The 113,101-nt window shown below is 61.5% G+C and carries 106 protein-coding genes and 2 tRNA genes (1 of these 108 cut by a window edge); 51 read left to right on the top strand and 57 right to left on the bottom strand.

What is annotated here, in order from left to right:
- Positions 1 to 281: 281 nt before the first annotated feature.
- Positions 282 to 626 carry a hypothetical protein gene (locus VHO05_RS10705; RefSeq protein WP_329646569.1) on the top strand — a complete coding sequence of 115 codons (345 nt, stop codon included), beginning with the start codon at positions 282 to 284 and terminating at the stop codon, positions 624 to 626.
- Positions 627 to 708: 82 nt separating this feature from the next.
- On the opposite strand, the gene VHO05_RS10700 is transcribed toward VHO05_RS10705, so the two are convergent.
- Together VHO05_RS10700 and VHO05_RS10695 are read right to left on the bottom strand one after the other, a co-directional pair.
- Positions 709 to 3,063, bottom strand: coding sequence for a TonB-dependent receptor family protein (locus VHO05_RS10700; protein WP_329646568.1), 2,355 nt, complete (start codon positions 3,061 to 3,063; stop codon positions 709 to 711).
- Positions 3,064 to 3,491: 428 nt separating this feature from the next.
- Positions 3,492 to 5,933, bottom strand: coding sequence for a TonB-dependent receptor (locus tag VHO05_RS10695; RefSeq protein ID WP_329646567.1), 2,442 nt, complete (start codon positions 5,931 to 5,933; stop codon positions 3,492 to 3,494).
- A 745-nt stretch (positions 5,934 to 6,678) separates the two neighbouring features.
- Between VHO05_RS10695 and VHO05_RS10690 the strand changes: the two genes are divergently transcribed.
- The 6 genes from VHO05_RS10690 (at position 6,679) to VHO05_RS10665 (ending at position 10,662) form a co-directional block, all read left to right on the top strand.
- Positions 6,679 to 7,116: a hypothetical protein gene (locus tag VHO05_RS10690; protein ID WP_329646566.1), complete on the top strand. Its 438-nt coding sequence runs from the start codon at positions 6,679 to 6,681 to the stop codon at positions 7,114 to 7,116.
- A 16-nt stretch (positions 7,117 to 7,132) separates the two neighbouring features.
- Positions 7,133 to 7,840 (top strand): MotA/TolQ/ExbB proton channel family protein, encoded by a 708-nt coding sequence (locus VHO05_RS10685; protein ID WP_329646565.1) that lies wholly within the window; start codon positions 7,133 to 7,135, stop codon positions 7,838 to 7,840.
- Positions 7,840 to 8,289: a biopolymer transporter ExbD gene (locus VHO05_RS10680; protein ID WP_329646564.1), complete on the top strand. Its 450-nt coding sequence runs from the start codon at positions 7,840 to 7,842 to the stop codon at positions 8,287 to 8,289. The genes VHO05_RS10685 and VHO05_RS10680 overlap by 1 nt, the downstream gene beginning before the upstream one ends.
- Positions 8,290 to 8,312: 23 nt before the next feature.
- Positions 8,313 to 8,996 (top strand): energy transducer TonB, encoded by a 684-nt coding sequence (locus VHO05_RS10675; RefSeq protein ID WP_329646563.1) that lies wholly within the window; start codon positions 8,313 to 8,315, stop codon positions 8,994 to 8,996.
- A 170-nt stretch (positions 8,997 to 9,166) separates the two neighbouring features.
- On the top strand, positions 9,167 to 9,769 hold the full coding sequence (locus VHO05_RS10670; RefSeq protein ID WP_329646562.1) for an outer membrane protein: 603 nt from the start codon (positions 9,167 to 9,169) through the stop codon (positions 9,767 to 9,769).
- Positions 9,770 to 10,077: 308 nt separating this feature from the next.
- Positions 10,078 to 10,662: an outer membrane protein gene (locus VHO05_RS10665; RefSeq protein ID WP_329646561.1), complete on the top strand. Its 585-nt coding sequence runs from the start codon at positions 10,078 to 10,080 to the stop codon at positions 10,660 to 10,662.
- A 26-nt stretch (positions 10,663 to 10,688) separates the two neighbouring features.
- On the opposite strand, the gene VHO05_RS10660 is transcribed toward VHO05_RS10665, so the two are convergent.
- Together VHO05_RS10660 and VHO05_RS10655 are read right to left on the bottom strand one after the other, a co-directional pair.
- The gene (locus VHO05_RS10660; protein WP_329646560.1) at positions 10,689 to 10,928 is read right to left on the bottom strand and encodes a hypothetical protein; all 240 of its coding nucleotides are present in this window, start codon (positions 10,926 to 10,928) and stop codon (positions 10,689 to 10,691) included.
- A 424-nt stretch (positions 10,929 to 11,352) separates the two neighbouring features.
- Complete coding sequence (locus VHO05_RS10655) at positions 11,353 to 12,201, bottom strand: fumarylacetoacetate hydrolase family protein (protein ID WP_329646559.1); 849 nt, start codon at positions 12,199 to 12,201, stop codon at positions 11,353 to 11,355.
- A gap of 154 nt (positions 12,202 to 12,355) precedes the next feature.
- Here VHO05_RS10655 and VHO05_RS10650 point away from each other — a divergent pair, with 154 nt between their 5' ends.
- The 4 genes from VHO05_RS10650 to VHO05_RS10635 all read left to right on the top strand — a co-directional run bounded on the left by VHO05_RS10650 (position 12,356) and on the right by VHO05_RS10635 (position 17,490).
- Positions 12,356 to 13,234: an alpha/beta hydrolase gene (locus tag VHO05_RS10650; RefSeq protein ID WP_329646558.1), complete on the top strand. Its 879-nt coding sequence runs from the start codon at positions 12,356 to 12,358 to the stop codon at positions 13,232 to 13,234.
- A 90-nt stretch (positions 13,235 to 13,324) separates the two neighbouring features.
- Positions 13,325 to 14,794, top strand: coding sequence for a DUF4332 domain-containing protein (locus VHO05_RS10645; protein WP_329646557.1), 1,470 nt, complete (start codon positions 13,325 to 13,327; stop codon positions 14,792 to 14,794).
- Between the two features lies 1 nt (position 14,795).
- Positions 14,796 to 15,587, top strand: coding sequence for a cobalamin-binding protein (locus tag VHO05_RS10640; RefSeq protein WP_329646556.1), 792 nt, complete (start codon positions 14,796 to 14,798; stop codon positions 15,585 to 15,587).
- Between the two features lie 160 nt (positions 15,588 to 15,747).
- The gene (locus VHO05_RS10635) at positions 15,748 to 17,490 is read left to right on the top strand and encodes a methyl-accepting chemotaxis protein (protein ID WP_329646555.1); all 1,743 of its coding nucleotides are present in this window, start codon (positions 15,748 to 15,750) and stop codon (positions 17,488 to 17,490) included.
- Positions 17,491 to 17,579: 89 nt separating this feature from the next.
- Here VHO05_RS10635 and VHO05_RS10630 read toward each other — a convergent pair whose 3' ends face one another.
- From VHO05_RS10630 to VHO05_RS10620, 3 genes are all read right to left on the bottom strand, one after another.
- Positions 17,580 to 17,918, bottom strand: a complete 339-nt coding sequence (locus VHO05_RS10630; protein WP_329646554.1) for a hypothetical protein — start codon at positions 17,916 to 17,918, stop codon at positions 17,580 to 17,582.
- Positions 17,919 to 18,128: 210 nt separating this feature from the next.
- A tRNA-Ser gene (locus VHO05_RS10625) sits at positions 18,129 to 18,218 on the bottom strand.
- 231 nt (positions 18,219 to 18,449) lie between these two features.
- Positions 18,450 to 18,923, bottom strand: coding sequence for a hypothetical protein (locus VHO05_RS10620; protein WP_329646553.1), 474 nt, complete (start codon positions 18,921 to 18,923; stop codon positions 18,450 to 18,452).
- Positions 18,924 to 19,103: 180 nt separating this feature from the next.
- On the opposite strand from VHO05_RS10620, the gene VHO05_RS10615 reads away from it, so the two are divergent.
- The gene (locus VHO05_RS10615; RefSeq protein WP_329646552.1) at positions 19,104 to 19,427 is read left to right on the top strand and encodes a Kazal-type serine protease inhibitor domain-containing protein; all 324 of its coding nucleotides are present in this window, start codon (positions 19,104 to 19,106) and stop codon (positions 19,425 to 19,427) included.
- A 161-nt stretch (positions 19,428 to 19,588) separates the two neighbouring features.
- A complete protein-coding gene (locus VHO05_RS10610; RefSeq protein ID WP_329646551.1) occupies positions 19,589 to 20,215 on the top strand; it encodes a 2OG-Fe(II) oxygenase in 627 nt (208 codons plus the stop codon).
- A gap of 6 nt (positions 20,216 to 20,221) precedes the next feature.
- Here the strand turns inward: VHO05_RS10610 and VHO05_RS10605 are convergent, their stop codons facing one another.
- Positions 20,222 to 20,902: a DUF4166 domain-containing protein gene (locus tag VHO05_RS10605; protein ID WP_329646550.1), complete on the bottom strand. Its 681-nt coding sequence runs from the start codon at positions 20,900 to 20,902 to the stop codon at positions 20,222 to 20,224.
- Between the two features lie 27 nt (positions 20,903 to 20,929).
- Positions 20,930 to 21,517: a GbsR/MarR family transcriptional regulator gene (locus tag VHO05_RS10600; protein ID WP_329646549.1), complete on the bottom strand. Its 588-nt coding sequence runs from the start codon at positions 21,515 to 21,517 to the stop codon at positions 20,930 to 20,932.
- 240 nt (positions 21,518 to 21,757) lie between these two features.
- Between VHO05_RS10600 and VHO05_RS10595 the strand changes: the two genes are divergently transcribed.
- Genes VHO05_RS10595 through VHO05_RS10580 form a run of 4 tightly spaced genes read left to right on the top strand, consistent with a single transcriptional unit; the run spans position 21,758 to position 25,818 of the window.
- Positions 21,758 to 23,197, top strand: a complete 1,440-nt coding sequence (locus tag VHO05_RS10595) for a circularly permuted type 2 ATP-grasp protein (protein WP_414653743.1) — start codon at positions 21,758 to 21,760, stop codon at positions 23,195 to 23,197.
- Between the two features lie 53 nt (positions 23,198 to 23,250).
- On the top strand, positions 23,251 to 24,198 hold the full coding sequence (locus VHO05_RS10590; protein ID WP_329646548.1) for an alpha-E domain-containing protein: 948 nt from the start codon (positions 23,251 to 23,253) through the stop codon (positions 24,196 to 24,198).
- A gap of 7 nt (positions 24,199 to 24,205) precedes the next feature.
- Positions 24,206 to 25,030 carry a transglutaminase family protein gene (locus VHO05_RS10585; protein ID WP_329646547.1) on the top strand — a complete coding sequence of 275 codons (825 nt, stop codon included), beginning with the start codon at positions 24,206 to 24,208 and terminating at the stop codon, positions 25,028 to 25,030.
- A 56-nt stretch (positions 25,031 to 25,086) separates the two neighbouring features.
- Positions 25,087 to 25,818, top strand: coding sequence for a proteasome-type protease (locus tag VHO05_RS10580; RefSeq protein ID WP_329646546.1), 732 nt, complete (start codon positions 25,087 to 25,089; stop codon positions 25,816 to 25,818).
- Here VHO05_RS10580 and VHO05_RS10575 read toward each other — a convergent pair.
- Positions 25,768 to 26,799, bottom strand: a complete 1,032-nt coding sequence (locus VHO05_RS10575; protein WP_329646545.1) for a hypothetical protein — start codon at positions 26,797 to 26,799, stop codon at positions 25,768 to 25,770. The genes VHO05_RS10580 and VHO05_RS10575 overlap by 51 nt on opposite strands.
- 181 nt (positions 26,800 to 26,980) lie before the next feature.
- Here VHO05_RS10575 and VHO05_RS10570 point away from each other — a divergent pair, with 181 nt between their 5' ends.
- The 3 genes from VHO05_RS10570 (at position 26,981) to VHO05_RS10560 (ending at position 31,273) form a co-directional block, all read left to right on the top strand.
- On the top strand, positions 26,981 to 28,021 hold the full coding sequence (locus VHO05_RS10570) for a class 1 fructose-bisphosphatase (RefSeq protein ID WP_329646544.1): 1,041 nt from the start codon (positions 26,981 to 26,983) through the stop codon (positions 28,019 to 28,021).
- Positions 28,022 to 28,082: 61 nt separating this feature from the next.
- Positions 28,083 to 28,961, top strand: coding sequence for a phosphoribulokinase (locus tag VHO05_RS10565; protein ID WP_329646543.1), 879 nt, complete (start codon positions 28,083 to 28,085; stop codon positions 28,959 to 28,961).
- 218 nt (positions 28,962 to 29,179) lie between these two features.
- Positions 29,180 to 31,273, top strand: a complete 2,094-nt coding sequence (locus VHO05_RS10560; RefSeq protein WP_329646542.1) for a DEAD/DEAH box helicase — start codon at positions 29,180 to 29,182, stop codon at positions 31,271 to 31,273.
- A gap of 9 nt (positions 31,274 to 31,282) precedes the next feature.
- Here the strand turns inward: VHO05_RS10560 and VHO05_RS10555 are convergent, their stop codons facing one another.
- Together VHO05_RS10555 and VHO05_RS10550 are read right to left on the bottom strand one after the other, a co-directional pair.
- Positions 31,283 to 31,672 (bottom strand): nuclear transport factor 2 family protein, encoded by a 390-nt coding sequence (locus VHO05_RS10555; protein ID WP_329646541.1) that lies wholly within the window; start codon positions 31,670 to 31,672, stop codon positions 31,283 to 31,285.
- Between the two features lie 255 nt (positions 31,673 to 31,927).
- Positions 31,928 to 32,350 (bottom strand): CBS domain-containing protein, encoded by a 423-nt coding sequence (locus VHO05_RS10550; RefSeq protein WP_329646540.1) that lies wholly within the window; start codon positions 32,348 to 32,350, stop codon positions 31,928 to 31,930.
- 241 nt (positions 32,351 to 32,591) lie between these two features.
- Between VHO05_RS10550 and rpe the strand changes: the two genes are divergently transcribed.
- Complete coding sequence (gene rpe, locus VHO05_RS10545) at positions 32,592 to 33,284, top strand: ribulose-phosphate 3-epimerase (RefSeq protein WP_329646539.1); 693 nt, start codon at positions 32,592 to 32,594, stop codon at positions 33,282 to 33,284.
- A 36-nt stretch (positions 33,285 to 33,320) separates the two neighbouring features.
- Complete coding sequence (locus VHO05_RS10540) at positions 33,321 to 34,565, top strand: cyclopropane-fatty-acyl-phospholipid synthase family protein (protein WP_329646538.1); 1,245 nt, start codon at positions 33,321 to 33,323, stop codon at positions 34,563 to 34,565.
- A gap of 13 nt (positions 34,566 to 34,578) precedes the next feature.
- On the opposite strand, the gene VHO05_RS10535 is transcribed toward VHO05_RS10540, so the two are convergent.
- Positions 34,579 to 35,115 carry a DUF2147 domain-containing protein gene (locus tag VHO05_RS10535; RefSeq protein ID WP_329646537.1) on the bottom strand — a complete coding sequence of 179 codons (537 nt, stop codon included), beginning with the start codon at positions 35,113 to 35,115 and terminating at the stop codon, positions 34,579 to 34,581.
- Positions 35,116 to 35,256: 141 nt separating this feature from the next.
- On the opposite strand from VHO05_RS10535, the gene hrpB reads away from it, so the two are divergent.
- Positions 35,257 to 37,770, top strand: a complete 2,514-nt coding sequence (gene hrpB, locus VHO05_RS10530) for an ATP-dependent helicase HrpB (protein ID WP_329646536.1) — start codon at positions 35,257 to 35,259, stop codon at positions 37,768 to 37,770.
- A 4-nt stretch (positions 37,771 to 37,774) separates the two neighbouring features.
- On the opposite strand, the gene VHO05_RS10525 is transcribed toward hrpB, so the two are convergent.
- The gene (locus VHO05_RS10525) at positions 37,775 to 38,839 is read right to left on the bottom strand and encodes a hypothetical protein (RefSeq protein WP_329646535.1); all 1,065 of its coding nucleotides are present in this window, start codon (positions 38,837 to 38,839) and stop codon (positions 37,775 to 37,777) included.
- A gap of 324 nt (positions 38,840 to 39,163) precedes the next feature.
- Here VHO05_RS10525 and VHO05_RS10520 point away from each other — a divergent pair, with 324 nt between their 5' ends.
- The gene (locus tag VHO05_RS10520; RefSeq protein WP_329646534.1) at positions 39,164 to 39,340 is read left to right on the top strand and encodes a hypothetical protein; all 177 of its coding nucleotides are present in this window, start codon (positions 39,164 to 39,166) and stop codon (positions 39,338 to 39,340) included.
- A gap of 151 nt (positions 39,341 to 39,491) precedes the next feature.
- Positions 39,492 to 39,680: a hypothetical protein gene (locus VHO05_RS10515; protein ID WP_329646533.1), complete on the top strand. Its 189-nt coding sequence runs from the start codon at positions 39,492 to 39,494 to the stop codon at positions 39,678 to 39,680.
- A 118-nt stretch (positions 39,681 to 39,798) separates the two neighbouring features.
- Here VHO05_RS10515 and pabB read toward each other — a convergent pair whose 3' ends face one another.
- Entirely contained in the window at positions 39,799 to 41,649 is a 1,851-nt protein-coding gene (gene pabB, locus VHO05_RS10510) for an aminodeoxychorismate synthase component I (RefSeq protein ID WP_329646532.1), read from the bottom strand.
- Positions 41,650 to 41,989: 340 nt separating this feature from the next.
- On the opposite strand from pabB, the gene VHO05_RS10505 reads away from it, so the two are divergent.
- Positions 41,990 to 42,066 (top strand) — tRNA-Met (locus VHO05_RS10505).
- A 127-nt stretch (positions 42,067 to 42,193) separates the two neighbouring features.
- On the opposite strand, the gene VHO05_RS10500 is transcribed toward VHO05_RS10505, so the two are convergent.
- The 3 genes from VHO05_RS10500 to VHO05_RS10490 all read right to left on the bottom strand — a co-directional run bounded on the left by VHO05_RS10500 (position 42,194) and on the right by VHO05_RS10490 (position 47,005).
- Entirely contained in the window at positions 42,194 to 43,123 is a 930-nt protein-coding gene (locus tag VHO05_RS10500) for a tetratricopeptide repeat protein (protein ID WP_329646531.1), read from the bottom strand.
- Positions 43,124 to 43,534: 411 nt separating this feature from the next.
- Positions 43,535 to 45,226 carry a hypothetical protein gene (locus VHO05_RS10495; RefSeq protein ID WP_329646530.1) on the bottom strand — a complete coding sequence of 564 codons (1,692 nt, stop codon included), beginning with the start codon at positions 45,224 to 45,226 and terminating at the stop codon, positions 43,535 to 43,537.
- A gap of 78 nt (positions 45,227 to 45,304) precedes the next feature.
- Positions 45,305 to 47,005: a multiheme c-type cytochrome gene (locus VHO05_RS10490; RefSeq protein ID WP_329646529.1), complete on the bottom strand. Its 1,701-nt coding sequence runs from the start codon at positions 47,003 to 47,005 to the stop codon at positions 45,305 to 45,307.
- Between the two features lie 800 nt (positions 47,006 to 47,805).
- On the opposite strand from VHO05_RS10490, the gene VHO05_RS10485 reads away from it, so the two are divergent.
- The 4 genes from VHO05_RS10485 (at position 47,806) to VHO05_RS10470 (ending at position 53,739) form a co-directional block, all read left to right on the top strand.
- Complete coding sequence (locus VHO05_RS10485; RefSeq protein ID WP_329646528.1) at positions 47,806 to 48,906, top strand: 2Fe-2S iron-sulfur cluster-binding protein; 1,101 nt, start codon at positions 47,806 to 47,808, stop codon at positions 48,904 to 48,906.
- A 41-nt stretch (positions 48,907 to 48,947) separates the two neighbouring features.
- Entirely contained in the window at positions 48,948 to 49,970 is a 1,023-nt protein-coding gene (locus VHO05_RS10480) for a cytochrome c family protein (protein WP_329646527.1), read from the top strand.
- A 62-nt stretch (positions 49,971 to 50,032) separates the two neighbouring features.
- A complete protein-coding gene (locus tag VHO05_RS10475) occupies positions 50,033 to 50,911 on the top strand; it encodes a hypothetical protein (RefSeq protein WP_329646526.1) in 879 nt (292 codons plus the stop codon).
- Positions 50,911 to 53,739, top strand: coding sequence for a hypothetical protein (locus VHO05_RS10470; protein ID WP_329646525.1), 2,829 nt, complete (start codon positions 50,911 to 50,913; stop codon positions 53,737 to 53,739). Before VHO05_RS10475 ends, VHO05_RS10470 begins: the two co-directional genes overlap by 1 nt.
- A gap of 60 nt (positions 53,740 to 53,799) precedes the next feature.
- Here the strand turns inward: VHO05_RS10470 and VHO05_RS10465 are convergent, their stop codons facing one another.
- The 3 genes from VHO05_RS10465 to VHO05_RS10455 form a co-directional block, all read right to left on the bottom strand.
- Positions 53,800 to 54,564 carry a GntR family transcriptional regulator gene (locus tag VHO05_RS10465; RefSeq protein ID WP_329646524.1) on the bottom strand — a complete coding sequence of 255 codons (765 nt, stop codon included), beginning with the start codon at positions 54,562 to 54,564 and terminating at the stop codon, positions 53,800 to 53,802.
- 212 nt (positions 54,565 to 54,776) lie between these two features.
- Positions 54,777 to 56,969, bottom strand: a complete 2,193-nt coding sequence (locus tag VHO05_RS10460) for a DUF1217 domain-containing protein (protein WP_329646523.1) — start codon at positions 56,967 to 56,969, stop codon at positions 54,777 to 54,779.
- 290 nt (positions 56,970 to 57,259) lie between these two features.
- Entirely contained in the window at positions 57,260 to 57,748 is a 489-nt protein-coding gene (locus VHO05_RS10455) for a MarR family transcriptional regulator (protein WP_329646522.1), read from the bottom strand.
- A gap of 204 nt (positions 57,749 to 57,952) precedes the next feature.
- Here VHO05_RS10455 and VHO05_RS10450 point away from each other — a divergent pair, with 204 nt between their 5' ends.
- The 4 genes from VHO05_RS10450 to VHO05_RS10435 all read left to right on the top strand — a co-directional run bounded on the left by VHO05_RS10450 (position 57,953) and on the right by VHO05_RS10435 (position 62,304).
- Entirely contained in the window at positions 57,953 to 58,981 is a 1,029-nt protein-coding gene (locus tag VHO05_RS10450; protein ID WP_329646521.1) for a helix-turn-helix domain-containing protein, read from the top strand.
- A gap of 99 nt (positions 58,982 to 59,080) precedes the next feature.
- Positions 59,081 to 59,686: a recombination mediator RecR gene (gene recR / locus VHO05_RS10445; protein WP_329646520.1), complete on the top strand. Its 606-nt coding sequence runs from the start codon at positions 59,081 to 59,083 to the stop codon at positions 59,684 to 59,686.
- Positions 59,687 to 59,733: 47 nt separating this feature from the next.
- The gene (locus VHO05_RS10440; protein ID WP_329646519.1) at positions 59,734 to 61,098 is read left to right on the top strand and encodes an MATE family efflux transporter; all 1,365 of its coding nucleotides are present in this window, start codon (positions 59,734 to 59,736) and stop codon (positions 61,096 to 61,098) included.
- Positions 61,099 to 61,200: 102 nt separating this feature from the next.
- Positions 61,201 to 62,304 (top strand): glycosyltransferase family 4 protein, encoded by a 1,104-nt coding sequence (locus VHO05_RS10435; protein ID WP_329646518.1) that lies wholly within the window; start codon positions 61,201 to 61,203, stop codon positions 62,302 to 62,304.
- Between the two features lie 11 nt (positions 62,305 to 62,315).
- Here the strand turns inward: VHO05_RS10435 and VHO05_RS10430 are convergent, their stop codons facing one another.
- Positions 62,316 to 62,783, bottom strand: a complete 468-nt coding sequence (locus VHO05_RS10430) for an ATP-dependent zinc protease (RefSeq protein WP_329646517.1) — start codon at positions 62,781 to 62,783, stop codon at positions 62,316 to 62,318.
- A gap of 175 nt (positions 62,784 to 62,958) precedes the next feature.
- On the opposite strand from VHO05_RS10430, the gene def reads away from it, so the two are divergent.
- The 4 genes from def (at position 62,959) to truA (ending at position 65,648) form a co-directional block, all read left to right on the top strand.
- Positions 62,959 to 63,474, top strand: a complete 516-nt coding sequence (gene def, locus VHO05_RS10425) for a peptide deformylase (RefSeq protein WP_329646516.1) — start codon at positions 62,959 to 62,961, stop codon at positions 63,472 to 63,474.
- An 18-nt stretch (positions 63,475 to 63,492) separates the two neighbouring features.
- On the top strand, positions 63,493 to 64,428 hold the full coding sequence (gene fmt / locus VHO05_RS10420; RefSeq protein WP_329646515.1) for a methionyl-tRNA formyltransferase: 936 nt from the start codon (positions 63,493 to 63,495) through the stop codon (positions 64,426 to 64,428).
- A gap of 89 nt (positions 64,429 to 64,517) precedes the next feature.
- Positions 64,518 to 64,817: a hypothetical protein gene (locus VHO05_RS10415; protein ID WP_329646514.1), complete on the top strand. Its 300-nt coding sequence runs from the start codon at positions 64,518 to 64,520 to the stop codon at positions 64,815 to 64,817.
- Between the two features lie 78 nt (positions 64,818 to 64,895).
- Positions 64,896 to 65,648 (top strand): tRNA pseudouridine(38-40) synthase TruA, encoded by a 753-nt coding sequence (truA, locus tag VHO05_RS10410; protein WP_329646513.1) that lies wholly within the window; start codon positions 64,896 to 64,898, stop codon positions 65,646 to 65,648.
- Here the strand turns inward: truA and VHO05_RS10405 are convergent.
- The 3 genes from VHO05_RS10405 to folE all read right to left on the bottom strand — a co-directional run bounded on the left by VHO05_RS10405 (position 65,645) and on the right by folE (position 67,717).
- Positions 65,645 to 66,061: a universal stress protein gene (locus tag VHO05_RS10405; RefSeq protein WP_329646512.1), complete on the bottom strand. Its 417-nt coding sequence runs from the start codon at positions 66,059 to 66,061 to the stop codon at positions 65,645 to 65,647. The genes truA and VHO05_RS10405 overlap by 4 nt on opposite strands.
- Before the next feature lie 136 nt (positions 66,062 to 66,197).
- Positions 66,198 to 67,022, bottom strand: coding sequence for an SDR family oxidoreductase (locus VHO05_RS10400; RefSeq protein WP_329646511.1), 825 nt, complete (start codon positions 67,020 to 67,022; stop codon positions 66,198 to 66,200).
- 71 nt (positions 67,023 to 67,093) lie between these two features.
- Positions 67,094 to 67,717 carry a GTP cyclohydrolase I FolE gene (gene folE, locus VHO05_RS10395; RefSeq protein ID WP_329646510.1) on the bottom strand — a complete coding sequence of 208 codons (624 nt, stop codon included), beginning with the start codon at positions 67,715 to 67,717 and terminating at the stop codon, positions 67,094 to 67,096.
- 409 nt (positions 67,718 to 68,126) lie between these two features.
- Between folE and VHO05_RS10390 the strand changes: the two genes are divergently transcribed.
- Positions 68,127 to 68,540 carry a tellurite resistance TerB family protein gene (locus VHO05_RS10390; protein ID WP_329646509.1) on the top strand — a complete coding sequence of 138 codons (414 nt, stop codon included), beginning with the start codon at positions 68,127 to 68,129 and terminating at the stop codon, positions 68,538 to 68,540.
- Here VHO05_RS10390 and VHO05_RS10385 read toward each other — a convergent pair.
- Positions 68,528 to 69,178, bottom strand: a complete 651-nt coding sequence (locus VHO05_RS10385; RefSeq protein WP_329646508.1) for an alpha/beta family hydrolase — start codon at positions 69,176 to 69,178, stop codon at positions 68,528 to 68,530. The genes VHO05_RS10390 and VHO05_RS10385 overlap by 13 nt on opposite strands.
- A gap of 132 nt (positions 69,179 to 69,310) precedes the next feature.
- On the opposite strand from VHO05_RS10385, the gene mepA reads away from it, so the two are divergent.
- Positions 69,311 to 70,636, top strand: coding sequence for a penicillin-insensitive murein endopeptidase (gene mepA / locus VHO05_RS10380; RefSeq protein WP_329646507.1), 1,326 nt, complete (start codon positions 69,311 to 69,313; stop codon positions 70,634 to 70,636).
- Between the two features lie 75 nt (positions 70,637 to 70,711).
- Here mepA and VHO05_RS10375 read toward each other — a convergent pair whose 3' ends face one another.
- From VHO05_RS10375 to VHO05_RS10360, 4 genes are read right to left on the bottom strand one after another with little or no spacing between them, the layout of a single operon-like run.
- The gene (locus VHO05_RS10375; protein WP_329646506.1) at positions 70,712 to 71,551 is read right to left on the bottom strand and encodes a metallophosphoesterase; all 840 of its coding nucleotides are present in this window, start codon (positions 71,549 to 71,551) and stop codon (positions 70,712 to 70,714) included.
- A 43-nt stretch (positions 71,552 to 71,594) separates the two neighbouring features.
- On the bottom strand, positions 71,595 to 72,968 hold the full coding sequence (glcF, locus tag VHO05_RS10370) for a glycolate oxidase subunit GlcF (RefSeq protein ID WP_329646505.1): 1,374 nt from the start codon (positions 72,966 to 72,968) through the stop codon (positions 71,595 to 71,597).
- Positions 72,969 to 73,010: 42 nt separating this feature from the next.
- Complete coding sequence (locus VHO05_RS10365) at positions 73,011 to 74,231, bottom strand: FAD-binding protein (RefSeq protein WP_329646504.1); 1,221 nt, start codon at positions 74,229 to 74,231, stop codon at positions 73,011 to 73,013.
- A 10-nt stretch (positions 74,232 to 74,241) separates the two neighbouring features.
- Positions 74,242 to 75,738, bottom strand: coding sequence for an FAD-linked oxidase C-terminal domain-containing protein (locus VHO05_RS10360; RefSeq protein ID WP_329646503.1), 1,497 nt, complete (start codon positions 75,736 to 75,738; stop codon positions 74,242 to 74,244).
- Between the two features lie 386 nt (positions 75,739 to 76,124).
- Between VHO05_RS10360 and VHO05_RS10355 the strand changes: the two genes are divergently transcribed.
- The 3 genes from VHO05_RS10355 to VHO05_RS10345 are packed head-to-tail and all read left to right on the top strand — an operon-like array spanning position 76,125 to position 78,992.
- A complete protein-coding gene (locus VHO05_RS10355; protein ID WP_329646502.1) occupies positions 76,125 to 76,895 on the top strand; it encodes a (Fe-S)-binding protein in 771 nt (256 codons plus the stop codon).
- On the top strand, positions 76,892 to 78,322 hold the full coding sequence (locus VHO05_RS10350; protein WP_329646501.1) for a LutB/LldF family L-lactate oxidation iron-sulfur protein: 1,431 nt from the start codon (positions 76,892 to 76,894) through the stop codon (positions 78,320 to 78,322). The genes VHO05_RS10355 and VHO05_RS10350 overlap by 4 nt, the downstream gene beginning before the upstream one ends.
- Positions 78,312 to 78,992, top strand: coding sequence for a LutC/YkgG family protein (locus tag VHO05_RS10345; RefSeq protein ID WP_329646500.1), 681 nt, complete (start codon positions 78,312 to 78,314; stop codon positions 78,990 to 78,992). Before VHO05_RS10350 ends, VHO05_RS10345 begins: the two co-directional genes overlap by 11 nt.
- 40 nt (positions 78,993 to 79,032) lie before the next feature.
- Here the strand turns inward: VHO05_RS10345 and VHO05_RS10340 are convergent, their stop codons facing one another.
- The 8 genes from VHO05_RS10340 to VHO05_RS10305 all read right to left on the bottom strand — a co-directional run bounded on the left by VHO05_RS10340 (position 79,033) and on the right by VHO05_RS10305 (position 85,761).
- Positions 79,033 to 79,257 (bottom strand): hypothetical protein, encoded by a 225-nt coding sequence (locus VHO05_RS10340; RefSeq protein WP_329646499.1) that lies wholly within the window; start codon positions 79,255 to 79,257, stop codon positions 79,033 to 79,035.
- Between the two features lie 209 nt (positions 79,258 to 79,466).
- The gene (locus tag VHO05_RS10335) at positions 79,467 to 80,552 is read right to left on the bottom strand and encodes a D-alanyl-D-alanine carboxypeptidase family protein (protein WP_329646498.1); all 1,086 of its coding nucleotides are present in this window, start codon (positions 80,550 to 80,552) and stop codon (positions 79,467 to 79,469) included.
- Positions 80,553 to 80,674: 122 nt separating this feature from the next.
- On the bottom strand, positions 80,675 to 81,280 hold the full coding sequence (gene leuD / locus VHO05_RS10330) for a 3-isopropylmalate dehydratase small subunit (RefSeq protein WP_329646497.1): 606 nt from the start codon (positions 81,278 to 81,280) through the stop codon (positions 80,675 to 80,677).
- A gap of 43 nt (positions 81,281 to 81,323) precedes the next feature.
- Positions 81,324 to 81,755, bottom strand: a complete 432-nt coding sequence (locus VHO05_RS10325; RefSeq protein ID WP_329646496.1) for a hypothetical protein — start codon at positions 81,753 to 81,755, stop codon at positions 81,324 to 81,326.
- A 50-nt stretch (positions 81,756 to 81,805) separates the two neighbouring features.
- Positions 81,806 to 82,282 carry a hypothetical protein gene (locus tag VHO05_RS10320; protein WP_329646495.1) on the bottom strand — a complete coding sequence of 159 codons (477 nt, stop codon included), beginning with the start codon at positions 82,280 to 82,282 and terminating at the stop codon, positions 81,806 to 81,808.
- A gap of 232 nt (positions 82,283 to 82,514) precedes the next feature.
- Entirely contained in the window at positions 82,515 to 82,934 is a 420-nt protein-coding gene (locus VHO05_RS10315; RefSeq protein WP_329646494.1) for a metallopeptidase family protein, read from the bottom strand.
- Between the two features lie 93 nt (positions 82,935 to 83,027).
- Positions 83,028 to 84,434, bottom strand: coding sequence for a 3-isopropylmalate dehydratase large subunit (gene leuC / locus VHO05_RS10310; RefSeq protein WP_329646493.1), 1,407 nt, complete (start codon positions 84,432 to 84,434; stop codon positions 83,028 to 83,030).
- Positions 84,435 to 84,858: 424 nt separating this feature from the next.
- A complete protein-coding gene (locus tag VHO05_RS10305) occupies positions 84,859 to 85,761 on the bottom strand; it encodes a LysR family transcriptional regulator (RefSeq protein ID WP_329646492.1) in 903 nt (300 codons plus the stop codon).
- A 296-nt stretch (positions 85,762 to 86,057) separates the two neighbouring features.
- On the opposite strand from VHO05_RS10305, the gene VHO05_RS10300 reads away from it, so the two are divergent.
- Complete coding sequence (locus tag VHO05_RS10300; protein ID WP_329646491.1) at positions 86,058 to 86,921, top strand: hypothetical protein; 864 nt, start codon at positions 86,058 to 86,060, stop codon at positions 86,919 to 86,921.
- Positions 86,922 to 86,969: 48 nt separating this feature from the next.
- On the opposite strand, the gene trxB is transcribed toward VHO05_RS10300, so the two are convergent.
- The 5 genes from trxB to rplS form a co-directional block, all read right to left on the bottom strand.
- Positions 86,970 to 87,938: a thioredoxin-disulfide reductase gene (gene trxB, locus VHO05_RS10295; RefSeq protein ID WP_329646490.1), complete on the bottom strand. Its 969-nt coding sequence runs from the start codon at positions 87,936 to 87,938 to the stop codon at positions 86,970 to 86,972.
- Positions 87,939 to 88,038: 100 nt separating this feature from the next.
- A complete protein-coding gene (locus VHO05_RS10290; protein WP_329646489.1) occupies positions 88,039 to 88,926 on the bottom strand; it encodes an alpha/beta hydrolase in 888 nt (295 codons plus the stop codon).
- Positions 88,927 to 88,954: 28 nt separating this feature from the next.
- Positions 88,955 to 89,719 carry a RadC family protein gene (gene radC, locus VHO05_RS10285; protein ID WP_329646488.1) on the bottom strand — a complete coding sequence of 255 codons (765 nt, stop codon included), beginning with the start codon at positions 89,717 to 89,719 and terminating at the stop codon, positions 88,955 to 88,957.
- Between the two features lie 13 nt (positions 89,720 to 89,732).
- Complete coding sequence (gene map, locus VHO05_RS10280; protein WP_329646487.1) at positions 89,733 to 90,557, bottom strand: type I methionyl aminopeptidase; 825 nt, start codon at positions 90,555 to 90,557, stop codon at positions 89,733 to 89,735.
- 190 nt (positions 90,558 to 90,747) lie between these two features.
- Positions 90,748 to 91,407, bottom strand: coding sequence for a 50S ribosomal protein L19 (gene rplS / locus VHO05_RS10275; protein ID WP_329646486.1), 660 nt, complete (start codon positions 91,405 to 91,407; stop codon positions 90,748 to 90,750).
- A 299-nt stretch (positions 91,408 to 91,706) separates the two neighbouring features.
- Between rplS and VHO05_RS10270 the strand changes: the two genes are divergently transcribed.
- Positions 91,707 to 92,237 carry an isoprenylcysteine carboxylmethyltransferase family protein gene (locus VHO05_RS10270; RefSeq protein WP_329646485.1) on the top strand — a complete coding sequence of 177 codons (531 nt, stop codon included), beginning with the start codon at positions 91,707 to 91,709 and terminating at the stop codon, positions 92,235 to 92,237.
- A gap of 3 nt (positions 92,238 to 92,240) precedes the next feature.
- Positions 92,241 to 93,380, top strand: a complete 1,140-nt coding sequence (locus VHO05_RS10265; protein WP_329646484.1) for an NAD(P)/FAD-dependent oxidoreductase — start codon at positions 92,241 to 92,243, stop codon at positions 93,378 to 93,380.
- Here VHO05_RS10265 and VHO05_RS10260 read toward each other — a convergent pair.
- The 3 genes from VHO05_RS10260 to VHO05_RS10250 all read right to left on the bottom strand — a co-directional run bounded on the left by VHO05_RS10260 (position 93,351) and on the right by VHO05_RS10250 (position 97,564).
- Positions 93,351 to 94,484, bottom strand: coding sequence for a type III polyketide synthase (locus VHO05_RS10260; protein ID WP_329646483.1), 1,134 nt, complete (start codon positions 94,482 to 94,484; stop codon positions 93,351 to 93,353). The genes VHO05_RS10265 and VHO05_RS10260 overlap by 30 nt on opposite strands.
- A 185-nt stretch (positions 94,485 to 94,669) precedes the next feature.
- The gene (locus VHO05_RS10255) at positions 94,670 to 96,268 is read right to left on the bottom strand and encodes a DHA2 family efflux MFS transporter permease subunit (RefSeq protein WP_329646482.1); all 1,599 of its coding nucleotides are present in this window, start codon (positions 96,266 to 96,268) and stop codon (positions 94,670 to 94,672) included.
- 21 nt (positions 96,269 to 96,289) lie between these two features.
- The gene (locus tag VHO05_RS10250; RefSeq protein WP_329646481.1) at positions 96,290 to 97,564 is read right to left on the bottom strand and encodes an HlyD family secretion protein; all 1,275 of its coding nucleotides are present in this window, start codon (positions 97,562 to 97,564) and stop codon (positions 96,290 to 96,292) included.
- Between the two features lie 121 nt (positions 97,565 to 97,685).
- Here VHO05_RS10250 and VHO05_RS10245 point away from each other — a divergent pair, with 121 nt between their 5' ends.
- A complete protein-coding gene (locus tag VHO05_RS10245; RefSeq protein ID WP_329646480.1) occupies positions 97,686 to 98,366 on the top strand; it encodes a TetR/AcrR family transcriptional regulator in 681 nt (226 codons plus the stop codon).
- Here the strand turns inward: VHO05_RS10245 and VHO05_RS10240 are convergent, their stop codons facing one another.
- From VHO05_RS10240 to hrcA, 11 genes are all read right to left on the bottom strand, one after another.
- Positions 98,367 to 100,220, bottom strand: a complete 1,854-nt coding sequence (locus VHO05_RS10240) for a monovalent cation:proton antiporter-2 (CPA2) family protein (RefSeq protein WP_329646479.1) — start codon at positions 100,218 to 100,220, stop codon at positions 98,367 to 98,369.
- 147 nt (positions 100,221 to 100,367) lie between these two features.
- Positions 100,368 to 101,711: a globin-coupled sensor protein gene (locus tag VHO05_RS10235; RefSeq protein ID WP_329646478.1), complete on the bottom strand. Its 1,344-nt coding sequence runs from the start codon at positions 101,709 to 101,711 to the stop codon at positions 100,368 to 100,370.
- Positions 101,712 to 101,863: 152 nt separating this feature from the next.
- Positions 101,864 to 102,589 (bottom strand): tRNA (guanosine(37)-N1)-methyltransferase TrmD, encoded by a 726-nt coding sequence (trmD, locus tag VHO05_RS10230; protein ID WP_329646477.1) that lies wholly within the window; start codon positions 102,587 to 102,589, stop codon positions 101,864 to 101,866.
- A 438-nt stretch (positions 102,590 to 103,027) separates the two neighbouring features.
- Positions 103,028 to 103,180: a hypothetical protein gene (locus VHO05_RS10225; RefSeq protein ID WP_329646476.1), complete on the bottom strand. Its 153-nt coding sequence runs from the start codon at positions 103,178 to 103,180 to the stop codon at positions 103,028 to 103,030.
- A gap of 90 nt (positions 103,181 to 103,270) precedes the next feature.
- Positions 103,271 to 103,558 carry a DUF1330 domain-containing protein gene (locus tag VHO05_RS10220; RefSeq protein WP_329646475.1) on the bottom strand — a complete coding sequence of 96 codons (288 nt, stop codon included), beginning with the start codon at positions 103,556 to 103,558 and terminating at the stop codon, positions 103,271 to 103,273.
- Between the two features lie 35 nt (positions 103,559 to 103,593).
- Complete coding sequence (pyrF, locus tag VHO05_RS10215; RefSeq protein ID WP_329646474.1) at positions 103,594 to 104,322, bottom strand: orotidine-5'-phosphate decarboxylase; 729 nt, start codon at positions 104,320 to 104,322, stop codon at positions 103,594 to 103,596.
- 3 nt (positions 104,323 to 104,325) lie between these two features.
- Entirely contained in the window at positions 104,326 to 104,916 is a 591-nt protein-coding gene (locus tag VHO05_RS10210) for an NAD(P)H-dependent oxidoreductase (protein ID WP_329646473.1), read from the bottom strand.
- Between the two features lie 39 nt (positions 104,917 to 104,955).
- On the bottom strand, positions 104,956 to 106,104 hold the full coding sequence (gene dnaJ / locus VHO05_RS10205; RefSeq protein WP_329646472.1) for a molecular chaperone DnaJ: 1,149 nt from the start codon (positions 106,102 to 106,104) through the stop codon (positions 104,956 to 104,958).
- Between the two features lie 181 nt (positions 106,105 to 106,285).
- Positions 106,286 to 108,208: a molecular chaperone DnaK gene (gene dnaK / locus VHO05_RS10200; protein ID WP_329646471.1), complete on the bottom strand. Its 1,923-nt coding sequence runs from the start codon at positions 108,206 to 108,208 to the stop codon at positions 106,286 to 106,288.
- Positions 108,209 to 108,614: 406 nt separating this feature from the next.
- The gene (gene grpE, locus VHO05_RS10195) at positions 108,615 to 109,259 is read right to left on the bottom strand and encodes a nucleotide exchange factor GrpE (RefSeq protein ID WP_329646470.1); all 645 of its coding nucleotides are present in this window, start codon (positions 109,257 to 109,259) and stop codon (positions 108,615 to 108,617) included.
- A 106-nt stretch (positions 109,260 to 109,365) separates the two neighbouring features.
- Positions 109,366 to 110,424 carry a heat-inducible transcriptional repressor HrcA gene (gene hrcA / locus VHO05_RS10190; protein ID WP_329646469.1) on the bottom strand — a complete coding sequence of 353 codons (1,059 nt, stop codon included), beginning with the start codon at positions 110,422 to 110,424 and terminating at the stop codon, positions 109,366 to 109,368.
- 278 nt (positions 110,425 to 110,702) lie between these two features.
- On the opposite strand from hrcA, the gene rph reads away from it, so the two are divergent.
- From rph to rdgB, 4 genes are all read left to right on the top strand, one after another.
- Entirely contained in the window at positions 110,703 to 111,416 is a 714-nt protein-coding gene (gene rph / locus VHO05_RS10185; protein ID WP_329646468.1) for a ribonuclease PH, read from the top strand.
- Positions 111,417 to 111,607: 191 nt separating this feature from the next.
- Entirely contained in the window at positions 111,608 to 112,033 is a 426-nt protein-coding gene (locus VHO05_RS10180; RefSeq protein ID WP_329647505.1) for a DUF1772 domain-containing protein, read from the top strand.
- Positions 112,030 to 112,443 carry a VOC family protein gene (locus VHO05_RS10175; protein ID WP_329646467.1) on the top strand — a complete coding sequence of 138 codons (414 nt, stop codon included), beginning with the start codon at positions 112,030 to 112,032 and terminating at the stop codon, positions 112,441 to 112,443. Before VHO05_RS10180 ends, VHO05_RS10175 begins: the two co-directional genes overlap by 4 nt.
- Positions 112,440 to 113,101 carry the 5' portion of an RdgB/HAM1 family non-canonical purine NTP pyrophosphatase gene (gene rdgB, locus VHO05_RS10170; RefSeq protein WP_329646466.1) on the top strand. 217 nt of this gene lie beyond the right edge of the window, so only the first 662 of its 879 coding nucleotides appear in the window; it begins with the start codon at positions 112,440 to 112,442; the stop codon falls past the right edge of the window. Before VHO05_RS10175 ends, rdgB begins: the two co-directional genes overlap by 4 nt.

Raw genomic sequence — 113,101 nt, 5'->3', positions numbered from 1 at the left:
GACTTTGGTTGGTATGAGACTGGCCGCGATCCATGCCGCATGGAACGGGCTCTGACAAGCCTTTCCGGGGCGAATTTCGGCCTTTCGGCGGTCTGCCGCGGTGCGAAATACAATGTGGTCGGACATTCGCGCCGACCATCCCACGCCGGCGGCCGCTAACCCTTTGTTCACCATGCTGGAGGCACTGTAGGCGCATCTGAGATCAATGGCCGCAGCGGGGATTTTCGACCGTTGCGGCCGCACGTTCATTGACGGCCGCGCGCCGAGATTGCGATGCCATCATGAGGGCCCTTGTCCTCGCCCTGGCGCTGCTTGCCGCCCTGAAGATCTGGACTCAGGACACCTTCTACCGGTCCGCGACCGAAGAAGCGCTGATCAATGCCTATCGCGCCCGCGCCGCCAGCACCTGTGCCGGCCTTGCGTCCGGCCCCGGCCCAACGCCGGACTGGACCACCGGGCCGCGCTTCGTCGTCGGCAACCCCGCCCTCAAGGTTCATATCTGGCAGGTCGACCATGAGCAGTGGAATGCGCGGTTCCGTCAGCCGTTTCTGATTTTCTCGGGCGGAAGCGGGCTCTCGTGCACGTACGACATCCTAGCCGGCACCGCTGAGATCGTCCGCTCCTAGGGCAACAAAATGAAGAACGCGGCACACCTCTCGGTGCGCCGCGCCCAACCGTTTCGCGAGATCGGGAGAAGCGATCGCGAAATCAGAACTTGACCTCGAAGCCAGCCCAAAGAGTACGCCCAACACCCGGCTTCACACCGTCCGAGCGATCCGTGATGTAGAGTTCGTCGGTGAGGTTCTGACCGGACGCCCACAGAGTGAGATTTTCGGTGAGCTTGTAGTTCGTGCGCGCCGAGAGTAGCCACACGTCAGGTACAAGCCCCTCGTCCGCGTAGGACGAGTTATCGACATCCGTGTGGTAGTCACCGCGATAGTTCCAGGTGACGCTGGCATCCCAAAGCTGCTTGTAGGCGACACCGAGCGTCAGATTCGCGAAGTGCCTCATGGACTCGGGAACGCGATTTCCGGCTACGCTGTCCTCGTCCTCGTTGACGCCCTTGTTGATCTCCGAGTCGACATAGGTGTAGACGGCCTCGCCGAAGAAGTTCCACGGACCACCGGTGAAGGGCTGGCTGTCGAGACGGCCATAGATCTCGAAGCCCTGCAGTGTCACCTCGTCGAGTGCCGAGAACACGCGATCGCCGCCGGCGCTCTGGAACGACTCACCGAATTGATAGTTGTCGATCCGGCTGTGGAAGTAGGCAAGGTCCAAGGTCACGCCACGAACGGCCGTCGAGCGAACTCCAATCTCGAAGTTGTCTCCGATCTCTTCAGGCGGAGGAACGAATGCGCCAACATCCTCGGCCGCTTCCTGCACATCGCGGATGATGTGAGGGGTGATGCCGCGATGGTATCCGCCGTAGACGGTCGAGCGCGGCAGGGCCTTCCAGGCAAAACCGATGCCCGGCAGCACGTGATCATAGTCGGCGCCACCGTTGAACTCCGGCTCGTCGAGATCGCGAAACTCGATCTCGTAGCTCTCGAAGCGCAATCCCGGCGTTACAGTGAGGCTCGGCGTCACGCTGACCGCAGTCTGAACAAAGGCAGCAAAGGCGTCCGCCTCGAGCTTTTGCGGTAGGCCGTCCTTCGGACCCCTGTTGCCGAAGGTCAGGATCTGGCCGGGGTCACCCTCACGGTTCTGGTTCGTGAAGAAGTGCTCCTCATAGCGAATGCCAGCCTGCAATGTGTGTGTCATCCCGCCGAAAAGCGGCAGATTGGCGAACTCGACACGCGAGTCCGCGCCGTAATTGCGGTACCGGCGGTCGCGGCCTTCCATAACAACGTCGGCGAGGCTGTCACCATCCGCAGCGTAGAACCTGGCACGCTCGTGGTCGTTTCCGTAGAGGCGCGTCGTCAGCGTTGTGTTGTCGTCGATGTAAAGGTTATGCGCGAGTTGCAGGCGATAGTAGTCAGCGTTGTAGCTCGCTCTGTCACGGCAGCATGTAGCATCCTCGTCCAAGGCACCAGCCGCGGCTGCGGCTGTCTTGTTGTGCCCAAAACGGAAGAGATCATCTTGATCCTCGATATTGTCCTCGTCGTAGACGTCGCGCTGGCGGAAGAACCCACCCGAGATGGTTAGATCCTGCTTGCTGCCACGAAGACCGATGGCACCGTAGAAGTCGTTGTAACCGAGTTCCTCGACATCCCACGCGCCGCCCGCATCCGCACCTGAGTACGACACGACGACGCCGGCGTTGCCGAAGTTCTGGCGCGTGTGCACATGGCGGAAGTTGTTGACGTCCAAGTTCGACCCTTCGGTGTGTCCGATGCCGGCCTTGATCAGGGTCTCGTTCTCGCCGAACGGCGACAGGTTGCGGAAGTTGACGACGCCGTGATTGTTGAGCGGGCCGTAGTTTACAACCGGCCCACGGAAGACCTCGATGCTCTCCACGCGCTCGATCGGCGGCGTGTAATGGGTCGATGAGTCGAGATAGGTCGAGAAATTGATCGGAACGCCGTCCTCCATGACGAGGACCTTGCGCGAGCGCCGATGCGCCGAGCCGCGAACGCTGATGCCGCCATGGCGGGCGAAACCGTCGTCATTGACCGTCACGACGCCGGGAACACGGGCCAGCGCCTCGTTGCCAGTCTGCGGCCGAAACTCTTCGATGTCTGCGGTCGTCACCCGGCTGCCGGAGCCCGCAAGGTCCTGCAGGTCCTCGGGCAGCATCTGTCGCGCGTTGATGGGCGAAAGCGAACCGCTCGCCGCCCGCGAGACAGCGCCTCCGCTTGCGGTGGCCCCATAGGGTGCGTTCTCGAGCTCCTCGGCCACCGCGGCCGGCTCGGACTGAACCGGAGGAGGTTGCGGCGCAGGCGAGGAGACCGTTGCCGCAGGCGTCTTCTTGGCAACGGGCGACTTCTTTTGGATGACCTGCACTTCGGGCAGCCCTTGCTGCGCCGGCGCCGCGGCCTGCTGGGCGAAGGCCGGCGTCGAGGCGAAGCACGCAACGCTCGCCATCCAGAAAGCCCGACCCGCTCTGCGTTTTTGAATCTGCATTCCCATCCCACTCCCTGAAACAACCCCCGACCATCCAGACGCCTCCCAGCGCCGGTGGCCTCTTTTTGGTCAAATTCAGGAATGTCGAAGCGGAGAGGCGGGAACAACGGGCAATCTTTCCCGATTTTTACCGGGATCGAAGTATTAAACAGGTACTGTTGCGTATTCGCACCGAAAATCCACATTTTACGCTGTAATTTCAGCAGTTTACGGGGGTCATTCACGTCAGTATATTTACGGAAATACTAGGCAATGCATCTGATGTAATCGTACTTACGTAAGTAGATTAGCTCGCCACACGCGCAGCAGCGGCAGCCATCGCAAGACGAAAAGGCGCTGGCGAACGACGACGATTCCCGCCCCTTGAAGCACAAAAAGCGGCCGGCTGTTTCCAGCCGACCGCTTCAAGAGTGGGAGAGAATAACAGTCTAGAATTTGTACTTCACGCCGCCGTAAGCCGCGAAAGGCATCGAAGGCGACATGGTGCGGGCATCCGAGAATTCAGCGGTGCCGAGTTCCTGGTTGACCTCGTTGACGTCATCCAGCTCGAAGTATGTGCCGTAGAGGCCGTACTTCTGATTGAACAGGTTCTTCACGAGACCATAGATCTGAATGTTCTCGGTGATGTCGTAAGACGTGTGCAGATCGACGCGCGTGTAGCCCGGAAGGAACGCATTGAGCCCTTCTTCGTCCGACACCTCGTTCGGGAAGTACGGAGAGTTGCTGGCCGCTACCAGATCGGCACCGACTTTCCACTTGGACGTCACCCAGTATTCGGCACCCGCCTTGAAGCGGTGACGCGGGATGCCCGGCAAGCGGTCGCCTGCGGTGAGGAAGGCGCACTCGCCGCTAGGATCATCGCACGTGTCGAGCGTGGCATCGACGAAGGCATAGTTCGCGTAGAAGTTCCACTTGCTCGTCTCGTACGTCGCGGACAACTCGACGCCCTGGCGGAGCGTGTCACCGGCATTCACGAAATAGATGCGGCCGGTATCGTTCGTGACGGGCAGGATGTCGTCCTGAGCAAGCGTCCGGTACAGGCCTGCTCCCCACGTGTAGCGGCCGCCGTAGTAGATGCCCTGGCCACGCAGACCGACTTCAGCCGTGCGTCCGATCACCTGGTCCAGTGGCGGATCGTCCGTGAGGAAGCTTTCGATGAGGCAGGGGTTCTCGGGCTCGGCGCAGCCAAGCTCGGCCGGGGTGGGCGCACGGTTCGATTCCGAGTAACCACCGTAGACCGACAACCCAGGCAACAGCTTGTAGTTGGCGCCTGCCATGGGATTGAAGCGTTCGTACTTGTTGGTGGTGTTGAGCTCTTCGAAATCACCCGTGTTGTCATGCAGCTTGATGGTGGCGTGATTGTATCGGCCGCCGACGGTCACCGTCAGGCGATCCGTAACATCCAGCGCGTTGGAGAAGTAAAGACCCCAGTAGGTGTTTTCGGAGTCGAGATCACGAGGCGCGAGATCCTCCGGACCGCCAATGATGACGCCCGAGCCATCGACAACGTACTTGGGCCCAATGGTGCCAAGCTCGCTCGATGTGCTGTAGTTGGACTTGCCATGGTCATAGGACACACCGGCGATCAAGAGATTCGGACGCCCGAACAGCGGAGTCTTTTCCTGACCTTCGATGACGCCGCCCCAGCTGTTGCTGTTGGTGTTCAGGCGCTCGATTGAGCCCAGCGGATCGTCGACGGCTCCTGCGGAAATGAAATTGCCGTTGGCATCGGTGACCCGCTCTTCGCCGCCGTCTTCTTCAAGACAGAGAAAACCGAGATTGCCCGCGTCCTCGCATTCCCCAACCTCCGTGATGTTTCCGTCCACCACACGGTTCTTGTAGTGGCGGTAGTAGCCAACGCCGGAGAGGGTCAGAGTATTGGTCGCCTTCACTGTACCGGAGATCGTCGGCATGAAGACTTCGTAATTGGTGGTCTGAGGCGAGGTAAAGGTGTTGCTCCAGTCCTGCTCCAGCAGCTGAATGGGAGCAGCCGCCGTGGCACCGAATTCGTTCTTGGCAGCCGTTAGGCTGACATGGAACTCAGCCATGCTACCTCTGAGGCCCAAGTCGCCATAGAAGCGCTTGACTTCGCTCTCGGAGAAGTCGCGGAAGCCACCGTCAGCAATGCCCTCGCCTGCAACGTAGATGCTAGCGTTGCCGCTCGATGCGCCGGCCTGGGCGCCAATGTAACCACGTCCGAACGAGCCGCCCATGATGTCGATTTCACCACCCTGATAGGTGAAACCATCTTTCATCTGGATGCTGATCGCGCCGCCAAGCGCGTTCAGACCGAACGACGGGTTGTTGCTGACGACCGACATGGAGGAAACAGCGATGCTTGGGATCACGTCCCACTGCACGGTGTCGCCGAAGGCCTCGTTGATGCGCACGCCGTTCTGATAGACGGCGACGCCCTGTGAGCGCCCGCTGACCGGTGACGCGTCGAAGCCGCGGAAGGAGACCTCGGAACGCATCGGATTGCCGGCTGCATCGGAGAGAATGATGCCCGGCACCTGCTGTTGAAGGGCCTGCTGGACTTGCGCAGTGCCTTCGCGGTCGATGTCGGCATCTGTGACGTTGGTCACGGCGTTCGGAACTGTGATGGGCGCTGCAAGAACCGGCGCACCCCCGCCAGTACCGGCTTGGCCACCGCCACCGGCGCCTTCAGTCGCGACCGTCGTCGGCGCGGTGCTGAGGGGCGAGACGGCTGGTGCCTTTTTCTTGGCGCGAGCGGCCTTTTGGACCGGCGTCTCCTGGACGACGTCAACCGCGGGAAGCTCGGCAGCAGGTTGGTTCGCCTCCTGTGCGCCCGCCATGTGCGATCCAAGCGCAAGAGTTCCGACGACCAGCGCTGTTTTTCTAAGTCTCATTCCCCCAAAGCTCCCTACGTAGAATTTCCCCACTCGAGCGCGCCCATCCCAATTGTTCGAACCCGGATTATTGGCAAGCGCCCGACCCCGTTAGGAGGACTATGGGCCACCGGAGGGAAGGGTCAACATTGTAACAGCACAATTGCCAGAGTTACGGACGGTTTTTCTCGTCATGTGGCACCCCCGCATCGGGAATATTTCCCGATTTCTTCGGGATATTTTCCCACATACAGAATTCTACCTGTATTCGGGAAAATATCCCGATAAATCAAGGAAATCACACGCCCCGTGTTTCTAACTAGGGAGGCACCGGCGAAACCGGAGGATGACACGAGGGTACGCGGACAATCCCGACCTATTGGGATGAGATTCTCTCAGATTCACAAGGCAATTGGCGCAACCCTGCCCATGAAAAAGGCGCTCGGGGCGTCCAGGCCCCGATTGATTCCCGTCACGATTTCGCGATAGTGGCTCCGAACTTTCCTGCCAAACCCATATAAGTCTGGCCACCGGAACATCGCTTCAGGACGACGACCAGCTACAGCGGAGTAGGCAACACAGAGAGCTGGAATTGTCTTGGCCGCATGAGCAGTTCCACGTTCTCCTGCCGCTCTTAGGAACTCTTGCGGACGGACGCATCTTGTCAGGTTATAGTGAAGCCAAAAGAGCCAGCGGAAGCCCTTATACCGCCGCAAGTGCGGTAAAGCTTCCAGCCGGCCAGTAATGCGAAGTCTAGGAGGACTACTTGAAACGTTTTGTCTGTGCCAACGGCAAGGCCCTTGGCTTCGTTGCACTCGCGTGCTTACCGTTTGCCGCCACACCGGCAGTAGCAGGTCCTGCCGTTTCTCTCGAGCTGAACAAGCTTGAAACCCAAGGCAACGGCTGCCGGGCCTACCTCGTCGTCCAGAACGACGAAGCCACCGCATACAAGACTTTCAAGCTCGATCTCGTGCTGTTCCAGCAGGACGGCATCATTGGCCGCCGCTTCGCGATGGATCTCGCGCCGCTGAAGCCGCAAAAGCGCACCGTCAAGCTCTTCGATCTCGACAACACGCCGTGTGACAAGATCGGAAGCTTTCTGATCAACGACGTCGTGGAATGCACGGCAGACGCAGGGCCGGTCGAGAATTGCCTCGCAGGCGTGACGGTCAAATCGCTCACCAACGTGCAGCTGACGAAGTAAGTAGAGGGTATCCGTCGTGGAGCAGATCACCGTCGCCGCCGGTCACGATTTTTCCATCTACGGCATGGTCATGCAGGCCGACCCGATCGTGAAAACGGTCATGGCGCTGCTCGTGCTGGCCTCCGTCGCGTGCTGGGCAATCAGCATCGAAAAGGCAATCCGCCTTGCAAGGCTTGGCCGCGACCTGAAGCGCCTCGAGCGCACGGTCAGCGATGAGGCCACCGCGGAGGCCCCGCGCGGCCTCGTGCGCACACTGCTCACCGCCGCCCACCACGAAGCCGACGACGGCGGCCGCAGCGAGCCGCGCGGCGAGTTACGCGCCCGCTTGGAGCGCGCCATGCGCCTATCCCTCAAGTCGGAGCTGCAGCGCCTCGAAGTCGGTTTGCCGTTCCTGGCAACGGTCGGCTCGGCGGCACCCTTCATCGGCCTCTTCGGCACGGTGTGGGGCATCATGAACAGCTTCACGTCGATCGCGCAGCAGAAGGACACCTCGCTGGCGGTCGTAGCGCCGGGTATCGCAGAAGCGCTCTTCGCCACCGCTCTCGGCCTGGCTGCGGCTATCCCCGCCGTCATGGCCTACAACATGATCTCGGTTTCGCTCGGACGCGGCGCCAGCCGCGGCAACACCACGATCACCGAGTTGGCGAAGCGTCTGTCGCGCCCACAAGCTGAAACGTTTGCCCGTACCGGCACCGAGCCCCTGCGGGCAGGAAAGTCCCACTGATGGGTATGGCAGTCGGAAATGGGTCGTCCGCGGGCGACGAAGATGATGGCGGCTATCGTCCGATGGCCGAGATCAACATCACGCCCATGGTGGATGTGATGCTGGTGCTTCTCATCATCTTCATGGTCGCGGCACCGCTGATGGTCGCTGGTGTCCCGCTCGAACTTCCGAATACATCGGCCGCCCGGGTCAGCCAGTCCAAGAAGGCGATGGTCGTTTCGCTCGATGGCACCGGCGCGCTCTTCATCCGGGAAGAGCCGGTGTCGCAAGGAAATCTCGTGCCGCGCCTGCGCGAGCTGCGCTCGGCCGAAGGCGACACCGTCGTCTATGTCCGCGCCGACAAGAAGAGCAACTACGGCGACGTCATGGATGTCCTGGGTCTCGTCGGAGAAAGCGGTTACGGACGCGTGTCGCTGCTCTCTCAACCGAAGCCCAAGGGCGCCCAGTAAAGGAACGCGGAGCGCTTCGCGCGATGATGAGCCTACGTGCCGTCACATGGCTGGTCTCCTTCGCTCTCCACGGCGCCGTGGCAGGGTTCTTCCTCATCACGCCCGGCGGCGCCTCGCTTGAAGAGGGAATTGGCGACGACACCTTCGTTATCGAGCAAGGGGTCGAAAGTCAGTATGTGGAGGCCGTCGAAGCGCCGCCTCCCGTCCCCCTGGCCGCCAAGCCCATCGAGGAAATAAAGCCGATAGAAGAGGACGTTCAGCACGTCGTCGGCTCGGAGCTCGGCCCCGAGCAAGAGAAAGTTACGCGCGAAGAGAAGCCGGAGAAGGTCGAAGAAATCAAACCGGAGCAGTTCGCCGCCGTCCAGCCCACTGAACTCGCCGTGGACGAGCAGAAGGAGACCGGCGAAAAGAAGACCGGTGGCGACATCACCGCGATGTCGGCCTATCGGGGCAAACTGTTCGCCCACATTTCGAAGAAGAAGGTCAATCCGCGATCGAAGATCGCCGGAACCGTCGTCGTGCGCTTCACCGTCGGCCGGCAGGGTGAGCTGATCTCCAGCGAGGTTGCAACAAGCTCGGGTTCGAAGATACTGGACGACGCTGCCGTCGCTTCTATCGAACGCGCCGCACCCTTTCCGGCCATGCCGAACGAATCCGCCGACGGCACCATGGTCGTCTCGGTGCCGTTCAAGTTCTCGGTTCGCTGAGGAATTCGGACCGCAATACGTCCACGCCGGGACGAATAGGCCAAGCACAAGTTATCCACAGCATCCATCCAATAAGACGCATTCTGTTAATTCGATCACGTTGTTCGTAGTCGCGCGTCTCGGTGCGGGTTAGCAATGCCAGCATCGTATTTTCAGCGGGGGCGCGTACTGTGCAGCATAAACTCTGGATTTCGGCATTGGCCGCGATGGCAACGATCGCGAGCACTTCGGCGAGCGCTCAGACCGCGAGCCGGTTTGACGGCTTCTACGTCGGCGCACATGCGGGATACGGCAAGATCGAAGACACCGACGACATCGATTTCGACGGCGGGCTCGTGGGTCTTCACGCCGGCTATAACTACGTGCATGGCTCCCTACTCCTAGGCGCCGAAGCCGACATCGACTGGTCGGGCATCGAATTCTCTGCCCGGAATTCGGGAGGCAGCTGGACCAAGGGCCAGATGAATTATTATGCGAGCGTGCGCGGCCGTATCGGCTGGACGAACGGCAATACGCTGATTTACGCCACCGCCGGCTACAGCTGGAACGAATACGAAGCCAAGTTTGAGATACCAGGCCTCATGTACGGCAAGATATCCGCCTCGATCGACGGCCCCGTTGTCGGCGGCGGCGTCGAGTACATGCTTTCACAGCAACTGAGCGCTCGCGTCGAGGGCCTGCACTACTGGCAAGAGCAGGGCATCGCAGACGATGACTCGATAGAAGCGGACACCAACGTCATCCGCGCCGGCCTCTCCTACCACCTTCGCTAGATGAACTACGGGACGCTCGACCGAATAGGGAGCGTTCCGAACCGCATCAGCAAGCACATCGAGAGGGTGGAGACGCCCGAGGGCCGTCTCCGTCCCCTTCAAGATCGCAGGGCGCTCGGCTTCACGAGAATACCTAGATATCGACGGCAATCAGCCAGCCGCAAGTTATCCCCGACAAACATCCTATAAGACGCATTCTGTTAATTCGATCACGTTGCAGGTGGTCGGACATCTCAGTGCGGGTTAGCTGTCACGGCATTGCATTCAAAGCGGGGGGAACCGTGCAGAACAGACTTTTGATGTCGGCCATGGCCACGATCGCAATCATCGCCTCTGCTTCGGCGGCGAGCGCGCAAGCCGCACGCGGATTTGATGGCTTTTACGTCGGCGCGCACGGCAGCTACGGCAAGGTCGACAACACCGGAAGCGCCGACGTTGAAGGCGCCCTCGGCGGTATTCACGCGGGCTACAACTACGTGAACGGTTCGCTGCTCGTCGGCGGAGAAGCCGACTACGACTGGTCCGATGTTTCGTATTCCCTCAACGACCCGCTCGGCGGCCTCGGCGGCAAACTGAGCATCGACCTAAACTACGTTGCGACTGTTCGCGGACGCCTCGGTTGGGTGTATCAGTCAGCCCTCTTTTACGCGACCGCCGGGTACGCTTGGAGCGAGGTCGAAGTGGCGCTCAGCATCCCAGGGCTCGGCCGTGACAGCGCGTCTGTCGATCTTGAGGGCCCCGTCGCAGGCGGCGGCGTCGAGTATAAATTTTCGAACGCCATCAGCGGCCGCCTCGAGGGCTTGCACTACTGGGGCGGAAACGACGACATCGGCGAGGGCGAAGACCTGGAGACCAATGTCATTCGCGCCGGTCTCACCTATCACCTTCCCTGACAGGCTAGGCTGCTGGGCTGCGTCGCTTAGAACGGCACCGCAGCCTTGGCGCCGAAGGAGAGCATGCTGGAGTTCTCCGAATAGCGGCCGTCGTAGGTGAGCTTGAGGTCGACGCCGTCGGCGGTGAGGATGTCGACGCCAGCCGAGATGTCGACATACTTGTCGTCGAATTCGGACGTGGAGGTCAGGAACTCGCCGGGCACCGCGACGAAACTTGCCGTCACGTCGAACTGGGCATTGTCGAGGAACGTGCCGCCCGCGCGCACGTAGGGGCGATAGGTGATGCCCTTCGCGGTGATTTCAGTGACGGGCCGCTCGACGACAGCAGTGCGACTGCGGAGGCAGCGACGAGCCCCGCGTGCACCATGAAAGTGTTGCGGCGATTGCCGGAAGCCGGCATGCGATTAGGCGCACGTGTTGGCTCGCCCCGAACGGGGCGCTGCAGCAGCGACGAAATCATGATGTGTGAGGTTTCTCAGGTTGAGCTACGCGACTGCGGCGGGAGACGCGTACGAATCAACATGTGCTCGCGAACGTAACAAACCTTACAAATACCTTTAAGCGCATCCTCTATCCGCAATCATCTAGAGAACCGTCTAGTCACAAAAATACATCGGCGCCGCTGCAGGAGCAGCAGGCGCCGACTAAAAAACGCCGTCAACGGACGGCATCTGATTGCTGCGCCGCCGGTTACCCGGCGAACGGCACCACAGTCTGACGTTGGGTGCCGAGCCCTTCGATCGTGAGCTCCATCACGTCGCCCCCCTTGAGATACTGCGGCGGCTTCATCACCGAGCCGACGCCCGGCGGCGTGCCCGTCGTCACCACGTCGCCCGGCTCCAGCACACAGAACTGCGTGATGTAGGCCACGAGGTACGGGATCGAGAAAATCATCGTCGCCGTTGAGCCCTGCTGCTTCACCTCGCCGTTGACCTTGAGCGACATGGCAAGGTTGGAGGGATCCGGAACTTCATCCGTCGTGACGAGCCATGGGCCGAGCGGGCCGAACGTCTCCGCCGCCTTGCCCTTGAACCACTGACCGTTGCGCTTCATCTGGAAGCGCCGCTCCGACACGTCGTTGCAGATCGCATAGCCCGCCACGTAGTCCATGGCGTCCTTCTCCTCGACATAGCGCGCGCGCTTGCCGATGACGAAGGCGAGCTCCAGCTCCCAGTCCATGCGGTCCGAGTTCTTGGGATAGATCACATCGTCGAACGGACCCGAGACCGTGTTGCCGAGCTTGTTGAAGATGATCGGCTCGGACGGGATCTCGAGGCCAGCTTCCTTCGCGTGGTCCGCGTAGTTGAGACCGATGGCGATGAAGCTCCACGGCCGCGCAACCGGCTGGCCGATGCGCACGCCCTCGGGCGCGAGCGGCAGCGATGCCGGATCGAGCGCCTTGAGCCGCGCCAGGCTCTCGGGGGCAAGCGTCTCGCCCGTGATATCCGGAATGTGTTGCGAGAGATCGCGGATCTTCCCGTCCTTGTCCACGAGACCGGGCTTCTCAGCACCCTTGGATCCGAACCGTACGAGCTTCATGAAACTTCCCCGAATTCACACATGTGGCCAAGACCGTGATCGCTTCGGATCCGACCAATCCGAAGCGTGAATCATCGGTCGAACAAAAACTTAGAGCGCGATTCCAATACCCGGAGAGGCAATCGCGCTCTAAAGTCGGCGGCCGGAGGCGCCGATGCTCGCAGGCTTTACATCACACACCATCCCGGTCGGCAACGGCATTGACATCGCAGCCTGGACCGCCGGCTCCGGCCCGCCTCTGCTGCTGCTCCACGGCTTCCCGCAAACCAGCGCTTGCTGGCGGAACGTGGCCCCCGCACTCGCGGAACGGTTTACCGTGGTGGCCGCCGACCTGCGCGGCTACGGACGGTCGAGCAAGCCCAAGGGCGGCGGCGATCATGCCGCCTATTCCAAGCGTGCTATGGCCGCTGACCAAGTGGCCGTGATGCGCGCCCTCGGCCACGAACGCTTCCGCCTCGTCGGACACGACAGGGGCGGGCGCGTCGCCCACCGACTTGCACTCGATCATCCGGCGGCCGTGGAACGCCTGGCCGTGCTCGACATCTGCCCGACCGCCGCAATGTATGCCGCAACGAACCAAGCCTTCGCGACGGCCTACTATCACTGGTTCTTCCTGATCCAGCCCGCCGACTTTCCCGAGCGCATGATCGCCAACGACACCCACCACTACGTGCGCACGACACTTGCCTCCTGGTGCAAAACGGAGGGCACCTTCGACGAGCCGATCTTGCGCCACTACGTGGAAGCCTTGTTCGACCCCATGGCCATTCATGGCGCCTGCGAAGACTACCGCGCCGCCGCGACCATCGACCTCTTGCACGACGCGGAAAGCGACGCCGCAGGCATGAAGCTCACTATGCCGATGCTCGTCCTTTGGGGCAGCCTTGGCACGGTCGGAAAAATGTTCGACGTGCTCGCCACGTGGCGCGAGAAATCGAACGCGCCCGTCAACGGCCACGCCATCGACTGCGGCCACTTCCTGCCCGAGGAAGCTCCCGGCGCCACGCTCAAGGGACTGCTCGATTTTCTCTGATCATACACAGAGTTCGACCTCACCCGCCTTCTCGCCCGGCCCGACTCGGCCCAAGTTGCAGCGACGCATGAAATCTGGGTGGGGACCCCCATGTCGCTGCTGTTCCGCATCGTCTATGCGGCCCATGCCAAGGGCACGCATCACAAGCTCGCGCTCGACGCGCTGAACCATCTCGCCGATCCCAAGGCGGAGACCTGGCAGCGGCTGTTCCTAAAGCACGCCGACAGCTATATGCGCGCCTCGAAAGCGCCCGACGACCAGTTCAAGGATTTCAAGAACCACGTCCTCCACGTGCGCGACGGCTACTGGGGCGGCGCGCTGGACAAGTCCGTCGAATGGTATGACGCGCTCTGTACAGCGTTGCGCAACGAGGAGTGGGAGAAAGTCGTCTGGAATGCCGGCGTGCTCTCTCACTACGTCACCGATCCGATCCAGCCGTTCCACACCGCGCAATCGGAAGCCGAAAACAGCATCCATCGTGCCGCCGAATGGTCGATCTCGAGGTCCTACGACGATCTGAAACGTCTGGGCCTCGAACGTCACGGCGATATGGAGGTGACGGCGGGTAACAGCGAGCACTGGCTGCGCGAGCTCGTCTGCGACGGCGCCGAGAAAGCCAACGCGCACTACGAAGCACTGATTGCGCACTACAATCTGCGTGCAGGCGTCAGCGATCCGCCGTCGGGCCTCGACGACTTCAGCCGCAAAATTCTGGCCGAGTTGCTGATCTACGCCACGAACACCTTCGCAGCCGTGCTTGACCGGGCCTTCCAAGAGACGGCCGCAATGCCCCCCACGGTCGATCTCGCGCTGGACACCATCCTTGCGGCCGTCAAAATCCCCGCCAAGATGCTGGCGAAGCGGCTCGCCGACGCCGAAGATCGCCGCATCGTCCAAGCGATGTTCGACGAGTTGACGCAAACGGGGCGCGTCGACGCCACGCTACCAGAAGACGACCGCATCGTTCGCGATCTCTACGCCAAGGAAATCGAAGTGCCGAGACTGGCACAGCGCGCCGAGCAGAGAGCAGCGGTCATTGCGCCCCATGCAGTCCGAGCGGCAGCGCCTACTCCGACAGCTCCGGTCAAAATGCTGCGTGATACCGCGCCTGCTCCGTCGAGCGCCAAACCGTTGAAGCATTATCTCGCGCTGACGGACGACATCGAGCGAGCACCAACGATTGGTCCCCGGTCCGCCAAGCGCCTCGAGCCTCTCGGCATTAAGACCGTCGCCGACTTCCTGTCGGCATCGCGATATCTGACGGCCGGAGCCTTCAATTCCAAGAATGTGACGGCCGACACCATCACGCTTTGGCAGGATCAGTGCAGGCTCATGCTGGAGATCCCTGGCTTGCGTGGCACGCACGCCGAACTCCTGGCCCAATCGGGTTTCCGCACCGCGCAGGCGATTGCGAGCGCCGACGAAACAAAACTCTGTGCCGATGTTCTGGCGTTCGCCGCAACGCCGCCGGGCCAGCGCATCCTGCGCGAAGGCGCACCGCCCGACATCGAGAAGATCAAGGGCTGGCTCGCAGCGGCGGTCACCGCACGCGCGGCCTGACATGCGGCGCTATCCGGCGGAACGCATCGTGTGTCTCACCGAAGAGACGGTGGAGACCCTATATCTCCTGAACGAACAGCACCGCATCGTCGGTGTTTCGGGCTACGCTGTGCGCCCGCCGCAAGTGCGGAAGGAAAAACCCCGCATTTCGTCGTTCACATCGGCCAACATTGACCGCATCGCCGCCTTGAAGCCGGATCTCGTTCTGGCCTTTTCCGACATTCAGGGGCCCATCGTTCCGGACCTCGCGCGCGCCGGATTGCCCGTTTATCTTTTCAATCAGCGCGATCTCGCCGGCATCTTCGTCATGATCCGTACACTCGGCGCACTCATCGGCTGTCCGGAAAAAGCGGATGACCTCGCGCGAACCTTGCAAGACCGTCTCGACACCGTGGCGAAGGAAAGCAGACAGCGCCCCATGCGCCCTCGCGTTTATTTCGAAGAATGGGACGACTCAATGATCTCCGGCATCGGCTGGGTCTCCGAACTGATCGAGATCGCAGGCGGGAACGACATATTTGCCGACAAGCGCCATTGCGCCCAAGCCAAGGATCGCATCGTCACGTCTGAAGACGTCATCGCACGGTCGCCGGACATCATCCTCGCATCCTGGTGCGGAAAGAAGGTGCGGATCGACGGCTTCAAGGAGCGAGAAGGTTGGGCTGCCATTCCGGCCGTTTCGACCGGCAGGATTTTCGAGATCAAGTCTGCGCTCATTCTTCAACCGGGACCTGCCGCATTGACAGACGGCCTCGACGCCATTTCTGCGGCACTCAATCGCCCGGAGAAATGAGAGTCTCTGCAACGATGAATCCGCGTTAACAAAAAAGATCCGTATTTGTACCTAAGACCCCATACAATTGAACACAATTAATTTACTCCGGCAGCGCAATTTCGATGAATGAAAATTGCGTTGAAAGACCGACGGTTGCGGAGGCCTGCTAACGCGATTTATGCGCGAATTTTTTGGGCGGGTGGGGCCTCCGGACATGAATATCCTTTCGAACTTCAAAGTGCTTACGAAAATACTGGCGGTAATCGGGGTCATGGCGCTCGTCGCGATAACCATCACCTTTTTCGGAACCAGGTCACTAAGCAACCTCAATGACGCGACAAACATAATGGAGACGAAAGCTGGCGGTGCTCTTTTAGCCGCACGGATATCGCGTGTTGTCGTCTCCTTGAATCGCGCAGAATACGTCCTGGCATCGAATCCGACACCCGAGACCCGCGCCAAAATCCGCAGCGAGGTCGACGAGGAGCTCAAAGCGTTCGCCGAACGCCTGACGTCCCTGAAAAAGTCCGTCAGCCAGGAAGACGAAAAGCACGTTGTCGAAATCGAAACTGCTTTCGCCTCCTACAGCAAGGAACTCGAAGATACCTTTCGGGTGGCAGATCAGATCCGCGATTTCACCGCCACGGAAGACATGAAGAAACTACAGGACTCCGTCGCGTCGAGTAGCGTCGCCACCAACAACCTGCGAACCGCTGTTCACGCGTTGCAAACCGCCCTGGACAAAGAGGTTAGCGTCGTTTCGGCTGCCGCAACCGAAGAATATGAACACGCATCGCGGCTGATGTTCATCGTCGCAACTGTCGGCATCCTATTCGGTCTCGCCATGGGATTCATCATCAGCCAGTTCGGCATCGTGAAGCCTCTGCGCGCGATGGTCGACGTCCTACAAAAACTCGCTGGCGGCGACTATCACGTCGAGATCGTCGGCCAGGATCGTAAGGATGAAGTCGGCGACGTTGCGAAGACCGCCGTCGTCTTCAAGGACAACGCGCTCGAGAAGATCCGCCTAGAGGAAGAGCAGAAACTCGCCGAAAAGCGCGCCTCCGATCAGCGCAAGACCGACATGCATCGTCTCGCGGACGACTTCCAGCGCGCCGTTGGCGGCATCGTGGAAATGGTGTCGAACGCCTCGAGCCAGCTCGAAGGCGCAGCGACCTCCCTCACGCAGACGGCCGAGCTGACGCAAGAGCGTTCAGGCGTCGTCGCCGCGGCTTCCGAGGAGACGTCCGCCAATGTCCAGGGCGTCGCAGCCGCTTCTGAGCAGCTCGCTTCTACCGTCACCGAGATCGGGCGTCAGGTCCAGGAGAGCAGCAACATCGCCACCCAGGCCGTGCACCAAGCGGCCAAGACAAACGATCAGGTCAACCAGCTGTCCGAGACCGCCAACCGCATCGGCGATGTCGTCGGCCTGATCACCACGATCGCCGCGCAGACAAACCTGCTGGCGCTCAACGCGACGATCGAGGCAGCCCGCGCTGGCGACGCCGGTAAGGGCTTCGCAGTCGTCGCCCAAGAGGTCAAGGCGCTCGCAGCCCAGACAGCAAAGGCCACGAACGAGATCGCGGCTCAGATCTCGGGCATGCAGACGGCGACGCAAGAAGCCGTTGGCGCAATCCACGACATCACGACAACGATCAACAAGATGTCGGAGATCTCGGGCGCCATCGCCGCGGCCGTCGAAGAGCAGGCCGCTACGACGCAAGAGATTAGCCGCAACGTGACGGAAGCCGCGAAGGGCACGAGCGAAGTCGCGATGTCCATCACCGACGTCAGCAAGGGCGCGAGCGACACTGGCACGGCTTCCTCGCAGGTCCTCTCGTCAGCCAAACAGCTGTCCTCGGAGAGCCGCTCGCTGCGCGATCAGGTCGATACCTTCCTGCGGACCGTCCGCGCCGCATAGACCATCAATTCTCAAGATGCGGGAGTGCTTGCCGGCGCTCCCGCATTTCCTATTTTTTAGCGATCGTTGCGTGGGCCTTCAGCATGGGATCATTCGCAGGGATAGATACCCGCAACGATATCCCGCATGGCGTCGTCGACGTTCCGGCCCGCACTCCCGAACCGCGCCGCCGACACGGCCAGCCGAACATGCTCGAGCACCGAAACGGGATAGCCCGCGCTCAGAATGAGAGGGCCGCCCCAAAAATTCGGCATACAGAAACTCCGTCCCTGCTCCGCGGCCTTAAGCCGGTCGAGATGGCTTTCAACACGGGCGAAGCAGGTGGCCAGCTTCTCCTGCTGACAGCTGAGCGCGAACTCGTAGACCGTTTCCGCCGAAGAGGCCCGGCCCCCTAAAAGGACGATCATCGCCACAAATGCCCAGCGCATGGTGAAACCCTGCCACGGTCACGTGGGGCCTCTCTGCAGGCGCCAGTCACCCACATGCGCAAATTCATCGTCACGTACTCAGGTTCCACCGCGCGAGCCGCGCGCGGCCACCATGGTTGGCCAGAAGACGCCGGACGGCGGACGTCCAGCTCTGCACGCAAACCCGCGCGTCGGCCGGGCGCCAGCAACCATCAAGTCATTGATAAAGAATGGCGGAGAGGGAGGGATTCGAACCCCCGGTACGGTTGCCCGTACTCCGCATTTCGAGTGCGGCGCGATCGACCACTCTGCCACCTCTCCGGCCGTTCGGATCCGCACCTCGAAGACCGTGGTCAAATCATCGGGATTTAGCGAACCGAGCGCAGCTGAATACCCGGTGATGGCCCCGGGCGCAAGAGCGCATGAGCAGTTCGGTGCCACAGCAAACCGACGCATCGTGACGCCCTTTGGTGGGGGCTCGGACGATCTTACGGCTACTGCTGCGCTGCCGACCGGCCCCCCCCCTGGACCGCGCCAACAATTCCTGCCCTCTCAAGGCCGGAGGTGAGAGGGGCGTACGATGCGGGTCTTGATGTCAGCCTCATCGAACAAAGGCACCGGCGCGGGGGAGGCTGAGATGGCGCCGGGAATGGGTGTCTCTGTCCCGAGCCAAGCGTTCAGGAACGCCAGAATACCTTTGAACAAAGCGACCTTCTTGGCAATCGCCGCGAAAGCGGCACCTCGATCGATCTCGTCCCAATCCACATGAAGCTGCACGACCGTCTCATAGAGCTCCTTGAACTTCGTGCCACGACCCTTTGCTTCCATGCCTTCGGCCAGCACAAGAAATTGCCCCAGCTCCATGACAAGCGCCTCCGAGGGGCGCTCTCCGTCGGGATCCGAAAAATGCGCTTCAAGGTAAGCCAGCGTTCGCGCGATCACGCGAGCGCGCGAAGCCATGGTTTTCTCGTCGGAGTCGCGATCGAAACCGAGTAGCGACGCCCACTCCTTCGGCGATCCGATCATCAGTAGTGCCCTCTGTTCATGCCCGGCAGTTCCACGCAGGCGAATCTAGTGATCGCAAATCAATACAGATCGAAATCAAGGCGCTGCGGCGGCAAATGGATGCGCCTCCAACATCCGCGAACCAAAACGGCCGTCGTCGCGTTTGGGAATGGCTCACACTTAAGGGAGGCTCATGTGCCGATGCGCGCGCCAAAGAAACACCTGTTCGCAGGAGCACTCTTGCTCGGCGCGCTAGGGACCATCCACCCTGTGGCTGCGCAATCCGGTGCGGGTCAGGCTTGCGGCGGCGCGTCTGGGCCTTCGTGTTCCATCGGCTTCTTCTGTGAGGCGCAGCCGAGCAAATGCCAGGACGACAATCCCGAGGGCATCTGCATCGTTCGCACCGAAGCCTGCACGAAGATTTACAAACCGGTGTGCGGCTGTGACGGAAAGACTTACGCAAACGATTGCGAGCGCATCTCAGCAGCAGCCCGCAAGGATCATGATGGCGCATGCGAAAGCTGACGGCCTCAAGGCTTCAGATTTTCCTAGCCGCCGACATTCCAAACTTCAGAACCACCGTGTTGCTGATCCAACGACATGTGGAGAATGTAAACAATCTGCCTTGTCGCGAACACGAGGCAGCGGCTTAGTTTCTCGGCTGATCAGTCTCAATGGAGCCGAGCATGCTTGGTGTTCTCGATGTTGACGCTGTGCGCAATGCAGAACTGCACAACGATCCCTACACATTCTTTTTGGGATCGAACTTCTTGAAGAAGTCGCTAGTCGATCCGCTACGAAACAGTTTTCCCTCCATCACAAAGCCCGGCTTCCTGACCGTCGACGAAGTCGAACTCAGGGGTCCATTCAAGGCGCTTATCGACGAGCTCGAAGGGCCCGAGCTCACTGCGGAACTCTCGAAGAAATTCGGGATCGACTTGAGCCCTTACCCGCGCCTCACAACCATCCGCAAGGTATCTCAGTTGAAGGATGGCGGGATTCACACGGATGGTAAGAGCAAGGTGATGACACTCTTGCTTTACATGAACGATGACTGGGACCCAGAGGGCAAAGGCCGCCTTCGCGTGCTCTACAATGGCTCCAGCTTCGAACCATTCGCCGTCGAAGTCCCGCCGACCATGGGGACTGTCTTTGCGTTTCTGAGAGCCGATCACTCGTGGCACGGCCACTTGCCGTTTGCCGGCGAGCGGCGCGTCGTGCAGGTGGCTTGGGTCAGAGATGCGCAAGAACTCGAGCGCAAGAAGAAGCGCAATCGCACGGCCCAGTTCTTCAAATCGATCTTCGGCCGATAGCGGCAGTCAGACGTCGCGAAATCGCGCAGTCTGCTGCACGAGCACGCCAAACACCCGGTGGCGCAGTTCGAGCGAAAAGACGAATGCGCCATCGCCTTCATCGCGGTGGACGACCGTCATGGTGCCTGGCTCTAGGATGCGCGGGAGACAAAGCCGCATGCTTCCCAATGAAAAAAAGTAGCGCACCGAGCTGAATACGAGCGCCCCGGCCTCTTCACGAACACGAAGCGACATCCCGAAACCGCGTCCCACATGCTCCTCGAGACCGGTAGGCCCTGCGAAGCATTTCGCAGAATGAACAACCTGAGGGAAGCGTCCCGATCGGGCGTATGTCCGCGTCCAGCTCTGCCCACCGAGCCCGCCATTTTCCATCACGGCGACAGTCGCGCCACCAGTCATGCCATCTTCAAGTGGCAAGGGCGCGCCGATGGCCCGCGCGAGGAAGGCGAGCAGCCAGCCGATCCGCGAAAGGCGCGTTTCCAGAACTTCTCCCGGATAAACAAGGACGGTACGAGGACCGAGCCGCTTGGAGAAGCGCCGCTGCACGGCCGGGGGGAGTCGAGACCATCCTTCCTCACCGACCAATGCACGGAAACGGAGATCCACCACGGGGCCGTCAACGTGACGGAGCGGCGTCTGCTCGCGGGATGACACTGAAATTGGCGTGTCGGCTGGCGATGCAGTCATCGAAATCCCTCGCGTACGAAGCGCTCCCTAGTCGTCTGCATCGGAGCGTTTGGCGCGCCGCCCTGCGCTGAATCCAGCGAGACGCGCAACCGCTCCACCCATCTTGATAAGCTTCGACAGCACCGGCGTCGGCAAATGCAAAACTTCGTCGAAGCTACGCGCGACCCCTTCCGTAAAATCGAGCATCGTCTTGAAGCGCTGTCGGACCTGGTTCGAGACCTGAGCGTCGCCCTCCGCCGCAGCGAGGCACTGGCGCAGCGCTGCGATGGCCGGATCGATCTCACGGGCCTTTCGATTGGCCGCGATGCGCCGGACCATCTCGAACACGTCCGCTTCGGCCTCGTAGAAATCGCGGCGATCGCCCAGCGCTGACACCCGCCGGATCAGCGACCAGCTCATAAGTTCCCGCAACGAAGTCGACACGTTCGAGCGCGCCAGCTTCAGCCGCTCCGCGATCTCCTCGGCCGACAGAGCGCGATCCGAGATGTAGAGCAGGGCATGAATCTGGGAGACGGAGCGATTGACACCCCACACGGCTCCCATTTCTCCCCAGGCGACGACGAACCGCTCGACGGCAGGAGGCAAGGTATCCGTTTTTACTGTTATTTCTGTCATGACAGAAATAACAGTACGAAATGTAGGCGATGTCAAGGCGACGCCAAGCGCGAGATCGTCCGTGCGGCGGTTTTTTGCGACAATGGGCGCACTGCCCAGTTCTTGATCGGGGTGCTCGCGCCACTGCACGGGCTTCAGGCATCTGACCGTCGAACAAGCATCCGCTTGCAAAAGATATATTGGAAGGACTGAGCTTTTCGCGTGCGATAAAATTGGCCCGGCTCTTGCCATGAGCTAGTCATGGAGCAGATCAAGGTCTCTGACTTGAAGCCAGCCTTTGACGAAATGAATGGCTTCGGACAAGGCGTCCGCGAGCCGTACGGCGCTATCGCCGCGTGGCTCGACTCCGTGCGTGTCGAGGAACTCCGCAAGAAGAGCGCCGAAGCCGAGCTTCTTTTTCGGCGTACCGGCATCACCTTCGCCGTCTACGGCGACGCGGAGGCGGCCGAGCGGCTGATCCCCTTCGACATGATCCCGCGCATCATCTCCGCCGCCGAGTGGCGGCGCCTCTCGGCGGGCATCGAGCAGCGCGTCAAGGCGTTGAACGCCTTCATGTACGACATCTATCACCGGCAGGAGATCATCAAGGCCGGGCGGATACCTGCAGAGCTCGTCATCCAGAACAGCGCCTTTGTGCCGGAGATGATCGGCGTCAACCCTGAGCTTGGCATTTATTCGCACATCATCGGCATCGACCTCGTGCGCACCGCCGAGAACGAGTTCTATGTGCTTGAGGACAACACGCGCACACCATCGGGTGTCTCCTACATGCTGGAGAACCGCGAGACGATGATGCACATGTTCCCGCATCTCTTCGCGGAGAACCGTGTTGCCCCGGTCGAGACCTATCCCGACAATCTGAGAAAGACGCTCGAGAGCGTAGCCCCTCAGAACCTCGATACCGATCCCGTCATCGCGGTGCTGACGCCCGGGCTCTATAACAGCGCCTACTTCGAGCACGCCTTCCTGGCCGACCAGATGGGCGTCGAGCTGGTCGAGGGAGCAGACCTCGTCGTGATGGACGGCTACCTCAACATGAAAACGACGCAGGGGCTTTGCCGCGTCGACGTTCTCTACAGGCGCATCGACGACGCGTTCCTCGATCCTCTTACATTCGATCCGAGCTCCGTCCTTGGGGTGCCAGGTCTGTTCGATGTCTACCGCGCCGGCAACGTGACGATCGTCAACGCACCGGGCACCGGCATCGCCGACGACAAGGCGATCTACAGCTACATCCCCGAGATCATCGAATTCTACATGGGGCGGCCACCCATCCTGAAGAACGTGCCGACCTACAATTGCCGCAAGTCAGACGCGCTCAAATATGTTCTCGAGAACATGGCGGAGCTCGTCGTCAAAGAGGTACACGGCTCGGGCGGCTACGGCATGCTGGTCGGCCCCACGGCCACCAAGGACGAGGTCGAAAACTTCCGCGCGCGCGTCAAAGCGCGGCCGGACAATTACATTGCCCAACCCACGCTTGCGCTTTCGACATGCCCTACGCTCGTCGATGAAGGCATCGCGCCGCGCCACCTCGATCTCAGGCCGTTTGTTCTCGTCGGAGACGAGGTGCGCCTCGTGCCGGGCGGCCTAACACGCGTTGCCCTTCGCAAGGGTTCGCTGGTCGTCAACTCCAGCCAGGGCGGTGGAACCAAGGACACCTGGGTGTTGCAGGACTGAGTGAGACACGACGAACGAAGCACAGCACCGAACAAGCGGGTCACACGAAAAACATGCTAGGGCGCACGGCAAACGATCTCTACTGGCTTTCCCGCTACGTCGAGCGCGCTGAAAACATGGCGCGTCTGATCGAGGCAGGCTATCGCATTGCCCTTCTGCCGCGTGTCGGCGACGACGGCAATCAAGAGTGGGCCTCGACCCTGGAAAGTGCCGGGTGTGCCCAGCAGTACTACGCCAAACACGGCGCGCTCAATACGCGCAACGTCGTCGATTTTCTTCTCTTCGACGCGTCGAACCCCTCGAGCATCCACGCGTGCCTGGCAACGGCGCGCCGCAACGCGCGCGCGCAGCGTACCGCCCTCACGCGTGAGATGTGGGAATCCCTCAACGGGTCATGGCTCGAATTTCAAGCCATCCGGCCCGACATCCTACGGTCCGATGCACTTCCACGCATCCTCGACTGGATCAAGGAGCGCTCGGCCGGTTACCGCGGCGCGATGCTGAACACGATCCTCCGCAACGACACCTACTTCTTCAGCCAGCTCGGGACCTTTGTCGAGCGGGCCGACAATACGGCACGCATTCTCGACGTAAAATACTACGTGCTGCTGCCATCGACGAACATGATCGGCAGCGGCGTCGACAACGCCCAATGGGAAGGCATCCTGAGATCGGTCTCGGCCCACCGGAGCTATCGCTGGGTCTACAAGGACAGCTACCGATCCTGGCGCATCGCAGACTATCTGATCCTGAACCGCGCCATGCCGCGTTCACTCCGCGCCTGCTACAGCCAGATCGACTCGAACCTCGCTTCTCTGGCAACGCTCTACGGGGAAGCAAAGCCCTGCCTCGAGACCGCCAAATCGACGCTGGCGCAGCTTGAGACGGGCAACATCGACACCATCTTCCAATCCGGTCTGCACGAGTTCCTGCTGGAGTTCATTGCGCGAAACAACCGGGTCGCACACGAGATTTCCGAGGCGTACCACTTCAACGCCTGAGGCGCGGATGCTGATTGAGATTCGCCATATCACGACCTACCGCTACGAAACGCCCGCGCGTTATTCGATCCAAAGCTTGCGCCTCACCCCTCCGTCGTTCGAGGGCCAGGAGGTCCTGTCTTGGACGATCTCCGCACCCGGGTTCGAAAAGCACATCTCCTATCGCGATGGCCTCGGGAACCTGGTTCACCTTTCGGCGATCAACACCCCGCACGATGGAATGGTCATCGAAGCCTCCGGCGTCGTCGAAATCGAGGACCGGTTCGGGATCGTCCGTGGCCTCGATGAGGTCGCACCACGCCGGGTCTTCCTCCGCGAAACTCCCAAGACGGCCCCCGACAAGGCCATTCGCGATCTGGCGCGCAGCGTGAGCAATGGCAAGATCCCGGCCGACACCCTCGATTGCATGCACGCGTTGATGCGAGCGGTGCGCGACGCCGTCGACTATGAGATCGGCGCCACCCATGAACACACGAGCGCCGCCGAGGCGTTGGCTGAAGGCAAAGGCGTCTGCCAGGACCATGCCCACATCTTCATTTCGGCGGCACGGATCATCGGCATTCCAGCCCGCTACGTTAATGGTTATTTTCTTTCAGGGACGCTGGCGCCTTCAGAAGCTCATCACGCCTGGGCGGAGGCCTGGGTAGACGGCCTCGGATGGGTCGGCTTCGATCCCGCCAACGGGACGTGCCCGACCGAGCGCTACGTGCGCCTTGCATGTGGATTTGACGCCGGATCAGCCTCGCCCATTAGGGGAACCCAGAGAGGCGGCGAGAATGAAGCCCTTGACGTCAAGGTCGAAGTTGAGCAGCAAGGCGGTCAGCAGCAATAGTGCGTCCGTACGATTGGGAACGCTACGGCTGACATAGAACCAAAAGGATGCTCGCGATGACCTACTGCGTCGCGCTGAGACTGGATCGCGGTCTCGTCTTCGCAGCCGATACGCGTACCAACGCCGGCGTCGACAACATAGCTCAGTATCGGAAGCTCCATTTCTGGCGCCAACCCGGCGATCGCGTCGTCGTGCTCCTCTCGGCCGGCAATCTCGCGATCACGCAATCCGTCGTCAGCTATCTCAACGAGCAGCTCGCGACACCCGACGCTTCGACCCCCACCCTCTTTACCGTGCCGTCCATGTACCGCGCGGCGCGGCTGGTTGGAGAAACCGTGCGCGAAGTCCGCCGCCAAGACGGCGCCGCACTCGAAATGACCAAGGCCGGGTTCTCGGCCTCCTTCATTCTGGGCGGCCAGATCGGAACCGAGCGTCCGCGGCTGTTTCAGATCTATTCCGAAGGCAACTTCATCGAAGCGACCGACGACACGCCTTTTCTCCAGATCGGAGAACACAAGTACGGCAAGCCCATCCTCGACCGCGTTGCACGCCCGGAGATGCGGCTTGGCGAAGCGGCGAAATTGATTCTGCTGTCGTTCGATTCAACGCTGCGCTCCAATCTCTCCGTCGGCATGCCGCTCGATATCCTGATCTACGAGCGCGATACCCTCGACGTGCGCCGCGAGAAGCGCATCGAACAGGACGATGAATATTTCAGAAAGCTGTCGATGGCGTGGTCAGATGCGCTGCGCACGGCCTTCGCGAGCATTGACGAGTTCAAGATCTAGCTCCCCCCACGGGGCACAGAGCGGTCGCAGGCGCAAATAGCTTTTGCGTGCGGCAACGAAGCTGCGCCGATGGACCAGTGCCGCATCGAGTGACGCGAACATGCGGCCGACAATCAGCGACGCCGCAAAGACCCCGCCGGCGCTGAGACACCCGTCGATCGCCAGCAAAGTGGCGAGCCCCATCCCGGCCGTTTGCAGCATCAGCCGTGCGCCCCGCGTCACGGACCGGCAAGCGTGTGCGCGCTCGGCAGCGTGCAGGATCAGCCGATAGTGAAACTGAGAGAGCCTGAACCAACCGCGGCACGGATCATTGCAGGCTTCAAAGCTACGGAGCGGACCAGCGGCAAGCGCGAGGCGCTTGCGCTGCGTTCGCGCAATTCCTCGCGAGGCCCGCGGCGTCCACGCCTCCCCACCGACTGTCAACGAAAGCAGAAGAAGAGCCCCCACCATCGCGAAACAGCCGAGCGCCGGGTGGACCAGAGCAGCCGCCAAAAACCAAAACGGCAGCCAGAGGACGTCGAAGAGCGCCGACGGACCGGCATGGGCCAGAAAACGCGTGATGCATTCCAAGTCGGCGAGCCGCTCGAGGGACTCGCGCCCACTTGAACACGGCCTTGCCAACACCCGGCGCTCGAGCTCGCGAACAAATTCGAGTCCCGTTCGGGAAAGAACGCGAGCTCGCCCATAATCCAGGAGCGCTATGAGGAGGTAGAGCGCACCGGTCAGAGCGAAGACGGCACCGAACACCGCCAGCCCCTGAGACCGGATCGAAACGTCATTGATGAGCAGCAACGTGAAAGAGGCGAGAAGCTGCAGCCCCGCAATTGTGCCTGACACCGCAACAACACCGGCAAGAAACAGCCAACTGCGATGCGATGTCGCCGTCTTGTATGAGCTATTGCCGCCGAACGCTCCGCAGTCCACCACGCGAGCGAATTGTTGCCCCCACCCCTTCATCGGGTTCACACCAATAAATTGCATACTTCATTTTACACACGTCAAAGGATATACGGGTTATTTGCTAAGAAATGTTCATCAGAATGGATGAACTGGCGGTCCGTAAAGAAACGGCCTTGCACGAACAACAGGCACGCCCTCGAATACGCGGAGGCCTGTGCGGGCAAAAAGAAACAGAAACCGGGCTTGGGAGGAAAACTAAGGAATGGCAGACCCAATGGATCTCGGGTCTTTTCTGGATCAGTGGGCTCAGGGCAATCCCGGCCGCGCTGACATCGCCGTAGCGGTCATTCGCCTCTCCGAAGCCTGCTGCCGGATCGGCAGTCTCGTAAGCCTGGGTCCCTTGGCGGGCGGACTAGGGTCGGAGACCGGCCAGCAAAGCGGAGCCGATCCTCAAAAGGAGGTCGACGTCCGCGCCAACGATCTCATTGTGGCCGCCCTCAAGGACGCCCCGGTCGCAACGCTCGGGTCGGAAGAGCTCGAGTGGGCGCTGCCCATCAACCCAGGCGCGCCTCTTGCTGTCGCGGTGGACCCAATCGACGGTTCATCCAACATCGACGCCAATGTTTCGATCGGGACGATCTTCACCGTGCTTCCGGCTCGCGCCAACGGCGTCGACACGTCGAGCTTTCTGCAATCGGGAGACATGCAGCTCGCGGCCGGCTTTGCCGTGTATGGACCATTTACATCACTCGTTCTGACAGTCGGCAACGGCACGCACATTTTCACGCTTCAGCGCTCGACGGGCCAATTCGTTCTGACCACGCCGAATGTCGAGATTCCTGCCTCCACGCGCGAGTACGCCATAAACGGTTCGAACTACCGCCACTGGGATGAAACGATCCGGACGTATGTCGATGACTGCCTGCGCGGCCAGGACGGCCCGCGAGGCAAGAATTTCAATATGCGTTGGACCGCTTCGCCGGTGTCAGACATCTACCGAATTCTGACCCGCGGCGGCATCTTCCTGTATCCGGGAGATCTGCGCGAAAATTACAATCTCGGCCGCCTTCGGCTCGTCTATGAGGCCAACCCCCTGGCCTGGATCATCGAACAGGCGGGAGGCGCGGCTTCGACAGGCTTCGACCGCATCCTCGATATCAAGCCAAACACTCTTCACCAACGCACGCCTATCATCTGCGGTTCGAAGACCGAAGTAGAGTATCTTGTGCGCCTTCACCACGACCCGCACGGCCTCGGAGAGCGTTCGCCGCTGTTCGGCCGGCGGGGCCTATTCCGAATTTAACGCCTCAAACCTCGCCAAATCTGACCCGGTCCCTCCCCCCCCGCAGCACCACGAAGAATAGATGTCCGCCAAGCACCCCATCATTTCCGTAACGGGATCTTCCGGCGCCGGCACCACGAGTGTCCGGCGCACCTTCGAGCAGATCTTCCGGCGCGAAAAAATCTCGGCCGTGTTCATCGAGGGAGATGCGTTTCATCGCTACGATCGCGAGGAGATGAAAGCCGCGTCGGAAGCCGCCGCCGCCAAAGGTGACTTCACGCTGAGCCATTTCGGCGAGGAAGCAAACCTCCTTCCCGAACTCGAACTGCTCTTCAAAACCTACGGCGAGATCGGCACCGGCCGTGCGCGCCACTACGTACACGAGCAAGCCGAATCCGAAATCTACGGCTCACCGCCAGGCACCTTCACGCCATGGGAGGAAATCCCCTACGGCACCGACCTCATGATCTATGAAGGCCTGCACGGAGCAGCCATCACTGGCAAGGTCAACATCGCGCGTTATGCGGACCTGCGTATCGGCGTCGTGCCCGTGATCAATCTCGAATGGATACAGAAAATCCATCGCGACAAGGAGGAACGTGGCTATTCGCCCGAGGCGATTACTGACGTCATTCTCCACCGCATGCCGGACTATGTGAAATACATCTGCCCGCAGTTCACCGAGACGGATATTAACTTTCAACGCATCCCAACCGTCGACACGTCGAACCCGTTCATCGCGCGCTGGATCCCGACCCCCGACGAATCCATGGTGGTTATCCGCTTCAAGAACCCGCGCGGCATCGACTTCTCGTATCTACTGTCCATGATCAAGAACAGCTTCATGTCGCGGGCAAATTCGATCGTTATTCCCGGCGGCAGCCTTGATCTCGCCATGCAGCTCATCCTCACGCCGATGATCCTGCAGCTTATTGAGCGCAAGCGGCGGACATTCTTCTAAAACAGCTCGTTTGGCGGGGCCGGGAACGCCCGCCCTGCCGGGTCCCGATGGCGCCCTTGGGCGTGGCGCCTTTTTAACCCGGTCCAAAATGTCCCCTGGCCGTGGGATCGAAAACCGGCTACTGAGCCTTAAATCCGTTAGATCTTCGGCGATTTGCGACCGAGCCTCCGCTGTTGGAGCCCGTCGCGCCGTCCCATGCAAACAACCTCCGTTGGGTCATGACCTTTCCCTCGTCCCATCCCGCGCTCGCGCGGACCCTTGCCGCGCGCGGCTACGAAAATCCGACCCCTGTGCAGCTCGCCGTGCTGCAAGCGGACGCCGTCGGCCGCGACCTTCTCGTCTCCGCTCAGACCGGATCGGGCAAGACCGTCGCATTCGGTCTTGCCATGGCTTCCACACTCCTGGGCGCGGAAGAGCGTCTGCCGAACGCCGCCCAGCCGTTGGCCCTGATCATTGCGCCGACACGCGAGTTGGCGCTGCAGGTCCAGCGCGAGCTGATCTGGCTCTATTCCGAGACTGGGGCCCGGCTCGTCACCTGCGTTGGCGGCATGGATCCGCGCGCCGAAGCCAGACAACTCGGATACGGCGCTCACATCATCGTCGGAACGCCGGGACGCCTGCGCGATCACCTCGAACGGGGCAGACTCGATTTTTCGAATTTGAAGGCCGTCGTACTCGACGAAGCAGACGAAATGCTCGATCTCGGCTTCCGTGAAGACCTGGAATTCATCCTCGACGCCACACCCGAGAGCCGACAGACGCTGCTCTTCTCGGCGACGATGCCGCGCGAGATCGAGGCACTCGCCCGCCGCTACCAGCGCGACGCGGTCCGCGTCGAGACGCTTCGTCGAAACGAACAACATGCGGATATCGAATACCGCGCCATGCGGGTGGCTCCGAGCGACATCGAGCACGCCGTAGTCAACATCCTGCGCTTCGAGGAAGCGCGCGCCGCGATCGTGTTCTGCTCAACGCGCGAAGCGGTCAAACGCCTGCATGCGCGCCTCGCCGAACGCGGCTTCTCAGCCGTCTCGCTATCCGGCGAGCTCACGCAGAATGAACGATCCCATGCGCTCCAGGCACTTCGCGACGGACGCGCCCGTGTCCTCGTCGCGACCGACGTCGCCGCTCGAGGGCTCGACCTGCCCGACCTTGCGCTCGTCATCCACGCCGACCTGCCCCACGACGCCGAGACGCTTCTGCATCGCTCTGGACGTACGGGCCGCGCAGGTAAGAAAGGGCTCTGCGCGATCATCGTGCCGTTCAACCGGCGCCGCAAAGCCGAAAGCCTTCTGACCGGAGCCAAGCTCAAAGTCACGTGGGGCACCGCGCCCGCCGCTGAACAGATTCGCGCCCGCGACCAGGAGCGGTTCCTGGCAGACGCCATGTTCACCGACGCCGCAAGCGATGAAGACCTTGCACTCGCGCAGACACTCCAAGGCGCGAAAACGGCCGATGAAATCGCGCTCGCCCTCGTGCGCATCCATCGCGCGAGTTTGCCCGCTCCGGAGGATCTTGCAGAAGACAAAGGCCCACCGCCACGCCGCGACGACCGGCCCTCCCGCCACAGCGGGGACCGCTTTGAGCGCCGCTCCGAACGCCCGCGCTTCGAACGAAATGGTTCGAATGATGCCGACGTTGCGGCACCGCGCGAACGCCGCGAACGCCCGCTACGCGATCACGGGCGCGAGATGGTGTGGTTCCGCGTCAACATCGGCCGCGAACGCAACGCCGATCCCCGTTGGCTGCTGCCGCTGCTCTGCAAAGCAGGCAATGTCACCAAGTCAGAGATCGGCGCCATAAAGATCTTTGACCGTGACACGCGCTTTCAGATCGCCGCCGAGGTCGCCGACAAGTTTGCGGATCATGCACGCAGCATGAAGCCGAACGAAGGGCGCATTTCACGCGTGCGCGACCATGCCCCCGAAGACTTCTCGGTTGTGTCAAAGTCGATCGATACCTTAGCCCCTTCGCGCGAAGAACGCGCACCAAACGACCGGCCGGCGCATCGCGCTCCAAAGGCTGACGCACCGAGACATGACCGGTCGCGGCATGATGGCCCGAGGCACGAGCGGCCGAAAAAAACCTGGCGCGATCAGTCCGATTCAGGCGCCGGAAATCGCCCACATCGCAAAAGCGAGGGCAAAGACAGCACCGGCGGTCATTTTTCGCACAAGCGCGAAGGAAGCCGCACTCACGGTGCCGGCGGGAAACCACACAAGGCTGGACACGGCGCTCCAGGTGCATCGCGGCCGACGTCGAAATATGCCCACAAGAAGAAGCACCGCGGCAACCAGCCGGAAAAGACCTGAGCGGCACACCTATTTTCCGCCGAAAAGCCGCATGAATGTCTCGACCATCGCACGGTCGTGATACTCTTCGCAGCGCGTGATTTTGCCGTGGCTCACTTGCATAACGAGGCGGAAGTTGCCCGTTAGCATCGCGCCACTCGCACGATGCCGATACATATGCTCGACGCTCAGGCGGACGGCATTGCCATCGCTCGAAATGTTGTGTGGCCTGAAGACGAGATAGTCGAATTGATCCCGCATTTGCCGGAAAGCGGTCTCGATATTGGCCCGGCCCACAGTCTCACCCCCAAAGGGCAATAGGTCTTCCGAGATGTGCAACGCATAGACCGCATCTTCGGCCAGATATCGAACGGTCCGATCAACGTCGCCAGCAGCCCACGCCTTCAGCGCTTGCCTCACTGTATCTTCCGAACTCGGAAAAGCCACAGCGCCCCCGTGCACACCTCGTCTGCCTCCGCATACAGTTTCAGACGACGCGCGCCGGAACAATGCGGATTTTCGAATAAAGCGACCATCCCACCAACAAATACGCTCCTCGGCGGCGATCTCCGCACGAGGAGCGCAAACGTAAATCCAACGGCCAAGGCGACTGAACATGAACCAACTCAGTAGCCACGGCAGTTTTCAGTATTAGCTGGTGCCTTCAGCGATCCCCTAGTGATGATGTGCCGACAGACTCTTGACGCACTCCGCGAGCTGATCGCGCTGTGCTGAACGGCCGAGATCTCCGAGACTGAGGATCCCGACCATGCGCTTGCTCTTGTTGATTACGGGCAGTCTGCGAATTTTGAGCTTCTCCATATGCTGAATGGCCTTGTCCAGATCATCGTCTTCCCGGCAGCAATGGATACCGGGTGTCATCACGTCACGCGCCGTAGCGCGCCGTGCATCCAGGGCCTCGTTGGCGAGGCCGCTGCAAACGATGTCGCGATCAGTCACCATTCCGATCAACTTGTCGTTTTCGCCGATCGGAATGGAACCGATATCGTTTTTTCGCATGAGTTTCGCGAGTTCGGAAAGTGGCGTGTCCGGACCAACCCAGTCGACGCCTTTGTGCATCGCATCTTTGACTTTCATGGCCGACCTCCAGTGGCGGAGTTGTGTGCAGCCCATGAAACCGCCGCGGCCGATTTCAGCGGCTGCAATTCTTAATATATGACGGGCGCGGTCATTTTCTAACCATGTACCGGCTAGGGGTTCACATTCCGCCGCCCGCCGACCCCATCTCTTTGGGATCTCGCCCCCTTGAGACTTGTCGAGCGGCGAGGCGGCGTGTAGGGCAGGAGGCTCAAAACCTCGAACGGGAGGCGGACACCCCATGGCCCGGCCGCTCACTATCGCGCCCTCGATCCTGTCGGCGGACTTTTCCAAGCTCGGCGCAGAGGTTGCGGCTGTTGACGCCGCTGGCGCCGACTGGATCCACCTCGACGTGATGGATGGCCATTTCGTCCCCAACATCACGTTCGGTCCGCCTGTGATCAGCGCCATACGCGGCAGCTCGAAGAAGACCTTCGACTGCCACCTCATGATCGCGCCCGCCGATCCCTACCTCGAAGCCTTCGCAAAGGCCGGCGCCGAGATCATCACCGTGCACGCCGAAGCCGGACCACATCTTGACCGCTCGCTGCAGGCGATCCGCGCACTTGGCTGCCGCGCCGGCGTCTCGCTCAACCCTGGCACGCACGAGAGCACCATCGAATACGTTCTCGACCGCCTCGATCTCATTCTGCTCATGACCGTAAACCCGGGCTTCGGCGGCCAAGCCTTCATTCCGGCGCAGCTCGACAAGATCCGCCGCGTGCGTGAGATGATCGGCGACCGCCCGATCGATCTCGAGGTGGACGGCGGCGTGACGCCCGAAACCGCAGGCCAAGTGGTGGCGGCTGGCGCCAACGTGCTCGTCGCCGGATCTGCCGTCTTCAAGGGCGGAACGAAGGAAAGCTACGCGTCGAACATCGCTGCCATTCGCGCCGCCGCCGAAAGGGTGCGCGGAACGAAATCGGCCGCCTGATTGCATTCCAACATCTTGCGTTTTGAGCGAGGTCACATGTTTCCGCTGTCGCACATGCTGAAGTCGTTTGTCCGCGTCGGCACGCTGAAAGTCGTCGACGCCGAAGGTAAGACGCATGTCTTTGGTGGCCGCGCGGCCGGCCCGGATGTCACCATGCGCCTCACCGATCCCACGCTCTACCGCTCGCTATTCTTCAATCCCGAGCTGGCCGCGGGCGAGGCCTACATGGACGGCCGCATGAGCTTCGAGAACTCGACGCTCCGCGACTTCCTCACGCTCTTTTCAATGAACCGGCTTTCGCTCGGATCCTACCCCCTGCAAAAGGTGCTGCGCAGCGCCTCACGCGGCCTGAAGCGCTTCCAGCAGGCTAACCCCATCGGCAAAGCCCAGCGCAACGTCGCCCACCACTACGACATCGGCAACGATTTCTACCGCCTCTTCCTCGACCGAGGGATGCAGTACTCTTGCGCCTACTTCACGAGCGACGACAACACGCTCGAAGAAGCGCAGCAGAACAAGCTGCGCCTCATCGCATCGAAGCTCGACCTCAAGCCCGGCCAGAAGGTGCTCGACATCGGCTGCGGCTGGGGCGACATGCTCCTCTATCTGGCACGCCTGGCCGATATTCAGGCCGTCGGCGTTACACTGTCGAAAGAGCAGTGCAAACTCGCCAACGAGAAGGCCAAGCAGCTCGGCGTCGCCGACCGCGTGCGTTTTGAGCTGCGCGACTACCGTGACCTCACCGAGCGCTTCGACCGCATCGTCTCCGTCGGCATGTTCGAGCACGTCGGCGTGCACCATTATGGCGAATTCTTCGCCAAGGTGAACGAGCTGATGACCGAGACCGGTGTCATGCTGTTGCACTCCATCGGCCACATGAGCCCACCCGGCACCGCGAGCCCGTGGCTCCGCAAGTACATCTTCCCCGGTGCCTACTCGCCTGCGCTCTCGGAGGTTTTCACCGCGGTCGAGCAGAACAGCCTGTGGGTCACAGACTGTGAGTTCCTACGTCTCCACTATGCAAAGACGCTCGCACATTGGGAGCAGCGCTTCCAAGCTAGCCGCGCCAAGGTCGCGGAAATGTACGACGAGCGCTTCTGCCGGATGTGGGAATTCTATCTCATCAGCGCGGAGATGATGTTCCGCACGGGCAGCCAGCTCGTCTTCCACATGCAGCTGGCCAAGAAGCGCGACGCGGTGCCGATCGTCCGCGACTACATCACCGACACCCAGCGCGCCTACATCGCGCTGGAGCGCGAGCGAGGCATCCTGCCTCCGTGAGAGCCTAAGGGAACTATTCGGTCTTGGGACGCGGCGGCGCCGGCGGCACGCCGTCTTTCTCGCAGTGGTAGGCCGGCTTCGCAACCTTGCTCCAAACTTCGCTCGATCCGAACAGGGGCATGAACACGTAGCCGCGCACCTCGATCTGCGTCGGGCTTAAAATGGTGGCGTAGCCTTTGAAGCCCATGCCGAGATCGGGCACATAAACGTCGCCGCCGCCCCAGGTGCCGTCTTCCTGCTTCGTGAAGCCGGTGATGACACGCAATCCGCACACCTGGCGGTTCTGAAGCGCTGTATCGGGATTTCTGTAGTCCTTGAGGGGCAACCGGTCCGGGCCGTACGGCAGCCGCAGCCACACCACCTTTGCGCACATTTCCTTGCCGCAGGGCTCCACCTGAAGCACCACTTCGCCGTGTGAGTCCATCCAGAAGCCGTCGAGCTCTGTCGCGCTCGCGAGCGTCACCGACGACGCAACTGCTAAGCCTAGCAACAGAAACTGCGCCAACACCCCCAAGGAGCGATGCACCAAAGCCGATGCGATGTGCGTCATAAAATCGTGTCCCCGCGCCGCTAACGGGACGCTCGCCCCCGAGCACCCGTCTGACCCGTATCGGCCACCAAGGTGGTGTTGTAAAGGCCGCGCATCGAGAGCTCTTCGTCATGGCTGGGGAAGCGTGCTAAGCCCGCCACGATGACGGACTCCCCCTCCCGCTCCTTACGGCAATTTTCTCCTGCTCTGCCAATCGACGACGCGCTCGAGCCCTTGCGCGCGGCATTGGCGGACAAGCCGTCGGCTGTGCTGATTGCTCCGCCTGGCGCCGGCAAGACCACACGGGTCCCCTTGGCGATTCTCGACGAGAATTGGCTTGAAGGCCGGAAGATCCTGCTCCTGGAGCCACGTCGCCTCGCAGCCCGCGGCGCCGCCCGGCGCATGGCGCAAACGCTAGGCGAAGAGGTCGGCGAAACAGTGGGCCTCCGCGCGCGCCTGGAAACCCGCGTTTCCCGCAAGACGCGCATCGAGGTCCTGACGGAAGGCGTTTTCACGCGCATGATCCTCGACGACCCGACGCTGGAAGGGATCGGCGCTGTTTTGTTCGACGAGTATCACGAGCGCTCACTCGACGCCGATCTCGGCCTTGCCCTTGCCCTCGACACCCAGCGCAGTCTTCGCAGCGATCTCCGCATCCTTGTGATGTCCGCAACACTCGCCGGAGACAAAGTCGCCGAGCTTCTCGACGGCGCGCCTGTCGTCACGAGCGAAGGCCGGAGCTTCCCGGTCGAGACCCGTTACCTCGGGAAAAATCCGACGGCGCGTCTCGAAGACCGCATGGCAGACGCGATCGATCGCGCGCTGCGAGCCGAGACCGGCTCCATCCTTGCGTTTCTTCCCGGCCAGGGCGAGATCCGGCGCACGGAAGAGCGCCTGCGCGAACGCCTGGATCCCAAGGCCGCCATCATCGCGCCGCTCTACGGCGCGCTCGACCGACGCGAGCAGGACCAGGCCATCGAACCCGCCCCCCCGGGGCAACGGAAGGTGGTTCTCGCCACATCGATCGCCGAAACTTCGCTCACCATCGAAGGGGTCCGCGTCGTTGTCGACTGCGGAATTTCGCGTGTCCCACGCTTCGATCCCGACGTCGGGGTGACGCGCTTGGCCACCGTCCGCGTTTCACGCGCTTCGGCGGATCAGCGCCGGGGTCGTGCCGGACGCGTCGAGCCCGGCGTCTGCTACCGTTTGTGGGACGAAGCCGAAACGGCAAGTTTGCCCGCGTTTGGTGAGCCCGAAATCCGCTCGGCCGATCTCGCCCCCCTGCTGCTCGACTGCGCGGAGTGGGGCGTCACCGACCCGCGCACGCTTCTGTGGCTTGATTCGCCGACACCCGCCGCGCTCGACGCAGCACGCGAGGAATTGCAGGCGCTCGGCGCGCTCGATGATGCAGGCCGCTTGACGGACGTCGGCCGCCGCCTGCGCGCACTTCCCCTGCCGCCGCGTCTGGCCGCCATGCTGCTCGAAGCCGCCAAGCGCGGCGCGGAAGCGGATGCTGCCGATATTGCGGCCGTTCTCGTCGAACGCGGCCTCGGCGGCAACGACGCTTCGCTCGACCACCGCCTCGAAGCCTTCCGCCGCGACCGCTCCCGGCGCGCCACTGAGATGCGCCGGCTGGCCGAAGGTTGGGCGAAAACAGCAGCGTCCGCCGTCAAATCCGAGCGGAAGGCGCACTCCGGTCAAGCAGGGCCCTCGACGGCCGAGCTGCTGGCCCTCGCCTATCCCGAACGCATCGCCAAGGCCCGGGGGTCGCGCGGCCAGTACTTGCTGGCGAACGGACGCGGCGCGAGCCTGGATGCCACCGACAGCCTAGCGCGCGCGCCGTTCCTGGTTGTGGCCGAGATGCAAGGCACGGCCGCCGCCACGCGCATCGTTCTCGCGGCGGCAACCAGCGAAGCCGACATCCTGGCGTTCGCGGGGCATCGCATCGCCACACGGGACGAGATGACGTTCGACCGGGAGGCCACGGCGGTCCGCGCACGCCGCGTCCGCCGCCTCGACGCCATCGAACTTGCGAGCGAACCCAGAGCCGCAGAGGCCGGCCCCCAAGTCGAGATCGCCTTGGCCGCAGGCCTTGCAAACCTGGGCGTGGCGCGCTTGCCATGGACAAAAGCGCAGCTTCAGCTTCGCGACCGCGTCGCCTTCCTGAGGGCCGCCGGTGAGAGCGAATGGCCAGATCTCTCGGACGGCGCGCTCACGGCAGCTTTGTCAGAATGGCTAGGCCCTTTCCTCGCCGGCAAAACGAGACTCCAGGACATAGCGGCGGATGATCTCGGCCAAGCCCTCGACACCCTGATCCCGTGGTCGCTCAAGCGCCGCCTTGAGGAGGAAGCCCCAACCCATTTCGAGGCCCCCACAGGCAATCGCCATGCCATCGACTATGAAGGCGCGGGCGCACCCGCACTTCACATCCGGGTCCAGGAACTGTTTGGACTGACGGCGCACCCGGCAATTGCCGGCGGTAAACTGCCGCTCACCCTCCACCTGCTTTCACCGGCCCATCGTCCGATTCAGATCACGCGTGATCTGCCGGGCTTCTGGACAGGGTCGTGGGCGGCGGTCAAAGCGGACATGAAAGGACGTTATCCGCGCCATCCCTGGCCAGACGACCCCGCGAGCGCCGCACCGACCGCGCGCGCGAAACCCCGTGGAACCTGACGCATCAATTGCTGTTCGTCGATTTCGCGTTCTGCTGAGAGGCCGCGGCCTTCTTGAGCTTCGCACCCTGTGTCGATTTCGGGCTAGACGTGAGTTGGGCATTTTGCTTTGAGCCCGACGCTGGAGACTTTCCCGACTGCTTTGCAGTCGTGCTCTGCTTCGACGAACCCGTCTTTTTGGAACCTGCCCCCGATGACTGGGCCGTCTTCTTCGCGGTCCCACCTTGGCCTTGCTTCGACAGCGCAGTCTGCGTCGTGCCGTTGTTCTGCTTGGATTGAGCAGACGTCTTCGAACCCGCAGCCGACTTGGACTGCGCCGTTTGCTTCGAACCGCTATTCTTCTTCGCCTGGAGTGTCTGCTTCGAACCTGAACCCTGTTTCGAAGCTGCCTTTTTCGAACCAGCTGCCAGCTTGGCCTGGGTCATCTGCTTCGATCCAACGCCCTGCTGAGATGAGGACGCCTGTTTCACGCCCCCGCCCTGCTTGGTCAGGACTGCTTTGTTCTGCCCCGCAATCGGCTTCGACTGCACCGAGCCTTTCGAGCTCACGAGCTGTTTGGATTGCCCTCCCTTCGCGCCAAGGCTCGGCTTGGACTGAGCGGTCGGCTTCGAGCCCGCGCTCTTCTTCGATTGAGAAACCTTCTGAGATCCCGCGACCTGCTTGGCCTGCGCCGCCGGCTTCGAAGCCGCAGTCGCCTGGGTCTTGGCACCTTGCTTGGACGTGGATTTCGATGCCTGTATTGTCTGCGCGGACGTCACGCTTTTCTTTGACGGCTCTGCCGACGCGGCGGCGGCGGCGGTAGCGCTGGCCTTCACCGGTTGGGGGCCGGCCGCCTTCGGGCTTGCCACTTCGCCGGACTTGATCAGCGCCGAGATGCAGCCAGGCTGTAAACGAACCCCGACGTTCCGCATGCACGTCCGAAGGCCTTCGCTTCCGATAGTGTGTTGGCTGCAATGCGCAAGGTAGTCCGCCTTGCAATTCTGTTTAACCAGCGGATCGTAAGCGAGCGCATGTCCGGGCGCCCACAACAACACAGCGCCAAAGAACGCAACAAGACCAGAGCGCAACATTTTCGTCTCCCTTATGCAGCCGGTGCGACCACCGATGCCGCCACCCTAAGGAGCGTCACAACCAACGCCTCGGAAGAAAGTGCGTTCCTCTTCCTGTAAAGACAGAGATCAAACTACAGGAAAATCAACGAGATGGCCACGAGAATTAAGGAGCGGCATTCCGCTCGCAGCAGCGTTCTCGGTGGGGAGGTGTTGCTGTGATGCGCGTGTCAGAGGGGGTGACCCCTGCTATAAGCCGAACATAACGAGTCGGTTCGATTCTGTGTGCTGCGGCGCACATCAGCGTAAACGAAATATCGCAGTCGCGAGGGAGCGCACGACATTATGGCACTCAAAGCACCTGGCATCCTGACTTACATGCTCTCGGTCATCCTGACGGTGCTCGCGCTGGTGACATATTTCTTCAGCGCATCAATTCCTTACATCACAGGTCAAGAATTCTGGGTGCTCGTGGTTGCCCAGCTGGTTCTGATATTCGGATGCATTATGCGCGGCCTCTGAGTGGCGATTACTCTGATGTTGCGGTGCACTTTCGCCATTGCCGGATTCAAGAATTCGGCCTGATTGATCTTGCGCAACATCGCTGTGCTTATCTGTCGCGCGGCGTTCAGCACTCTGGCTTACAAGAGTGTCCTTGCGCAAATTGCGGTTCATGATGATACGCAAACTCCAGTCTGGCCCCTTTGCCGAACGCGCGCGCCGATCAGCACGTGAAATCGCGCTGGCCGTCGTTCTGACGCTTGCAGCCATCGTGTTCTTGGTGGCGGCTATTCATGGCCACGCCCCCGAGACGGCGTCGATCTCGCCGCCTCAGTCCGGCGTCGAGAACAGCTCCAATTAACGGATGCCTCGGCAACCGCGTGCGACCGAGCACCGCCGAGAGATTTGTAATTTTTCTAATTCGATGAATCCGTAGCCGTACGTAGCCGGATTCACCTACGGACCTCCCGATTGGCAGGTCAGCGCGACGGCCGCAAAGGCTCAGCTTTCACAAGCCCCCTCACAGAATTCCCGACAAAGACAGCCTCGGCTCGGTTCAAGTCGTCGAGCGTCAACACACCCTCCTGGGCCTTTCCGCTCGCAATGAGTTCGTTGCGGAGCACACCCGGCAAGAGGCCCGTGGCCAGCGGCGGGGTAAGAAGCTTTCCATTCTTTTCGATGAATATGTTCGTGCGGCTTCCTTCCGCCAGCTCTCCGCGCTCGTTGAGATAGAGAACCTCGTCAGAGCCGAGCGTCTCGGAATAGTGCTGCCACTCGCGATCATAGAGTTCGCGCCGTGTCGTCTTGTGAAAGAGAAACGCGTTCGTACTGTCGAGCCGCGTATCTGAGATCACATACTTCATCACAGCGCCCGGAATCTGCGCGGGCTGTTCGGCAACGCTGACAGTGGTGCTCCCGTCCTCGGCCAGCAGCAGGCGTACACGCAAGCGTTCATTGCCGCGCCCCGCGATCGCGCGATCCAGCGCGTCCTGAACCTTCACCTCATCGTACGCATAGCCGAAATAGGCCGCGGACGCGCGCAAGCGCTTCAGGTGGCCATCCAGCATCCAATAGCCCATCCCCGCTTCATGAAGCAGCGTCTCGATCAGCTCGAAGCTCTTCGGCGGATCGGTGAGGAACTTCATCTTGAGCAGGCACTCGGCGTATTCCTTCGCACCCACGGAGTCATAGACGACGCCGGATCCGATCCCCATCTCGCCGCGTCCATCGCGGAAAATCACCGGCGTTCGGATCGCGACATTGAAGAGCGCTCCGCCAGAGGGCGAGATGTGTCCGATAGCACCGCAATAGACGCCGCGCGGCACGGTCTCGTAGTCCCGGATCAGTTCCATGGCGCGGATCTTGGGAGCGCCGATCACCGACCCCGGTGGGAAGATGGCACGGACGAGATCGGCGATGCCGACGCCCTCCGTGAGAGTCGCGCGCACACCCGAGGTCATCTGATGCAGTGTCCGGAACGTCTCGACCGTAAAGAGATCGGTGACGCTGACACTGCCGACCTCAGCGATACGCCCGAGGTCATTTCGCATCAGATCGACGATCATCAAATTCTCGGCACGCTGCTTCACGTCGCTGGAGAGCACACGGCGCGCTTCCGCATCCGCTTCGGGCGTTCCGGCCCGAGGCGACGTTCCCTTCATCGGCCGCGTCGAAACTACGCGCCCCTGCTTCTCGATGAAGAGCTCTGGGCTGGCGGACAGCACCGTCACATCGCCCGTATCGACGATACCTGCGTAGGCGACGCGCTGCCGCTGGCGCATGTCGCGATAGAATGTCAGCGGCGAGCCCTCGAGGCGGAATCGAGCCTTGAAGGTGAGATTGAGCTGGTAGATGTCGCCGGCGCGGATCTTGTCCTGCACCGCGGAGAAACGGGCTTCGTACTCCGCCTGGTCCCACGCCGTGTTGACCGCCGTGAACTGGTAGGAGCCGCTGCGCGTGTGGGTCGAAAGCCAGCGATCGACTTCGGTCTCCGACATTTGCTTCGCGGTCTTGTAGAGGCCGAACCAAAGCAGCGGCACATTGCGCCCTTCCGGCAGCAGGTCGCGGAGCTTGGGCTCGAGGACGTAGCCAAGTTCGTACGCAAAGAACCCAGCCGCGTGCAAACCCGCCTTCGTGCCCGCCTCCAATCGCGCCATGGCCTCCGGAACCTCCTCCGGCGTCGAGGCGGAGATGATCTCGGTCGGTTCGGAGAAGAGGAGAGAGGGAGCCCGTCCGGTGCTGTTGTCGAGAAGGACGAAGGTTTCCTCGAGCCCCGCGCCGGATTGTTGGTCCCCGGGTCGGGCGGCTCGTTTAGGGTCGGCTGTGGTCATGCCTGCGGGATCTCGCCTCAGATTTCTGGCCGCTCAAACGGAGTCGAGCATATACGAAAGTTCCTGGCCGTGGCCCTGGACGCGCTTGAGAAAATCGGTCGCGGGCACCGAATGTTGGTGAGTAATCCACGTCCGCGGCAAGGCCAAGTCCGAGTGGGGTTCACAAAGCCAAAAATCATGCTATAGACCCTCCCGAGCCGCCCCGCTGGCGGCTCGTTCGAACGGGCCGGCCCGGCCATAGGGCCGCGCGGCCCAGATCAGCCAAGCTGGCCGGATCGTTCGAGACGATGTGACAGGAACCCGGATACCGGGCGCCATGTCAGGTCGGTGATGTCGGTATCGCGGGGTGGAGCAGCCCGGTAGCTCGTCAGGCTCATAACCTGAAGGTCATAGGTTCAAATCCTATCCCCGCAACCAACATTCTATTTTAAAATCAAAGAGATAGTCTGGATTTGGCCTTCGTTGATCTGCTGGCGTAAGAACGCCATTCGACGGCGCCGCAGCGGCACTTCACATCCACGAAGAGACGACATCGGCCCTTCAATCACTCGACCTTCAGACCGAGCTCAATTGCCGCGGCTGTAATATTGGCTGATGCCGCCGAGTCGTCCTTGAAGACCTCAAGCGCCTTGCGGAACGCCGTTTCCGCAATCTCTCTTTCCCCCAACACAACACGCGAGCGCATGAGGCGGGTCCAGCCCTCGACGTCTCGCGGAGAACTCTCAAGGCGATTTGCCAAGCCATCGACCATCGATCGGATCGAAACGTCACTCTCATGCGGGGGAGACGCTTCCGCCTTGGCCGCACTCTTGACGGTTTGTCCTACGTCACCGACCTCGCCGACGGCTTCCGGTTGTATGGGCGAGCCAATTGCTGGGTCACTGCCTTCGGAGGCCTTTGCTTTTGCTTCCTCATAGGAAGCCTTGATCTCGGCGGAGTTCGGATCGAGCTCCACCGCCCTCGCATAGGCGCTCGCTGCTTCGCCGTAGAGCCCGGTGTTGAAGTAAGACCAGCCAAGCGTCCGCCAGCCTTGGACGTCGTCCGGCGCGCTCCGAAGCCGGGCCGCCAGCCGTTCGATCATCGTGTTCACATCAGGCAGCAGATCGCCGGCTGTCGCTTTGCGTGCGGGTTTTTCCGCCTCGATCGAACGCGTGTAGTCCTCGAGCCGCGCAAGCATCCCCTCATCCGTGTCCTCTGAACCGGTCTCCTCGCGACGATGATCTCCCAGATGAGATGTGGCGGCGCCAATGATTGGAACGAGGAGAAGGACCGCTGCCACCATGATGAGCGGGCCAGCAGTCCCAACGTTGGCTTTGCCGAACTTGAACCGGGATCCGATATCTTCGGGGGGCGAACCAAGTTCGAGGGAAAAGTGCTCCCATCGCCAGTCCGCCGATCGAAGCTGAAAAATGCACAGCGCCGATAGCGCGATTGAAGAGACAATGAGAAGCCAGCCCAGGACAGTTAAAGACATCTGCAAGCCCTCCTCTGACGGCGTGACACGTGACCTCGGCTCGAGCCCGCTTGGACGACGCATCTCTGGCTGGAGCATCGGCTGCCGTATCTCGGAGAACGGGCGCGTCTGAAAGAGGGATAGTAGACATAGCCCCCTATGTGCGTCGGGTAGTACCCGCGGCTGTAGTAGTAGGGATAATCGTAGTAGGTATAGCTTGGGCCTATCGGGAGGGGGATGCGAAGCCGCCGGACACGGCGTTCGCTCTCAAGCACATAATTCCTGCCGCTTTCGCGAGATTTCTGAACGGACGCCCCAGCCCATGCTGAATTGCCCAAGGGGGTGGTGGTCAGGAAGCCAACCGCCAGAAATCCAGTCACCAGAATGGCAGCGAACAAACTCCGACGACTCATGAGCCACCTCGCATAGCGATCAGAATTTCCGACGGACTTCCGCGCGGATGCCGAAATTGTCTTCATCTCCGCCATCGAGGATCTGATACGTCGCATCGGCGCGGAACAGCCAAGCCTTGTCGATCGGGATCTGATAGCGAACACCGAAGCCGTACTGCGGGTCCTTGGTGCCGATGCCGTCATCCTCGAAGGGCTGCACCATGGCCACTTCGAACACCAGCTGCTGATCGAGATTGAAGAGATACTGTAGGCCAACCGCACCGCCCAAGGCGTTGGAGCCGGTATCATCGAGCTTCGGATAACCGGTCAGCGCGTCGGTCTCGAAGTTGATGCCGACATTTTTCAGGATGCCGGCGCCGTTGCCGTCGACCAGAGGCTGAGGGTTGCCGAAGCCAACGAAGAAGTTGGCGTAGGGAAGCAGTGTGCTCGGCAAGCCCGAGATCAGGCTATTCTCTGAAATGATGGCCAGACCGTCGCTGTTTCCGTCAGGGTCCTCGCCGAAATTCGCGAAAACACGGGTCGAATTCGACAGAGTGTTATAGTAGCGGCGGCTGTAGGCGGCGGTCAGGAAGTGCGTCAGCAGGCCGTCTCGATCGTCGCGGCCCTGGATCAGACCGTAACCCGCTTCGATGTAGCCATCGAAGGCGTCGATGAAGGCGGTCGCACCAAAAAGATTGGCGTTGTGGTTGTCGCCTTTGTCCGCTCCGATGATGCCCGCGTTGTCAACGTTGTCGAAGGCGGCGAAGAAAGTGACGTCGAAGTTGGCCAGACCGAGTGCCGCGGAGTTCTTTGCCGGCAGACTTACTGCGCCGCCGAGGATTGCGTCGTTCGCCCAGATGCCATTCTGCAGGAAGAGTGGATAGAGACCGACGGTGAACGGCAAGTCGAAGCTGGCTTCCTGCCCCGAGAACCCCGAATAGAGCGAACCGAAGTCTCCCTCGAAAAATAGCGTCTGCGGATTGAGGTCGAACTCGTCGTTGAACCTCCCATTGCCGTCAGCGCCGCCAAACTCGAAGCGGGTGAATTCTTTGTTGGCCTTCTGAAGCGGCGCGAAGAACGCGTGAATGCGTTCCGTACCGGTGATCTTGAGATCAACGTCGAGGTTCAACCGCGTCGCGACCTGAGCGATGTCCTTGCCGTTGTTGTTGTTGTAGGCAACCGCGGTCCGCCAATCGCCGTAGACGGCGAGGCCGGGAAGGAGCGGATTTTTTTCGCCGAGAAAAGTGCTGCTCTCATCGTAGGCCCCGGAGGTGTATTGCTGACGGCCAATCTCGATCGGCGGACGCGGTGGCTCGACCGCTCTCTTTCCGCCATAGATATCGACCTGCCCTTCGGCATTGTAGTTCGCGTTGTATTTTGGATCTGGCAGGAACGCGCCGTGGCCCGCTTTGGCCTCCTTGTTTTTCTTGGCGCTGCTGGCCTTCTTGCGCGCCGTACCGTCCTTGCCCGTCTTTGCGTCTGCGTCGCGTGTCGCAGACTCCCCTTCGGCGCTGACCGTCTTTTCGGCTGAAGCGTCTGCGTTTTTAGCGTCAGCTTGATCGTCAGCGGCGCCGAGCCTGGCCGCCCCAGTCCACACTTGCGTCAACCAGCCCCCCTCGCCGCTTCCTTCGGCTGCAGCGGGCACGGCGCTCGTACCGGACACGAGGAGACCGCTTGCGATCAGCGCAACGGCGGAGGTCGCTGTCCTGGCACAATACGCATTACAAATCATGGAAACTCCACGTCGTGGCTCTGAACTGTGGGGAAGAGTGATCCGCGCCTTCAGCCCCCTTCGAGGCTCGAAACCGCGCTAACCCTTCACTTCGAGCTCCACCGCGAAAGCGTGGAAATTCATGATCCGCTCGTTCATGCTCTGCTCCATTTCCTTGGTGGAACCGACGAAGCGCATGAAGTAGATCGGCTCGGCACGGCTCCGCATGCGGAACGCGAGGCGGTATTTGCCCGGCTTCGTGATCAAGTCACCCGGCACTTGATACGTGGCCTGCTTCTCACCCAGTGGTGTGAGCGAGTGGTTCTCCATGCGCACCAGCGGCGGGTGATTGAGAACGGTGGTCGGGATCTGCGGCGGACGTAGATGCGGCAGCGGATCGATGTCAAAGTTCACCGGCAGGTACATTTCGCGGTCCGTGCCCTTCACGTTGGTCGTCAGGAACTTGGTCTGGAAATGAACCAGTTGCTGGTCCGTCTTGATGCGCCCGGCCGCGACCTCAAGGCTGTGCAGATCGGCCATGTTGCCGTCAGCGTCGACGTAGCCGGTCTCCCAGATGTTCTTGCCCTCGGGATCGAGGAGAGCAACGTTCACCCAAAGCTGAGGCTGAGCCCCCAGTGAGCCGGACGGAAGGTTGTGACCTGTATTGGTGTTCTTGATCTTGTAGGAGAACGCCAGGTCCTTGCCGACCGTCGGTGTGCCTTCGATGAAGGGCCCGTCGACGTGGCTGCTGTTCTCCATAACCTGCCGCCTGAGCTCATCCCGCTCGTCGAGCTTCTTGAGGTTCTCGTCGATGATCTCACGCGCATCTTCGCGGTCGAGCGCATCGGCCCAGCGCTTGGGAAAGGCGGCCTTGACCTTGCCGTCCGCGACCTTGTCTTCGAACGCGGTCGTGCCCCAGCCGGCGCGCCAGTCGAACTGCAGCCAGTCCTTCATGCTGATCGCCTGGGCCTTCGTGTTGTGAGGAAAGATACCTGGGTGGGCGATCGAATAACCCGGGCCGATGAAGCGGTGATTGGCATGCCTGCGTCCCGGGTTGACCTCCTTGCCGCCGACGATGGCGGAAGGAGCGGTCGCGTAGCCTGAGGGCTTTCCAGGGACCTTGCCCATGTGGCAGTCCTGGCAGGAGACGCCGGCTTTGCGTGCCGGACTGTCGCGATACTGATCCCAGACAATCTCCAGCTTGATGCCCAGGTTGACGGCGACCTGGTGGCAACTGACGCAGAACTCCGATTTGGTGATCTGATCGTTCGTGATCATGCCCTTGTGGATGTCGTTTCCGCGCCCGTCTTTGCTGGTTTTGACCGAGTAGGTTTCCTTGTTAGCGAGCACGTCGTTGATCACGCTCTTTTCGCCGCTGCCGTAGACGGGCTCGTAGATCTTGCCCGGCTCGACACGGCGCTCACCGTTGACCTTGCCGTATTGCTCCTTGACCCGATGGCAGGTGATGCATGTCACGCCTTCGCGTGAGATCTGACTGCGCTCCCAAAGCGGCGTTTCTCGCGCTTCGCCGAGCTGAGTGCCGACTTGCTGGTGGCAGCGCACGCAGAAGGTGCCGACCGTACCTTGAGTCAGGTCTTGGAACTTCTGCTCGAACTTATGAAACATCGGCGAGATCGACGCATAAGCATGCTGCGACGATGACCATTCCTCATAGATCTGCTTGTGGCACTCACCACATTGCGCAGCGGTGGGATAAAGGGAGAGGGTCTTCTCGTCGACCGCGGGGATAGGAGCTTCTTTGCCCTTCGACGCTTTTGCTGCCGCGGAGAGCACGGACATCTCTCCATGACCTTCCGCCTCTGCATCCGGAGATAGCTTTGGCTCGCCGCCTTTGGCATCAGGTTTCGCGTCGATGATCGCACGTCTTCCATCGACATCTTTTTCCCCGCCCCCACTTTTTTTGTCATCTTTTATGGGCGCTTCCGGCGCAGCCTTCGCGCCGGACGGTGGGACCGTTTCATTATTCTCTGCAAGCTGAAAGACAGCCCGATTTTGAATGACTTGGCTCCGCCCTGACCCGCTCGATCCGTCTGCAACAGCCCGATCGGGCCACGTCGCATTTATCAGCGCGGCGCACGTCAAAACGCAGGTAAGAACCGAAATGTCGGATATCCGCTTCATCGCCTTACGCTCTTACTAGATTTACAGGCGGGATCCCGATCTGCACCAACGCGCGACGTTCGCACTCGGCCATTCGGGTTTTCTGAACAGCAGAATGATGCCGGAAGCGGGCCGACATAAGGCACGTAAAATCAAAGACTAAAAATGCAAACCTTGAGACAAATAATTACTCAGCTTACAGCCGCACCACAGCCAATCAGATGAAAAAACGAGAGAAATGGAAATTGCGAATTCGAGCAGATGCCACTCCCGGCAGTGCGGTAAATGGCAGGTAACAGCCAAAACTGTGGAATTTTGGGGTCACGGGAATAAATGATTTTCTCTGAACCGCCCACCTTGTGATCAGAGGGATTTTCCGCAGATCACTCTCTCGCCTGCTTGTCTCTCTCTTTTCGCCAGATTGTCTTTGTAAGAGCGCGTTAGGATCGATCCGCGCAAAAGCCTTCCGGGAAGTTGAAATGCCAAGCCGCCACCAAATTACAATCAATGGCAAAAGCTTTCCCGCGCGCCGCGGCGAGCTGCTGCTGGACGCTGCTCTGAGCAACGGCATCAGCCTGCCCTATGATTGCCGCGCCGGCCACTGCGGCACCTGCTGCGTTCGGCTGGTGTCCGGCGAAGTGCAAGGCGGCGAAGGCTCGGAGCCGGGCCTCGTTCATGCTTGTCAGTGCCGGGTGATTGGCGATGCGGTGATAGAGAAGCGTCAGACGCCGAGTGTTCGCACGGTGGACGGCGTACTGAGTTCATTGCGCACCTTGTCACCCGAAGTGATGGAAGTCGGCATCAGAACGGACCGCGCACTGCCCTATCATGCGGGACAATATGTACAGGTGCGCTTCAAAGGATATCCAAGCCGTCCCTTCAGCATCACCCTTCCCCTGGGTGGAAATCCGAGCAGCAGTTCGGTCTGGCTCCATGTCCGGCTCATGAAGCAAGGACGTGTTACCTCATCGTTCGGCAAACGCATCATGCCCGGCCATCGGGTAAAGCTCTCCGGACCCTATGGTTCGGCACACTTCAGGCCCAATATCGACGGCCGGCTTGTTCTTGTCGCCACCAACACCGGTTTTGCGCCGATCTGGTCGATCGCCGTCGCGGCGCTGCGCGAGAACCCAAAACGTAAGATGATGATCATCGCGGGCGGTCGCGCCATCGAGTCACTTTACATGGGCCCAGCTCTCGTGCAGCTCGCAAGTTTCCCCAACGTCGTCGTCGTACCTGTCTGCAGCACACCGCAGACTCAATTCGCGGCAGTGAAACCCGGCCGGCCAACCGACTATCTTCCAGACCTGCTGCCGACCGATGTGCTCTACGCCTGCGGCGCGCCGGGGATGGTCGACGCGATCAAATCGATCGCGGCACGCAACGGCGTGATCTGCCATGCGGATCCGTTCCTGCCGGCTGGCGACGACAGGATTGAAGGAAGCATTCTCTTGCGCGCGAAGGAATGGTTCACGGTGCCCACCAACCGGAAGTTGGGCCACCTCACTCCCGACCGCGTCGACGATCGGCGGGAACCACCGATGCTGCGGTACGGGATGGCAGAAGCACGGGGTGAGTAGTCATTATCGTTTCGAGCGCGCATAGCCTTCGGTCGATCCGCTTGGGGCCCACGGCCCCGCTCCGGTCGTCCGTGCTCTATCTCGGTTGTTTGCTGATCATCGTGGGTTTTGCTGCGTACGGCGCTGTCGCCTCCGATGCAGCCAAAACGGTCGGTCCGAATGCTTGTGCTGAATGCCACAAGCAGGAGGCCGAGGCCTGGAAGGGCACGCATCATTTCAAAACCTACCGGGAGATGCCGCGCAACTCAAAGGCCAACGAGATCGCTGACAAAATGGGCGTGCGGCGCATTCGGCAAGAAAGCTTGTGCCTGAATTGCCATTTCACCGTGCAGCAGAAGAACAACAGGGAGGAGCCGGTCGCGGGCATCTCCTGTGAATCTTGTCACGGTGCCGGACAGGACTGGATCAAGGTCCACAGCGGGTTCAGCGGCAAGACAACGCTATTCGAGAGCAAGGTTGAGGAGAAGGAGCGTTGGAAGCTTGCCGATTCCAAAGGGATGATAAGGCCGCGATCGTTCTACCTGCTGGCCAAGAACTGCTACGCCTGTCACGTCGTGCCGCAGGAAGACCTCGTAAACAAAGGGGGGCACAAGGCCGGCAGCGCCTTCGAACTGATGTCCTGGTCCCAGGGAGAGGTGCTGCACAACACTTGGTATTCAAAGGGTCGAGAGAACGTACCGGCCAACGCCGCGCGCAAGCGGATGCTTTATCTCATCGGCCTTGGCGTCGAGCTCGAGACAGCGTTGCGCGCCATTGGAAAGGCGACCGTGCGGAAGGCCTATGCGTTCGAGATGGCCAAGCGTGCCGACGGCGCGCGCAAACAACTCGCCGCTGCCGCGAAAGCGGCGCCGAACGTTCCGGAAATCGCCAGGATAGTCGAGCTGAGCCATACAGCCGGACTAAAGCTGAACAATGAACGCTCTCTGACAGCTGCCGCAGACAGCATCTCGAACCAGATCACGATCATGACCGAGAAGTACGACGGCAGCACCATGTCCGGCCTCGACAGCCTGATTCCAGGACCAGAGAAATTCAAGGGCACGGCGAGGAAGCCCGACAATTGAACCTAGCAAGCAGCGAGATCCGACGGCTTGAGAAAGCCACTGAGTAAATTTGGGGGGCTGCTGTGAGATCCGACACCTCGATCGACGCAGGCTCAACGAGATATCTCACCAGCTTGATAGCCCAGGGCCTCTTAATCGCGGCCGTCTCTTGGGGCCTATTCTGGCTCGTCTGGATCTACGGCAACGGGCTGCGCGACCCGCGCTACCTCGACGGCTGGGTGCTGGCCGGCGGCATGAGCGTGCAGCTCTATTTCCACATCGCCATCAAGCGGGCCACGCTGTCGCCGAAATCCGCCATACGCTGGCGGAAGATTCATATTTTTCTCGGCTATCTGCTAATCGCCGCCTTCCTCTCGCATTCCGATTTCTCACTGCCGGACACCGGCTTCGAATGGGCGCTCTGGGCAGGCTTCGTGCTTGTGACGCTGAGCGGAATTTTCGGCGCCTATCTCGCCTGGTCGCTGACGAGCAAAGGCCGGATCGACAGCGGCATCACCTATGATCGCATCCCAGGCCTGCGCGCCGAGCTGGCGCGAAATCTCCACACCGCCGTCTCCGAATCCGATCCGGCCGCCGCTCAGCTTCCCCTACCGGGACTCCCCCATAACGCCTGGATCATCGATCTTTACACCGCCCACCTGCGGGACTTTTTCAACGGACCGCGCAATCTCACCGCCCATCTCATCGGCTCCCAGCGCCCGCTCAAGCGGCTGACCGACGAGATCGACATCCTGTCACGCTATGTCGACCAACCAAGCCAGGAGAAGCTGGCTGCCATCAAGAGCCTCGTCGTCGAGAAGGACAGGCTCGATTTCGCGCGTGTTCATCTCGGGCTCAGCAAGGCCTGGCTCTTCGTGCATGTGCCCGTCACCTACGCGCTGATCGTGCTGACCGTGTTGCACGTCATCGTCGCCTACGCCTTTTCAGCGGGGGCCTGGTGATGTGGCGACGGATCAGATCGGCTCTGTCGCCAAAGGCCGAAAGCCCAGCACCCATCAATGCCCTACGCGACCGTCTCGCCATACTGCTCGCGCTCGTGACCCTCGTCGGCCTGGGCGCGGCCTTCATTCTTTCCAAGGGCACCCAGGTCCTGATGCCGGGGCCCCTCGCGAGCGCCCACGGCGGGATCGAAACGTGCAGCGCCTGCCATACCAAGAGCGGCACCGGAAAATTGAGCTGGGTTCACGGCCTCGTCGCGGGCGATCCGGCGGCCGACAGCAAGGCCTGCCTCACCTGCCACAAAATGCCGGACACGGCTTTCAACGCGCACGGCGCTTCGGCCGACGTGCTAACGCAGAGCACCAAGCGGCTGGCAAAAATCGCGGCCGAGACGCCGCAGCCGCAATCGGCCCGCGCGCAGAACATCGCCTTCCCGACAGATGAGGTGGTCTCGCGAGACCTCTACTGCGCGACCTGTCATCAGGAGCATCAGGGGATCAATTTCAATCTGAGCAAGATCTCCAACGAGCAGTGCCAATCCTGCCACGTGGTGAAGTTCGACAGCTTCGACGGCCATCACCCGAAATTCGAGACCTATCCGTTCAAGCGGCGAACTCGGATCATCTACGACCATGCCGGCCATTTCGGCAAACACTACCCGGACGTGGCGAAGAAGGATCCGGCGCGGCGCATTCCCGATACCTGCTCGACCTGCCACGATAGTCGCGACGACAAACGGGTCATGTCTGTAGCGCCGTTCGAGAAAACCTGCACCGGCTGCCACCTTGACCAGATCGTTGGCAAGGAGCGAGTGAGCGGCCCGAAGGGAGTTGCGTTCTTGAGCCTTCCTGGCCTCGACGTCGCAACGCTCAAAAAGAAGAATGCTTCAATCGGCGACTGGCCGGATGCGTCCGACGCAGCGCTCACACCATTCATGAAGCTGATGATCAGCCGGGATGAGCGGGGCCGTACTCTGATAAAGACCGTGGACAGCCTGAACCTGCAGGATCTGACCAAAGCTAGCGACGATCAAATCAAAGCGGTGACAACCCTGGCCTGGGAGATCAAGAGGCTCTTCTATGCGCTGATCAAAGGAAAAGCGTCGGACGTGCTGGGAGACTTCAATGTCGGCGGCGGAGCGAAGCTAAGCACTGCTCTCGTTGCAGATCTGACCGCGAGCCTTCCGCGTGATGTGATCGTCGGCGCACAACAGCAATGGCTACCCAATCTCGCCACGGAAATGGTCAGTCGATCGAATACGCGCGATCAGAGTCAAAGCGGCTGGAGCGCGGTGACGACGGAGCCGAACTCGAAAGCATCATCCTCTCAAGAGAAACAGCTGAGTTCGGATGCACCCCCGACAACCGCGAAGCGCAACGCAGACGCTGCGGAAAGAGAAACGCCTCCGTCTGAGAGTGGCAGCACAAGAGCCGAGCCCACGAACTCAAGCTCGAACGAAACGGAAGCGTCCGAAAAGAAGTCTGCCTCGGACACGGAAGCCGCTGGGCGCGAAGAGCCCGCCAAAGCCAAGCTAGATCCACCGGTTTGCACCGTGCGCCTCTTTGGTCAGTGTCTCGTATCCAACGAGCCAGCGGACAAGGGTGACGAGCCCGAGGCAGCGGAGAAGGCCAAGCTTGGCGCCGGCCAGGAAACGCACTCCGCCAGAAAACTATCTCCGCCGATGAGAGCCGGGATCAAGTTTGCTGAGAACACGGCACAGTCCGAAGGAGCGGCAGGCGAAGTCGAGGGCGGCCCGATCATACGGCGCTGGTCGCTGCCGGGTGGGACGTCTCGCACGCTCGAAGGTCGCGACAAGGAAAGCGAATCCAAGAGACCGGCCAACACGAAGGCCGACGACAAGAAATCGCCCTCAGCCGACAAACAGCCGCGCGCGATAAAAACTGAGACCAAGGACACCGAAAAACCGGCTCAGACTGAAGGACCGGCCGCACCAGCCGAGACGTCGAAAGCGGACGCCAGCGGCGCAAATGAAACGCCCTCCGTCAACAAACAACCTCAGGGCAAGGGAGCGGACCAAACAGACGATCTCCTCTTTCCAACAGAGGAAGAGCTTCGCGCAATGAAGGCCGGCAACCCGGACGGCGGAAAAGCAGCCGAGCCTCAAGGAGCGGCCGGAAAAGCCGATGCCGCAAGCGCGGCGCCCCATGGCGAAGCTGAAGGTGCTGCTGCCTCCAAGACGGGAGCAGAGGCCAGGGCAGCTGCGCCCGTGATCAGCATCGAAAGCGACATTGATCCGGAGAGCTGGGCCGAATACGGCGGCTGGTACCGGCAGGACTATACGATTTTCTATCGCCCCACCGGCCACAAGGACAAGTTCATCTACTCTTGGCTCTTCCTAACCGGTCCCCAATCGCCGAAAGGCGCTACGAGCCCGGCGGCGTCTGTCTTCGATCTGCTGACGAGCAAAGACGCTCAGGGCTCATGCACGAAATGCCACAGCGTCGACGACATCCAGGGCAAAGGACGGATCGTCAACTTCTCCCCGCCCAAGGTCGATAGCAAACAGGGGCGCTTCACGACTTTCATCCATGAGCCGCATTTCGGCATCCTGGAGAGTCGCGCCGGCTCGGCGGAAAAGAATCGCGGCTGTCTGAGCTGCCATGAGCTTGAAAAAGACCGCCCGTATTTGAAGAGCTACGAGCAGGGCAATCCACAAAGCTTCGTGTCCAACTTCGGCGATGTGAAAAGGGATCTCTGCCAGACCTGCCACACGAGCACTATGGCCCGGCAGGATTGTCTCTTGTGCCACACGTATCATGTGAATGGCGTAGTCACGCCGATCATGAGCACAAAGCTTCCGACGCAGTAGCGTTTCCATCGAACAGATTAGACGAGGGGTGGGCGGATAACGAAGCAGCGCCCTTCTCGTCTATGGAGCGGCCAAAGGAGCTGCTGTGTCGTGGATTGAGCCAAGAGTGAACCGAACAACATAGTGCTCGTGCCGCATGAAGCAGTGCGCGATGCGCCATTCGAGAACCTCGTCCCGATCCGAGAAGATGACACGGTCCAACCGGAGAACGGGCGTCCCTTCCGCAATGCCGAGATCACGAGCGCTCCGCTCGTTTGCCAGTACGATTTCGACCCTTTCGTCTGCACGCCCCACCAGGATCGCGTTGAGCTGCGCAAGTGCGGACAAGCGGTACGCGCCGAACTCATCGGGAAAACGTGTGTAAAGTTTCGCAGGGAGCAAGCACACCTCCGACATGAAAACTTGCTCTTGGTGCTCGCGAACCCGCTCGACGCGAATGATCTCGTCGCCGATGTTCAAACGGAGACGCCCCGCCTCCTCCGCAGACGCTCTGACGCGCACAATCGAGCGGGCAATCTTTCGACCCGATATCCTCTGTCCTTCAACATTATGAAACATGGAGAAGGGGAACGCAGTCTCGACGGCCGCATAGTCATTGACGAACGTCCCGCGCCCTTGCCGACGCGTCACGATGCGATCAGCCTCCATAAGATCCAAGGCCTTGCGCACGGTCCCGATGCTGATGCCGTGCTGTTGCGCGAGCTGAATCTCGTTGGGCAGGCTCGACCCAGGCTTCCAATGGCCGTTGACGATCTTTTTCACGAGGAGATCGCGGACCTGCAGATAGAGCGGGCGGGCCTCAAGGCGTGTTTCCAGGTCCGGCATGCCATTCCCCCGGTACATGAAAAACGGAGTCGCCGGCCAATCAGCCGGAAGCCGACGGAGCGCCGAGCGCTCTGCGCATTGTCATAGGCGGGCTAAAAGAAGCTTGCAATCTTAAATTGTATAACTGACAACGACACACTTTTTCCGATATCGTTTAGAGAATATCGGCCGCCGCGGCTCTGAAAAGCGCCTAACTATCTGGAAAGCAGGCCTTAGACCCTGATCTTCAGGGACTGAATGCTGGTGAGCAAGCTCTCGCCAATGATACTTCCGCCGGATTGCTGTCCGAAGAGCTGGGACGTCAGCGACGTCGCCGTATCCGATTGCTGGTTGTTCATGTCATAGAGCGCCGTAAAGCGCGCCAGGAACGTCTCGAGCTTCTTCGGATCCTTGAAGTCGTCGAAGTTGATCCGCTTTTCGATCATCTTCGCCTGCGTATCCACGTCCGCCTGGGCCACGGAATCCGGCAGATTGAGCGAAGTCAACACGACTTCGAGCAGAGCTTTGTCGGCCAGAATAGAGTAGGCGCTGGTGATGCTGGAAGCCTTGCGTGAGAAGTAGAGCGCGAGGCGCACGCCCTGGTTCTGATCGCCGGCCTTCTGTTCCATCGTCTGACGAACGTAGAGGTCCTGCGTCTTGAGCAGATCATCCTGATCCTGCACGGCGTTGAGTTCCGTACGCTGTGCCTTCCCGTCAGTGCCGAAATTGAAAGCGGCCGCGAGATCTTTGAAGCGCGTATTGGGAGGCGTATTCACGAAACTCGATGGATTGAAAAGATCGCTCGTAAAGATCTGCTTCAGGGTCGCATCCGAGATCGTCTCGTTCTCGAAACCGAACGCGGTCTTGATGTAGGTTACGAGGCGTTTGTCAGCGATGAGCTGATCCACCGTCTCGATGGTATCGATCGCGATACTGTAATACTCACTCTCCGCCTTCCCGCGCGCCTGCAGAAGCTCATGATCGCCTTGTTTCGCGGAATAGGCCGAGATCGTCTCCGATTTCGCCGACGCAAGCTGAGCCGCCAGCACACCCTTCGCCGCGCCATTCGAGCCGAAGTTAAAGGCCGCGGCTAGCGCCGTGTACCTGCTATCACGCGTTCGGCTGGCGAAGCTCAACGGATCGGTAGGATTGCTCTGCAGCACCGACTTGATCGTCGAGCGCGACACTTCGTTCGGATCGATGCCGAAGGCCTTAAGAACGTAGTTGTAGAGATTCTGGTTGCCCATCAAGTCGTCGACGGATTTAACGTCTACGATGTTGGACTGGTAGTAGGTCGTTGCCGCTTGTTCGGCGGTCAACGCTTTGTTGGCGTAGTTATCAAGATAAAGGTTTGTCAGGTTCTCCTGCTGCGCCGCGGATTGCGCGGACACGCCCGCGTCGAGCGAGCCATCGGTATTGAAGTTGAAGGCAGCGGCAAGCGTTCTGAAGCTCGGCGACTCGAGCTGGTTGGCCAAGCTGTTGGGATCCGATAGATCGCTCGTCAATACCGCCTTCACCGTGGCATCCGACGTATAGATCGGGTCGAGCCCGACGGCGACCAACGCGTAGTCGCGCAGCATCTTGTTGTTGATCAGGTCGTCGACCGACGTGATGCTAGAAAGCCCGTTTCGGAACAGATCCGTCTTGAAAGCCGCTGCTGCCGGCGACGAACCGTTCCCGGTCACCTCATAGTTGTTGTAGATCGTGGCGTTGAGCTGCGCTTCGGTCTGCGCTTTCGTGCCCGCAGGTACGCTTCCATCCGCGGCAAACGAGAATGCTGCGGCGAGTTTCTGATAACGCGAGCCATACGTGTTGGCGACGCTGTTGGGATCGGAAAGATCGCTCAGCAACACATTCTTGATCGCCTGCTCGGATGCGATACTGGAGTCGATCCCATAGGCATCGAGGGCAAACTTGAACAGCTTTGGATCCGAAACGAACTGATCGACCGACGTGATCGTGTTCATGCGGGCTTTGTAGTAGTCCACCTCCGCAGCCGCGGTCGCGCCCTGCCGCACACGCTGCTCGGAGTAAAGCCCGATCGTCTCAACTTCGTCTGCCGCGTCCTGCGCCACAGCCGTGCCGGTCGCTACGTCGCCGCTTGTCGTGAAATTGAAGGCCCGGGCGAAAGTGATGTAGCGCTGATCGACCATCTTTCGCACGAAGCTGTTCTGATCGGTGATATCGCTTTCAAGCACTTTGCGCATGAACGCTTTGGCGTAGGTCATGTCCTCGAGGCCGTACGCCTTCATTGCGTATTGATAGAGCCTCTGGTCCTTGAGGAAGTCATCGACCGACTTAACCTTGCCGATGTTCTCCTTGTAGTAGGCGTGCTCGCGAGCAACCGTCGCATCCGAAAGCGTCCGCTTGACGCTTTTGGACATGTCCGCCGTGTACATCTTGTAGGAGAGGTAGGTTGATACCATCGTCGGCTTTCCGCTCGCGACCAGTCCAGAACCAAGCCGGCAACCGGCGCGGCGTCGCGCCGCGAATCAGACCGGCAACTAGCCGGATTGTGCGAGCATGGCCTTATGCGGGCCTGCCGCTTTGGTCCGGTTAGCTATTGGCTTCGAACGGACAATCGCTTCGAACAGGATGCACCACGCAAACAAGACGTGGACCGTGAGAGACACGGAGGGTTGTACGCACCCTAAGCGACAATTGGTAACTCGAAGATTAACAAAAAAGCCGGAGGTTCCCTCCGGCTTTTTCGATCTTAGGCGTCGGCCTCGGCCAAGTGACCGTTTGAGGCGACCATTCCGGGAACCTGAATGTTCCCGACGATCAAGCTGAGGTTGGTTAGGAACTCGTCAACGCGCCGTCCCTTGAGCGCCGACAAAAGTTTCTCCTCGATACGATGCACGATTGGAGTGACGGACTTGAACAGGCTTACGCCTTCCTCCGTGATCCGCACTTCGTATGCGCGCGCATCGTCCTTGTCGCGCTTGCGCTGAATGATGCCCTTCTTGAGCATCCGGCGAACGATGTCCGCCATTGTGGAGCGGTCGATGCCGGTAGCATCGACGAGTTTGCTCTGGCTCATGCCGTCGGAATGAGCCAGTGCGAACAGAACGGCATACTGTCTCGCCGTGAGGTCGTAGCTCGCCATTTCGGCCTGATAGATTTCCGTCACCACTTGAACAGCGCGATGAAACAGATGCAAAGGCGACTGTCCGAGGTCCGGTTCAGTAGTTTTTCGCGTCATGGCTGCTCTGATCGTCCTTTTACTCGCGGGGGTAGTCTCTTGAAGACGAGGCAGATCCAACGGAAGCGGCCGGCTAGAAGCCAAAACCGTCAGTCGACTCGTCAGTGGAGAAATTGTATTGAAATGCAAAGGGGGGCGCGGCGCTTGCACCACCCGGCCCTATTTGTCGACTGACAGGGCATTCAGCGAGGGACGGCTGTCGAAATGATCTACTCGACCCACGACGTTCATCCGCGGGAACGGTTGAGCTATTGGCGTGAGGTCGCCACCCGCGGCTACGTTGAACACGACTTCACCCCCGACAACACGGGCGCCTTCAGCGGCAGCGTTGGTATTACAACGCTGCCGGGCCTGGGGTTGGCGTCCTTCGAGGTCGATGCAGCCCGCGTGAACCGGTCGGAGCGCTACGCGGCCCGGGCCGACTGTGGTGACGTGCTTCTATGCATGCAGCGCATGGGCGAAACAGCAATCTTCCAGGACGGACGCGAAACGGTGCTGGATGGGCGAGGGCTCTTCCTTATCGATCCCATTCGTCCGTTCGAAATCGACCTTAGAACCCGATCGGCAAGCGTCGTGGTCAAAGTTCCCCGCGTCATGCTGGAAGCCCGCCTAGGCAATTTGGCCGGCCTCACGGCGCGCCCGGTCACGTCATCGAGCGCGATCGGGACCGTGACGATGGGATTTTTGGAACTCCTGCCAGAACAGGCCGAAGCATTGGACGACGTCGCCGGACTGAAAGTTGCTGAGCAATTGCTCGACCTCGCAGCGCTCACATTCACGACAGGATATCCACGAGGCGCGACATTGTCGTCACCGAAGGCAGTCGCCCTTCTTCGCCTCAAGGCCACCGTTGAGCGCCTCTTGATAGAACCTGGCCTCAAGCCCGAGCGCATTGCGGCTGAGACGGGCATCTCGGTACGTTACGCCAATACCCTGCTCGCCGAAGAGAACTGGTCGATCGAGCGCTACATGACCGAGCGCCGATTGGAACGCTGCCGGCACGCGCTGGAAGACGCCGCGCAATCTCACCGCAGCGTTGGAGAAATTGCCTTCAATTGGGGCTTTTCGGATCTGTCTCACTTCGGGCGCCGCTTCAAAGCGCGGTATGGTCTGACCCCCACGGACTACCGGCGCCAATCGGAAAAAATACTGGCAGAACGGCGCACCTCTCGGGAGCTGCCACCCTTGACGGACCGGCCCCGCGAGGTCATGTCCGTCGGCGAAATCGCCTGAAAGGCGAATTGGCTGCCTAATCGAAGCGCGCGGTGTGACAACGCACATTCGACGTGATTAAGTCCGCGCGGCTTCCAAGACGATGACCAAGAAGACGAGATGTCCAAGAAAATTGCCGGCCCCGAGATCGAGCGCGTCGTCCAGCTTTTGTCGCGCCTTCCTGGCTTGGGGCCCAGATCCGCACGCAAGGCCGCCCTCGCACTTCTGAAGAGGCGCGAGGATCTTCTCGTGCCGTTGGCGGATGCGCTCGGCGTCGCGGTCAAAACCATCGTCGAATGTCCGACCTGCGGCAGCCTCGACACCGTTGCGCCCTGCACCGTGTGCCGCGACGAACGCCGCGACCGCTCGATGATCGTGGTGGTCGAGGAGATGGGTGATTTGTGGGCACTCGAACGCGCAGCCGTCATCAATGCGCCTTACCATGTGCTGGGCGGGCACCTGTCGCCCCTCGACGGCATTGGGCCCGAACGCCTGAACATCGCCAAGCTGATCGACCGTGCCGCCTCCGGCGAGGTGAAGGAGGTTATCCTCGCGCTAAATGCGACGGTTGAAGGCCAGTCGACGGCACACTACTTGACCGAGCAACTGGCGCCCACGGGAGTCGTCGTGTCGCGCTTGGCACAGGGCGTTCCCATCGGGGGCGAGCTCGACTATCTCGATGAAGGCACGCTCGCGGCGGCCATCAAATCCCGCAAAAGAATTTAGAGATCGCCCTGGCACTCGGCCAAGGATCATCCAAGAGGACGACCGCCATGCCTGACGCGGAAGCGCTCTCTCCCGCGCCGGCAAAATTCGTGGTCGGCTCGCTCTTGCGGCACATTCTCGTCATGAGTGGAGCCGGCGGCGTCGGCCTCGGTGCCATTTTCCTGTCTGACCTCGCCAACATCGTGTTCCTATCCTGGCTCAAGGACCAGGCCGTGCTTGCCGCCGTGGGTTACGCAAGTTCGATCCTCTTCTTCACGATCTCGATTGGTATCGGCCTCGGTATTGCGGCCACGTCCCTTGTTTCCCGATCTCTGGGGCAAGGCCGCAGACTACGAGCCTGCCGTTTGTCGATGAACGCGCATCTGGCCAGTTTCGTCGTCGGCGCCGTTTCGGCCGCCATCGTCTACGTCAGCATTCCCTATCTCCTGGCCGCACTTGGAGCCACGGGTCGCACTCACGAGCTTGCAGCGGGATACCTGCGCATCCTCACCCTTGGCATGATCCCGCTCTCGATTGCCATGACATCGGCCTCCGTCCTCAGATCGGTGGGTGACGCGCGACGCGCCATGAACGTCACGCTCTATGGCGCGGTGGTCAACACGATCTTGGACCCCATTTTCATTTTCGCACTGGGCATGGGGATCGACGGCGCGGCCTGGGCCACGGTAGGCGCACGGATCGCATTTATGGCCGTTGGCCTCGACGGTGTGATCCGCGTGCATCGCCTCATTGCGCGGCCACGCCTTCCGGCGTTCCTTGCCGACGTCCCCGCCCTCACGGGAATCGCGGTTCCGGCCATCCTGACGAACGTCGCCACGCCCTTTGCAAACGCCTACGTCACAGGCGCCATTGCCGCCTACGGCGATGCTGCTGTGGCGGGCTGGGCGATCATCGGACGCATCATGCCCGTCGCATTTGGCGCCATATATGCCCTCTCCTCGTCGATTGGCCCGATCGTCGGTCAAAACTACGGTGCCGGCAAAGGCGATCGGATGCGTGAGGCGTTCCGTCTGGCACTCGTGGTGAATGTCGCCCTCACGGTGGCAGCTTGGATCGCGCTGGCGCTGCTCTCATCGCCACTCATCCGCCTGTTCGGCGCCACCGGCGAGGCAGCCTCTCTGATCTCGCTTTTCAATATCTGGCTGGCACCCCTGTTCGCCTTCATGGGTGCGCTCTTCGTCGTCAACGCAGTCTTCAACACGCTCGGTTTCCCCCACTACGCCACGGTTTTGAACTGGGCGCGCGCAAGCATCGGCACCATTCCATTCGTCTATTACGGGGGGAAGCTGGCGGGCGCCGACGGGGTTCTTGCCGGCCATATGGCCGGCGGCATCTTCTTCGGATGCATTGGCGTTTGGTTTTGCCTGAGGCTGTTCGACAGGCTCCTCGCAGGCGAAACACCACCTCTTTGAAGCTGTGCATGCCGATGCACGGCTGACCCGCATAACCTTGTTGACGCTCCGGCCCCTGCGCTAGGGTCCAGACGATACGAATCGGCATGATCGGCCTCACCTGTGACCCAACAAGTCTCCGAACGGATCGCCCTGGTCGCTCCATCGGCCGAGGCCGCTGCCATCCTGCGGCGAGACCTGATCGCGTGGCTGGCGGACCGCGGCCATCGCGTGCTCTGCATCACGCCACCCGGAGCCGGACGCTACATGCGCATCCTGCGCGACACCGGCGCGCAACACCGTACAATCGAAATCCCCCCGCAGCCGCTCCGCGCTCTCAACGATTGGCAGACGATTACAAGCCTCGTCACCCAGTTCCGTGACTGGCAACCAAATATCTCCCTCGCGTTCGGCTTGCGCACGCTGGCTCTTGCCGCCGTTGCCGCCCGGCGCGCGGGCGTAAAGCGCGTTGTGAGCCTCGTGAACGGACTGCCGAGCGACGGCGTCGAAAGTGTCGGCCGCCGGCGTTTCTCTCACGCAGTCCGCTCGAGCGACGCCATCGTCTTTCACAACCACGACAATGCGCGTGTGCTCGCCCAGCAGAAATTATTGCCACCCAATCTACCGACGCTCGTTGTGCCGGGAAGCGGCATCGACCTCCGCACCTTCAAAGCCGCGCCACTTCCCTCGCGCGACCAGGGCCTCGTCTTCCTCATGCTGGGCCGCCTCGAGCGCCGGCGCGGTGTCATGGAATACAAGGTCGCCGCCCAGCAGCTCAAAGCGCGCTGGCCCAACGCACAGTTTCGCTTTGCCGGTCCCACGAGCGGCGAAGCCGACGCCATTTCACCAGATGCGCTCACGGAAGGCGGCGCCATCGAGTACCTGGGACACCTGGAGGACGTTCGCCCCGCGCTCGCGGCGTGTCACGTCTTCGTCTATCCCTCCTACTGGGAGGGCATGCCGCGCGCAGTTCTCGAAGCGCTTGCCACCGGGCGTCCGGTCATTACGACGACGGCTCCCGGATGCGTCGAAACGGTGGACGAGAAAGTGAGCGGGTGCCTGATCCCACCCGCAGACACCAGCGCACTAGTGACCGCCATGGACAGCTATCTGGCAAACCCCGATCAGGTGGCAGCGGGATCGCGCGCCGCACGCCTCAAGGCCGAACGGCGTTTCGATGCCAAACACGTCAACGCGTCGATGATGCGGATCCTCGGTCTCGGCTGAAGGATCGCGCCTCAGGCGTGTGCGCGATAGAGCCGCGAGCTGAGCTTCGGCAGCAGGAACGATTGAGCGGGGTCAACGAGCATCCCGGGTTGGAGGGCTTGCCGCCCGAGCAGCATCCGATGCGCAAGGCCGCCCCGGTTTGTCAGACCGAGCTCGATCGGCCACTCGCGGTCCCCGACGCTGAGCCGTGTCGAGATGATGTAGCGGTTTTCGCGTTCGCCAATTGAAGACGTCACCTCTCGCACCCCAAGCAACTCCGCCTCGCACCAGACGGCAACGTCAGGCTTTTCGAGCAGCGGGTGAATGAGAAAACGCACACGGGGTGCGGAAGCCGGACCAAAAACCTCGATGGCTTCTGCATGCAGCGCAGAGGTCCGCGCACCGGTGTCGACCTTGGCTTTGATGGCGAAAAGCCCAAGGTCCGGCAGCGCCACCCATTCGCGGCGACCGAGGATCAGCGGTTTGGGTTCTCGCGTCATCCAATCCAACCAAAACGGTTTTCTTTCCAATTCTAGCGTAAAATCGAAGTGTGCAGCAGGGTGAATATGAAAACCTGGTAACACTACGTAACGTTAACGCTCTCAAGCAGGCGGTCGTTCAGGTCAGGTTTCAGGCCAGATTGACCGGCGACGTGGAGTTCCCTATTTCAGTGCCATGTCCATCATGCCGATCATCACGCTTCCCGACCCCCAGCTTCGCAAGGTTTCCGACCCCGTCGAACGGGTCGACGCCGAGCTTCTGAAGCTTGCCGACGATATGCTCGAGACGATGTACGACGCACCCGGCATCGGGCTGGCCGCCGTGCAGGTTGGCATACTGAAACGCCTTATCGTTCTCGACGTCTCCGACGACGAGGACAAGCCTCAGCCGATGACGCTGATCAACCCCGAGATCCTGAAGCTCGGCGATGCGACGCGCGTTCATGAGGAAGGTTGCCTTTCGATCCCCGACTTCCGCCTGGACATCGAGCGCCCGGCGACCGTCGTCGTCGGCTACCTCGACCGCGAGGGAAAGCCTCAAGAGCTTCAGGCAAATGGATTGCTGGCTACGGCACTGCAGCATGAGATCGATCATCTGAATGGCAAGCTGATCATCGATTTTCTGTCGCGCCTGAAGCGCGATATCGTCGTCCGCAAGTTCAAGAAGATCGCGCGCGAAGCCTCGGCCTAGCACCGCCGGAAAGCCTCCATGCCGCTCAAGATCGTATTCATGGGAACGCCGGACTTCTCCGTTCCGGCGCTGGAAGCGATTGTCGCCGCCGGCCATCAAGTGCCAGCGGTCTATTCCCAGCCGCCGCGTCCCGCCGGGCGCGGAATGGAAGAACGCCCCTCACCCGTGCACGCCAAAGCGACCGCGCTCGGCATTCCAGTCCGCACACCAAAATCCCTGAAGAGCCTAGAAGAACAGGCCGCTTTCGCGGACCTCGGCGCCGATGCGGCCGTCGTGATTGCATACGGTCTGATCCTCCCTCGCTCGGTCCTCGAAGCGCCTCGTCTTGGCTGCTTCAACGTACATGCGTCCGAGTTACCCCGGTGGAGAGGCGCGGCCCCGATCCAGCGCGCCATCATGGCGGGCGACGCGCAAACGGCCGTTATGGTCATGCGCATGGCGGAAGGCCTCGACACCGGCCCGGTAGCGCTAACTGACATTGTCCCGATTGGCTCCAGCATTACAGCCGGCGAGTTGCATGACACCCTTTCCGAGCGCGGTGCACGTCTGATCGTCGAAGCCCTCGCCAAGCTGGAGGCAGGCACTCTGACGACGACGCCTCAGCCAGCCGAAGGCGTCACCTACGCGGCCAAGATCGACAAGAAGGAAGCCAAGATCGATTTCGCGAAGCCTGCGATCGAGGTTCACAACCACATCCGCGGCCTCTCGCCATTCCCCGGTGCTTGGTTCGAGGCCACACCTTCTGGGGGACCGCCCGAACGTATCAAGGTCTTGCGGACGGCCGTCGTAGAAGACCGCGGTAGCCCCGGCGAGGTGCTCGACGACAAGCTCGCCATCGCGTGCGGCCAAGGTGCCATTCGCCTCATCGAGATCCAGCGCGCGGGCAAGCGCGCCATGTCGACCGACGAGTTTTTACGCGGCTTTACCATTGCCCGGGGAGCGCGCGTCGGATGAAGCCCCTGCCCCATTAAGCATGCGGTACGAACGTCTCCGCATGCCGCGTCATTGTCTCCTAAGTTGCACAGAACGTTCAGGAGATGACGATGTCCCGCAGTCTTGCCACGCTTGGCCTCGCAGCCGCTGGCCTTCTCTTCACCGCAGCTTCCGCACAGGCCGCCGAAGACAACGCCAGCACCACACGTATCGAGACGTCGAAAGTCTACGGTGCGACGGTCACAATGGAGGAAGGCGTGCGCGTCTTCCGCCCGCTCCCATCGCAGCAGCACGTGATCGTCAATCCCGGCGGCCGTACGCCCCTGGGTCTCAACTACTACTACGACCCCATCACCGGCGTGCCCCTGTGGGGCGCAGACGTCGATGCGCGCCGGGACGGCCCCCGCTAGGCTTATCGTCCCATATCCCTTGAGGCATTGCAGCGGGCGCGGTAGGCAGGGGCCTTCCAAACAACAGCACCCAGCCCGATGCCCCGCTACCGCCTTCTGATCGAATACGACGGCACGCCCTTTGTCGGCTGGCAGATCCAGCCGACGGGTGTGTCTGTGCAGGGCGCGCTCGAAGAGGCGATCCTTAAGCTCACAGGCGAGCGTGTGAGCGTGCGCGGCGCCGGACGCACGGACTCAGGCGTCCACGCGCGCGGCCAGGTTGCTCACTTCGATCTCGAAAGAGCTTGGACGCCGTCGAAACTGCGGGATGGCACCAATTTCTATCTAAAGCCGAACCCCGCCGCCGTTCTCGGCTGCAGCGAGGTTTCGCCCGACTTTGATGCCCGTTTCAGTGCCACCGCACGGCACTATCTCTATCGCATCCTCGCGCGCCGAGCCCCACCCGTTCTCGAGCGAAACCACGTGTGGTGGATTCCACGCGCTCTCGACGCAAAGGCGATGCATGAGGCGGCCGCCGGCCTCGTCGGGCGCCACGACTTCACAACCTTTCGCGCCACGCAATGCCAGGCCAAATCCCCCGTCCGGACACTGGATCGTCTCGAAGTCACGCGAGCGGGCGATGAAATCCATGTCCGGGCATCTGCGCGCTCATTCCTGCATAACCAGGTGCGCTCGATGGTCGGGAGCCTGAAGCTCGTCGGAGATAAAAAGTGGACGGCCAGCGATGTCCGCGCCGCGCTCGACGCGAAAGACCGCACGGCGTGCGGCCCAGTCGCGCCGGCATCGGGCCTCTATCTCATGGCCGTCGACTATGACGTTGAGGCTCGCTAACGCGCGACCGTCACGGGGCAGTGCGCGCGTTGAACAACGTCGCCTGACACCGATCCAAGCATCATGCGCGACATGGCGCCTTTGCCACCGGTTCCGACGACAATCTGATCGTAGTGGTTATCCTCGGCGTAGGTCGTGATTGCCCGTGCCACGTCCCGGCTCTCCGCATTCACCACCTTGAGCTTCGAAGCGCCGCCTTTCTTCGCCTCAGCAGCCGCGCCGGAAAGCGCTTTTTCCACCTCAGCCGAGGTCCATACCAGCGTAGACCCGCCAGCGCGGCCATATCCGCCGATCAGCTGGTTAACCACAAGGATCGTCAATTCCGCGTCGAGAGCCTGAGCCAGCTTGGCTGCCAGATCGATAGCAGGCTTGCTGTGCTCAGTGTCGTCGATGGCGCAAAGGATTTTGGTCATGGGAGCTCCGTCCATGTTGATCAAGTCAAACATGCTGCCGTCCCATTCACGAGTGTGCATTGAGCGGAATCAAAAAACAAGTACGCTTACGTCCTATCAGGAAGAGACGAGAGCGTTGAGCGATCTCGCCCGCACCTCACCACGCATTGAAGAGGCGCCGCACAACACGGACGTACAATTGGCTCGGGACCCATCCGCGCGCCCAGACCGCAAGCGTTGCGTTCGGCTGATAGCGCAGGCGAGGCCAGATGCTGGTCGAGGCACGCCAGATGCTGTGCGCGACAACATCAGACTCCGCGCCTGCCTCCTCCCACGCCTTGAGGTTCGGAGACACGCGCTCCACGAAGTCGTCATAGGCGGTCAGGCCGGGCTTCGTTGCAATCTCGCGCGAACGCTCGAAGAAGTCGGTCTTGATCATGCCTGGCTCGATGATCTTGACCTTGATGTTGTGCTGCCGGAGTTCCAGCCAGAGAGCCTCAGAAAAGCCGTCAAGGGCCCACTTCGTTGCGCTGTACATGGAGTAGAGCGGCAAGGTCATTCGGCCTGCGGCCGACCCCACGTTGATGATCCGCCCCTCTTGCCGGTCGCGCATGTGAGGAAGCACGGACCTGATCACGTTCATCACGCCGAACACGTTGCACTCGAACTGGCGGCGGATCTGTACGTCCGTCTGCGCCTCGAATGGCCCCATCAGTCCGTAGCCGGCGTTGTTGACCACCACATCGATCTTCCCGCACGCGCCGATCACGTCCTGAACCGCGCGATCGACGGAGTTCGGACAGGTCACGTCGAGCTTGAAAAGTTTGATGCGATCGGAAACGCCGCCCAGATTGCTCTTCTCCGGCGTACGCATCGTTGCGGCGACGTTCCAGCCGCGGGAGGCAAACAGCTCGGCGGTCGCACGGCCGATTCCGCTCGAAGCACCAGTAATGAGGACGGTCTTGGCAACAGCAGCAGTCACACGCACACTCCGAAAAAAGTCAGCCCGCCGAGAAAGAGCCCGGCGGGCTGCAACCCGAGGATTGGTTGGGACTAGTCTTCGACCATCGACAGGAATTCCTGCCGCGTGATCGCGTTGTCACGGAAAATTCCGAGCATCCGGCTCGTCACCAGATCGGTGCCGGGCTTGTGAACGCCGCGCGTCGTCATGCAGTGGTGCTCGGCCTTGATGATCACCGCGACGCCCTGCGGCTTCAGCACATCGTTGATGATGTTCGCGATCTGCGACGTCATCTTCTCCTGGATCTGAAGCCGCTTTGCATAGGCTTCCACGACCCGGGCGAGCTTCGAGATCCCGACCACGCGACCGTTCGGGATGTAGCCCACCCACGCACGGCCGACGATCGGTGCCAGATGATGCTCGCAATGGCTCTCGAAACGGATGCCGCGCAGCACGATCATCTCGTCGTAGCCCTCGGTCTCCTCGAACGTCTTCTGAAGGATGGCCTCGGGATCATCCTGATACCCGCGGAAGTATTCCTCGAACGCCCGAACCACACGCGACGGCGTCTCGTGCAGCCCATCGCGGTCCGGATTGTCTCCAGCCCAGCGCAGAAGCGTGCGAACGGCGGCTTCGGCCTCGGCCCGCGTCGGAGCGGGCGTTATGGGTTCAGCCGCCTTGAGTTCGAACTTCAAGCCTTTTGGAGTTTGTGTCATCGGCTAGACCTTCGGGGAGTTGCGCATGGGATGCGGGCTCGATACGGGCCCGGTACCGCCCCGGATCAATAAAAACAGCTGCGGGAACCCGGGAGTCGGGCCGAAAAATGGACGGGCCTGTCCTTGAAGCCTTCCCCATAACATAGTGTCGGGGGGAGGGAAGAAAAGAAGTTCGAGGCGGGCCCGGCGCCGCAGGCCATGCTTAACGAAAAAATCGCGGCAAGTCGCCGCAACCTTGCGCACGAGAGGATCAACGCCATATCCCGCCCGAGCAGCCTGGGAGGGAGCCGCATGAGAGGATGGTTACGTCCCGACGCTTGGTCACGCGCCACAGATCGAAGAGCTGGGTGCATTCCATGCAGCCGCTCGAAGCGCTGGCGCACATTGCACGTCGAACCAAGAGAGACACATGTCGGATCGCATCTCCCCGCCCGAGGCCCTGATTTACGCCATGGTCACTGTCTCCGCAGCAGACCGCACCATCACAACCGAAGAGCTGGCGCGGATCGGCTCGATCGTCCAAGAGCTGCCGCCATTCCACAACTTCACGGACAACTGGCTCGCCGACACGGCGCAACGGTGCGGCATGCTCCTGAGAAAGCCGCAAGGCGTCGATCAGGTGCTCGCCCTGATCAAACGAAGCCTTCCCCCACGCTTTTACGAGACGGCCTACGTCCTCTGCGCCGAAGTGGCAGCGTCCGACCTTTCCGTGCAGGCCGACGAGACGCATTTCCTGTCTCTTCTGGCCACGACATTGGAGCTGGACCGGGAAACGTGCGCCGCGCTTGAACGCGGTGCACGTGCCCGCCATCAGCGCGCCTGAGCGAGCCTTTTCGCGAAGCCGGCAATTTCGTTTGCGGCAGCGGTCAAGTTGCTGTCGAGCGTCGCACCTGAGGCGCGCCGCGGCGCGAGATCGTGATCGCCGTCAGTTGCCCAATAAACGGAGATCGCGGAAGGCAAACCAAAGCCGGGCACCTCGTCGCGGCCACTGAAAGGATCGCGCGTTCCCTGCACAATGAGAGTCGGACACGAGAGCGCCAGCAAATGTTGGGTTCGCAGCTGATCGGGTTTGTCCGGAGGATGGAACGGATACCCGAGGCAAACGAGCCCCGCGATATGCCCCGCATCGTACAACCCCTGAGCGGCAAGACTCGCGACGCGCCCGCCAAGCGATTTCCCGCCGATCAAAAGCTGACCGCCTTTGCGTTTGGCGGTAATGTCCGCAACTGCGGCCTCATACTCGCTGATGAGCCTTTCCGCCTTCGGCGGCGGACGCCGTGAACCGGAAGTCTGACGTGCTGTCATGTAGGCAAAGTCGAAACGGACGACATGAAGTCCCGCCTCCGCCAGCAGCTCGGACATGCGCCCCATCCATCCGCTCGTCATCGGGGCGCCAGCGCCGGGCGCGAGCAGAAGCCACGTGGTGGCATCTTCGGGACCATTTGTAAGAAAGGCTGTCATCTCATGGCCTTGGCGTCCGAATGAAGATTACCGCATTTGTAAGCACCAAATCGGCGCATGTATGCAAACTGTGTCGCAATTTGGCCGTTAGCTCGACTAGGATGAACGTGAACTGATTTGCTGCGGGGGTTCATGGCAGTCGCCCGACGCGTCGTGACTTGGCTGATCTTGCCGATGGCAATCCTATCCGGATATGCCGCGGCACAGGATGCCGCGACGCCTGAAGCTGCGTGGCAGGGCCCCGCCGCCGCGGCTGCGGAAGCTGCCGCCGCAAAGGCGAAGGACGCAATCGTTCCCCCCACTCCGAAAGCCGCCGAGCGGCCTCAGGCAAAGAGCGGCGGCAATCCACCGGAGGAGAAGGCGGCGCCTGTAAAAGCTGTTGCGCCAGTCCCGGCTGCAAAGGCACCGGAACCCGCCGTCACCGCAGCTCCGAAGCCGGACGTCAAAGCGAAACCTGACGCCAAGGAGGCGGAAAAGCCAAAGAAGCCTGTCCTCGCCGCCAAGCAACTCTTCGGCACGGTGAAGACGCCGGCGCCGATGGCCGCCCGTGCAGTCGGCTGGTACGCGAAGGGCTGCCTTGCGGGTGGCAAACCGCTAACGGTCGACGGCCCGGGTTGGCAAGTCATGCGTCTCTCGCGCAATCGCAATTGGGGACACCCCGATCTGGTTGCCCTGCTCGAACGCTTGGCGCGCGAAACGACCCAGCACAAAGAGTGGCCGGGGCTGCTTGTCGGCGACATGTCCCAACCGCGCGGCGGCCCCATGACATCCGGCCATGCCAGCCACCAGGTCGGCCTCGATGCCGACATCTGGCTGACGCCGATGCCCGACCGTAAGCTCACGAAACGAGAGCGTGAAGATATGTCGGCCGTCTCCATGCTGGCCAACGCGGGCTCGGTCGACCCCAAGGTCTGGGGCGACGGTCAGGTGAAGCTGATCAAACGCGCTGCATCCTATTCGTCGGTCGAACGCATTTTGGTGCACCCGGCCATCAAGAAGGCGCTCTGCGAATCTGCCGGGACGGACCGCACGTGGCTGAGCAAGGTGCGGCCCTACTTCGGGCACTACTACCACTTCCACATTCGCATCGGCTGTCCGAAGGGATCCAACAACTGCCAGCATCAGCCCCCTGTGCCGACTGGCGATGGATGCGATGCCGAGCTCAAGGACTGGCTGAAGAAAGTCGCGCCCAAGCCGAAGCCGCCCGTTACGGCTCAGCCTCCGGAGAAGCCCGCCAAGCCCGCGCCACCCAAGCCGCAGCTCACGCTCGCCGATCTCCCGCAGGATTGCCGCGCGGTGCTGACCGCCGGCGGAAACGCGCCGCCGACCGTACCGGCCGACGTGGTGGACAGCAGCAAGGACGCCGGTCCTGAGAAGGATGTGACCCTGAGCACGGCCGCCCCCGAGCCGCCACCTGAGAAGAAGAAGGCCGCCCCGGCCAAAAAATCCACGCAATGAGAGCTGGTGTGATGATCGAGAAATTCGCTCGGCGCCTCACAGCGAACTCCGGCGAACTTCGGAATCGGGACCTTACTAGGCGATCTCTGCACCGGGTCTGAGCGGAGGATGCCCGAAGGGCCGCACGGGCACCGTGTAGACGGCCGCGGCCGGCACTGAAACGATCTCGCGCTCCGGCCAGCGCAACGCGGTCAACTTGCCGCCGAAGCAACAGCCCGTATCGATGCAAATCGTCGAATTGACCCAGTCCGCATCCGGCACCGGCGTGTGTCCATACACGATGGACGTCCGGCCGCGGTATTCCGCCGCCCAGTGGTAGCGGATCGGCAATCCGAATTTGTCCGTCTCACCCGATGTTTCACCGTAGAGGCAGAAGCGGCGCACCTCGCCCGAATAACGGCCAAGCATGTCTTCCTTGATGCCCGCGTGTGCGACAGCGAGCCGTCCGCCATCGAGCCAAAGGTAGATCGGCAATCCCCGGATGAAGCCCGAAACCTGCAATCGGAACGCTTTCGACTCCGGCTCGAACTGAGCAATGGTCCGGTCGAGCCCATGCGTCGGCTTGATATCCTTTCCGGCGAGCCAGCGCAGAAACTTCACGTCGTGGTTTCCGGGCACCGCCAATGCGGCACCCGTTTCGACCATGCTCATGACGATCCGCAGCGCGTCGGGCGCACGCGGGCCGCGATCAACCAAATCTCCGACAAAAATGGCGCGACGGCCCAGCGGCGGTGTGACTTTCACGCTGTACGAACCGGGATGGCCGCTCCACGTCAGCTGGTAGCCGAGACGCACCAGCAGCGCCTCCAGCTCGCCCGCGCATCCGTGCACGTCTCCGATGATGTCGAACGGGCCGCTGTCGCTCCGCAGGTCGCAGCGCTCGGGCACGGCGCCCTGAAGCTCAATATCGGTCATTTCGCGGGTCTTTACGTGTGCACGGTGTCGAGCGCGTGGCAAACTAGGTTTCTATGAAGTCTTCGACATGACGTCTGGGTTTCGGCACGTCCGTAACGAACTGGGCGAGATGCTCGAGCCCCGGCGGCACTGGCCCTCCATAGGCCCAATCGAGCAGCTCGACGGTGTGAACAATCGGGGTATCGAGACCGGTATTGAGCTGCGTGATACAGCCGATATTTCCGGCAGCAACAACATCAACACGCGTCGAGCGAATATTGTCCTGCTTACGCTTCTTGAGCTGGCTCGCAATCTCCGGCTGCAAGATGTTGTACGTGCCGGCCGATCCGCAGCAAATGTGGCCTTCCGGCACATCCATCACGGCAAAACCCGCCTGTTGGAGCAACGCGCGTGGCTCGTCGTGAATGCGCTGCCCGTGCTGCAGCGAGCAGGCCGAATGGTATGCGACCCGAAGCGACGACCAGCGCTCGGGCGCGCCAAGCTGATACTCGTAGAGAAACTCTGAAACGTCCTTGGCAAGGCTGGAGACACGCTCTGCCCGGTCGGCGTAGGCCGGATCGCCCCGCAGCATATGCCCGTAGTCCTTCACCGTCGTCCCGCACCCCGACGCGTTGACGATGATTGCGTCAATCTCCCCGCGACCGATCTCTTTCCACCACGCGTCGATATTGCGCTTGGCGAGATACTGCGCGTCCTTCTCCTGTCCCATGTGCTGGACAATGCCGCCACAACAGCCCGTGCCGTGCGCAACGACGACGTCGACACCGCGTCGCGCGAGCAGCCGGATCGTCGCATCGTTGATGTCGGGACGCAGGACGGGTTGCACGCAGCCAGTCAGCAATAGAACGCGCGCACGCCGCTCGCTGTGCGTGACAGCGGTTCCGGCGCCGCCGAACCGCGCTTCACGCTTGTTTGCCCCCGTTGGCGCAAGCGCAAGCATGGCGGCAACCTCTTCGAGACCGAAACGTTGCAGAAGCGGAATGAATGGCCGCGCCAGTGGCACGGCTTTGAGCGCGAGGCGAAAGCGCCGCGGATAGGGAATGGTCCAGGCGAGCACCCGGCGCAACATCCGGTCTTTGAAGCTACGAGGGCACCGTTCCTCGATTTCGGCGCGTGCCGCGTCCACCAGATGCAGATAGTCAACGCCGCTCGGACAAGTCGTCATGCATGAAAGGCACGTCAGACAGCGATCGACGTGATGGCGAACCTGCTCAGAGGGTGCATGCTCGTCTCGCCGCTCGAGCATGTCCTTGATGAGATAGATGCGCCCGCGCGGCGAATCCCGTTCATCGCCCAACACGACGTAGGTCGAGCAAACAGCCGTACAAAGCCCGCAATGCACGCACCGCTTCAGGATCCGGTCGGCTTCCGCCACACGCGGATCTCGGAGCTGTTCGGGTGCAAAATTGGTCTGCATCTTGGTCGGTCGCTCCGGAGGCTTCGTTGCCCCTGACAGGTTCTACAGCGTCGCGTACATACGCCCGGGATTGAGGAGACGCAGGGGATCAAAGGCGTGCTTGATCCCGCGCGTGATCCGGTCGACGGCCGCCCCGAGCGGCTGGAAGACTTCAACCACGGCCCGCACCGCCTCATCAGCCCGGATTAGCGTGGCATGGCCGCCGTGCGTTGCAACCGCCCTGCGAATGTCGGCGCTGCCTGCGTCGGCCGAAGCGGGCGTCTCCAGCCAGATCAGGCCGCCCGACCAGTCGTAGAAAGCCTCGACCCGCATATGCCGGCGGACCGACTGCACGAGCGAAGCCGCCATGCTCGGCGTCGTTGAAATGCGCCACAGGTGCGTCCCATTCGATGGGAAGAAGGACAAACGGCGCATCTCGCTCCAGAATTCGAGCGAGCTTTCCAATTCGAGCTCCAATGGAGCGCCATAGGCAGAGAGCACGTCCCGTAGCTTCTGCTTTCGGTAGGTAATGGAGCGCGTGAAGTTTTCGATCCGGATCGCGGTGAGAGGGCGGCTCTCTTTGGCGAGCCCCTTGTGCTTCAACCGAGACGCAAGTGTAGGCGAGAGGTGCACCGTCCCCGACACTTCGAAGGGCTGCGTGAGCGCTAGGCTCATGAGCTCCACGGCAAGATCGTCGGTCAGATCCGGATAGACGAGGGTCAGCACGTCGTCCGGCAGCGGAAGCACCTTGAAGGTCACCTCGGAAAAGACCGCCAGCGTTCCCCAGCTCCCGGCCAGGGAACGCGCCACATCGTAGCCGGTCACGTTCTTCATGACGCGCCCACCGGATTTGAAGATCTCCGCGCGCCCGTTGACGCCCCGCACCCCGAGAATGTAGTCCCGCGCGGCACCGGCGGAAATGCGCCGCGACCCCGAAATGTTACCCGCAAAGATGGCGCCGATCGTCTGCAATCCAGCATCCGTTCCAAGGGCCGGGCCGAGATCGATGGGCTCGAACGGCAGCATCTGTCCGCGCGACGCAAGCTCGACTTCAATCTGCGACAAAGGCGTGCCGGCACGTGCGCCCATGACGAGCTCCGACGGCTCATAGAGCGAGATGCCACGCATGGCGCCCGTCGTGAGCGCAACAGGCGCAACGACCGGACGGCCGACCCCGCGCTTCGATCCGGCGCCGAGAATCTCCACCGGAATGCCGCGCTCCGAGAGCGCCGTCATCATACTTTTGAGTTCCCACTCGGTCGCGGGCCGCATGATGTCATTCATGCTGTGCTCCTTACGCCGCTTCCGCGGGATTCTTGTCAGCGGAAAGCTGGGCCTCTTCGGCGGCCATGGCCTTCGCCGCTTCGATGGTGTCGAGAGGAAAAACCTTGCCACAGTTCAGCAGCCAGTCCGGATCGAACACGGACTTGATGCGCAATTGAACAGCAAGATCTTCTGCGGTGAACTGCGCGCGCATAAGATCGCGCTTCTCGATCCCGACCCCGTGCTCTCCCGTGAGGCATCCACCGACGGAGACGCAGAGCTTGAGGATCTCGGCGCCAGCCCTCTCAGCCTTCTCTGTCTCACCGGGGGTGTTGGCGTCGTACATCACCAGCGGATGCAGATTGCCGTCACCGGCGTGGAAAATATTGGCTACCCGAAGCCCATAACGGCCGCAGATCTCGGTGATCTGCTCCAGAACGTGCGGCAAGTGTCCGAGAGGAATCGTCCCGTCCATGCAGTAATAGTCGGAAATGCGCCCGATGGCGCCGAAAGCCGACTTGCGGCCCTTCCAGATCCTGGCGCTTTGCTCCGCCGAACCGCTGACGACAAGCGCGATTGGGTTGAGCTCGTGGGCAATGCTGGCGATATACGCAAGACGATCTGCGATTTCCTGCTCCGATCCTTCGACCTCGATGATGAGCAGAGCCTCGACATTCGTCGGATAGCCAGCCTTCGCAAAGGCCTCGCAGACCTCGATGGCCGGCTTGTCCATGAACTCGATCGCAACGGGAATGATGCCGGACGCGATGATGCGCGCGACACAGATGCCGGCCTTCGCACTGGAATCGAACCCGATCATCATCGGGCGGGCGCCCTCCGCAGCGCGCAGGATCCGCACCGTTGCTTCCGTGATGACCCCGAACTGTCCCTCCGAGCCGACCACCAGTGCCAGAAGATCGTAGCCTTCGGCATCAAGATGTCCGCCACCGATCTCGACGATCTCCCCGTCCATGGTAACGAGTGTCACACCGAGCACGTTGTTGGTCGTGACGCCGTACTTCAGGCAATGCGCCCCGCCGGAGTTCATCGCCAAGTTCCCGGCCAGCGTGCAGGCGATCTGACTGGAGGGGTCCGGCGCGTAGAAAAATTCCTCAGCCGAAACGGCCGCCGAGATCGCAAGGTTGGTGATACCGGCTTCCACCCGCGCAAAGCGGTTGTGGTAGTCGATCTCGAGGACGCGATTCATTTTGGAGACGCCAAGCACGATAGCGTCTTCGAGCGGAAGCGCGCCGCCACAAAGGGATGTCCCTGCGCCCCGCGGCACCACCTTGATTCCCTGTGCCTTGGCGTACTTGAGTACGGCCGAAACGGTTTGGGTCGAGGTCGGCAGCACCACCGCCAAAGGCATGCGCCGATAGGCCGTCAGCGCGTCCGTTTCGAAGGCGCGTCGTCCGTCCTCGTCGGAAATCACGATATCCGCCCCGGCGATGGCAATGAGATCGCGCACGATCGCATCCCGGCGTCCGACGATAGCCGGATCAGGAAGCGGCAGCTCGATCAACGACATCTCTCATTCCTCTCGCATCGGATCTAAAGTCCAAGATCCGCGGGCACATATCGCAGCCGGAAAACCCAACCGGTGCAGGCGAACGTACATAGACGAACAACGTACCGGACGCGACGGGGATGACCGGAAAAATGCCGCCTGGGGGCACCGTTCGTTCCGTCTCCACGCCTGCCCTGAGTCTCGCATGGGCGGGGGAAAGCAGCAACATTGGCCCTAGGGAGAAATGTGGTCGATCCCAAGGCGCTCTTCTAGCCCTCATCCGATTGTTTCGCGACGCACACGGCCGAACGACGTCCCTGGCGAAGCGGATGGCAGCGCGATAGAGTTTGCGCCCCAACGCTTCGAAGCGCGCCCTGAAGCGCTCGAAGAACCCGAGTGAGCGAACTTTGAAACCACGCGTCGGGCTTTTCGTGACCTGCCTTGTCGATCTCATGCGGCCATCCGTCGGCTTCGCGGCGGCCCGCTTGATTGAGCGATCGGGATGCAGCGTCATCGTCCCGGCAGGCCAGACCTGCTGCGGCCAGCCCGCCTACAATTCCGGAGATCCGGATTCTGCGCGCGACCTTGCTTTGCAGACTGTCCGCGCCTTCGAGACCTGCGAGTTCGTCGTTGCACCCTCAGGCTCCTGCGCCTCGATGCTGCGCCTTCACTACCCAGCCCTCTTTAAGGGCCGCGGCGAAGTCGAGCAGGACGTGAAGGCTTTCGCTGCGCGCGTCCACGAGTTGACCTCCTTCCTCGTCAACGTGCGGGGCATGACTGCAACGGGTGCCCAATTCGAAGGCCGGGTGGTGCACCATGACGCCTGCTCCGGCCTGCGCGAGCTTGGCATCCGCGCTGAGCCAAGGCAGCTCCTGGCCTCTGTCGCGGGCTTGGAGTTGCTCGACGCACCTGAAACGACGGCCTGCTGTGGGTTCGGCGGCTTGTTCTCGGTCAAGTATCCCGAGATTTCTTCGGCCGTCGCTGATCGCAAGATCGAAGATCTCAAGACTCCGGCTCCCGATCTCGTAACCGGCGGTGATCTCGGCTGCCTCATGAATCTGGCGGGCCGCCTCAATCGCTCCGGCCAGCCGCTGCCATGCCGTCACGTCGCGGAAATACTAGCGGGCGAAACGCGCGAGCCGCCGATCGCCTGGAGCGAAAAAGGGACGCCGCCGTGACACCCCACACACGAGCGTTCAAAAGCAACGCCCGCACCGCCCTCGCCGACCCTCAGCTTGCCAAAGCGCTCGCCGGATTGCCGGGCGGTCTGGTCGCCCAGCGCGCGGCCGCGAAGGCCAGGGTGCCGGAATTCGAACAGCTCCGCGATGCGGCCCGCGAAATCCGCGATCACACCCTGGCGCACCTCGATCTTTATCTCGAAGGGTTCGTCGCCAAGGCCGAGACCGCCGGCAGCCGCGTCCACTGGGCGGCAGATGCCGCCGAAGCACGCGCGATTATTGCGCGCCTTGCGCAGGAGCGCGGCGCCCGTCTCATCGCCAAAGGCAAATCGATGGTCTCCGAGGAGATCGCGCTCAACCAGCACCTCGAAAGTCTTGGCATCGGCGTCTTCGAGAGCGACCTCGGCGAATACTTGCTGCAACTCCGCGGAGAGACCCCGAGTCACATCATCGCGCCAGCCATCCACCTGAGCCAGGATCAGGTGGAAGCGGATTTCCGGCACCACCACGCCCATCTCGATCCGAAGCGGAATCTCGAAACTCCCGAAGCGCTCGTCGCCGAAGCGCGCGCCGTTCTGCGCGAGCGCTTCCTCGCCGCCGACATCGGCATCACGGGTGCCAACTTCCTCGTTGCAGAAACCGGTTCGGCCGTCATCGTCACCAACGAAGGCAACGGCGATCTCTCAGCGCAACTTCCGAAAACGCACATCGTACTTGCTGCGATCGACAAGGTTGTCCCGACACTTTCCGACCTTGCGACACTGCTTCGGGTGCTCGCGCGTTCGGCGACCGGACAGGACATGACGGCATACACGAGCTTGCTCACGGGCCCAAAAGCGCCGGGCGATCGAGACGGCCCCGAGGAGTGCCACATCGTCATCGTCGACAATGGGCGCACCGAGATGCTCAAGAGCGGCCTCCGCGAGGCCCTGAGATGCATCCGCTGCGGGGCCTGCCTCAACCACTGCCCCATCTACAATGCCATCGGCGGCCATGCTTACGGCTGGGTGTATTCGGGTCCGATCGGAGCGGTATTGACGCCCGCATTTCTTGGCACCGAAGAAGCGCACGACCTGCCCAGCGCATCGACCTTCTGCGGCAAGTGCGAAGAAGTCTGCCCCGTAAAGATACCCCTCACACGTCTGATGCGAGGCTGGCGCGAGAAATGGCTCGCCTCACCGGCCGCTCGCCGCGAGCGAAGCCTCGTCGCCATATGGGCCTTCTTCGCCAAGCGCCCCCGCCTCTATCATATCGCGGCGCGCCTTGGCGTTGCCGCGCTCGGCGCGCTCGGCCGGACACGTGGGGCATTCCACTGGCTGCCATTCGCAGGCGGCTGGACGTCACGTCGCGATTTTCCGGCTCCTCAGGGACGCACCTTCCAGCAACTCTGGACTGAACATCAGCGGGGCGTACCGGATGAGCACTGAAAGGATCATCGAACGCGTGCGCGCCGCGCTTGGCGTCTCGAACAGGACGGACAACGTCCGCCAGCGCGCCGTCGCGGAGAGGTTCTCTCACCCACCGAGCTACCCGCGACCCGCGTTCGCGCGTCTGGACGGTAACGCGCGCAATACTCGGATGATCAGTTGCCTGGAAGCGCACGGAACACAGGTCATCGACATCGACAATGTCGGTGCAGTGCCTCAGAGCGTCGAGGCGTGCCTGCGCCAATACACTCCCCGGCCTCACCTGACGATGGCCGACGACCCGCAGCTCTCATCGCTTGCTTGGCCCGTGTCCCTGAAGCCCGAGCTTTGGCACGGCGAGCCCTTGGGCGACGGTCATGCGGCGCTCACGCATGCTTACGCCGGCGTCGCGGAAACCGGCACGCTCGTTCTATCGTCGGGGCCAGAAAGCCCCCCACTGCTGGCCTTCTTGCCAGAACTCCATATCGTCGCGCTTTCGCGCGACACGATCGTCTCATCATTCGAGGACGCATTCACGCTGCTGTCGGCCCACACCGCACCGGGTCGCTTCCCGCGCGCGATCAATCTCGTCTCGGGAGCGTCTCGAACGGGTGATATTGGAGGGAGGATCGTCAAGGGCGCCCACGGCCCCCGCCGTCTCGCCGTGATTATCTATGGGCCCCCGACCTAGAGGGCTCCCAGAGACGTGGAACGGGCTTTCCCAAACGACCCTAGTGAACGTCGAGGCGGTCGCTTTCGCGGCGGCGGACCATTCGCGCGACCCCACCCCACGCCTGAGACCGGCTTGCATCGCCGAGTTGCCGATGAAGCAGGGCAAAAAAGTCCGCCACCTCCGCGGCGAACGCGCCATGACGACCTTCCAGAACCACGGCCATCAACTCAGCATCATGCAACTGAGGTGGCGTTTCCTTTTTTTGGGGCAACGAACTGCGCATCGTATCCTCTGACGTCAGAATTCGACGGAGGAGGAGCAAGATCGAAGCCAAGATGGAAACTCGCAAAATACGGCCGAAACAGACCATTTTTGCCGTTCGACATTCGGTTGGCGTCCCATTCTAGGTAGCGGATGTGCGCCTACGGCTCTGGGCTGTCCCAGGCTGAGATAGGGAAACCTTAACGGAGCAAGGCCCTCAGGGCCGCGGCCTTAGGGAATGGTCGCTGCTTGGGCCGGCTTGGGCGGCCGCTTCTTGGGCGCTTCCGAAGGGTCCGCAGCGATTTTGGTTACTCCCGGCGCCGGAGCCTTTACGGGCTCCTCCTGCGCCGCGCCGTCAGCCGATTGCGCCGGCTTCTTCACCCGCTTCTTGGCGGTTGGCGATTTGCGGCGTCCCGTACCGCATTCGAACGACCTCACATCCTTGCGCACGCTCATCACGTCTTTTGCGTCGGTCGCGATCGGCATCGTGTCGAGGCTTTGACTGTGATTGAACAGGGCCTTCCAGCCGTAGCTCTGGAAGCCGTGCTCGAGGAGGCTGGCCGCGCGGATGGTACGTTGCCCGCCGGTCGCTTCGCCAAGCACGACGGCCATGATCTGCCGGCCGTCACGCGTCGCACTCGCAACCACGTTGAAGCCGGAGTCGCAAATGAAGCCGGTCTTCATGCCATCCGCGCCTTCAAAAGTGCGCAGGAGGCCATTGTGCGTGCCGATGTGGATCTTGCCGATCCGCGCATCGAACATCGACCAGTACGAAATGTATTCGGGATAATCCCGCACGACCGCTCGAGCGAGCTTGGCCAGATCGCGCGCCGTGGTCACCTGCTCCGGAGCCGGTAACCCGTTTGGATTGACGAACTGCGTCCGCGACATGCCAAGCACGCGCGCCGTCTGGTTCATGTGCGCGACAAACTCAGCCGGAGACCCGCTGATCGCCTCGGCGAGGACAATCGCGACGTCGTTTGCCGACTTGATAATGAGGGCCTTCAGCGATTGGTCGATGGTGAGTGTCGCGCCGACATGCAGCCCAAGCTTGCTCGGCGGCTCGCCCTGAGCGCGCTCGCTATAAGGGATCCGTTGATCGAGCTTGAGCTTGCCGGTCTTGAGGGCCTCGAACGTCAGATAGGCCGTCATGATTTTGGTGAGCGAAGCAGGATGCCAGTGGTCGTCCGCATCCTCGGCGTACAGCACCTTGCCGTCGGAAGGATCGAACACCAGCGCCGGCCCACCGGCAATGGCATGCTCGCCGGCGAGAAGCGTCAGCGCAGACAAGGCGACGGAGAACCAACGTGCTCGCATGGCCTTCCTTGACGATACCAAAACCACCCTGGCACGTATCATATTCGCTCGGATGGCCGCAATCCGCTGAGGACAATTCCCCAGCGTTGTGATCCCGCCAACTCAGCAATCCCGGCTTTGCGTTAGGCCCAGGGCCGCGCCGCGCCATCGCGAGCCTCGAAGTCTCGGATCGCCTTCTCTTTTTCCAGCGTGAGACCGATGTTGTCCAATCCATTGATCAGGCAGTGCTTACGGAACGGATCGATGTCGAACTTGATCACGCCCCCATCGGGACCCCGGATTTCCTGGGCTTCGAGATCGATGGAGAGCGTGGCATTCGCGCCGCGGCTCGCATCATCGATCAGCTTGTCGACCTGATCCTGCGGAAGCTTGATGGCCAAGATGCCGTTCTGGAAGCAGTTGTTATAGAAGATGTCCGCGAAATCCGGAGCGATCACGCAGCGGAAGCCATAGTCGAGCAGCGCCCACGGGGCGTGCTCGCGCGAAGACCCGCACCCGAAATTGTCCCCCGTCACCAGGATCTCTGCCTTCCGGTAAGCCGGCTTGTTCAGCACGAAATCCGGATTTTCCTTGCCGGACTGGTCGTAGCGCAGCTCGTAGAACAGCGCCTTACCGAGCCCGGTGCGCTTGATCGTCTTCAGGAACTGCTTCGGGATAATCATATCCGTATCCACATTCCGGAGCGGAAAGGGAGCCGCGACGCCCGTAAGCTTGGTGAACTTCTGCATGTTCGTTTGTTCCTGAAACCTAAGAGTGAAGCACCACGAGGACCTAAGCGCGCAGGCTATCGGCCAGCGCTCGAAAATACCCCTCGGCAGCAAGCAACCTGTCCGTACGGATGCTGGGGGCCGCTCCGGCGGCCAGACCGTCAGTCCCTGCAGGACAAAGCTGCCGAAGCCGCCTTTTAACGCCAGCTAGCTTTCGTCCGTCAAGATGGTGTTGGAGCACGCCGACCAGCGTCTCAAGATACCCGGTGATCCGGCCGAATTCTCGAGCCACCCCACGCGCGGCGGCCTTGTCAGTAGGATCCGCCATTAATCTTCCCGAAAAGCGGGCGGCACGGCCGAGCGTCTCGGCGATCGCATCGGCATATTTCGCGACTTTGGCCCGCCGCGAACGGTCCAAGGCTGCGATAGCTCCAGCCCACCGGCTGAGTGTTTCCGCAATCGAAAGAAGCCGCTTTGAATAGTCCAAAATGCTCATGAGGGGCGATCTTAGGCCCCAGCATCGGCACGAGGATAAGCCACCCCGGCTCAGCGAATAGAAGGATCGGCGAAGCACTGGCGCATATACGCACAGCGGTGCGAGCCCGCGAAGTGCATGCTGTCGCCCTTGGCCGGCGAAATGAATGTGCAGACCTCCTCGAGGCCGGCCTCGTCGAGCCAGCCTTGGCGGCGTCCCCGCTGGACAGCAAAGCAGTCAGCAGTCTCCTCATCGGGCCCGCGGAACTGGTGGCCGCATTCGTGCGCGAAGATCCACAGTTTCACCGGCGTCGAAACCTTGGAAAGCAATCGCGGATTGAGGATCAGGAAACCCGGATAAGCCGCGCCGTAGTCATCCAGCTGACTGTCGATGACCGTCGGACGCTGCCCGCAAACTTGCTGGCGCCCGTCGAGCTTGAGTTCGCCGGGTGACAAAACGTGTGCATCCCCGCCCACGTGCTCGGCATATTCTTCCGGCGTGGGGACATCGTCGGCTGCAGCCGGGCGAGGCGCTATTGCGAGCGCCACGAGACAAACGCCCAAAGCAAACCAGCGAAATACAGGGAAAGCTTGACGGTGAACCGTCGTCAAATGAACACCTCTACGCGACACCCGCACGCGCCCCGAAGAAAACCTAGCAGGTCCAACTTCGCCTGCAAAAGTTAACATTCACTCAGGCTCTGGCCGAGCCTCTACCTGCTAAAAATCTGTGGCTGATATGCCGCGCCCCGTTTTTTTGCTCGACGGGAGGACTGCACGGCTAATCGGCTGCCTGCTCTTCGATTTCCTCCATGTCGTCGTCAGAGAAGCCAAAATGATGGCCAATCTCGTGAACGAGAACATGTGTGATGATTTCCCCGAGGCTTTCGTCGCCGGTCTCCATCCAATAATCAAGGATAGCGCGGCGATAGAGAAAAACCATATCCGGTTCGCGCGGCGCGTCGAGCACGCTCTTCTTGTCGAGGCTCAAGCCCTGATAAAGCCCCATAAGATCGAAGGGGCTTTCAATGTCCAGCTCATCGAGGACTTCTTCGAGGGCAAAGTCTTCGACCCGGACGACAACATCCCCACAAACCTCGCGGAATTCCGGGGCAATTCGCTCCCACGCGGCAGCGGCCATGACTTCGAAATCCGCGAGCGACGGCGCCGTCGCCGATTTCCAGTCTATCCCATGCGACATGCCTTGTTCTCCCGCCGTGTCAAACCGCGAACGGGAGAGATAGGCGCTTCGGCCCCACGACCGCAAGGGCGGCGCGCGGCCGAAGCGAGAGACTTAGTTCTGCCAGCTGCGAATGTCGACAAAGTGGCCGGAGAGCGCAGCAACCGCAGCCATGGACGGCGAAACAAGATGCGTACGGCCTTTGTAGCCCTGGCGACCCTCGAAATTGCGATTCGAAGTCGAAGCGCAGCGCTGGCCCGGCTTCAACTGATCCGGATTCATACCGAGGCACATCGAGCAACCCGGCTCGCGCCACTCGAAGCCGGCCGCCTTGAAGATCTGGTCGAGACCTTCGGCCTCGGCCTGCTCCTTTACGAGACCGGAGCCCGGAACGATCATGGCGTAGGCGAGACGATCCGAGATCTTCTTGCCTTCGACGATCTTGGCGACCTCACGCAGATCTTCCATACGTCCGTTGGTGCAAGAGCCGATCCAGATCACGTCGAGCGGGATGTCCGTCATCTTCGTGCCGGGCGTCAGCCCCATGTAGTCGAGCGCACGCACCATCGAGGCACGCTTGTTCTCATCCGCAACATCGGCCGGATTGGGGACGACACCCGCAATCGAAACGACGTCCTCGGGGCTTGTACCCCACGAGACGATCGGCGGCAGCTTGGCGGCGTCGAGCCTGACCTCGCGGTCGAAGTGCGCGCCTTCGTCCGTGGCCAACCTCTCCCAGTACTTCATCGCCGCGTCCCACGCCGCGCCCTTCGGCGCCTTGGGACGGCCCTTGATGAAGGCATAGGTCTTCTCGTCCGGGGCAATCATGCCGGCGCGGGCGCCGCCCTCGATCGACATATTGCAGACCGTCATACGGCCTTCCATCGAAAGACCGCGGATCGCTTCACCCGCATACTCGATGACCGAGCCCGTACCGCCGGCCGTTCCGATCTCGCCGATGATCGCCAGGATGATGTCTTTCGCGGTCACATGCGCGGGTAACTTCCCGTCGACCGTGACACGCATATTCTTGGCTTTCTTCTGAACAAGCGTCTGCGTGGCGAGAACGTGCTCAACCTCGCTGGTGCCGATCCCGTGGGCCAAAGCGCCGAACGCACCGTGGGTCGACGTGTGGCTATCGCCGCACACGATTGTCGTTCCGGGCAGAGTAAAGCCCTGCTCAGGACCGACGACGTGAACGATGCCCTGCCGCTTGTCGAGTTCGTTGTAATATTCAACGCCGAAATCACGAGCATTGTCGGCCAGCGTCTGAACCTGAATGCGGCTGTCCTCGTCAGCGATGCCCTTGGTGCGATCGGTCGTCGGTACGTTGTGATCGACGACCGCCAGCGTCTTTTCAGGAGCGCGCACCTTCCGCCCGCTCATCCGAAGCCCTTCGAAGGCCTGCGGGCTCGTCACCTCATGCACGAGATGGCGATCGATGTAGAGCAGGCAGGTGCCATCGGGTTGCCGGTCGACAACGTGGTCGTCGAAGATCTTGTCGTAAAGCGTCTTGGCCATGATGGGGCTCGAGGGTTCGGGACAAAAAAGCTGCCGGAAAAACGGATTTCCGCATTCCGAGGGAAGGCGCTGCATTCAAAGAGAAGCATCAGATAGCGTCTCGCGCGGCCGGTTGCAAATCAGCCGCCCTTGGGAGACCGATAAGTCGGGATCCGACGGGTCCTAGAGGCTATTTTTGCGACGATTTGCCCTGGATGATCAGGCGAGCCACCAAAGAGGCCGGGCCCCGGGATGCCTCCGGAAAGGGAGAACCATTTCCGCAGCGAAGCATCCCGAGAAACAAGCCCGGCCCAAGGGAACCCCCGATGCGAAAGCCTGCAGGTGGTGGCAGTTAAACCCGCAGGCGGGCATTCGCACCGGATGAACGATATTACGTTCAAACCTGGGTCTAGATTTGAAATGACGAAAAAATAATGTGTCCGGACTAATCACGCCAATGGCGAGCTTTGGCGACCAGAAAGTCCCGCAAGACCTGAACCTTCTTCGAGCCCTTGAGTTCTTCGGGATAGACGAACAGTACCGGCAGGTGCGGTTGTTCCGGCTCTGATTTCGTCAGCACGGGGACGAGATCGCTGTCCTGCTCCGTCATGTAGTCGGGGATCATCCCGATCCCGATGCCAGCCAGGACCGCCTGCTTGATGGCAACGACACTGTTCGTCCGAAGCACGGGCTCGCGTGGCTCTTGCCCCTCGCGCCCTGCCGTCTCCAGCCAGCTGATCGCGGGAAGCAACTGGGCCGTCTGACCGCTGTACGACAGAATGCGGTGACTTCCGTTGTCGAGGTCCGCAAATGTCTCGGGAACCCCGAAACGGCGCGTATATTTTGCAGACGCCATCGGACGTACGCTGGCCGTAAACAGCGGGCGACGGATCAGGTCCGCTTGCTCCGGTTCACGCGTCCAGATGGCGACGTCAGCGGCGCGCATGGCGATGTCGATCTGATCATCGTCAAGCAGCAGCTCAATGCGGATCTCGGGATAGAGATCCATGAACTCCCGAAGCCGCTGCGAGACCCAGACGGTTCCGAGGCCGACAGGCGCCGCGACACTCAACACGCCCGAAGGTTTGGTTGTCGTATCGGCGAGCAGAGTTTCCGCCGTCTGAAGTTTGGTCATCACCTCGGCGACGGTCGCGTAGAGCAGCTCTCCCTGTTCAGTCAGAACGAGGCCGCGCGCGTGCCGGTGAAACAACGAAACCTTGAGATCGCGCTCAAGCGCAGACACCTGCCGGCTGACGGCCGACTGGCTCATATGCAGCGCGTCGCCAGCATGCGTGAAGCTGCCTGCAGCAGCAGCCGCATGAAAGATCCTGAGCTTGTCCCAATCCATAAAAACATCCTCGGACGTACAATCGGCTGACGCAATCGAGCCCAATGAGCCGTGCGGACAGAGCGCCCGCTTGGGCGCTGACATATGACTGACCTTAGCATTGCGATTATTTGATATCGAAAGGAGCTAGGCCATCGAAAAATGCATAACAGCGCCTTTCCACCACAGGGACCGCATTGGCTGGCAAAGCAAAGAACCGATGCCTATAACTCAGGCAGTCCTGCGAATTTCAGGTATCCATACACGCACAGCTCCCGTCCTCCCGGCAGGCCGGCCCAGATAAGGTTACCTTCCCAATGCGGTTGACCCACGTTGTAGCTCTCACCCTGGCCCTCTCACTTGCGGGCTGCGGCGGTTCCGATCAACCGTCCAAGCTGTGGGAAGCCTCCGGCTTCCAGACCCCGGAGTCGGCACTTCCAGATACCGACGCGGCCGTGATCTACGTCAGCAACATGGCCGGAAAGCCGAACGAGAAGGATGGCAACGGTTACATCTCGAAGCTCTCGCTCGACGGCAAGGTCATCACCGACAAATGGGTGACGGGCCTCGACGCGCCTAAGGGCATGGCCCTGGTCGACGGGAAGCTGTTCGTCGCCGACATCGACAAGCTCGTCGAGATCGATGTCGCGACCAGCGCCATCACCACCAAACACGAAGCGGCCGGCGCCAAGATCCTGAACGACGTTGCAGCCGGTATCGATGGCGATATCTACGTGTCCGATTGGTCCGGAAATGCCATTTGGCGGCTCGCTGACGGCAAGTTCGAGAAGTGGCTCGAGAGCGATCAGCTCAAGAACCCGAACGGCCTCCTCGTCGAAAGCGACAAGCTGGTCGTGGCCGCATGGGGCGCAATGGAACCGGACTTTTCCACCAAGACCCCCGGCAACCTGTTGAGCGTGAATCTCGAAGACAAGACCATCTCGAACCTCGGCGACGGCAAGCCCGTCGGCAACCTGGACGGTCTGGAGCCGCTCGAAGCCGACACCTACATCGTCACCGATTGGGTCGCTGGCAAAGTCTTTGAGATCGCGAAGTCAGGCAAGGCGAAAGAACTGCTCTCGTTGAGCCAAGGCTCAGCCGACCTCGGATATATCCCGGCGAGCCGCACCGCCATCATCCCCTTGATGGTCGACGGCAAGGTCGTCGCCTACAAATTCTAGGCATCATTCCTCTCCCCGTTGTGAAACAACGGGGAGAGGAATTGCGTTTTACTCCGCAGCGGCGGCGGCCGTCTCTTCCGCGTGAGCGAGAAACCGCTCCGCTTCGAGGGCTGCCATGCAGCCCATGCCAGCCGCCGTCACAGCTTGCCGATAAACGTCGTCCTTGACGTCGCCCGCCGCGAACACACCCGGGATGGAGGTCGCGGTCGAATCCGGTGCCGTAATCAAATAGCCCGACGGCTTCATCTCGAGCTGCCCTTTGAACAGCTCCGTCGCGGGCGCATGACCGATGGCGACGAACACGCCGTCCACCTTGCGCGTCGTGACCTTACCCGTCTTGACGTTCTTGATCTTGACGGCCTCGACGGCGCGCGGCTCACCGACGCCCACGATCTCGTCGATCGCGCTGTCCCAGATCACTTCGATCTTCTCGTTCTTGGCGAGTCGCTCTTGAAGGATCTTCTCCGCGCGGAAGTGATCCCGCCGATGCACGACGATCACCTTCTTCGCAAAGTTGGTGAGGAAGATCGCCTCTTCGACAGCCGTGTTGCCACCGCCGACGACCACCACTTCCTTGCCCTTGTAGAAGAAGCCGTCGCACGTCGCGCACGCCGAGACACCGTAGCCCTTGAAGTGCTCCTCGCTCGGAATGCCGAGCCAACGCGCCTGCGCACCCGTCGCGATGATCAGCGCGTCACACGTGTAGTGATCGCCGGAATCACCTTCGAGGCGGATCGGACGCGATTTGAGATCCACCTTGACGATGTAGTCCATGATGATCTCGGTGCCGACGTGCTCGGCCTGAGCCTTCATCTGCTCCATGAGCCAAGGCCCTTGGATCACGTCCGCGAAACCGGGATAGTTCTCGACATCGGTCGTAATCGTAAGCTGTCCGCCGGGCTGGTTGCCCTGGATCATCACCGGCTTCAGCATGGCGCGGGCCGCGTAGATCGCAGCGGTATATCCCGCAGGCCCGGACCCGAGAATGATGACGCGTGAATGCTTGGCTGTGCTCATGATCGACCCTTCTGCCTCCGGATCGTTCCGGAAACGGCTGCCCTCATATAGTCAAGGATTGGGGTCAGCGCGAGCCCCGGTGCCCGCAAGTCCATGCCTATCAACTGCTTGTTAGGTAGGAAATGGCCCCTCGGATCACCGGGGGTGCGAACAAAATATTCCGATGCCCTAAACCATCGACCGCCATCAGCTGCGCTTTGGGGCACTGCGCCGCAATTTCCTCGGCACTCTCGAAACCGACCTCGGTATCGTCGCGCGAGTGGATGACGAGCGCCGGACAACCGATGGTTTCCAATAGATTTCCCGCCGTGAAGTCCGCCACCGGACGATGGGCAATACGCTCGAGATGCCGCTCGTAGGCGCGCTGCGCGGCCTCGCCGAGCGCGAGCTCATCAGCGAATTCTTGGGTAATGGCTGCAAAGCGGTTGGGCGACGAGACGAGCACGTAGCGCTCGAACGGCACGGACGGCCCCAATGGCCTCCGTCCCTCGCCCGCCAGCAGTGCTGCCAAGCCACCCATCGAATGCGTGACGGCGAAGCGTACAGGGCCAATCGCATCGACCACCTGCTGCAGCGCATGCGCACAGTCGATCAGGCTCGCGCGTTCCTGCTCGCTCTTGCCATGACCTGGCTGATCGAACATCACCACACGAAATCCCGCGCGCCGCAGCTGTTCGGCAAAGACCGCCATGAACGATGCTTCGGAGGTCCAACCGTGCGCAATGAGCACACTGCCTCGCGTGTCACCTCCATCGGGTTCAAAGACGTAGCACTGCACGTCTCCCCGGGTCGTCGGCACCCGTACCCAGTCCGCATTCCGCAGATGGAACCGCGCCCGCTCAGCCAGTATCGTGTGGTCAGCGCTGCGCCGCGACGAAAGCTTGGGACGCAGAAACTGCCTGTAGGCAACATCACCCGCCAGCGCGGGCGGCAGGCTACCGACATTGAGCGTCCGGAATTTCGCCCTGCGATCGAGGAACGCGGTCATGCGACGGCCGTCCTCCTGGAATGAGCCTTCAGATCAAGCGGAGAGCGCGGAAGCTCGCGCATCCGTTGCGGCCCACGATGACATGATCGTGGACCCGCACACCGAGCGGTCGCCCCGCTTCGACAATGAGCCGCGTCATATCGATGTCCGCGCGCGATGGCGTCGGATCGCCTGAGGGATGATTGTGGACCAGAATGATGGCAGTTGAGGAAAGCTCCAGAGCCCGCTTCACGACCTCGCGCACATAGACCGGCGTGTGGTCGACAGTTCCCTGACCCTGCACCTCGTCGGCGATGAGATGGTTTTTCTTGTCCAGGAACAGGATACGAAACTGCTCGCGATGTTCGAATCCCTGAACGGCGCGCAGGTAGTCCAGAACCTGGTTCCAGGACGAAAGCAGCGGGCTCGATGCAATCTCACCTTTCATCAATCGCAGGGCCGCGGCCCGGATCAGCCGGATCTCGGTAACGACGGAATCTCCCACACCGCTGATCTCCTTGAGACGTGCGTCGGGCGCATTGAGCACCTGGGCAAACGACCCGAAGCGGGCCAGAAGGCGCTTGGCGAGATCCTTGGTGTCACGGCGGGGAATGGCGCGAAACAGCACAAGCTCGAGGAGCTCATAGTCCGGGAGAGCCTCGGCGCCAGCCTGTCGAAATCGGTCGCGGAGCCGCTGCCGGTGCCCGGAGTAGAGCGGTTGAGGTGCCTCGAGGAAGGAATGCTGAGCACCGGCATCGTCCGGCGACGCGACCGGACCACTGTCATTTGGGTCTCGCGCGCCAGGGTCCTGCATTCAGCCCATCCAATCAGCTTTTGCGGGACGGCCACTCGAGGCCAGCAGGCGAGTGCGTGAACACCTCGACGCCCGTCTCTGTCACGCCGACGGTGTGCTCGAACTGCGCCGAAAGCTCGCGATCGCGCGTGACGGCGGTCCATCCATCCGACAGCACTTTCACATGGGGCTTGCCGAGGTTGATCATCGGCTCGATCGTGAACAGCATTCCGGGCTGCATGACCGCACCTTCGCCGGCCTCGCCGTAGTGAAGAATGTTTGGGCGGTCATGAAACAGCTGCCCGAGGCCGTGGCCGCAGAAATCCTTGACGACACTGCAGCGCTCATTCTCGGCATAGGTCTGGATCGCAGCGCCGATGTGTCCGATCGTATTGCCGGGTTTGACCTGCGCGATGCCGCGGTGGAGGGCTTCGTACGTCACTTCGATGAGACGCTCGGCCCGGCGGCTGATGGCGCCAACAGCGAACATCCGGCTCGTGTCGCCGTGCCACCCGTCGACGATCAGCGTCACGTCGATGTTGACGATGTCGCCCTCGCGCAGTGGCTTGGGACCTGGAATGCCGTGGCACACGACGTGGTTCACGGACGTGCAGATGGATTTTGTAAAGCCGCGATAGTTGAGCGGCGCCGGGATCGCCCCATGGTCGAGCGCAAACTCGAGCACGCGATCATCCAGCTCTTCCGTCGTAACACCCGGCTCGACGAACGGCGAAATCATGTCGAGCGCAGCAGCCGCGAGCTGTCCCGCCTTGCGCATCGACGCAAAAGCTTCGGGACCGTGGAGCTTGATGGCACTCGTTTCGCGCACGGAGGCCCGGCTGACTTCGACGTTGGACATAGTTGCAGTCACCTTGCAGTGTCGAGCCCGCCAAAGTCGGCGTGCGGACCATCGGAATGTAGTGCAATTCGTCCGTTGTGCAACGCGCCCGCCACTGGGATGCGTCACTCCTGGCATAAAAACGGCGGCAGCCAACAAAGGCATGCCGCCGTTCATGTTGCATCAGGTTCGGGCGAGCCCGAACCGAAAATTACTTCGCCTCTTCGGCGGGAACCTCGGCAGCTGCTGCCTCGGCCACGAGCTTCTGGGCCTCACCGACCCAGTTGTCGCGCTCGATCTGGCCGTTGAGCTTGAGCGCCTCGTCGACGTTCGCGATGTCCTCGTCCGAGAAGTTCGCGATCTGCTCGAACCGGTAGCAGTTGAGCGTCTTCAGGCGGGCGCCAAGATCCGCCGTGATGCCCTTGATCTGCGTCAGATCCTCGGCCTCACCCTTCGGCTTCTTGAAGCCCTTCCAGGCGGCGTTCAGGCGGCGCGCACGTGCGTCCGTGCGCTCGAAGATGCGGGCGGCGCGGCCACGGCGGCCACGGAGATAGTAAAGCTTGGCGCGGCGGACCTTGCCGCGGCGTAGAACCTCGATCTCGGCGATGTACGGCGAGTAGACCGGGAACACGCGTTCCACGCCCTCGCCGTAGGAAATCTTGCGAACCGTGAAGCTCTCGTTGATGCCGCCACCGGAGCGGGCAATCACGACACCTTCATAAGCCTGCAGGCGGACCGACTGGCCCTTGCCTTCGCCTTCGATGACCTTAACCATCACTTTGACGGTGTCACCGGGAGAGAATTCCGGCATCGAACGGGTGCGGAGCACGGCATCCATCTGCTCGCGCTCGATCTCTTGAATGATGTTCATTTTCATTCCTTTTTGCTTATACATCAACGGCAGAGGAGCTGCGCCGCGGGTCTTGCCCGGCGAGCACGGCTCGTGCGACTCCTTGTGGAGCAACCCTCGATGGGGGAATTGTTGCGGCGGGCTATAGCCGAAATAGAGCCACCTGTCGAGGGGTTAGGGTTGCCACTGCGCCCGCGCCTCGTTGTCGTATACCTGCCACGGGCCCACTGCGAAAGTTACCACGTCTCCGCGTCGTCCCCGCCTCCGCCCGCGCCCTCGGATAAGCTGCATACGGATTCGCCGGGAGACGGGGCCTTCCCATGTTGTCCGACGCCATCGGCCTGCCGCAGCTGGCCGCGTTACTCGTGCTGCTGCAAAGAGGCGCCGAGGAGCTTTACTCGGCCCGGAATACGCGTGCGCTGCTCGCTGAGGGAGCGACAGAGGCCGGCGCCAGCTTCTATCCCGTCGTTGCCACGACCCACCTGGCCTGGATCGCGAGCCTGTTCTTCCTCATACCGGCCACCGCCACCATTTCGGTCACTCTGGCAGTGCTCTACCTCGCGCTTCAGGGCGTGCGTTATTGGGTGATCGGAACGCTTGGGCGCTACTGGACTCACCGCATCATCACGCTGCCTGGTGCGCCGATCGTCCGGCAGGGGCCCTACAAATTTATCCACCACCCGAACTACGCGGTGACCATCGCCGAGACGCTTCTACTTCCTGCCGTGTTCGGAGCCTGGGCACTCGGCCTTATCATGACCGCCGTCTGGTCGGCCGTCCTCGCCTACAAGATCCGGCTCGAAGACGAAGCGCTCGCCGCACGGCGGCTCGCCGCGCCGCCGGAGGCCTGAGGCATGGACGCCATCGCCGCCGGGGGAGGGCTGGCAGGCACGGCGTTCGCCATCGAGCTCGCCCGCGCGGGCGCCAAGATCACGCTCATCGAACGCACGGCCGGACCTCATCACAAAGTCTGTGGTGACTTCCTGAGCGGAGAAGCGCGGACCCTCCTCCGCCATCTCGGCATTGATCCGCTGGCACTCGGCGGCAACGTCATCAAAACCCTGAGCCTTGCCGACCGCGCCTCCGAAGCTCGCGCGCCCCTTCCCTTTGACGCCATCGGCCTGTCGCGCTTCCGCCTCGATGAGATGCTGCTCGCGGCTGCAACAAGCGCGGGCGTGACAGTACTGCGCGGAACGACCGTCGAAGGGATTGACGAGAGCGGTGGCAACGTCCTCGTTCGGACACCACACGGAACCTACGGTGCGCGGGTCGCGGCCCTCGCCAGCGGCAAGCACAACATCCGCGGTATCTCGCGCGCACCCGGTTCGATGGTCGGCCTAAAAATGCATCTTGAACCGACCCGAACCACGAAAGATGCACTCGAAGCGCTTGTGCGCTTGATGGCATTCCCAGGCGGATACGTCGGAGCCTGTCTCGTCGAGAACGACACCCTTTCGATCGCCTGGAACATCGAAAATGCCAGCCTCACCGCCATAGGACGGACTTGGAACCATCAGCGCGATTACATCGCGCGCGCATCGCCTCCGTTCGCATCCATCGTCCACGAGGCAAAGCCGCTCTGGGAAAAGCCTGTCGCGGTCTCGGGACTTCCTTACGGCTTTCTGCGAACCGAGCCGATTTCAGCCAGGATTTATCCCATCGGCGACCAGTTGGCTGTAATTCCTTCATTCGCAGGCGACGGCACGTCACTCGCCCTGGCCTCCGGCATCGCGGCCGCACGAGCTGTCCTGTCGGGCGAAAACGCAGACACGTTTCAACGACGGCTCATTGCCGGATATCGCGGACAGTTCCGCATCGTCGGCACACTCGACCGCGTGATCGCGAATCCGATCATGCGCCGCGCCGCAATCGCACTCGCGGGCTTTGCTCCTCAGCTCGTGACCAGGATCGCGGGTGCGACACGCATGAGCGGCTACTGCGATCTCGCCGAGCGCGCACACACGCTAGAGATCGAGCGCAGCAAAGTAGGCTGAGAACCCCGGTCCGAAAGCGGCCAGCAGATGCCGCCCCTTCACACCAGACTGGATCGCCCGCTCGAGCACGAACAGCGCCGTCGCTGACGACATATTGCCGAAGTCGCGCAACACGTCCCAGGAATGAATGATCTGCGCGCGCCCAATACCGAGCACCTCCTCGGCAGTCTCCAGCACTTTGCGCCCGCCCGGATGGATCAAGAACCCCTTGAAGTCCTCCAGCATCATGCCGTTGCGATCGAGAAACGCCCGCAGCGCCGGCCCGAGGTTGTCGCGCATGAGTGCCGGAAGCTCGGGACTGAGCACGACGCCAAACCCGTCGCCCTTGATATCCCACCCCATGATATGCCGCGTCTTCGGCCACAAATGCTCGCCGAAGGTCAGAATACGCGCCTTCGCATTGGCTTCATCGCCGGCGGCTGCGCCGGGTTCCGCCGTTCTAAGCACGACACCCGCCGCTCCATCACCAAACAGGGCCGCCGACACGAACATCGCCATGCTGGGATCATTCGGACGCGCGCAAAGACTGCAAAGATCGACCGTCATGAACAGCACATTCGCGCCGGGCCGCCCCTGTGCCATGCGCGCCGCCCGTGCGAGCCCCGCTACTCCACCGCCGCAGCCGAGCCCGAAGATCGGCATCCGCTCCGCGTGACTTGCGAAGTCGAGCCGGTTCATAAGCAGTGCATCGAGACTGGGGATGGCAAGACCGGTGATCGTATTGGTCACGATCGCATCGATATCGCTGAGCTTGAGATCTGCGCCTTCGGTTGCGTTTACCGCGATCCGTTCCAGAAGATCGAGGGCGTGCTTTTGGAAAACCTCCGTCCGCTCCTCCCAGGTGTGCGGGGTCTGATACCAATCGACCGGCATGCAGTTGTACCGATAGTCGATACCGGTGTTCGCAAACAAAGCTTCCAACCGCGCGAACTGCGGAAACACCGAACGAGCGCCCTGAAGGGCATCTTCCTGGCGAAGTTTGATCGGTGGGTTGGCTGTGGCGATCGAAAGGATCTCGACAGCGCGCCCTGGATCGTGCGCGGAGCTCTTGAGCCCAAGGCTGTCGCGGACGCGTGGCGCATCCTGCGTAGCGAGCGTCTGCATGAATAGATCTCCAGTACCAGAGATAATCGCAGCCGTCGTCATCTCGCTGTTCCCTGGGGAACAGCGCCTTCTCCGCGCGAGAGGCAGCACCCCACGACCCCGCCGTGCGTTGCATCCCTCAACAGATCAGGAAGACATGGTGGAGCTTGGGCAGGCAGCCGTCAAATGGCAGATGAGGCGGGTGATTAATGACCCGCTGCGGGCACGCCGTCCGTAGGCTTTTTCATGAACATCGCCAGAAGGGCCATACCGGCAAACAGGGCGGTCAAGACGATGAACACATCCGCAAACGAAAGCACGGCCGCCTGACGCCGGACCAGAAGGGCAAGCTGTTTCATCGCAGCGAGGTCGCCGTCGGGAATTTGAGCGGAAAGCTGCTGCGAGAGACCCAACAGCGTATCCTCGGCCACATCCCGTCCCCACCGTACGCTTTCATGCAGGCGTTGGAGATGCAGATCGAGACGGTTGTTCAGCACCGTATTGATGACGGCGAGGCCGACTGCACCGCCAAGATTACGCATCAGATTGTAGAGTCCGGACGCATTCTTGAGCTGTTCCGGCGGAAGCGTACCCAGCGACAAATTGTTGATCGGCACCATGCACAGCATGAGGGACACGCCGCGCAAGATCTGCGGCAAGAGGAGCTCGTTGAAATCCCAATCGACCGTAATGCCGGACGCGATGTAGGTGCCGAGCGCAAACCCGAGAAATCCGATCATCATCATAACGCGCGGATCGAGCATCTGCGAGAGCCGGCCTGCGAGCGGCGCGGCAAGGAACATCGCCACGCCGGTCACGAACATCGTCTCGCCGATCATCAGCGCGTCGTAGCCGCGCACCTGTGAGAGATACACGGGATAGAGATAGGTCAGGCCGTAGAGGCCGATACCCATGATGAAGCTGAAGGTCGAACCGAAAGCGAAGTTGCGATCTCTGAAGGCGCGCAGCTCCACGATCGGCTGCACAGCGGTGAAGGCGCGCCAGAAGAAGATGAGCCCGCCGAGGACGCAAAGAATTGCGAACGTGAAAATGGTTGAATCGTCGAACCAGTCGTAGCGCGGGCCTTCTTCCAGCACATACTCCATCGATCCGAGGAAGAGCGCCATCGCGCCGAAGCCGATGAAATCGAAGCGGCGGAAGAGGCTGTGGTCCGGCTCGTCGAAATCGACGAGCAGGAACACCGCGATCGCAACAATGATACCCGGCCCAACGTTCACCAGGAACAGCCAGTGCCACGAGAACGTGTTGCTGAGATAGCCGCCAACCGTCGGCCCAATCGTGGGCGCCAGTGTGGCCACAAGGCCGATCATCGGCGAGACGATGTTGCGCTTGGATGCCGGAAAGAGCGAGAACGCGACAGCGAACACGCTCGGGATCATACCGCCGCCGATAAAACCCTGTATCGCGCGATAGAGGATCATTTGGTCGATGGTCGTCGCAGTCGCGCAAAGCGCACTGGCAGCCGTGAAGCCAATCGCGGCCGATGTGAAAAGAACACGCGTAGACAGCGCGCGCGCAAGCAGACCCGAGAGTGGGATCATCACCACTTCGGCGATCAGGTAGGACGTCTGAACCCAGGGAATTTCATCGGCGCTGGCCGAGAGACCGGCCTGGATTTCAGACAGAGACGCCGAGACGATCTGGATATCCAGGATCGCCATGAACATGCCGAACACCATGGCCAGGAAGCCCGCGAGCTGACGCGGGGTGACGCCAATCCACTCGAGCTTCCTGGCCTCCTGCGGTGACGGCTGAACGCCGTCGAATGTGATGTCCTGGGCCATGTTGGCGGCTCCGGCGCGCTGTTACTGAGCACGCTCCGCGGTTTGCTGTGCGCGATCCTTTGGCGCCGTGCGCGTGTCGATATCGACGACGACGGACAAACCCGGACGCAACCGGCCGTGCGCTTCAGAAGTCGGCACGGCGATCCGCACTGGAACGCGTTGGACGATCTTCGTGAAGTTACCGGTGGCGTTTTCCGGCGGCAGCAACGAGAATCGCGAACCCGAAGCCGGTGCGATGCTTTCGACGACACCCTTGAGCGGCGGGCCGTCCAACGCGTCGACGCTGAGCTCCGCTGTATCACCGGCTTTGATGCCGGGAAGCTGCGTCTCCTTCACGTTCGCATCGACGTAGACCTTGTCGAGGGGAACGATCGCGAGGAGGCGCTTGCCGGGCGTGACGTAGTCGCCCACCTGGACGCCGCGGTTACCCACCACACCATCGAACGGCGCGCGGATCACCGTGAACGAGAGATCGCGCTCAGCCTTGGCAACGCTGACTTCCAGCTCCTTGGCCACCTGCTCGGCCTGTTCGCGCTGCGACTTGAGAAGCGCAATGTTGGCACCCGCCGTCTGAATTGCGGCCTCGCCGGCCTTGGCCTGCGCGCGAGCGGTGTCACGCGCGGCGATGGCGGCATCGAGCGTCGCCTTCGACGTGAAATCCCGATCGGCAAGCGGCTTCGTGCGTTCGTAGTCGGCTTCGGTCTTGGCGACGTTGGCCTTTGTTGCCTCGAGCTGCGCGCGCATCTGCGTTTCCGTCGCTTCCGCCGCGCGGATCTGCGCACCGAAGGTCCGGATGGCCGCGCGCTGCGTCGCGAGCTTTGAATTGGCTTGGTCGAGAGCGAGTTGATAGTCGCCGCTGTCGAGCCTGACGAGAACGTCGCCTTCCTTGACCGCCTGGTTCTCGACGATCGGCACTTCGGCGACGTTCGCGGCCACCTTAGGCGACATGATCGCCATGTCGGCGCCGACGTACGCGTCGTCGGTCGAAACGATGAAGCGGCCAACGGTGATGTAATGGTACCCGTACCAAAGTCCCGCGGAGAGCAGGACGGCACCCAGCGCGCCGAGCAGAAGCTTCTTCCTCGACTTGGGTGCAGGAGGAGCGCCCTGGGCCGCAGACTTCACGTTCGGCGCCTCGGCGGAACGTCCCTCTGGCCCAGCCGGCTGCGGAACTCGGCCTTCCGGGCTCTCCGCAGGTCCGTGCGCAACCAGTGTCGCGACCGAGGACGGCACCTCGGCATCGCGCAAGCGATGCAGCTTGGGATAGTCTTTGCGGATGGCGTCGGGACCAGACATGGCGATCGTCCTGAGAAACAACCAAACAAAACCGTACGGTTTAGTTCGCCTTGACATAGACCCTGGATATGCCAATATCAAGTGCAAACTGAACCGTTCGGTTCGATCCAGGCGAAATGTAATGAAGATGAACACGCTCGCAAAAGGGGATGTGTCCGTAGCCCAGCCGGAAACGCGTCGCGGCGGCCGTCCGCCAGCCGGGACCGACCCTCAGAAGCGCCAGCAGATCTTGGAGGGGGGCGGGCGGGTCTTCTCGACCCTCGGGTTCGACGCCGCGAGCATGAGCGACGTGGCACGAGAGGCCCGGGTCTCGAAGGCCACCCTCTACGTCTACTTCCAGGACAAAGAGCACCTCTTCGCCGCCATCTGCGCCGAGCGGCGCGACCGCAACATCGCCGAGCTGATTGCAGTCCTGGATACCTCGGCACCTTTGGAACAATCGCTCTTCGCGTTCGGCTCGCAAATGCTGAGCCGGGTCTCGCAGCCCTACGTCGTCGCCGCCAGCCGCATTGTCATCGGCGTGGCTGAACGCATGCCCGAAGTCGGCAGCGAGTTCTTTGAGGCAGGGGCCATCCGGCTGGCCAACGCGCTCGCCGGATTCCTCGAGCACCACGCAGCAAGAGGGGAGCTGAGCCTCGACGACAGCTTCCTGGCCGCCGCGCAATTTCTCGAGCTTGCGCAAGCGACCGTGTTCCGTCCGCGCCTCTACGGCGTAACCAAGGAACCGGCCACCGAAGAAGAAATCAGAAAGGTCGTTGGGTCCGCAGTGCGCGTATTCCTTGCGGGATACAGGCGAACCTAGTTAGCGCGTCTCTTCTTTGCGCTTGGTTTGTTCATCCATCACTTCAGCGGTCGAAGGGCTAAGCGGCTTAGCTTTGGTTCTGGGCGGCGTGAACGGCGTCGGCTCGGGCGTCGTCATGTTGCCGCGCAGGAGCTGACGCCCTGCCGTGAACCCGCCAACGAGCTGCAGAGCCAAGCGCTCCTCGTCGCGCTTGCGCACATCGCGTGCCGTATCGTCTGCTTCCGCTGGAGAAAAGCCGAGCCCCACCAGCACCGCCCTGCCGAACGCCAGCGCGGATTCGAACGTTTCGCGGATCTGGTAGTCGACGCGCGCCTCGATGAGCCTCAGCGTGTGGCCGCGATCGAACGAGCGAACATAGAGCTTCGCCACCGGAAACTCTGACTTCACGAGCTGCACGATCTTGTCGGCCGCTTCCGGATTGTTGACGCAGACGAGGATCGCCTCGGCGGTTTCGGCTCCGGACGCGCGCAGCACGTCCAGCCGCGTGCCGTCGCCATAGTAGACCTTGAACCCGAAATTGCCGGCGGCGCGGATCATGTCGACATCGATCTCGATCAACGACACATCGACGTCGCGCGCCAGCAGCGGCTGACTGACAAGCTGCCCAAACCGGCCGAACCCGATGATGAGCACGCGGTTCTTCAGACCATCCGGCACATCGACGCCATCCAGGGAGACTTTTTCCGAGGGGAGATAGCGATCGAACAGCAGCACGACGAGCGGCGTCAGCGCCATCGACAAGATCACGATGGCGCTCATGACAGCCGCCGAACGGGCATCAAACACGCCGGCACTGAGGGCAGCCGCATAGAGGACGAAGGCGAATTCGCCGCCCTGCGCAAACAGCGCCGCACGCAAGAGCGCCTCGCGCCGGCTCGCCCCGAACAAGAGCGCAATGACGAAGATGCCGGCCGCCTTGGTCGCCATGAAAGCGAGCACACCAACAACGATAACTACCCATTCGCGGGCCACCAGCGCCAGATCGAGCGACATGCCGACGCTGAGGAAGAAAAGGCCGAGCAGCAGACCCTTGAACGGATCGATGTCCGCTTCGAGCTGGTTGCGGAATGTCGACTCCGAGAGCAGCACGCCGGCCAGGAAAGCGCCCATCGCCATGGAGAGACCACCCCACTGCATGAAGAGCGCCGCGCCGAGCACGACCATCAGCGAAGCCGCCAGCATGATCTCGCGCCCGCCTAGCGTGGCGACCAACCCAAACAGCGGATTGAGCAGCCACCGGCCAGCGGCAACGACGGCCGCAATTGCCGCGAGTGCAATTCCGACATTGACCCAAATCGCCTGGCCCGACGCTTCGACGTGCCCACCGCCGAAGGCCGCAAGCAAAGCAACGAGCGCCAGCAACGGCACGATGAACAAATCCTCGAGCAGCAGGATCGAGACTGCGCGCTGCCCAGCGGGAGTAGCCGTCTCACCGCGCTCATCGAGCATCTTCATGATGACAGCCGTCGAGGAGAGAACGAAGCCCATCGCCCCAACCACCGCCACCGGAACCGAGAGCCCGCCGAGGTAGACGCCGACTGCTGAGAGCAGCGCACCGCAAGTCAGAACCTGCACGAGGCCCAGCCCGAAGATGTCGCGCCGCAACGCCCACAACTTCGCGGGCCGCATCTCGAGCCCGATGATGAACAGGAACATCACGACCCCGAGCTCCGCCACATGCAGGATTGCTACGGGGTCAGTTACGAGACCGAAGCCGAACGGGCCGACGATCAGACCGACCGTGAGGTACCCCAGCACCGAGCCCAGCCCGAGCTTGCGGAAAAGCGGCACGGCGACGACGCTGGCAGTGAGAAGAGCTACTGTTTGGCTCAGGTCGACGGATTCGGCAGCCATGGTCGCGTTCATCTCCTGGAGAACCTCGGAGCAACGCGAAAGCTATACGCGATCTAGTTGCATCTCCTCGTTAAATCGATTGGATGCAATTGCGCAAGCGCAGAACGGTCGACGCCAAGTCGCGGGGGCCTACGAGGCGCGTCGGACTTAGGCCGCGTTGGCCTTGTTCGCAAAACCGGCCGCCACCTCACGAAGACGCTCCGCCTTGCCAGCAATGTCCTTGGCCGACACCGCCACCTGACTGGCGGCAGATTTCGTCGAAGCCGCAGCGTCCGTCAAACCGGTCGTGTTGGACGCAACCTCCACGGTCCCCTGCGCGGCTTCCTGCACGTTGCGAGCGATGCCAGCCGTCGCCGTACCCTGCTCCTCGACGGCCGAAGCGATCGTGGTGGTGACGGTGCTCATCTCCGAAATCACCTCGGAAATGGCATTGATCGACAGGACCGCCTCCGAGGTTGCCGACTGAATGGCACCGATCTGCGCGCCGATTTCAGCCGTGGCCTTTCCGGTCTGCGAAGCCAGCGACTTCACTTCTTGCGCCACCACGGCAAAACCCTTGCCGGCCTCCCCGGCCCGCGCAGCCTCTATGGTCGCATTGAGCGCAAGCAGGTTTGTCTGGCGCGCGATGCTGCTGATGAGTTCGACGATCGTGCCGATCTGCTTTGCAGCTTCCGACAGATGCCGAACCTTGGTCGACGTTTCAGCGACGGTCCGAACGGCCTTGCCGGCCATATCGGTGGAGGTTGAAACCTGCCGGCCGATCTCTTGCACGGACGCAGAAAGCTGATCTGCCGCAGCCGCAACCGCCCGCACATTGACCGACGCCTGCTCCGCCGCGGCGGCAACCATCGTTGTCCGATCGGTTGAAGCCGTCGCTGTCGTCGTGAGCTGATCCGCGGCACCTTCGAGCAGGTGCGTCGTGTCGACGACCGTTCCCGCCATGTCCATGACCGATGACGCCAGCGTGGTGAGGTCACGCTGTCCAGCATCGATATAGACGCTGATGGCGTAGTCCATGTCGAGGAGAGCAACCCGGCCGATTGCAATCTGCAGCTCAGTCCGCATGTCGTCGCTACTCGCCGGGCCACGCCCAAATCGACCTTTGGCCGGCGATGCGAATTTCTCGGCAATAACCGTATGAAGTCCCGAAATCAGAGCGTTGTAGCCACCGATGTACCAGGACGGGTCGAGACCAATACGATAATGCGTTTCACCAATCCTGCGGATGGACGTCTCATAGGTCTCGTCGAAACGGCCATCCATGATCGTCGACCAGTGCCGCAGCTGCGCAGCCTTTGCCGCATTCATGTGGTCACGCGACCCAAAGAAGGCGCGGGTCTCAGCGAAGCGTTCGAGATGATCGTAAAAGGCGTCGAGAACAGCAGGCAACTCGCCGACAATGAAGTCCTTGTGCTGACGGAGAAGCTCGGAGGTTCTTTCGGATATTTGATTGTATGCCAAACGCGCCTTAAGCGTGCCTTGCCCCGCCATTGCCTGCCCCGAAATGAAGATTCATTGGGGTGAACTTAGGGGCCTAACCGTTAATCAGAGATTTAGGATCGACCAATTTTCGATCATTCGGCAAAGGCCGCAAACAGATCATTGCTCGAGGCTAAACGGGAGGCCGAGACCGAAGACAGCGATCAACCGTCCGACTTTGATCTCAGCAGGTCCGGTCGCCGTTCCCGTGTGATGCGCTCCGATTGCCCACGCCGCCACTCGGCGATTTTCTTGTGATCACCCGACATCAGCACATCCGGCGTGGATCGCCCCTCCCACTCCCGCGGCTTTGTGTACTGCGGATACTCGAGCAGCCCGCCCTCGAAGCTTTCGTGAGCGAGACTCTCTTCCGCACCGAGCACGCCGGGGATCAGACGAACACAAGCGTCGAGCAGAGTCATGGCCGCGAGCTCGCCGCCGGAGAGAACATAGTCCCCGATCGAGACCTCGGTGATACCGCGCGCTTCGATCACCCGCTCGTCGATCCCCTCGAAGCGTCCGGCGAGCAGCATGACACCTGGTCCTTGGGACAAAGCGCGCGCCTTGTCCTGCGTGAAAGGCGCTCCGCGCGGTGACATGTAGAGAAGAGGCAAATCCGGGTTTTGAGACCGCGCTTCATCGATCGCAGCAGCCAGCACATCCGCTCGCATCACCATGCCGGCACCTCCACCAGCAGGCGTATCGTCCACCGCCCGATGGCGTCCGATCCCGAAGTCGCGGATCTGATGCAGGGCCAGCGACCACAGCTCCGCCTGGAGCGCCTGCCCGACGAGGGAAAAACCAAGCGGCCCTGGAAACATTTCGGGAAAGAGCGTGAGAACCGATGCGCGCCATGATGGGCGGCCGGCCGCGTTTGGAATGTGAGCCATGAGAAGACGATCTTTGGAAATTGGTCAGGCGTGAATGTAGCGGGCCGTCCTGACCCGGCGTACTCCAATCGCACGGAGTAATGAACAATAAATGCGAAAGCGCCGCCCCGGAATGCCCGAGCGGCGATGGCGCGTCAGAATGGGGGGAAAGTGGGGGGCACAGTGCCGAACACGCTAGAGTCGGCGAGACGCGCCAACACGAAAAATATCGCCCGCGAGCGCGCAGACGGAGCCGAGACAACGGCTGACTGCCCCTACGAACGAGCCCTGCCGCTCGTCGGCCACGGCAGCAAAATGATCTTCGAGGGCATACGCCAGATTGTGCATTACAAACTCAGTCCGTCACATTATTCATGACTAATAGAGTAAAGAATTAGTGGCGTCAAGTGATTTGGGTAGAGGGCCGAACGGCGAAAGGCCGCGAGACGCGGCCAAGTCTTAAAAGCGGCGGGAAGCGCCCACATGGAGAATATCGCCCGCGACCGCGAACAGCGCTCCAAGTCCCCGGCTCAGAGAGCCGGAGATCGAGCCCTGCCGCTCTTCGGCTACGGCTGCGAAATGGTCCTCGATCATGTAGAGCAGGTTGGACATGGCTGACCTCACCTCTTCACCTGATTCCGTGTGGTGAAAGAAAGTGTAGGGGCTAAATCCGGCTCTCACGAGGCGGGACTATGGAAGAAATCAGACGCCTTCGACGACCGTAATGTCGATGGTTCCTGCCCCAGCGCGCAGCGCCTTCGCCTCGGCGTACTCCGGGCTCGTTGCATATCCCAGCGCGTGCTCGTAGCTCGGAAATTCGAGCACGACGTTGCGCTGCGTTCCGTTGCCTTCCATGATCTGGCATTTTCCGCCGCGCACGATCGGCCGTCCTTCGAACTTGTCGAGCGCGATCTTCGACTTCGCGACGTACTGCGCCCACTTCTCGGGATCCGTCACTGTGGCGTGCGCGATGACATAACCCTTGGCCATTTGGTGTTCCCTTCCCGGCTGTCTGCTTGTTTCGATCAATGCTTGCCCGAGGGGGTGCCAGAGATCGTGTCGTGAATGTGCGCGATGAACTTCTCTGCGGCCGCCTTCGGATCATCGGCTTGCGTAATGGGACGTCCGACCACGATGTGGTTCGCACCCGCCGCAATCGCGTGATCCGGCGTCATGACGCGCTCCTGGTCGTCGGTCGTGCTTCCGGGCAATCGAATGCCGGGTGTGACGATCAGAAAGCCGGGTCCTGTCGCTGCACGAATGCGCTGCGCCTCCTGGCCGGATGCAATCACGCCGTCGAAACCTGCGGCGTAGGCCAGCTCTGCGCGTCTCAGAACCAAGTCCGCAGGTGAAAATGTTGAGCCCTGCTCGCGAAGATCGTCGGCGGAAAGATTGGTCAAGACGGTCACCGCAAGCAGCTTGACCTTGCCGTCACCTCGGCCGGATACGGCAGCCTTGAGTGTTTTGGTGTCGTGGCCATGGACCGTCAGAAACGTCACGTCGAGTTCGGTGGCGTTGGCAACCGCACGTTCGACCGTGTTCCCGATGTCGAGAAGCTTCATGTCGAGGAAGACGCGCTTTCCCTGGCGCCTCAAATCGCGGGCGAGATCGAGGCCGCCCGCGAACAGAAGTTCGAGACCGACTTTGTAGAACGAGACCGTGTCGCCGAGCTTGGCAACGAGACGGCGAGCTTCCTCGACCGTCGGCATATCGAGGGCGACAATCAGATGATCTTGAGCAGAGGCGCGGGTCATGGGTCAGCCGTGTAGGACGTGAGCGGCGCGAGCCAGCTTCTGAATAAGCTTCTTGAAATTCTCTTGGCTGTCTTTGTTCTTGAGGTGGCCATTGTCCTCAAACGCCTCAGCGGCCTTCGGAACCGCGAACTGATCCGGCAGAACGAGAGCGCCCAGGCCCAGCTCGAGAACGGTGCGGACCGTATTGACGCCACGCAAGCCGCCCATGCCACCCGGCGACGCCGATCCTAGCGCAAACACACGCGTTTTGTAGACGGCAAGCGGCTCCTCGCCTTCCGTCCGCACCCGGCTCACCCAGTCGAGCGTGTTCTTAAGAAGCGGCGTGATCGAAGCATTGTATTCGGGGCAGGCGATAAAGATGCCGGTATGGACCTTCATCAGCGCTTCGAACTTCTTCGCATTTTCCGGAATGCCCTCAAGCGCCTGCAGGTCGGCGTCGTAGAGCGGCATGGGATAGTCGCCGAGATCGGCAAACGTCGCCGCCAGCCCGTTGGCCGACGCGATCTCCGCGCCGAGCTCCGCGAGGCGTTTGTTGTGCGAGGCGGCGCGCGCACTGCCGGAAAAGAAAAGAAGTTTGGTCGACGACAGGCTCATGGGCCCTCCGCAGGCATGAATTGAAGGGCGCAGTTCAGCTCAGCCACCCTTGCCTTCGAAAAAGTCCTTCACCCGCGCAAAAAATCCCGCGCTTTCCGGGCTGGTGCCTTTGTGGCTTTCGCGCTCGAACTCCTCGAGTAGCTCACGCTGGCGCCGGGTCAAATTCTTGGGCGTCTCGACATCCACCTGAATGTACATGTCGCCGACCACCTTGGACCGCAGCACGGGCATACCCTTGCCTTTGAGACGGAACTGCTTTCCGCTCTCGGTCCCCTCCGGAATCTTGACCCGCGTCGCCGTGCCCTCGAGCGTCGGAACTTCGATCTGTCCGCCGAGCGTGGCCGAGGTCATGGCGATCGGCACTTTGCAGAAGAGATCCGCGCCGTCGCGCTGGAAGAACGAATGCGGCTTGATCGAAAGGAAAATGTAGAGATCGCCCGGCGGCCCACCCCGCAGACCGGCTTCTCCGTCGCCCACGAGCCGCACCTTCGTGCCGTCCTCGACACCGGCCGGGATATTGACCTGAAGCGTCCGCTCCTTGGTGACGCGACCGGCACCGGAGCAGCTCGCACAAGGATCTTCGATCACCTCGCCGCGGCCCGAACACGTCGGACATGTCCGCTCGATCGTGAAAAAGCCCTGGCTGGCTCGGACCTTGCCCATACCGGCGCACGTCGGACACGGCGTCGGCTTGGTGCCGGCTTTGGCACCTGTGCCCGAGCAAGTGTCACACGCGACGCTGGTCGGAACACGGACTTCCGCCGCCTTCCCGAGATACGCCTCTTCGAGCGTAATCTCCATGTTGTAGCGGAGATCTGCGCCGCGCTCGCGAGAGCTGCGGCCACGCTGTGCACCCCGGCGACCGCCCATGAACTCGCCGAACAGATCATCGAAGATGTCTGACATCGACGACGCAAAGTCGGGCCCAAATCCGCCGCCCGGATGCCCGCGCCCCATACCGTGATCGAACGCGGCATGACCGAATCTGTCGTAAGCCGCACGCTTTTGCGGATCTTTCAGCGCCTCATAGGCCTCGTTGAGATCCTTGAAACGCTGCTCGGCACCCTTGTCGCCAGGGTTGCTGTCAGGGTGACATTCTTTGGCGAGTTTGCGGAATGCCGACTTGAGTTCCTGCTCACTCGCCGTGCGCGAAACCCCTAGGATGTCGTAATAGTCGCGTTTGGCCATGGGGAGGCATTCTATCCGGCGGGCCGAGACGGGAAGCAAGCACTATCGGGGAAACTCCGCCAGCGGAGCGCTCAAAAGACAGTCCCCCGATGTAGCCCGCTTCCGATCCCACCAAAAAGCTCTCCCCGAGCCAGCGCAGTTTCGCGCCCGACACGGGGAGAGGGGTACGGAACGGCAGGAACTAGCCCGCCTTCTTCTTGTCGTCCTTGACCTCTTCGAAGTCGGCATCGACGACGTTGTCGTCCGAGCCGGACTTCTCCGAAGAAGCCTCGCTTGCGCTGCCGGCGTCACCGCCCTTGGCGGCATAGACCGCTTCGCCGATCTTCATCGCGGTCTGAGCGAGGGCCGTCGTCGCGGACTTGATTCGCTCGACGTCCTCGGAAGCGATTGCCTCCTTGGCAGCCTCGACCGCCTTCTCGACGTCGGCCTTGATGGCGGCCACCGCCGGGTTGGAGCCGTTTTCGCTGAGCTCCTTCTCCGTCGAATGGATCAGAGCTTCAGCCTGGTTTTTGGTCTCGACAAGCTCGCGCTTCTTCTTGTCCTCGGCGGCGTGAGCCTCCGCGTCCTTGACCATGCGCTCGATCTCGTTGTCGGAGAGACCACCCGAGGCCTGGATGCGGATCGACTGCTCCTTGGTCGTCGCCTTATCCTTGGCCGACACGTGCACGATGCCGTTGGCGTCGATGTCGAACGTGACCTCGATCTGCGGCACGCCACGCGGAGCCGGCGGAATGCCGACGAGATCAAACTGACCGAGCAGCTTGTTGTCGGCCGCCATCTCGCGCTCGCCTTGGCTGACGCGAATCGTGACCGCGTTCTGACCGTCCTCGGCCGTCGAGAACACCTGGCTCTTCTTGGTCGGGATGGTCGTGTTGCGATCGATGAGACGCGTGAACACGCCGCCCAGCGTCTCGATGCCGAGCGAAAGCGGCGTCACGTCGAGCAGCAGCACGTCCTTGACTTCGCCCTTGAGGACGCCGCCCTGGATCGCCGCACCGACAGCCACGACCTCATCCGGGTTGACGCCCTTGTGGGGCTCTTTCCCGAACAGTTCTTTGACGACCTGCTGAACCTTCGGCATGCGCGTCATACCGCCGACGAGAACGACCTCGTCGACTTCAGCCGCCTTGAGACCGGCATCCTTGAGCGCCTGCTCGCACGGACCGCGCGTCCTCATGATGAGATCGTCCACGAGGCTCTCGAGCTTGGCGCGCGTGAGCTTCATCGTGAGATGCTTCGGACCCGACTGGTCAGCCGTGATGAACGGCAGATTGATCTCCGTCTGCGTTGCCGACGAAAGCTCGATCTTGGCCTTTTCGGCAGCTTCCTTGAGACGCTGAAGGGCGAGCTTGTCGTTCCTGAGATCGATGCCCTGCTCCTTCTTGAATTCGTCGGCCAGATAGCCGACGAGCTTCATGTCGAAGTCCTCGCCGCCGAGGAACGTGTCGCCGTTCGTGCTCTTCACCTCGAACACGCCGTCGCCGATCTCGAGGATCGAAATATCGAAGGTGCCGCCGCCGAGGTCGTAGACGGCGATCGTCTTGGCTTCCTTCTTCTTGTCGAGACCGTAAGCGAGCGCAGCCGCCGTCGGCTCGTTGATGATGCGAAGCACCTCGAGCCCTGCGATCTTGCCGGCATCCTTGGTCGCCTGACGCTGAGCGTCGTTGAAGTAAGCCGGAACCGTGATCACGGCCTGCGTGACGGGCTCACCGAGCTTGGCCTCAGCGGTCTCCTTCATCTTCTGCAGAATGAAGGCCGAGATCTGCTGCGGCGAATATTCCTTGCCGTTGGCCTCAACCCACGCATCACCCGTCGGGCCCTTCACGATATTATAGGGGACGAGCTTCTTATCCTTCTCGACCATCGGATCGTCATAGCGCCGTCCGATGAGGCGCTTGATGGCGAAAAGCGTATTGGTGGGATTGGTGACGGCCTGGCGTTTTGCGGGAAGGCCGATGAGGCGCTCGCCATCGTCCGTGAACGCAACGATGGACGGCGTGGTGTTCAGACCCTCGGCATTCTCAAGCACCCGGGGCTTGCCCCCCTCCATCACTGCGACGCACGAGTTGGTTGTGCCGAGGTCGATACCGATAACTTTTGCCATTCTCCGAAATTCCTCTTTCTTTGCGGCAGACCGCCCGGACCCAAATAAGGCCGGCGCCCGAATTTTTCCTGAAGCCCCCGGAAGGAGGCGTGGAGTACGGTCCCCAAGGAGAACAATTGATGATGCGCGGTTATATAGTGTGAGGTTTTCGGCGCGCAACGGGCGCCGTTCACAGCCGCGGGATCAATTTGGGGGACTTCTGCTTAACGCTCCTCTCGACCTTCTTCCAAGACGTTGCCCAGCCAATTCCCTTAATATGAGCTTAAAAGCTGGACCTTTACTGGACTCATCTTCGCCTGCCCGGCCGCCGCTACCAAGCGCCGCAATCCGGCCAGCCCCAACGGAGCACCGGTCACCCATCGAATTGCCACCGGGCGTCTTGCTCCGACAACTGAGCCGGCCGAGCTCAGACAGAGTTGTCGTTGCCAGGCGGCGGCGTGGTGTCCTGACCGCCATCGGTCGCATCGGAAGGTGCTGCCTTTGGCGCCTTGGGCCCGCCCTTGGCCACGATCACCATGGCCGGCCGCAGCACGCGATCCTCGATCACGTAACCAGGCTGGAACACTTCCAGAATGGTGCCCGGGGCCACCTCAGAGTTCTGCATCTCCATCATGGCCTGATGAAGATGGGGGTTGAAGGCTTCCCCCTTGGGATTGACGCGACGAACGCCATTCCGTTCGAGCACATTGAGGAACTCGCGTTCCGTCATGCTCACGCCATCAACCAGACTCTTGAGGGCATTGTCCGCTTCAGCGGCTCCCGCCGGCACGGCCTGGATGGCGCGCTCGAAATTGTCGGCAACCGTCACGACATCGCGCGCAAACTTGCTGATCGCATACTTCGCCGTTTCCTCTCGCTCGCGCTCGGCGCGCTTGCGAATATTGTCCATTTCGGCGTGGGCCCGGAGCAGGCGGTCCGTGAGGTCGGCAATCTGTCCCTGCAGCGTATCGACCTCCGCGGCGAGACGAGCTGCGTCCTGTGACGATTCGGGTCCCCCAGCTTCGGGCTTGGGCTCGGCGCCGGGTGCGTTGGATTTCGTCTCGTCAGACATTGGATCTCCGCATCGAGTGTGAAATAGGCGCGTTTCGCTTGCGACGGCTTAAGGGCGCAAGCAAACGGCGGATGTGGGCCCGATATCAGCCCCAAAAGCAAAAAAATCAAGTCAGGACACGACTAACGAGACGGGCCGTGTAGTCAACCATCGGAATGATGCGTGCGTAGTTGAGACGCGTCGGCCCGATCACGCCGAGCACGCCCACCACCTTCCGGTCCGTATCATGAAACGGCGCAACGATCAGGGAAGACCCCGATAGCGAGAACAACTTGTTCTCGGAGCCGATGAAAATGCGCACGCCGTCGGCATGATCGGCAAGGCCGAGAATCTGCGAAAAGTCCCGCTTCGTCTCGAGATCGTCGAAGAGCTGGCGAATACGTTCCAGGTCCTCGATCGCCGTCAGATCCTTGAGCAGGTTCGCCTGCCCCCGCACGATGAGGCTCTTGCGATCGTCGACCGTGCCCGACCATTCCGCAAGCCCGGCCTTGATCACCTTCTGAGTGAGCTTATCGAGCTCCGCACGCGCCCGCCCGAGATCGGCCTCCATGGAAGCCCGCACCTCGGCGAGGGTCAGCCCTCGAATGTGCGCGTTGAGATAGTTGGCCGCTTCGACGAGCGTCGACGGCGGCAAGCCCGCCGGAATGTCTATCAGACGGTTTTCGACGTTCTGATCCTCGTCAACCAGGACGACGAGCGCCTTGGTCGGCTCGATCGGCACGAAATCGATATGCTTGAGCCGCGCGACCTGCTTCTCCGCGACCACGACGCCGGCGCAGTGAGACAGTCCGGAGATCATTTCTCCGGCTTCGGTCAGAACTTGGTCGAGAGACTTCGTGCGTTTGACCGCGATCTGAGCCTCGATCTTGCGCCGCTCCTCTTCGCTCAGATCTCCGACTTCGAGGAGACCATCGACGAACATCCTGAGCCCAGACTGCGTAGGCAGCCGGCCCGCCGAGGTGTGCGGCGCGTAAATGAGACCCGCGTGTTCGAGATCGCTCATGACGTTCCGGATCGAAGCGGGGGACAGGGCCATCGGCAGGACGCGGGAGAGATTGCGAGAGCCGACAGGCTCACCCGTCGCAAGATAGCTGTCGACGATCTGCCGCAGGATCGCGCGCGACCGTTCGCTGAGCTTTTTGATTTCGGATTGCGGTTCGGACATGGGGTGCTCAGGCCTTGGGCATCGGCGCCGGAAAGAGCCTAAAAATGGCGGACTTATTCGTCAATGCAAGACCTTGCTCCAACCAAGGGGAATTCGGGGTCCAGCCCAGGCATGCGCGGCGCCTTGACCTAGCCCGGCTAGTTGGCCCCGGATTGGAATTGTGGTTGATCCGGAATGCCCCCTCCCTTACGGTCGCGCCAACCAGAGAAAAAGGGGGATGACGGTACTTTTCGTTCCGGGTCCCTTTTTTAGTTTCCGCAACAATCTACAGAGCCGACATGCGCCCGTCCAAACGCCAGTCAGGCGAGCTTCGCCGCGTTTCACTTGAACGCGCGGTTTCGATGCACGCCGAAGGATCCTGCTTTATCAAATTCGGCAACACACACGTGCTGTGCACGGCAAGCCTGGAAGAACGGATTCCTCCGTGGCTCAAGGGGCAAGGTCGTGGTTGGGTCACCGCCGAGTACGGAATGCTGCCGCGTGCCACCAGCGAGCGCACCCGCCGCGAGGCGAGCGTGGGCAACCAGTCGGGACGCACCCAGGAAATTCAACGCCTGATCGGGCGTGCGCTTCGTGCGGTCGTGGATCTGCCAAAGCTCGGTGAGCGCCAGATCTCCATCGACTGCGACGTCATCCAGGCCGACGGCGGAACGCGGACAGCCGCAATCACCGGAGCCTGGGTCGCACTTCACGACTGCATCCAATGGATGAAATTGCGCGACATGGTGAAGGATGGCGTCTTGCGCGACCACGTCGCCGCCGTGTCGTGCGGTCTCTATAAGGGAACCCCGGTCCTCGATCTCGACTATGCCGAGGATTCGGCCGCCGACGCGGATTCAAATTTCGTGATGACGGGTGCCGGCGGCATTGTCGAGGTCCAAGGCACCGCCGAGACGGTTGCCTTCAGCCAGGAGAGCTTCGATCAGCTCATGGTGCTTGCACGCAAGGGCATCGCCGAGCTGGTCGAGCTGCAGAAGCTGACGGTGGCCTGAGGAAGGCAGAAGGCAACGGGCCCGAGTGTTCCAGTTCCGAAGTTCGCGGCCAGACACCGGAACGAACTTCGGAACCATAAGGGACACTCGAATCATAGACTTGGTAGTGTGATGATCGAGAAATTCGCTCAGAACATTGCTGCCGGTTGCTCCGTCGCCTGCTGCCCACTTTGTCGAAGGAGCACGCCATGCTGCTCGGGCACCTCGCGTTGACGACCGCCGCGCTCTTCACCGGCGCAGCGTTCTACCTGAATTTCGCCGAGCAACATGCCCGCCTGGAGTTGGATGACCGAGCCCTGCTGGCGGAATGGCAGCCGAGCTATGATCGTGGCCTTGCCATGCAAGCTCCCCTCGCAATTCTGGGGTTCCTGTTGGGCACGGCTGCCTGGTGGACGTACGGCGACTGGCGCTGGCTGGCCGGCGGGCTCGTACTCTTCGCCAATTGGCCCTACACACTGATCGGCATCATGCCGACCAACAACAAGCTCAAGACCACGCCGCTGGACTCCGCCGGCCCAGGATCGCGAGCCCTGATCGAGAGCTGGGGCTGGCTGCACGCCGGCAGAACGGTCCTCGGGGCACTAGCCACGCTAATCTTCCTATGGGCCCTGAATTGAACGCACCTTCTGTTCTGGAAACCGTGATCTACCTGCAGGACTTGGCGGCCGCCGAAGACTTTTACGGCCGCCTCCTTGGTCTCACGCCTTACGCCAGAGCCGAGGGACGACACATCTTCTTCAAGCTCGAAAATCAAATGCTGCTCATCTTCAATCCCGATGCCACACGGAAACCCGCTGGTGGCTCTCTGCCCGTTCCAACCCACGGCGCAAGCGGCGAAGGCCATGTCTGCTTCTCCGCAAATCCATTGGGTATCGACACCTGGCGCCGCCGCCTCGTCGACGACATGGGGCTCGCAATCGAAGCGGACTTCGAGTGGCCGAACGGCGGCCGCTCGATCTACGTACGCGATCCCGCCGGTAACTCCGTGGAGTTCGCCGAACCGCGCATCTGGGGGTTTGAGGCATGAAACAACTCGATCCGGGCAGCCGCCTCGTCGTCGCCAGCCACAACCCTGGCAAGGTCTGGGAGATCAAGGAGCTGATCGCGCCTTACGGCTTCGATGCCATCTCGGCTGGAGATTTGAAACTCGCCGAGCCAGAGGAAACGGAGCCGACATTCGAAGGCAATGCGCGCCTAAAGGCCCTCGCCGCCGCAACGGGTTCAGGCCTTCCCGCGCTCGCCGACGACTCCGGCCTTGAAGTCGAAGCACTTGGCGGCGATCCCGGCATCTATTCGGCACGCTGGGCCGGGCCGGGCAAGGACTTCGCGCTCGCCATGCAGCGCGTTCATGACGCGCTGGCCGAAAAGGACGCGTGGAAGGGTCCGCCACCCCGCGCGAATTTTATCTCCGTCATCTGCCTCGCTTGGCCCACCGGCGAGTCCCGCTTGTTCGAAGGCCGAGTCTTTGGCACGCTGGTCTGGCCCGCGCGCGGCGGCAATGGCTTCGGCTACGATCCGATGTTCGTGCCCGACGGCGACACGCGCACCTTCGGCGAGATGGAGCCGGCAGCGAAATACGCGATTTCCCATCGCACGCGCGCTTTCGAGGCGTTCAAGCGCGACTGCCTCGAGCATGTGCCGACCAACGCATCGACACAAATGTCCGGCCGCAACATCGAAGCCCT

The organism is Hyphomicrobium sp. (assembly GCF_036262015.1).
Taxonomy (GTDB): domain Bacteria; phylum Pseudomonadota; class Alphaproteobacteria; order Rhizobiales; family Hyphomicrobiaceae; genus Hyphomicrobium_C.
The sequence above is the reverse complement of the archived record's forward strand: the minus strand, read 5'-3'. Positions and strand labels throughout refer to the sequence as shown.

Bases quoted from the DNA above. Each gene is read 5' to 3' on its own strand.
- VHO05_RS10245 (WP_329646480.1), top strand. From the start codon at position 97,686: ATGAAGATGAACACGCTCGCAAAAGGGGATGTGTCCGTAGCCCAGCCG.
- VHO05_RS10335 (WP_329646498.1), bottom strand. From the start codon at position 80,552: ATGCGAGCACGTTGGTTCTCCGTCGCCTTGTCTGCGCTGACGCTTCTC.
- VHO05_RS10255 (WP_329646482.1), bottom strand. From the start codon at position 96,268: ATGGCCCAGGACATCACATTCGACGGCGTTCAGCCGTCACCGCAGGAG.
- dnaK (WP_329646471.1), bottom strand. From the start codon at position 108,208: ATGGCAAAAGTTATCGGTATCGACCTCGGCACAACCAACTCGTGCGTC.
- VHO05_RS10675 (WP_329646563.1), top strand. From the start codon at position 8,313: ATGATGAGCCTACGTGCCGTCACATGGCTGGTCTCCTTCGCTCTCCAC.
- VHO05_RS10270 (WP_329646485.1), top strand. From the start codon at position 91,707: ATGTTGTCCGACGCCATCGGCCTGCCGCAGCTGGCCGCGTTACTCGTG.
- pyrF (WP_329646474.1), bottom strand. From the start codon at position 104,322: ATGACCCGCGCCTCTGCTCAAGATCATCTGATTGTCGCCCTCGATATG.
- VHO05_RS10375 (WP_329646506.1), bottom strand. From the start codon at position 71,551: ATGACCGATATTGAGCTTCAGGGCGCCGTGCCCGAGCGCTGCGACCTG.
- VHO05_RS10645 (WP_329646557.1), top strand. From the start codon at position 13,325: ATGTCGCTGCTGTTCCGCATCGTCTATGCGGCCCATGCCAAGGGCACG.
- mepA (WP_329646507.1), top strand. From the start codon at position 69,311: ATGGCAGTCGCCCGACGCGTCGTGACTTGGCTGATCTTGCCGATGGCA.
- VHO05_RS10535 (WP_329646537.1), bottom strand. From the start codon at position 35,115: ATGACGCACATCGCATCGGCTTTGGTGCATCGCTCCTTGGGGGTGTTG.
- VHO05_RS10440 (WP_329646519.1), top strand. From the start codon at position 59,734: ATGCCTGACGCGGAAGCGCTCTCTCCCGCGCCGGCAAAATTCGTGGTC.
- VHO05_RS10540 (WP_329646538.1), top strand. From the start codon at position 33,321: ATGTTTCCGCTGTCGCACATGCTGAAGTCGTTTGTCCGCGTCGGCACG.
- VHO05_RS10385 (WP_329646508.1), bottom strand. From the start codon at position 69,178: ATGACAGCCTTTCTTACAAATGGTCCCGAAGATGCCACCACGTGGCTT.
- VHO05_RS10460 (WP_329646523.1), bottom strand. From the start codon at position 56,969: ATGGTATCAACCTACCTCTCCTACAAGATGTACACGGCGGACATGTCC.
- recR (WP_329646520.1), top strand. From the start codon at position 59,081: ATGTCCAAGAAAATTGCCGGCCCCGAGATCGAGCGCGTCGTCCAGCTT.
- VHO05_RS10575 (WP_329646545.1), bottom strand. From the start codon at position 26,799: ATGCAATTTATTGGTGTGAACCCGATGAAGGGGTGGGGGCAACAATTC.
- VHO05_RS10235 (WP_329646478.1), bottom strand. From the start codon at position 101,711: ATGGCGGGGCAAGGCACGCTTAAGGCGCGTTTGGCATACAATCAAATA.
- VHO05_RS10580 (WP_329646546.1), top strand. From the start codon at position 25,087: ATGACCTACTGCGTCGCGCTGAGACTGGATCGCGGTCTCGTCTTCGCA.
- VHO05_RS10520 (WP_329646534.1), top strand. From the start codon at position 39,164: ATGGCACTCAAAGCACCTGGCATCCTGACTTACATGCTCTCGGTCATC.
- VHO05_RS10655 (WP_329646559.1), bottom strand. From the start codon at position 12,201: ATGAAGCTCGTACGGTTCGGATCCAAGGGTGCTGAGAAGCCCGGTCTC.
- VHO05_RS10595 (WP_414653743.1), top strand. From the start codon at position 21,758: ATGGAGCAGATCAAGGTCTCTGACTTGAAGCCAGCCTTTGACGAAATG.
- radC (WP_329646488.1), bottom strand. From the start codon at position 89,719: ATGCAGGACCCTGGCGCGCGAGACCCAAATGACAGTGGTCCGGTCGCG.
- trmD (WP_329646477.1), bottom strand. From the start codon at position 102,589: ATGGCTCACATTCCAAACGCGGCCGGCCGCCCATCATGGCGCGCATCG.
- VHO05_RS10455 (WP_329646522.1), bottom strand. From the start codon at position 57,748: ATGACGCGAAAAACTACTGAACCGGACCTCGGACAGTCGCCTTTGCAT.
- grpE (WP_329646470.1), bottom strand. From the start codon at position 109,259: ATGTCTGACGAGACGAAATCCAACGCACCCGGCGCCGAGCCCAAGCCC.
- dnaJ (WP_329646472.1), bottom strand. From the start codon at position 106,104: ATGGCCAAACGCGACTATTACGACATCCTAGGGGTTTCGCGCACGGCG.
- VHO05_RS10250 (WP_329646481.1), bottom strand. From the start codon at position 97,564: ATGTCTGGTCCCGACGCCATCCGCAAAGACTATCCCAAGCTGCATCGC.
- VHO05_RS10470 (WP_329646525.1), top strand. From the start codon at position 50,911: ATGTGGCGACGGATCAGATCGGCTCTGTCGCCAAAGGCCGAAAGCCCA.
- VHO05_RS10560 (WP_329646542.1), top strand. From the start codon at position 29,180: ATGACCTTTCCCTCGTCCCATCCCGCGCTCGCGCGGACCCTTGCCGCG.
- VHO05_RS10225 (WP_329646476.1), bottom strand. From the start codon at position 103,180: ATGTCCAACCTGCTCTACATGATCGAGGACCATTTCGCAGCCGTAGCC.
- VHO05_RS10585 (WP_329646547.1), top strand. From the start codon at position 24,206: ATGCTGATTGAGATTCGCCATATCACGACCTACCGCTACGAAACGCCC.
- leuC (WP_329646493.1), bottom strand. From the start codon at position 84,434: ATGGCCAAGACGCTTTACGACAAGATCTTCGACGACCACGTTGTCGAC.
- VHO05_RS10305 (WP_329646492.1), bottom strand. From the start codon at position 85,761: ATGGATTGGGACAAGCTCAGGATCTTTCATGCGGCTGCTGCTGCAGGC.
- VHO05_RS10650 (WP_329646558.1), top strand. From the start codon at position 12,356: ATGCTCGCAGGCTTTACATCACACACCATCCCGGTCGGCAACGGCATT.
- VHO05_RS10640 (WP_329646556.1), top strand. From the start codon at position 14,796: ATGCGGCGCTATCCGGCGGAACGCATCGTGTGTCTCACCGAAGAGACG.
- rplS (WP_329646486.1), bottom strand. From the start codon at position 91,407: ATGAACATCATTCAAGAGATCGAGCGCGAGCAGATGGATGCCGTGCTC.
- VHO05_RS10515 (WP_329646533.1), top strand. From the start codon at position 39,492: ATGATGATACGCAAACTCCAGTCTGGCCCCTTTGCCGAACGCGCGCGC.
- VHO05_RS10605 (WP_329646550.1), bottom strand. From the start codon at position 20,902: ATGACTGCATCGCCAGCCGACACGCCAATTTCAGTGTCATCCCGCGAG.
- VHO05_RS10340 (WP_329646499.1), bottom strand. From the start codon at position 79,257: ATGCGCAGTTCGTTGCCCCAAAAAAAGGAAACGCCACCTCAGTTGCAT.
- VHO05_RS10390 (WP_329646509.1), top strand. From the start codon at position 68,127: ATGTCGGATCGCATCTCCCCGCCCGAGGCCCTGATTTACGCCATGGTC.
- VHO05_RS10700 (WP_329646568.1), bottom strand. From the start codon at position 3,063: ATGCAGATTCAAAAACGCAGAGCGGGTCGGGCTTTCTGGATGGCGAGC.
- VHO05_RS10240 (WP_329646479.1), bottom strand. From the start codon at position 100,220: ATGGCTGCCGAATCCGTCGACCTGAGCCAAACAGTAGCTCTTCTCACT.
- VHO05_RS10615 (WP_329646552.1), top strand. From the start codon at position 19,104: ATGCGCGCGCCAAAGAAACACCTGTTCGCAGGAGCACTCTTGCTCGGC.
- VHO05_RS10630 (WP_329646554.1), bottom strand. From the start codon at position 17,918: ATGCGCTGGGCATTTGTGGCGATGATCGTCCTTTTAGGGGGCCGGGCC.
- VHO05_RS10665 (WP_329646561.1), top strand. From the start codon at position 10,078: ATGGCCACGATCGCAATCATCGCCTCTGCTTCGGCGGCGAGCGCGCAA.
- VHO05_RS10680 (WP_329646564.1), top strand. From the start codon at position 7,840: ATGGGTATGGCAGTCGGAAATGGGTCGTCCGCGGGCGACGAAGATGAT.
- hrcA (WP_329646469.1), bottom strand. From the start codon at position 110,424: ATGTCCGAACCGCAATCCGAAATCAAAAAGCTCAGCGAACGGTCGCGC.
- VHO05_RS10695 (WP_329646567.1), bottom strand. From the start codon at position 5,933: ATGAGACTTAGAAAAACAGCGCTGGTCGTCGGAACTCTTGCGCTTGGA.
- VHO05_RS10570 (WP_329646544.1), top strand. From the start codon at position 26,981: ATGGCAGACCCAATGGATCTCGGGTCTTTTCTGGATCAGTGGGCTCAG.
- folE (WP_329646510.1), bottom strand. From the start codon at position 67,717: ATGACACAAACTCCAAAAGGCTTGAAGTTCGAACTCAAGGCGGCTGAA.
- VHO05_RS10360 (WP_329646503.1), bottom strand. From the start codon at position 75,738: ATGTCGTTGATCGAGCTGCCGCTTCCTGATCCGGCTATCGTCGGACGC.
- hrpB (WP_329646536.1), top strand. From the start codon at position 35,257: ATGACGGACTCCCCCTCCCGCTCCTTACGGCAATTTTCTCCTGCTCTG.
- VHO05_RS10325 (WP_329646496.1), bottom strand. From the start codon at position 81,755: ATGAGCATTTTGGACTATTCAAAGCGGCTTCTTTCGATTGCGGAAACA.
- VHO05_RS10620 (WP_329646553.1), bottom strand. From the start codon at position 18,923: ATGATCGGATCGCCGAAGGAGTGGGCGTCGCTACTCGGTTTCGATCGC.
- VHO05_RS10365 (WP_329646504.1), bottom strand. From the start codon at position 74,231: ATGAATGACATCATGCGGCCCGCGACCGAGTGGGAACTCAAAAGTATG.
- VHO05_RS10210 (WP_329646473.1), bottom strand. From the start codon at position 104,916: ATGAGCCTGTCGTCGACCAAACTTCTTTTCTTTTCCGGCAGTGCGCGC.
- leuD (WP_329646497.1), bottom strand. From the start codon at position 81,280: ATGCAGAAGTTCACCAAGCTTACGGGCGTCGCGGCTCCCTTTCCGCTC.
- VHO05_RS10405 (WP_329646512.1), bottom strand. From the start codon at position 66,061: ATGACCAAAATCCTTTGCGCCATCGACGACACTGAGCACAGCAAGCCT.
- rph (WP_329646468.1), top strand. From the start codon at position 110,703: ATGCGCCCGTCCAAACGCCAGTCAGGCGAGCTTCGCCGCGTTTCACTT.
- pabB (WP_329646532.1), bottom strand. From the start codon at position 41,649: ATGACCACAGCCGACCCTAAACGAGCCGCCCGACCCGGGGACCAACAA.
- VHO05_RS10220 (WP_329646475.1), bottom strand. From the start codon at position 103,558: ATGGCCAAGGGTTATGTCATCGCGCACGCCACAGTGACGGATCCCGAG.
- VHO05_RS10550 (WP_329646540.1), bottom strand. From the start codon at position 32,350: ATGAAAGTCAAAGATGCGATGCACAAAGGCGTCGACTGGGTTGGTCCG.
- VHO05_RS10635 (WP_329646555.1), top strand. From the start codon at position 15,748: ATGCGCGAATTTTTTGGGCGGGTGGGGCCTCCGGACATGAATATCCTT.
- truA (WP_329646513.1), top strand. From the start codon at position 64,896: ATGCCCCGCTACCGCCTTCTGATCGAATACGACGGCACGCCCTTTGTC.
- glcF (WP_329646505.1), bottom strand. From the start codon at position 72,968: ATGCAGACCAATTTTGCACCCGAACAGCTCCGAGATCCGCGTGTGGCG.
- VHO05_RS10345 (WP_329646500.1), top strand. From the start codon at position 78,312: ATGAGCACTGAAAGGATCATCGAACGCGTGCGCGCCGCGCTTGGCGTC.
- map (WP_329646487.1), bottom strand. From the start codon at position 90,557: ATGTCCAACGTCGAAGTCAGCCGGGCCTCCGTGCGCGAAACGAGTGCC.
- VHO05_RS10265 (WP_329646484.1), top strand. From the start codon at position 92,241: ATGGACGCCATCGCCGCCGGGGGAGGGCTGGCAGGCACGGCGTTCGCC.
- VHO05_RS10485 (WP_329646528.1), top strand. From the start codon at position 47,806: ATGCCAAGCCGCCACCAAATTACAATCAATGGCAAAAGCTTTCCCGCG.
- VHO05_RS10490 (WP_329646529.1), bottom strand. From the start codon at position 47,005: ATGTCCGTGCTCTCCGCGGCAGCAAAAGCGTCGAAGGGCAAAGAAGCT.
- def (WP_329646516.1), top strand. From the start codon at position 62,959: ATGTCCATCATGCCGATCATCACGCTTCCCGACCCCCAGCTTCGCAAG.
- trxB (WP_329646490.1), bottom strand. From the start codon at position 87,938: ATGAGCACAGCCAAGCATTCACGCGTCATCATTCTCGGGTCCGGGCCT.
- VHO05_RS10590 (WP_329646548.1), top strand. From the start codon at position 23,251: ATGCTAGGGCGCACGGCAAACGATCTCTACTGGCTTTCCCGCTACGTC.
- VHO05_RS10610 (WP_329646551.1), top strand. From the start codon at position 19,589: ATGCTTGGTGTTCTCGATGTTGACGCTGTGCGCAATGCAGAACTGCAC.
- VHO05_RS10525 (WP_329646535.1), bottom strand. From the start codon at position 38,839: ATGTTGCGCTCTGGTCTTGTTGCGTTCTTTGGCGCTGTGTTGTTGTGG.
- VHO05_RS10450 (WP_329646521.1), top strand. From the start codon at position 57,953: ATGATCTACTCGACCCACGACGTTCATCCGCGGGAACGGTTGAGCTAT.
- rpe (WP_329646539.1), top strand. From the start codon at position 32,592: ATGGCCCGGCCGCTCACTATCGCGCCCTCGATCCTGTCGGCGGACTTT.
- fmt (WP_329646515.1), top strand. From the start codon at position 63,493: ATGCCGCTCAAGATCGTATTCATGGGAACGCCGGACTTCTCCGTTCCG.
- VHO05_RS10315 (WP_329646494.1), bottom strand. From the start codon at position 82,934: ATGTCGCATGGGATAGACTGGAAATCGGCGACGGCGCCGTCGCTCGCG.
- VHO05_RS10415 (WP_329646514.1), top strand. From the start codon at position 64,518: ATGTCCCGCAGTCTTGCCACGCTTGGCCTCGCAGCCGCTGGCCTTCTC.
- VHO05_RS10300 (WP_329646491.1), top strand. From the start codon at position 86,058: ATGCGGTTGACCCACGTTGTAGCTCTCACCCTGGCCCTCTCACTTGCG.
- VHO05_RS10465 (WP_329646524.1), bottom strand. From the start codon at position 54,564: ATGCCGGACCTGGAAACACGCCTTGAGGCCCGCCCGCTCTATCTGCAG.
- VHO05_RS10500 (WP_329646531.1), bottom strand. From the start codon at position 43,123: ATGTCTTTAACTGTCCTGGGCTGGCTTCTCATTGTCTCTTCAATCGCG.
- VHO05_RS10290 (WP_329646489.1), bottom strand. From the start codon at position 88,926: ATGACCGCGTTCCTCGATCGCAGGGCGAAATTCCGGACGCTCAATGTC.
- VHO05_RS10705 (WP_329646569.1), top strand. From the start codon at position 282: ATGAGGGCCCTTGTCCTCGCCCTGGCGCTGCTTGCCGCCCTGAAGATC.
- VHO05_RS10565 (WP_329646543.1), top strand. From the start codon at position 28,083: ATGTCCGCCAAGCACCCCATCATTTCCGTAACGGGATCTTCCGGCGCC.
- VHO05_RS10495 (WP_329646530.1), bottom strand. From the start codon at position 45,226: ATGATTTGTAATGCGTATTGTGCCAGGACAGCGACCTCCGCCGTTGCG.
- VHO05_RS10430 (WP_329646517.1), bottom strand. From the start codon at position 62,783: ATGACGCGAGAACCCAAACCGCTGATCCTCGGTCGCCGCGAATGGGTG.
- VHO05_RS10600 (WP_329646549.1), bottom strand. From the start codon at position 21,517: ATGACAGAAATAACAGTAAAAACGGATACCTTGCCTCCTGCCGTCGAG.
- VHO05_RS10260 (WP_329646483.1), bottom strand. From the start codon at position 94,484: ATGCAGACGCTCGCTACGCAGGATGCGCCACGCGTCCGCGACAGCCTT.